The 115,343-nt window shown below is 42.9% G+C and carries 78 protein-coding genes, 2 tRNA genes, 1 rRNA gene and 1 pseudogene; 40 read left to right on the forward strand and 42 right to left on the reverse strand.

Going from position 1 to position 115,343, the window contains the following annotated elements; all coding sequences use genetic code 11:
- From rrf to FDF36_RS16030, 6 genes are all read left to right on the forward strand, one after another.
- A 5S ribosomal RNA gene (rrf, locus tag FDF36_RS21585) occupies window positions 1-76 on the forward strand; the annotation flags it as partial.
- Between the two features lie 207 nt (window positions 77-283).
- The gene (locus FDF36_RS16010) at window positions 284-1,327 is read left to right on the forward strand and encodes an efflux RND transporter periplasmic adaptor subunit (protein WP_220392020.1); all 1,044 of its coding nucleotides are present in this window, start codon (window positions 284-286) and stop codon (window positions 1,325-1,327) included.
- Window positions 1,324-4,356, forward strand: coding sequence for an efflux RND transporter permease subunit (locus FDF36_RS16015; protein ID WP_220392021.1), 3,033 nt, complete (start codon window positions 1,324-1,326; stop codon window positions 4,354-4,356). Before FDF36_RS16010 ends, FDF36_RS16015 begins: the two co-directional genes overlap by 4 nt.
- A gap of 2 nt (window positions 4,357-4,358) precedes the next feature.
- Window positions 4,359-5,648, forward strand: coding sequence for a TolC family protein (locus FDF36_RS16020; protein WP_220392022.1), 1,290 nt, complete (start codon window positions 4,359-4,361; stop codon window positions 5,646-5,648).
- A 42-nt stretch (window positions 5,649-5,690) separates the two neighbouring features.
- Window positions 5,691-6,716, forward strand: a complete 1,026-nt coding sequence (locus FDF36_RS16025) for a sensor histidine kinase (protein ID WP_220392023.1) — start codon at window positions 5,691-5,693, stop codon at window positions 6,714-6,716.
- On the forward strand, window positions 6,709-7,482 hold the full coding sequence (locus FDF36_RS16030) for a LytR/AlgR family response regulator transcription factor (RefSeq protein ID WP_220392024.1): 774 nt from the start codon (window positions 6,709-6,711) through the stop codon (window positions 7,480-7,482). The genes FDF36_RS16025 and FDF36_RS16030 overlap by 8 nt, the downstream gene beginning before the upstream one ends.
- A gap of 69 nt (window positions 7,483-7,551) precedes the next feature.
- Here FDF36_RS16030 and FDF36_RS16035 read toward each other — a convergent pair.
- From FDF36_RS16035 to FDF36_RS16055, 5 genes are all read right to left on the reverse strand, one after another.
- Window positions 7,552-7,625, reverse strand: a tRNA-Ile gene (locus FDF36_RS16035).
- Between the two features lie 95 nt (window positions 7,626-7,720).
- Window positions 7,721-8,032 (reverse strand): DUF4491 family protein, encoded by a 312-nt coding sequence (locus FDF36_RS16040; RefSeq protein ID WP_005791909.1) that lies wholly within the window; start codon window positions 8,030-8,032, stop codon window positions 7,721-7,723.
- A gap of 3 nt (window positions 8,033-8,035) precedes the next feature.
- Window positions 8,036-8,500, reverse strand: a complete 465-nt coding sequence (locus FDF36_RS16045; protein ID WP_032529828.1) for an Lrp/AsnC family transcriptional regulator — start codon at window positions 8,498-8,500, stop codon at window positions 8,036-8,038.
- Window positions 8,501-8,698: 198 nt separating this feature from the next.
- Entirely contained in the window at window positions 8,699-9,568 is an 870-nt protein-coding gene (locus FDF36_RS16050; RefSeq protein ID WP_005781660.1) for a BamJ family beta-barrel-assembly machinery protein, read from the reverse strand.
- A gap of 20 nt (window positions 9,569-9,588) precedes the next feature.
- Window positions 9,589-10,173, reverse strand: coding sequence for a BamJ family beta-barrel-assembly machinery protein (locus tag FDF36_RS16055; protein ID WP_220392025.1), 585 nt, complete (start codon window positions 10,171-10,173; stop codon window positions 9,589-9,591).
- Window positions 10,174-10,510: 337 nt separating this feature from the next.
- On the opposite strand from FDF36_RS16055, the gene FDF36_RS16060 reads away from it, so the two are divergent.
- Window positions 10,511-11,221: an SIR2 family NAD-dependent protein deacylase gene (locus FDF36_RS16060; RefSeq protein ID WP_005781663.1), complete on the forward strand. Its 711-nt coding sequence runs from the start codon at window positions 10,511-10,513 to the stop codon at window positions 11,219-11,221.
- Here the strand turns inward: FDF36_RS16060 and FDF36_RS16065 are convergent.
- Together FDF36_RS16065 and FDF36_RS16070 are read right to left on the reverse strand one after the other, a co-directional pair.
- Window positions 11,155-11,928: a glycosyltransferase family 2 protein gene (locus tag FDF36_RS16065; RefSeq protein ID WP_220392137.1), complete on the reverse strand. Its 774-nt coding sequence runs from the start codon at window positions 11,926-11,928 to the stop codon at window positions 11,155-11,157. The two genes, FDF36_RS16060 and FDF36_RS16065, sit on opposite strands and share 67 nt — an antisense overlap.
- The gene (locus tag FDF36_RS16070; protein WP_220392026.1) at window positions 11,921-13,186 is read right to left on the reverse strand and encodes a glycosyltransferase family 4 protein; all 1,266 of its coding nucleotides are present in this window, start codon (window positions 13,184-13,186) and stop codon (window positions 11,921-11,923) included. The genes FDF36_RS16065 and FDF36_RS16070 overlap by 8 nt, the downstream gene beginning before the upstream one ends.
- A 104-nt stretch (window positions 13,187-13,290) precedes the next feature.
- On the opposite strand from FDF36_RS16070, the gene wecC reads away from it, so the two are divergent.
- Window positions 13,291-14,493: a UDP-N-acetyl-D-mannosamine dehydrogenase gene (gene wecC, locus FDF36_RS16075; RefSeq protein WP_005781671.1), complete on the forward strand. Its 1,203-nt coding sequence runs from the start codon at window positions 13,291-13,293 to the stop codon at window positions 14,491-14,493.
- 30 nt (window positions 14,494-14,523) lie between these two features.
- Window positions 14,524-15,654, forward strand: coding sequence for a non-hydrolyzing UDP-N-acetylglucosamine 2-epimerase (gene wecB / locus FDF36_RS16080; protein ID WP_165016565.1), 1,131 nt, complete (start codon window positions 14,524-14,526; stop codon window positions 15,652-15,654).
- Window positions 15,655-15,681: 27 nt separating this feature from the next.
- Here wecB and FDF36_RS16085 read toward each other — a convergent pair whose 3' ends face one another.
- From FDF36_RS16085 to FDF36_RS16130, 10 genes are all read right to left on the reverse strand, one after another.
- A complete protein-coding gene (locus FDF36_RS16085) occupies window positions 15,682-16,329 on the reverse strand; it encodes a hypothetical protein (protein ID WP_220392027.1) in 648 nt (215 codons plus the stop codon).
- A 68-nt stretch (window positions 16,330-16,397) separates the two neighbouring features.
- Entirely contained in the window at window positions 16,398-17,597 is a 1,200-nt protein-coding gene (locus tag FDF36_RS16090) for a glycosyltransferase family 4 protein (RefSeq protein WP_220392028.1), read from the reverse strand.
- Complete coding sequence (locus tag FDF36_RS16095; protein WP_220392029.1) at window positions 17,594-18,607, reverse strand: glycosyltransferase family protein; 1,014 nt, start codon at window positions 18,605-18,607, stop codon at window positions 17,594-17,596. The genes FDF36_RS16090 and FDF36_RS16095 overlap by 4 nt, the downstream gene beginning before the upstream one ends.
- Before the next feature lie 12 nt (window positions 18,608-18,619).
- Window positions 18,620-19,804, reverse strand: a complete 1,185-nt coding sequence (locus FDF36_RS16100) for a glycosyltransferase (RefSeq protein WP_220392030.1) — start codon at window positions 19,802-19,804, stop codon at window positions 18,620-18,622.
- A 3-nt stretch (window positions 19,805-19,807) separates the two neighbouring features.
- The gene (locus FDF36_RS16105; protein ID WP_220392031.1) at window positions 19,808-21,253 is read right to left on the reverse strand and encodes a lipopolysaccharide biosynthesis protein; all 1,446 of its coding nucleotides are present in this window, start codon (window positions 21,251-21,253) and stop codon (window positions 19,808-19,810) included.
- A 117-nt stretch (window positions 21,254-21,370) separates the two neighbouring features.
- Window positions 21,371-23,410, reverse strand: a complete 2,040-nt coding sequence (gene metG / locus FDF36_RS16110) for a methionine--tRNA ligase (protein WP_022012088.1) — start codon at window positions 23,408-23,410, stop codon at window positions 21,371-21,373.
- Between the two features lie 163 nt (window positions 23,411-23,573).
- Entirely contained in the window at window positions 23,574-24,656 is a 1,083-nt protein-coding gene (locus tag FDF36_RS16115) for a BF3164 family lipoprotein (RefSeq protein ID WP_220392032.1), read from the reverse strand.
- Window positions 24,657-24,668: 12 nt separating this feature from the next.
- Complete coding sequence (locus FDF36_RS16120; RefSeq protein WP_005803867.1) at window positions 24,669-24,983, reverse strand: NVEALA domain-containing protein; 315 nt, start codon at window positions 24,981-24,983, stop codon at window positions 24,669-24,671.
- Between the two features lie 683 nt (window positions 24,984-25,666).
- Window positions 25,667-26,749, reverse strand: coding sequence for a TolB-like 6-bladed beta-propeller domain-containing protein (locus FDF36_RS16125; protein ID WP_220392033.1), 1,083 nt, complete (start codon window positions 26,747-26,749; stop codon window positions 25,667-25,669).
- A 10-nt stretch (window positions 26,750-26,759) separates the two neighbouring features.
- On the reverse strand, window positions 26,760-27,089 hold the full coding sequence (locus FDF36_RS16130) for an NVEALA domain-containing protein (RefSeq protein WP_259281463.1): 330 nt from the start codon (window positions 27,087-27,089) through the stop codon (window positions 26,760-26,762).
- 103 nt (window positions 27,090-27,192) lie between these two features.
- Between FDF36_RS16130 and FDF36_RS16135 the strand changes: the two genes are divergently transcribed.
- From FDF36_RS16135 to FDF36_RS16165, 7 genes are all read left to right on the forward strand, one after another.
- A complete protein-coding gene (locus FDF36_RS16135; RefSeq protein ID WP_220392035.1) occupies window positions 27,193-28,128 on the forward strand; it encodes a DUF1573 domain-containing protein in 936 nt (311 codons plus the stop codon).
- 562 nt (window positions 28,129-28,690) lie between these two features.
- The gene (locus FDF36_RS16140; protein WP_220392036.1) at window positions 28,691-30,085 is read left to right on the forward strand and encodes a hypothetical protein; all 1,395 of its coding nucleotides are present in this window, start codon (window positions 28,691-28,693) and stop codon (window positions 30,083-30,085) included.
- 321 nt (window positions 30,086-30,406) lie between these two features.
- Entirely contained in the window at window positions 30,407-31,297 is an 891-nt protein-coding gene (locus FDF36_RS16145) for a formylglycine-generating enzyme family protein (RefSeq protein WP_220392037.1), read from the forward strand.
- 16 nt (window positions 31,298-31,313) lie between these two features.
- The gene (locus FDF36_RS16150; RefSeq protein ID WP_220392038.1) at window positions 31,314-32,477 is read left to right on the forward strand and encodes a 6-bladed beta-propeller; all 1,164 of its coding nucleotides are present in this window, start codon (window positions 31,314-31,316) and stop codon (window positions 32,475-32,477) included.
- A gap of 252 nt (window positions 32,478-32,729) precedes the next feature.
- A complete protein-coding gene (locus tag FDF36_RS16155; protein WP_220392039.1) occupies window positions 32,730-34,790 on the forward strand; it encodes an acetate--CoA ligase family protein in 2,061 nt (686 codons plus the stop codon).
- A 98-nt stretch (window positions 34,791-34,888) separates the two neighbouring features.
- Window positions 34,889-35,377 (forward strand): radical SAM-associated putative lipoprotein, encoded by a 489-nt coding sequence (locus FDF36_RS16160; RefSeq protein ID WP_220392040.1) that lies wholly within the window; start codon window positions 34,889-34,891, stop codon window positions 35,375-35,377.
- On the forward strand, window positions 35,367-36,452 hold the full coding sequence (locus FDF36_RS16165; RefSeq protein WP_220392041.1) for a TIGR04133 family radical SAM/SPASM protein: 1,086 nt from the start codon (window positions 35,367-35,369) through the stop codon (window positions 36,450-36,452). Before FDF36_RS16160 ends, FDF36_RS16165 begins: the two co-directional genes overlap by 11 nt.
- Before the next feature lie 257 nt (window positions 36,453-36,709).
- Here FDF36_RS16165 and FDF36_RS16170 read toward each other — a convergent pair whose 3' ends face one another.
- The 6 genes from FDF36_RS16170 to xerD form a co-directional block, all read right to left on the reverse strand.
- On the reverse strand, window positions 36,710-37,909 hold the full coding sequence (locus FDF36_RS16170) for a 6-bladed beta-propeller (RefSeq protein WP_220392042.1): 1,200 nt from the start codon (window positions 37,907-37,909) through the stop codon (window positions 36,710-36,712).
- A 176-nt stretch (window positions 37,910-38,085) separates the two neighbouring features.
- Window positions 38,086-39,768 carry a hypothetical protein gene (locus FDF36_RS16175; RefSeq protein WP_220392043.1) on the reverse strand — a complete coding sequence of 561 codons (1,683 nt, stop codon included), beginning with the start codon at window positions 39,766-39,768 and terminating at the stop codon, window positions 38,086-38,088.
- Between the two features lie 22 nt (window positions 39,769-39,790).
- Window positions 39,791-41,329, reverse strand: coding sequence for a YifB family Mg chelatase-like AAA ATPase (locus tag FDF36_RS16180; protein WP_220392044.1), 1,539 nt, complete (start codon window positions 41,327-41,329; stop codon window positions 39,791-39,793).
- A 33-nt stretch (window positions 41,330-41,362) separates the two neighbouring features.
- A complete protein-coding gene (locus tag FDF36_RS16185) occupies window positions 41,363-42,433 on the reverse strand; it encodes a TlpA disulfide reductase family protein (protein ID WP_220392045.1) in 1,071 nt (356 codons plus the stop codon).
- Between the two features lie 110 nt (window positions 42,434-42,543).
- Window positions 42,544-44,235, reverse strand: coding sequence for a tetratricopeptide repeat protein (locus FDF36_RS16190; protein WP_005811783.1), 1,692 nt, complete (start codon window positions 44,233-44,235; stop codon window positions 42,544-42,546).
- A 203-nt stretch (window positions 44,236-44,438) separates the two neighbouring features.
- On the reverse strand, window positions 44,439-45,398 hold the full coding sequence (xerD, locus tag FDF36_RS16195) for a site-specific tyrosine recombinase XerD (RefSeq protein WP_220392046.1): 960 nt from the start codon (window positions 45,396-45,398) through the stop codon (window positions 44,439-44,441).
- Between the two features lie 73 nt (window positions 45,399-45,471).
- On the opposite strand from xerD, the gene aroQ reads away from it, so the two are divergent.
- The 5 genes from aroQ (at window position 45,472) to FDF36_RS16220 (ending at window position 49,754) form a co-directional block, all read left to right on the forward strand.
- Window positions 45,472-45,891, forward strand: a complete 420-nt coding sequence (gene aroQ, locus FDF36_RS16200) for a type II 3-dehydroquinate dehydratase (protein WP_220392047.1) — start codon at window positions 45,472-45,474, stop codon at window positions 45,889-45,891.
- Between the two features lie 28 nt (window positions 45,892-45,919).
- Window positions 45,920-47,377, forward strand: coding sequence for a pyruvate kinase (gene pyk / locus FDF36_RS16205; protein ID WP_005781737.1), 1,458 nt, complete (start codon window positions 45,920-45,922; stop codon window positions 47,375-47,377).
- Between the two features lie 6 nt (window positions 47,378-47,383).
- Entirely contained in the window at window positions 47,384-48,022 is a 639-nt protein-coding gene (locus FDF36_RS16210; RefSeq protein WP_220392048.1) for an O-methyltransferase, read from the forward strand.
- Window positions 48,023-48,186: 164 nt separating this feature from the next.
- The gene (rbfA, locus tag FDF36_RS16215; protein WP_005781741.1) at window positions 48,187-48,519 is read left to right on the forward strand and encodes a 30S ribosome-binding factor RbfA; all 333 of its coding nucleotides are present in this window, start codon (window positions 48,187-48,189) and stop codon (window positions 48,517-48,519) included.
- Window positions 48,516-49,754 carry an FtsX-like permease family protein gene (locus FDF36_RS16220; RefSeq protein WP_005781743.1) on the forward strand — a complete coding sequence of 413 codons (1,239 nt, stop codon included), beginning with the start codon at window positions 48,516-48,518 and terminating at the stop codon, window positions 49,752-49,754. Before rbfA ends, FDF36_RS16220 begins: the two co-directional genes overlap by 4 nt.
- A 242-nt stretch (window positions 49,755-49,996) precedes the next feature.
- On the opposite strand, the gene FDF36_RS16225 is transcribed toward FDF36_RS16220, so the two are convergent.
- The gene (locus tag FDF36_RS16225) at window positions 49,997-50,548 is read right to left on the reverse strand and encodes an RNA polymerase sigma-70 factor (protein WP_005781745.1); all 552 of its coding nucleotides are present in this window, start codon (window positions 50,546-50,548) and stop codon (window positions 49,997-49,999) included.
- A gap of 129 nt (window positions 50,549-50,677) precedes the next feature.
- Here FDF36_RS16225 and FDF36_RS16230 point away from each other — a divergent pair, with 129 nt between their 5' ends.
- The 13 genes from FDF36_RS16230 (at window position 50,678) to FDF36_RS16290 (ending at window position 72,658) form a co-directional block, all read left to right on the forward strand.
- Complete coding sequence (locus FDF36_RS16230) at window positions 50,678-51,658, forward strand: FecR family protein (RefSeq protein WP_220392049.1); 981 nt, start codon at window positions 50,678-50,680, stop codon at window positions 51,656-51,658.
- Window positions 51,659-51,708: 50 nt separating this feature from the next.
- Window positions 51,709-55,221, forward strand: a complete 3,513-nt coding sequence (locus tag FDF36_RS16235; protein ID WP_220392050.1) for a TonB-dependent receptor — start codon at window positions 51,709-51,711, stop codon at window positions 55,219-55,221.
- Between the two features lie 21 nt (window positions 55,222-55,242).
- On the forward strand, window positions 55,243-57,192 hold the full coding sequence (locus FDF36_RS16240; RefSeq protein ID WP_220392051.1) for a RagB/SusD family nutrient uptake outer membrane protein: 1,950 nt from the start codon (window positions 55,243-55,245) through the stop codon (window positions 57,190-57,192).
- 146 nt (window positions 57,193-57,338) lie between these two features.
- On the forward strand, window positions 57,339-58,880 hold the full coding sequence (locus FDF36_RS16245; protein WP_193684065.1) for an arylsulfatase: 1,542 nt from the start codon (window positions 57,339-57,341) through the stop codon (window positions 58,878-58,880).
- Window positions 58,881-59,682: 802 nt separating this feature from the next.
- Entirely contained in the window at window positions 59,683-62,088 is a 2,406-nt protein-coding gene (locus FDF36_RS16250) for a TonB-dependent receptor (RefSeq protein WP_220392052.1), read from the forward strand.
- 287 nt (window positions 62,089-62,375) lie between these two features.
- Window positions 62,376-64,682, forward strand: a complete 2,307-nt coding sequence (locus FDF36_RS16255) for an outer membrane beta-barrel protein (RefSeq protein WP_193684066.1) — start codon at window positions 62,376-62,378, stop codon at window positions 64,680-64,682.
- Window positions 64,683-64,715: 33 nt separating this feature from the next.
- Window positions 64,716-64,931, forward strand: a complete 216-nt coding sequence (locus tag FDF36_RS16260; RefSeq protein WP_220392053.1) for a hypothetical protein — start codon at window positions 64,716-64,718, stop codon at window positions 64,929-64,931.
- A 219-nt stretch (window positions 64,932-65,150) separates the two neighbouring features.
- Complete coding sequence (locus tag FDF36_RS16265; RefSeq protein ID WP_220392054.1) at window positions 65,151-66,365, forward strand: radical SAM/SPASM domain-containing protein; 1,215 nt, start codon at window positions 65,151-65,153, stop codon at window positions 66,363-66,365.
- Window positions 66,362-68,554, forward strand: coding sequence for a peptidase domain-containing ABC transporter (locus tag FDF36_RS16270; RefSeq protein WP_022012106.1), 2,193 nt, complete (start codon window positions 66,362-66,364; stop codon window positions 68,552-68,554). Before FDF36_RS16265 ends, FDF36_RS16270 begins: the two co-directional genes overlap by 4 nt.
- 48 nt (window positions 68,555-68,602) lie before the next feature.
- Window positions 68,603-69,598, forward strand: coding sequence for a hypothetical protein (locus tag FDF36_RS16275; protein WP_022012107.1), 996 nt, complete (start codon window positions 68,603-68,605; stop codon window positions 69,596-69,598).
- Between the two features lie 73 nt (window positions 69,599-69,671).
- Window positions 69,672-70,523 carry a glycosyltransferase family 2 protein gene (locus tag FDF36_RS16280; RefSeq protein ID WP_022012108.1) on the forward strand — a complete coding sequence of 284 codons (852 nt, stop codon included), beginning with the start codon at window positions 69,672-69,674 and terminating at the stop codon, window positions 70,521-70,523.
- 1 nt (window position 70,524) lies between these two features.
- Window positions 70,525-71,913, forward strand: a complete 1,389-nt coding sequence (locus FDF36_RS16285) for a hypothetical protein (protein ID WP_220392056.1) — start codon at window positions 70,525-70,527, stop codon at window positions 71,911-71,913.
- Window positions 71,903-72,658, forward strand: a complete 756-nt coding sequence (locus FDF36_RS16290; protein WP_220392057.1) for a lanthionine synthetase LanC family protein — start codon at window positions 71,903-71,905, stop codon at window positions 72,656-72,658. The genes FDF36_RS16285 and FDF36_RS16290 overlap by 11 nt, the downstream gene beginning before the upstream one ends.
- A gap of 99 nt (window positions 72,659-72,757) precedes the next feature.
- Here the strand turns inward: FDF36_RS16290 and FDF36_RS16295 are convergent, their stop codons facing one another.
- Both FDF36_RS16295 and ahcY read right to left on the reverse strand, forming a co-directional pair.
- Entirely contained in the window at window positions 72,758-75,259 is a 2,502-nt protein-coding gene (locus FDF36_RS16295; RefSeq protein ID WP_022012111.1) for a YfhO family protein, read from the reverse strand.
- A 104-nt stretch (window positions 75,260-75,363) separates the two neighbouring features.
- Window positions 75,364-76,782, reverse strand: a complete 1,419-nt coding sequence (gene ahcY, locus FDF36_RS16300) for an adenosylhomocysteinase (protein WP_220392058.1) — start codon at window positions 76,780-76,782, stop codon at window positions 75,364-75,366.
- 186 nt (window positions 76,783-76,968) lie between these two features.
- Here ahcY and FDF36_RS16305 point away from each other — a divergent pair, with 186 nt between their 5' ends.
- Entirely contained in the window at window positions 76,969-78,537 is a 1,569-nt protein-coding gene (locus FDF36_RS16305; RefSeq protein WP_220392059.1) for a sensor histidine kinase, read from the forward strand.
- A gap of 65 nt (window positions 78,538-78,602) precedes the next feature.
- Here the strand turns inward: FDF36_RS16305 and FDF36_RS16310 are convergent, their stop codons facing one another.
- The 3 genes from FDF36_RS16310 to rpsO form a co-directional block, all read right to left on the reverse strand.
- Window positions 78,603-80,252, reverse strand: coding sequence for an AMP-binding protein (locus FDF36_RS16310; protein ID WP_220392060.1), 1,650 nt, complete (start codon window positions 80,250-80,252; stop codon window positions 78,603-78,605).
- Between the two features lie 36 nt (window positions 80,253-80,288).
- Window positions 80,289-80,864: a helix-turn-helix domain-containing protein gene (locus tag FDF36_RS16315; protein ID WP_005781772.1), complete on the reverse strand. Its 576-nt coding sequence runs from the start codon at window positions 80,862-80,864 to the stop codon at window positions 80,289-80,291.
- A gap of 158 nt (window positions 80,865-81,022) precedes the next feature.
- Window positions 81,023-81,292: a 30S ribosomal protein S15 gene (gene rpsO / locus FDF36_RS16320; protein WP_220392061.1), complete on the reverse strand. Its 270-nt coding sequence runs from the start codon at window positions 81,290-81,292 to the stop codon at window positions 81,023-81,025.
- A 155-nt stretch (window positions 81,293-81,447) separates the two neighbouring features.
- Here rpsO and typA point away from each other — a divergent pair, with 155 nt between their 5' ends.
- A complete protein-coding gene (gene typA / locus FDF36_RS16325) occupies window positions 81,448-83,247 on the forward strand; it encodes a translational GTPase TypA (protein WP_220392062.1) in 1,800 nt (599 codons plus the stop codon).
- Window positions 83,248-83,476: 229 nt separating this feature from the next.
- Here the strand turns inward: typA and FDF36_RS16330 are convergent, their stop codons facing one another.
- The 4 genes from FDF36_RS16330 to FDF36_RS16345 all read right to left on the reverse strand — a co-directional run bounded on the left by FDF36_RS16330 (window position 83,477) and on the right by FDF36_RS16345 (window position 95,489).
- On the reverse strand, window positions 83,477-85,504 hold the full coding sequence (locus FDF36_RS16330) for a RagB/SusD family nutrient uptake outer membrane protein (protein WP_220392063.1): 2,028 nt from the start codon (window positions 85,502-85,504) through the stop codon (window positions 83,477-83,479).
- A gap of 14 nt (window positions 85,505-85,518) precedes the next feature.
- Window positions 85,519-88,779 carry a SusC/RagA family TonB-linked outer membrane protein gene (locus FDF36_RS16335; RefSeq protein WP_220392064.1) on the reverse strand — a complete coding sequence of 1,087 codons (3,261 nt, stop codon included), beginning with the start codon at window positions 88,777-88,779 and terminating at the stop codon, window positions 85,519-85,521.
- 1,076 nt (window positions 88,780-89,855) lie between these two features.
- Window positions 89,856-92,345 (reverse strand): glycoside hydrolase family 95 protein, encoded by a 2,490-nt coding sequence (locus FDF36_RS16340; RefSeq protein WP_220392065.1) that lies wholly within the window; start codon window positions 92,343-92,345, stop codon window positions 89,856-89,858.
- Between the two features lie 96 nt (window positions 92,346-92,441).
- Window positions 92,442-95,489, reverse strand: a complete 3,048-nt coding sequence (locus tag FDF36_RS16345; protein ID WP_220392066.1) for a glycoside hydrolase domain-containing protein — start codon at window positions 95,487-95,489, stop codon at window positions 92,442-92,444.
- 37 nt (window positions 95,490-95,526) lie between these two features.
- Between FDF36_RS16345 and FDF36_RS16350 the strand changes: the two genes are divergently transcribed.
- Entirely contained in the window at window positions 95,527-95,838 is a 312-nt protein-coding gene (locus FDF36_RS16350; protein WP_220392067.1) for a hypothetical protein, read from the forward strand.
- A gap of 296 nt (window positions 95,839-96,134) precedes the next feature.
- Here FDF36_RS16350 and FDF36_RS16355 read toward each other — a convergent pair whose 3' ends face one another.
- From FDF36_RS16355 to pckA, 6 genes and pseudogenes are all read right to left on the reverse strand, one after another.
- The gene (locus FDF36_RS16355) at window positions 96,135-97,262 is read right to left on the reverse strand and encodes an acyltransferase family protein (protein WP_220392068.1); all 1,128 of its coding nucleotides are present in this window, start codon (window positions 97,260-97,262) and stop codon (window positions 96,135-96,137) included.
- A gap of 12 nt (window positions 97,263-97,274) precedes the next feature.
- Window positions 97,275-97,637 (reverse strand): annotated as a pseudogene (locus tag FDF36_RS16360) (right-handed parallel beta-helix repeat-containing protein); the annotation flags it as partial.
- 314 nt (window positions 97,638-97,951) lie between these two features.
- Window positions 97,952-98,431 (reverse strand): DUF5018-related domain-containing protein, encoded by a 480-nt coding sequence (locus tag FDF36_RS16365; protein WP_220392069.1) that lies wholly within the window; start codon window positions 98,429-98,431, stop codon window positions 97,952-97,954.
- Between the two features lie 42 nt (window positions 98,432-98,473).
- Window positions 98,474-100,327 (reverse strand): RagB/SusD family nutrient uptake outer membrane protein, encoded by a 1,854-nt coding sequence (locus FDF36_RS16370; protein WP_220392070.1) that lies wholly within the window; start codon window positions 100,325-100,327, stop codon window positions 98,474-98,476.
- 29 nt (window positions 100,328-100,356) lie between these two features.
- Window positions 100,357-103,512, reverse strand: coding sequence for a SusC/RagA family TonB-linked outer membrane protein (locus tag FDF36_RS16375; RefSeq protein WP_220392071.1), 3,156 nt, complete (start codon window positions 103,510-103,512; stop codon window positions 100,357-100,359).
- 1,194 nt (window positions 103,513-104,706) lie between these two features.
- Entirely contained in the window at window positions 104,707-106,314 is a 1,608-nt protein-coding gene (gene pckA, locus FDF36_RS16380) for a phosphoenolpyruvate carboxykinase (ATP) (RefSeq protein ID WP_220392072.1), read from the reverse strand.
- Window positions 106,315-106,581: 267 nt separating this feature from the next.
- On the opposite strand from pckA, the gene upp reads away from it, so the two are divergent.
- Entirely contained in the window at window positions 106,582-107,235 is a 654-nt protein-coding gene (upp, locus tag FDF36_RS16385; protein ID WP_005811733.1) for a uracil phosphoribosyltransferase, read from the forward strand.
- Window positions 107,236-107,360: 125 nt separating this feature from the next.
- Entirely contained in the window at window positions 107,361-108,230 is an 870-nt protein-coding gene (locus FDF36_RS16390) for a glycerophosphodiester phosphodiesterase family protein (protein ID WP_259281466.1), read from the forward strand.
- A gap of 169 nt (window positions 108,231-108,399) precedes the next feature.
- Here FDF36_RS16390 and FDF36_RS16395 read toward each other — a convergent pair whose 3' ends face one another.
- Together FDF36_RS16395 and FDF36_RS16400 are read right to left on the reverse strand one after the other, a co-directional pair.
- Window positions 108,400-109,410, reverse strand: a complete 1,011-nt coding sequence (locus FDF36_RS16395; protein ID WP_220392073.1) for a 2-oxoacid:ferredoxin oxidoreductase subunit beta — start codon at window positions 109,408-109,410, stop codon at window positions 108,400-108,402.
- A 3-nt stretch (window positions 109,411-109,413) separates the two neighbouring features.
- Window positions 109,414-111,264 (reverse strand): 2-oxoacid:acceptor oxidoreductase subunit alpha, encoded by a 1,851-nt coding sequence (locus FDF36_RS16400; protein ID WP_220392074.1) that lies wholly within the window; start codon window positions 111,262-111,264, stop codon window positions 109,414-109,416.
- A 506-nt stretch (window positions 111,265-111,770) separates the two neighbouring features.
- Between FDF36_RS16400 and FDF36_RS16405 the strand changes: the two genes are divergently transcribed.
- A tRNA-Arg gene (locus FDF36_RS16405) sits at window positions 111,771-111,845 on the forward strand.
- 67 nt (window positions 111,846-111,912) lie between these two features.
- Here the strand turns inward: FDF36_RS16405 and secDF are convergent.
- A complete protein-coding gene (gene secDF / locus FDF36_RS16410; protein WP_220392075.1) occupies window positions 111,913-114,936 on the reverse strand; it encodes a protein translocase subunit SecDF in 3,024 nt (1,007 codons plus the stop codon).
- Window positions 114,937-115,343 lie beyond the last annotated feature (407 nt).

The raw sequence follows: 115,343 nt of genomic DNA on the forward strand, positions 1-115,343 counted from the left end.
CATTCCGAACAGAGAAGTTAAGCCTGATCACGCCGATGGTACTGCGTAACAGTGGGAGAGTAGGTAGTCGCCGTTTTCAGAGAGTTCATCCCCTTGGGTCGAAAGACACGAGGGGATGACTTGTTTTATACCATACCCTGTTTAACAAGGATTCCCGACCACCTCTTTCTTAGTCCATCCGGTATATTCCAGATTCAACCTTCAGTTTTCCGGCTTCAGTATCTTTACTCCCCTATTGAATTATCCGATTATCTATTTTTGTTGAAAATTTAAAAGATAAGATATGAAGATAAGTGTATTATTAGCTGCTCTCCTGTTACTATTTTCTTGCATGGATAAAGACAGTAAACAGAGTCAGGACTTAATTGTCAAGACAGCACAAGCAGTTTCGGCCTCTGGGATCAAGACAACGGAGTTCCCGTTTATCGCACAACCTTTTCGTACCTCTGAGCTATCGTTTCGTGTCGGAGGTCCTATTGATCGTTTGGATGTATATGCCGGTAACCATTACAAACAAGGGAGTATTATTGCTGAAATAGACCCGCGTGATTTCCATATTCGCAAAGAACGGGCTGAAGCCATCTACCACCAAGCTAAAGTTGAATTTGAGCGGATAGAGAAGCTGTATGAGAAGAATAACGTTTCGGCCAGTACATACGAAAAGGCCAAGGTTGATTATACCACTGCTAAAGCAGCTTTTGATACCGCCTCTTACGAATTGGAGGATACTCGCTTGATAGCTCCATTTAATGGATATGTGGGAGAAGTGTATATAGAGAAGTTTCAGGATGTGAAGGCTACTCAGCCGGTCATTTCATTTATTGATATAGACCGGCTGAAAATGGAGATTTATGTTACTCAAGATATTGCATTTGCTTCACGTCCCGGAGATACTGTTCAGATACGTTTTGATACCCGGCCGGATAAGATTTATAAGGCAGGGATTATGGAAATATCGAAGGGGACAACCCGCAACAACCTTTCTTATTTACTAACGGCCATTTTACCAAATGAAAAAGGGGAATTACTGGCTGGAATGTCGGGTAAGGCAATATTTGATGTTTCCCGGGCAACAAATCCGGTTGGTGTTTCCATTCCGCAGACAGCTCTATGCCATCGTCCGTCGGAAGGTGATTATGTGTGGGTTGTAAACATTGCCACTCATCAGGTGAACCGTAGACAGGTGAAAAAGGGAAATCTGCTTCCTAACGGTTATATTATCATAATCGAGGGATTACAGGATAACGAGACTGTGGCTACAAGCGGACTACGCTTTTTATCAGATGGCATGAAAGTAACAATCTCTTCTAAGGCGAATTCATTATGAAAATGGTAAAGTACTTTCTACAGAAAAGGGCTGTTACAATCTTATTGTTGGTGCTGATATTGGCAGGAGGCCTGTTTTCTTATTTTAAAATGGGAAAATTGGAGGATGCCCCTTTTACTATTAAGCAAGCATTGGTTCTGACTTCTTATCCAGGAGCTTCACCGTCAGAAGTACAGTCGCAGGTTACCGACATTCTGGAAGAAGCCATACAATCTTTGGGTGAGCTTTATTATCTGAAAACAGAAAATCGTGCCGGACTATCGAAGATTACAGTTTATGTGAAGAAAGAAATCCGTGCTGACGAGATGCAGCAGCTATGGGATAAGTTGCGCCGGAAAGTGAATGATGTGCAGGATAAATTGCCGGCCGGTGCGGGAACTTCTATCGTGAACGATGACTTTGGTGATGTGCTCGGCGTGTTTTATGGACTGACGGGGGATAGCCATACGTATAGAGAACTGGAAGACCAGGCTAAACTGATAAAGAATGAATTGCTAAAAGTCAAGGATGTGGCGAAGATTGAGATCTATGGTGTGCAAACACCGACGATTGATATTCTAATCAGTCCTGCTGTGATGGCACAAAGTGGAGTTACGACTTCCGACATTGCACGAGCTTTTGAGGCTCAGAATAAAGTTGTGGATGCCGGTGGTATGGATGTCGGTACCAATCGTATCCGTATTGAGTCTACCGGTAACTTTTATTCGCTGAATGATATCCGGAATCTTACTATTGTTTCACGTAACGGTGAGCATTTTCGTTTGGCTGATATTGCGAAGATCGAGGAGAGTTATCAGACTCCTCCTGCAAACCAAATGCGTATAAATGGTAGTCCGGCAATTGGAATTGCCATTTCTACTGTACCGACAGGAAATGTCGTGGATATGGCAGAAGCTGTTAAAGCACGTATTGGTGAGTTGTCTCAAACCATGCCCGATGGTTATGAGTTGATCCCCATCTACGATCAAGGCTATGAATCGGCGGTAGCAAATCAAGGGTTTATCTTGAATCTGATTATTTCGGTTATTACTGTTGTTGCTATTCTGTTGTTCTTTATCGGATTCAGGAATGGGGTTCTGATAGGTAGCGGATTGGTTTTCTCTATCTTTGCCACCCTTATTGTTATGATGGCATGTGATATTGCTCTTCAGCGAATGTCGCTTGCCGCGATTATCATTGCTATGGGAATGCTGGTTGATAATGCCATCGTCGTATCCGATTCTGCACTGATTAACATGGAACGGGGAATGCGCAAGCGGGTTGCTATCATGCGTGCATGTTCGTCAACCGCTATGCCTTTATTGGCAGCGACAGTTATTGCTATCCTTACTTTCCTGCCGATTTACTATTCACCCCATATTACCGGAGAGCTGTTATCATCATTGGTCGTGGTGATTGGCGTTTCGTTGATGTTCAGTTGGGTATTTGCTTTGACACAGACTCCATTTTTCATTCAGGAGTTTGTACGACGTCCGCGTCCCGAAGAGTTGAAAGCATCCCTGTTTGACGGGAAGTATTATAATCTTTTCCGTAAAGCATTGCGTTGGGTACTTCGGCATCGCACGGTGACAGTTGCTTCGTTGATTGTTTTGTTGTTCTTTTCGGCCTGGAGTTTCAAGTATATTCCCAAGGTTTTTGTACCCGCTCTGGATAAGCAATACTTCACTGTCGATATGTGGTTGCCTGAAGGGACAGCGATTGAGGAGACTGACCGTATGGCGGGCGATATAGCCGATTATATTCGTAGGCATGAAGAAACGGAGATGGTTTCATCTTATATAGGTCGTACTCCGCCTCGTTATTATTTATCGAATATATCTTTTGGTCCACAATCCAACTATGCCCAATTGTTAGTGAAGTGTAAGAGCTCCAAAGAATCAAGGACGCTGAATGCTCTGTTGCAGGATTCTATCCGGCTGAAATACCCGGAACCTCTGATCAAGGTGAATAAGTTTGAATTAAGTCCACTAACGGAGGCTATGATAGAAGCTCGCTTTCTGGGGCCTGATCCTGCCGTTTTGGACTCGTTGACAGGCGTAGCGATAGAAATTATGCGTCGTAATCTTAAAGTGGCAGATGCACGCAATGAATGGGGAAATATGACGATGGTGATACGGCCGGTTTACGATCCGGTGAAGGCCGGTGTCCTTGGCATAACCAAAGCACAGATGATGGAGTCTGTAAAATCGATTAGCGACGGAACCAGAGTGGGAGTTTATCGCGACGGTGAAAAGAAAGTTCCTGTGTTATTGAAGTCAGAGGGAGTTGACATTACAGATGTCCGTTCTTTGGGTAATTTCTCGGTGTGGAACGGAGAACATTCGGCGCCTCTGTCGCAGGTGACGGAACGCATCGAGTCAGTATGGGAATGGCCGCAGATCCGTACTTACAACCGGCAGCTGTCTATGGCTGCTATGTGTGGAGTGAAACCTGGTCATACAATGGCCGAAGTGCATGGAGAAATTCGTGAAGAGATAGAAGCGATGGAGCTGCCCGAGGGTTATACTTTCTTTTGGGACTCACAGTACAAAGATCAGGGGGAAGCGATGCAGGCAATCGGTAAATTCTTTCCGTTGGCTTTTCTTGTGTTGGTAGTTATTCTGGTCGCTTTGTTCGGTAACTTCCGTGATCCGGTTATTATCCTGTGTGTACTTCCGTTATCCATCATTGGAGTAGCCATAGGTATACTTCTGACTGGATTTGATTTCGGTTTCTTTCCGATTGCCGGATGGCTGGGGTTATTGGGCATGGTTATCAAGAATGTGATTGTATTGCTTGATGAAATAGATGTGCAGCGCCGGGAGGGGGTTGTTCCTTATACGGCTGTGATTGAATCTACGGTTTCGAGAACTCGTCCGGTGTTGATGGCCGCCACGACAACAATTCTGGGTATGGTTCCCCTGTTGTTTGATATAGCATTTGGAGGAATGGCAGCTACTATCATTTTCGGGCTGACATTTGCCACATTGCTGACCCTTTTTGTGACTCCGGCACTTTATGCTATGTTTTATAAGATAAAAGAGAAATGACGATGAAGAAAATAAACAGATGGCTTATACTTTTGTTGTGTGTTCCGACGGCTTCTTTTGCTCAGCAAAATAATCTGCTGCAGAAGTACAGGTCGATGGCTATAGATTATAACCACGACCTGAAAGCTGCGGATAAGAATATCGCTGCAAGTATCGAATTGGAGAAAGCGGCACAGAAGGACCTGAGACCCAAATTGTCGGGGGATGCGAATTTTCAGTATACCGGTAATCCCCTTCAGTTGAATCTTGACTTACCCTCGATGCAAAATCCGATGACTTTTGAAGGGAGAAATATGAAGTACGGGGCTTCACTCTCTTTATTGCAACCTATTTATACAGGTGGACGATTGTTGGAGAATATCCGGTTAGCTAAGCATCAGCAAAGTCTGGCCACATATCAAGCCGATTATTTCCGTTCGGCTGTGTGTTATCAGACAGATATGCAATACTGGAATACTGTTGCGCGTTCGGAAATAGTCCGCATAACTACCGAATACCGTAATTCGGTCGCTACTCTCTCTCAGACCATTCGGGAACGGGTGGAAGCTGGATTGGTCGATCCTCAGGATTTGCTCATGGCGGAAGTGAAACTGAATGAAGCGGAGTATCAGCTGTTGCAGGCTAAGAGAAATCTTGAAACAGGACGTATGGCACTAAACTCTCTGATTGGTGTAGAACTTCATGCCCCGACTGAAATAGAAGATACGATTTCTGCAGTTGTATTAGATGGGGAGTTATGGGAGACTGGTGGGACCGACCGTCCGGAGTTGAAAATGGCTTATGCTCGGATTAAAATAGCAGAAAGCTCAAAGAAATTGACAGATGCTAAATATAAGCCTCAATTTTATGTAGGTGTGGATGGAAGTTATTCTTCACCCGGTTATGATTTCCATTCTGATCTCGATCCTAATTATGCGGTTTACGCCAAGCTGTCCGTTCCATTATTCGAATGGGGGAAAAGACGTGATGAAAAGCGGGCTGCGTCTTTGAAAATAGGTATGGCAACCGACAACTTGAACCTGGTAACTGATCAGATAAAACTGGAAGTTGAAACAGCCCGCGTTTCGCTTTTCCAAGCCTTGGAGCAGGTACGGCTTACCGAAAGCTCACTGGGCAAGGCTCTTGGAAACGAACGTATGTCATTGGAACGGTATACTGAAGGGAAGGCCTCTGTCATAGAAGTGATTGAGGCACAAACGTATCGGCAAGCCTCCCAAATCAACCATGTACAAGCGAAAGTCTCGGCACAAGGATCTTATTCCGAATTGATCAGAGCTTTGAATAAATATTAAATAGTTTATGATAATTACCCGAAATATGATAGCTTTGTTCGCATGAAATGGAATACCCTGTTATATGGTCTGCTATTCTCGGGATTAGGTATCTTTTCCTATCTCCTGCTTGTCAACTATACGGAGCTCACTCCTAAAGTAGCGGATGTTCTCTATTCAAAGGGAGCATTCGTTTTCTTTATTGCAGCTCTCAATGTGCTGGGATATTCTACACTTCGGATCAGTTCGTGGATAAACAATCAGTATGCACTCAATATCCGCCATCGTTGGAAAATAACAGCTACTTATCTCGTCGTAACCCTGTTGTTCCTTCTGCTGAACTATGGTCTGCTGATTACTGCCAAATTATTGGTAGGCCTGCCCAATCTGTTCACTTTCTCGAATGGTGGTTGGCGTATCCTGATTGTAGTCTGGTTGGTAGAACTTGTGATTGTAGGCTTACTATTGGCAAATCGTTCCATCCAGAACAACCTGAAACTGCAGCAAGAAGCTGCAAAATTGCAAACGGAGAACGATACTGCCCGTTATACGGCTTTGCAGAGTCAGTTGAATCCTCATTTCCTGTTCAACAGTCTCAATACATTGATTGCTGAGATAGAATACAATCCGGGCAATGCGGTACGTTTCACCAAGCATTTGTCCAGTGTATACCGTTATGTATTACAATGCCAGGATAAAACATTGGTTACGTTGGCAGAAGAACTGGAGTTTTTACAATCTTACTTGTTCCTGCACGAAGTTCGTTTAGGGGACTGTATTAGCTGTAACTGTTGTATTCCTTCCGGATATACCGGTTGCATGCTGCCCCCGCTGACTTTGCAGTTGTTGGCAGAGAATGTTATTAATCACAATTCCATCACATTGAGTAAACCCATGAAAATAGAGATCTGCTTAGAGGAAGAGTATCTTGTGGTGAGTAATCCCATACAACCGAAGAAGAGCCATGAATCTCCGGGCGTAGGGTTGAAAAATTTATCCAACCGTTGCCTGTTAATGCTTGGCAAAGAGATAATCATCCAAAGGGAAGAGAAAGTATTTACCGTAAAAGTTCCTTTACTGTATGAATAAGTTAAATGTAGTTATTATAGAAGATGAAATTCCGGCTGCACGTCTGCTGCATTCAATGGTGTCCGGACTTCGTCCACAATGGACTCTGACTATGATTCCGGGCAATGTAGACGAAGCTGTAGCTTGGTTTCATGAGCATCCCCATCCTGATCTTATCTTCCTCGACATACATCTGGCAGACGGGAATGCCTTTGATTTTCTTTCTGCGGTACATCCTTCCTCTGTCATTATCTTTACTACAGCGTATGACCAGTATGCCATCCGTGCATTTACGGTCAACAGTATCGACTACATACTTAAGCCGATAGACGAGAAGCGCTTGTCGGAAGCTATTGTGAAATATGAAAGCTTACTGAATAATGCAGTTCCCCGGCCGGAAGATTATCTGGGTGTCCTGCTTGAAACACTTCAACACAAAGAGAAACGTTACCGTACCCGTTTCCTTATTTCCGGGGTAGACCGTTTCTGGTCTTTACAAGTTGCGGATATTGTCTACTTTTATTCCGAGAATAAAGTGACATTTGCTGTTACCCGGAAAGGTCAGGAACATATCATCGATCTGTCTTTGAATAAACTGATGGAACAGTTGGATCCGGAACGTTTTTTCCGTGCCAACCGTCAGGTCCTTGTCAGTATCGATGCAATCGACCATGCCGAGCCTTTTTTTAACGGAAAAATAGTAGTAACCGTCCGTCCGCCTTATAAATCGAAAATTACGATCAGCGAAGAGAAGCTTTCTGCTTTCAAACTATGGCTGAATCATTGAGAAAATAATTGTTAAGGTATGTATAAAACGAAATCGACCATAGATTATATAATCTATAGTCGATTTCAGTGGGCCAACTAGGGCTTGAACCTAGGACCTCCAGATTATGAGTCTGTTGCTCTAACCAACTGAGCTATAAGCCCGATGTATCCTTTGTATCGGATGCGGGGACAAAATTAATGCTTTTGGGTGAATTATGCAAATATTTCAGCCAAAAACTGACTCTTTTACGTATGTCTCAAAACTTGTATGTCCGTTTGGGATTCTTAGGGAACCAACCTTTTTTCACTCGTTCTTCTTGTTCAAAGACTTCTTTGATAGTCCAGAAAGAAGAAAAAGCAAATACACCCAGAAGAGACGAAACAAGTATGTTGTCGGTGCTCAACGAGGCAGCTACCCCTGCGATACCCAATATCAGGAAGATCCACCAGCATTTCGTTCCCCAATAATATTCCGCTTTTACCACAACAGGGTGAAACAAGCCTATAATCAGAAACGTGCAGATCCCAATAAGTAACCCTGACAGGTGATATTCATTCAACCACTCCATCGGTTATTTATCTGCGTGGATAGGGATTTCTTTCTTGATGCTTTGCTCCAGCGAGATCAGGGTTTCGGTGGCAGTCACTCCCGGTATCTCCTGCATTTTGTTGTTTAGCAAGTCCATCAGGTGTTCGTTGTCGCGTGCATATACTTTGGTCAGCATGGTATATGGGCCGGTCGTGAAGTGACATTCTACGATTTCCGGAATATTCTGTAACTCGGCTACTACAGCTTTATACATAGAGCCTTTTTCCAGTTTGATACCAACATAAGTACAGGTACGATAGCCCAGAGATTTCGGGTTTACATGATAACCTGAGCCTACAATGACTCCCAGGTCAATCAGTCTCTGCACGCGTTGATGGATAGCCGCACGTGAAACGCCGCATTCTGCTGCCACATCTTTAAAAGGGATACGGGCGTTCTGAGAAATAATCTCCAGAATCTGCCTGTCAAGGTTGTCTATTTTTTCCATAATAATAAATGTAAATTCCAATTGTTATCAAATAGTAAGCAAATATAGAGATTTATTTTAATTTCTCTATATAAAAGTCAGAAAAAACAGAAAAATCGTATACTTTCTATTATAATTATCCGGATGCAAAAAAAGAGATGCCGGATACAATTATCCGGCATCTCTCCTGTTTGTTTTTCAGCAAAGCCTGACAGCTTCTTATTTTTCTATACCCAGCAATTCGATTTCGAATACCAATGCTGAGAACGGTTTAATCTGTCCCATGTCTCTTGAGCCGTAAGCCAGTTCTTGCGGGATGTAAAGCTCCCATTTAGAACCTACAGGCATCATTTTCAGAGCTTCTGTCCAACCTTTGATAACTCCGCCTACGTTAGTCACGAACGGTTCGTTACGTGTGTAAGTGCTTTCGAACTCTGTTCCGTCAATCAGTTTGCCTCTGTAGTTTACTTTCACTTTACATGTATCGTTAGGAATTTCACCCTTACCTTCAGTGATCACTTTGTACTGTAATCCGCTTGCAGTGGTTTTTACTCCTTCTTTTGTTTTGTTTTCAGCAAGGAACTTTTCACCAGCAGCTTTGTTATCGGCATATTTTTTCTCGGCAGCTTTTCCTTTGATGCTTTCCATCATCTTTTGAATCAGCACCTGAGCCTCTTCCGGAGTGATTTTCATATCTTTGTTAAGTACACCTGCGAACACACCTGCAAGGATATCGCTCTTGTTGACAGTCATAGTCGAGTCGTCAGCGAACAGCTGATGGTTCATACCTTTGATAGCCTGAGGGCCTGCCATCTGTGAGCCAATCTGCAGACCGAGCAGATAAGCCTGGTCTTTTTTGCTTGTCTTATTGGCAGCATCGTTTACGCCTTTCAGGAAGTCTGCAATGTATGCTGTATCCATTTCCATGCGCTGTGACAGATAATCTTTCAGACCGTTGGTTTGGCTGATACCGATGGCGTATGACAGTGAATCTACATCTGTTTTGAGAGTGGCTTTAGGAGCCTGAGCCGTACATGAAGCTAAGCCTGTAGCTATGGCTACAGCTGCTAAAATACTTACTTTTTTCATTTTGCTTTACGATTTTATTTTTATAATACTTCGATTAATTCTACTTCGAATACGAGTGTGCTGTGAGGAGGGATCATTTCTCCTGCTCCCTGTGCGCCGTAAGCTAATTCAGAAGGAATATAAAGTTTCCATTTTGAACCTTCCGGCATCAATTGCAAAGCCTCTACCCATCCTGGGATTACTTGGTTTACACCAAAAACGGCAGGTTGTCCGCGTTTGATAGAGCTGTCGAACAAAGTTCCGTCAATCAGTGTACCTTCATAATGGCATTTCACCTGATCGGTAGCCTGGGCTTTTTTCCCTTTACCTTCAGTGATTACTTCGTATTGTAGTCCACTTGGCAGGGTAACAATATTCGGTCTTTTTTTGTTTTCTTCCAAAAAGGCTTTTCCCTGTTCAATGTTAGTTGCATTCATTTTGGTTTCCAGCTCTTCGAAATATTTATTCACGATTTCGCGGGCTTCCTGATGGCTAATGGCTGTCTGGTTTCCTTCGAGCACATCTTTTATAGCTTGAGCAAAGTCATCTACTGAGATGCCTTTAGCACCCATTCCTAATAAATTCTGACCAATCCCGAGGCCAATTGCATAACTAAATTTATCCATATATTTTTTGTTGGAGACTGAATATTCTATTTCACTTTCAGTCAGTTGCAAATTAATAAGTGGCAAAAGTAAGTGTTTTATTTGAATGATTTTACTTTTTGGTTTTAAAATTTCTTATTATCGGCTAACTTCGTAACCGGGATGGAAGATGTTTTTGGGAGAGACTGTTTGTATTATCCAATATGATCTGGGGCAGGCAGTGATGAGAAAGGTATTGGGAGGGAATGGAATGTTTGGTGGTTTCTTCGTTTATTTGCGGATTTTGATTAAATTTGTGAGACTTCTCTCCGATTTTTTGAAACAGGTAGAGGAGGCCTTTTTTAAAATAATAGTTAGTATGAAGAATCTGGTTGTATTGTCAGGTGCCGGGATGAGCGCCGAAAGTGGCATCAGTACCTTTCGTGACGCAGGAGGGTTGTGGGATCGTTATCCGGTGGAGCAGGTAGCTACCCCCGAGGGGTATGCGCGTAATCCCGAATTGGTGGTCCGTTTCTATAATGAACGACGTAAGCAGTTGCTGGAAGTAGTACCCAATCGGGGGCACGAATTGCTGGCCGAACTCGAGAAAGATTTCCGTGTAACGATTGTAACGCAGAACATAGACAACCTACACGAACGGGCAGGCAGCAGCCACATCATCCATTTGCATGGTGAACTGACTAAGGTATGTTCAAGCCGGGATCCGAATAACCCCCACTACATTAAAGAACTGAGGCCGGAGGAGTTTGAAGTAAAGATGGGTGATCTTGCCGGAGACGGTTCGCAGCTTCGTCCGTTTATAGTTTGGTTTGGTGAGTCGGTCCCGGAGATAGAGACAGCTATCAATTGGGTAGAAAAAGCCGATATCTTTGTGATTATCGGTACATCGATGAATGTATATCCTGCAGCGGGGTTGCTTAATTACGTACCTCGGAATGCAGAAGTATACCTTATCGATCCCAAACCGGTGGATGTGCATAGCTTCCGCCCGATACATGTCATTCAGAAAGGAGCGTCGGAAGGAGTGGCTGATTTGATGAAGAGACTTCTTACCACAAACCAGGCATGATATGCAAGGGTACTCAGTAAACCATAATATCGGGTCATGATGCGGAACCGTTCGAGAAGTGATTTCTTGCGGTTCTGCGTTGTCATCCCCTCTTCCAGATAATCAACCAGAGTGAGATGTGTGTTGTGTAAGGTGCGTGCCTTCTTCATGATACGTATGCACCAGTCAAAGTCTGCCGAGAAGTGATACTGTAAGTCATATGGTTCGACGAGTGTGTGGCGGGCAAAGAAAGCCTGATGGCATACAAGCATTCCCTGTTTGAAACTTTTCCAGGACAGGGTCTCCGGTGCCGATAACCTGCGCATGCGGAGGAAGTGTCTTTCTGTGTCTACCAAGGCGGTTTGCCCATACAACACGTCGGGCAGCTCATTGGCATTGATGGAGTGAACCATCTTTTGCAGTGTATCGTCTTCATGGAAACTGTCCCCGGCATTCAGAAAACAAAGATAGTCTCCCGTTGCCAGGGCAATCCCTTTGTTCATTGCGTCATAAAGTCCTTTGTCCGGTTCACTCACCACTTGGCTGATCCGGCCCCGGTATCGGTTTACAATCGCCATAGTGCCGTCTTTCGATGCACCGTCAATGATGATATATTCCACATGATGATAGGTCTGTGAAATCACGCTCTGTATGGTATCCTCCAATACCTTTTCGGCATTGTAAGTCACCGTGATGACTGAGAACCTGGGGCTGAGATGACTATGCATATCTTCCTGTAATTTTGTTGTAGACATCGATGTATCTCTTGGCGATGATACTTTCCGAATAGTTGGCAATCGCTTTCCGGTTAGCTTGTTCCGAGAGGGAGGGATAGTCCGGATCGGTCAGTGCCCAGTAAATACCGTTGGCAAAATCTTCGGATGATTTGTATTGTGCTACATATCCGTTATGCAGATGATCTATCATTTCCGGGATGCCGCCTACGTTAAAGCCAATGCAAGGTACACCGCATGCCATAGCTTCCATGATGGTATTAGGCAGATTCTCTTCCAGTGAGGGGGTGACAAAGAGGTCGACTGCATTGTAGACATCCACCAGCTCGTGTTCGTTGCTTACATAGTTAAGCGGGTATACTTTGAAGGGAAGAAGTGATTTCAGTTGTTCCGATTGTTTGCCAAAGACAACGACACCAAGCGATTCTTTTAATTCTGGGTGCCTATCTGCCAGTAGCTTGCACGACTCAATCAGATAATCGATGCCTTTCCGCTTATCGGTAATTTTTGCCGAACCGAAAAGGATCAGTTTACCATTTTGGGGTAGATGACATTTGCGGCGCGCTTCTTTTTTGTCTCTGGGTTTGAAAAGATTGGTATTTATGGGGTTAGGAATACTGATTACTGTCTCTCCTGCCAGCAAGGCACTCTTTTCGGCCTGTCCTTTCAGCCATTGGCTGCAAGTGATAAAAGTGATCGGGGCTTCTTTATAGAGTTGTTGCTTCTTATGAAAGATACGGTTTGACAAATCTTTCTTGCTTCCTCCTCCGTATAGGTACGGGCAGTGATGGCATTCCTGATGATAGTTGATACATTCGCGGGCGTGATGGCAAATGCCCGTGCAGGGCCACATGTCATGCATGGTCCATACGACCGGTTTACCGGATTTCAGTATCTTCCGGATATCGTTTAATGACAACATTCCCTGATTCACCCAATGCAGATGGATGACGTCTGCCTGCTGGAACTCGGGCAAGCTTGTAATATCCGTACCCGTATTGGCTATATCGACTGCGAAAAGATTATTTTTCTTGAAGCGGTTGGCTTTCCAGATGACGATACGTTCCCAAACGAACCTCCATACTTGCCACCAGTTACGTTGCAGACCTACTACACTGATCTGGTCGGTTTGCTTGTCGCGCACCAGCATTTTGGCTTTGATACCGTTGTTCTTCAACGATTCCATCAGGCGGCTTGCCGCAACGGCTGCTCCACCCATACGTTCGGAAGTATTGATAATTAAAACTCTCATTCGATCGAAATGTTTTGGCAAAAGTAGTGGTTTTCGGTGAGAAACCGTACAAAGTCACATATTATTTGTACTTTTGCGGCACTTATAGATAAGGAGATATACGTATGAAAAAGGTTGTTTTTTTAGGATTAGGCTATATTGGACTTCCTACGGCTGCCGTGGCTGCCGGTCATGGTTATGAGGTTGTAGGTGTGGACGTTAATCCTTCGGTTGTAGAAACCATCAATCAGGGTAAGATACATATTGTGGAGCCGGAACTGGACCAAATTGTCAAAAAGGTAGTGCGGACAGGAAACCTTCGTGCGGTTTCAAAGCCCGAGCAGGCAGACGCCTTCTTTGTGGTAGTGCCTACTCCTTTCAAGCAAAACCATCGTGCAGACATCACCTATGTGGAATCGGCTACCCGTTCCGTAATTCCTTATCTGCGGGAAGGCAATTTGTTCGTGATAGAATCCACCTCACCGGTATTTACTACCGAACGCATGGCCGAAGTCATTTATAAGGAGCGTCCCGAACTCAAAGATAAGATATACATAGCTTATTGTCCCGAACGTGTGTTGCCCGGCAATACACTTTATGAACTGGTTCATAACGACCGGGTTATCGGTGGTATCAATCCCGAATCGACAGCAAAGGCCATTGAGTTTTATTCTGCCTTTGTACAGGGTAAACTGCATCCTACCAATGCCCGGACAGCAGAAATGTGTAAACTCACCGAGAATTCCTCGCGCGACTCACAGATTGCTTTTGCCAACGAATTGTCTATGATTTGCGACAAGGCAGGTATCAACGTATGGGAACTGATTGATTTAGCGAATAAGCATCCGCGTGTAAATATCCTCCAACCCGGTTGCGGAGTTGGCGGGCATTGTATAGCGGTTGACCCCTGGTTTATTGTTTCGGACTATCCCGAACAGGCACAGATCATCAAACGCGCCCGTGAAACGAATGATTATAAGGCCGATTGGTGTGCCAACAAAGTAATGGAAGCCTGCCAGCAGTTTGTGGAGAAGAATGACCGGGAACCGGTAGTAGCCTGCATGGGGCTTGCCTTCAAACCCAATATCGATGATTTGCGTGAGTCCCCTGCCAAATATATCGCTTCCCGTATCGTATCCGAGTCGCGTGCTGAAGTATTGATTGTTGAACCTAATGTCGCTTCACACGCCAGCTTTCATCTGACAGATTATCGGGAGGCTTACAAAAAAGCCGATATTGTTGTATGGCTCGTGCGCCACACTCCGTTTGTAGAATTACCCCGCGAAGAGGGAAAACTGGAACTGGATTTTTGCGGAGTCAGAAAATAGAAATTGTCTAATCTCAATCGTAATCGTTCAATGAAAAAGATATTACTTGTTTTCGGTACCCGTCCCGAAGCCATTAAAATGGCTCCGTTGGTAAAGGCTTTGCAAAAAGATACGGAACACTTTGATACGAAAGTGTGTGTGACGGCGCAACATCGCCAAATGTTAGACCAGGTGCTCGAGGTATTCGACATCATTCCTGATTACGATTTGAACATCATGGCACCCAATCAGGATTTATATGATATTACGACTAAAGTGTTGTTGGGGTTGCGTGATGTACTGAAAGACTTCTGTCCCGACACGGTATTGGTGCATGGAGATACCACAACATCTATGGCTGCTTCGCTGGCTGCGTTCTATCAACAGATTGCCGTGGGACATGTTGAAGCCGGTTTGCGTACCTACGATATGCTCTCTCCCTGGCCGGAGGAGATGAACCGTCAGGTGACGGATCGTATTTGCACTTACTATTTCGCTCCTACCGGGAAGTCGAAACAGAATTTGTTGCAGGAAAATATTGATGAAAAAAAAATCTTTGTTACGGGCAATACGGTGATCGATGCTTTGCTGATGGCGGTCGATATCATTTCGGAGAAACCGGGAGTCAAAGAAAGACTGCATGAAGAACTTCGCGACAAAGGTTACGAAGTAGGTAGACGCGAATATATTCTGGTTACCGGGCACCGCCGCGAGAACTTCGGAGAGGGATTCTTGCATATCTGTAAAGCAATTAAAGAACTGGCTGCACTGCATCCCGATATGGATATTGTATATCCGGTACACCTGAATCCGAATGTTCAAAAACCTGTATACGAGCTTCTGTCCGGGTTGGATAATGTGTATCTTATTTCACCGCTCGATTATCTGCCGTTTATTTTCGCAATGCAACATTCCACTTTGTTGCTGACTGACAGTGGCGGGGTACAGGAAGAAGCTCCTTCGCTCGGCAAGCCGGTGTTGGTAATGCGGAATACTACCGAACGGCCGGAAGCAGTAGAAGCCGGGACGGTGAAACTGGTGGGAACGAATGCTGAGGCCATTGTCGGTAATGTGACCGAATTGCTTCACAATAAAGAATTATACAGGCGTATGTCCGAAACACATAACCCTTATGGTGACGGGCATGCGTGCGAACGTATCATAGCGGCACTGATCCGTTAGATTCTTTTGCCGGAGTGAGATGGGGAGCTATTCCCCTTTCAGTTCGGTACTGTTATCCTTATAAGCGGCAAACCCTTTGATTCTGACCCGTTCTTTCTTTTCCATATCGGGCATTCCGTTGCCCAATTGTTTCAGGTTTTCCTTAATGGTATTGTGAGTTGTGAAGAAACTGTCCAGCAAATCGGTGAAACTTTTCTCCGGTTCCTCTTCTTCCGGTGCAAAAAGCATGTGGCATTTGCTGTGGATATCCAGTGTTTTCTCATCTTCGTCCAGTGCATAGACAGTGGTCACTAATGAATTCATATTGACCGCATTGATAATCTCTTTGAGATAAGGCAACGCTTGATTATCGATGCTGATAGAGGCCCACCAGGGATTCCATACAATGATCAGCCGGAGTCCGTCCTCGGCTGCAACAAGAAAGTCGTCTCCCTGATACTTGAAGCTGATGTGGTTTTCTTCGTTCACTTCCGGCTGGCAACCAAGCTGTTGAAGGATACTCATAACCAGTGCGGAGGTGGTCATTTCCTCTGTTTCCTCTTCTGTTTCGGAAGAGGCTGTGTCCCCCGAGGGTTTTGCAAGCTTGTTCCTCTCGTGCAGGATACGCGATATAAGGAATACAATCGGCCATAGAGCCAATGCGATGACTGCGATAAGGATGGTAAGATCGGTCATAGTAGTAGAGCTATTAAATGATTATTGTTTGCCTAAAGATAATCATTCTTTTTTATCGTACTCCATTTTTACTGCATAAAAGTTCGGAAAGCTTGCAAATAACGTTCGCTTACCGTTTCAATGTTGATTTTCTCGCGGATGATTCGTTCCGATTCACGTCCCATCTCGGCACAACGTCCGGGAGAGGCGAACAGTTCGTTAAGTTTGTCGCTCAGACTGTCGGCATCACCTTCCCTGAAGAAGAGTCCGTTCACTCCGTCCGTTACCAGGTCACGTTCAGTGCTGTCGCATACCGAGCAGACTACAGGTAATCCGTAAGTCATCGCGTCATTGATGGACAGGCCTCCCATGCCTGCCAGTACATAGATTGTTGATTCGTTCATATAAGCTCCCAATTCTTTGGGGTTATATACTGCACCGATGAAACGAATCCGATCCGTCAGGTTCTGTTCGGCTGCTTGCTTCTTCAAGTTATCCAGTTCCGGTCCGTCACCTACTATGACCAGTTCTGCGTCCGGATGATTAGCGATAACCTTGGGAAATGCGTCGATCAGCAGATCTACTCTTTTCCATTTCACCAACCGGCCGATGTGCAAGGCACGTTTGGCGGAGTGGGGAAGAAGCGGAGCCGAGGCGAGAACAGCTTCTTTTTCCTTCAGCAACGATTCTGTGTCTGTAGAGTTGTAAGTAACATGTATCTGTTCCCGCTTCACACCATACGAAGGGAGGATATCGTATGCGGCCGTTGAGTAATTCAGTGTTCCAGTGGCACGTGCGTAGCAATATTTGCGTATTTTGGCCGTGAGCCATTGTTTAAGGTAAAAGCCGGTTCCGGCACTCACCAGCCTCATATTTTCGTCGTACATCGGGTTTTTCCGGAAATACTCTTTAATTTTTCCATAGGGAGGGGTTTGGAAAGGAATCTCGCGAATCACCAACCGTGTCCGGCACTCCTTCATAGCTTTTCTCAATCCAGGTTGGAAGAATACTTGCAGGAAGTAAGGCCATCCCATTACTAAAATGTCCGGTCGTTCTTCACGCACTATTTCCGGTAAGGCAGGGTAAGCGCTTTTTCCGTAAAATGCTTTCTTTTCGGTACTGGTGAGATGCTTGTATGTACCTCCTTCTACCATTTTTACCCCTTTGCCGATGGTGGCATTTCCTTTTTGTGGGGTAACGACTGTGACTTCCACTCCCTTTTCGTGGAGCTTGTTGAGCATGGCGTTCAGGTAATGGGGCATTCCGCCGAATGTATAGAGTATCTTCATAACTGTATTATTTTCAGAAGTAAATTTTGGAATTCTTTGCTGAATTCGTTCCAACTGTGTGTGTCGAGGAAGCGATTGTAATCGGCTATGTTTACCGCCTTGTTTGCTTTGTTGACAAGGTTCGGTATGTCTTCAAACGTATGAAAAGTATATACGTTCAGTAAAGGATCGGCTGCATAGTCCTTGAAAGAGCCTACATCCGGCCCGATTACTTGAGCTCCGAATGAAAGAGAATCCATCAGTATTCCCGAACTCAGGATTGATTCGGCAGCATAGGGTATCAGTACGAAGCGTGATTTGCGTATCTCTTGTTTTAATTCGTCAAAAGGGATACTCCGGTCCTCAATACTGATCCTGTCGTTACCTTCTGTCCGCAACTCTTCCAGCAGTTCCGTAGAGCTGCATTTGCCGATAATTTTAGTCTTGAGCTTTAGTGAATGTCGCGTGGCAAAGCGCACGAATTCCGGCACTCCTTTGTATCGGGAGATATTACCCCAGATCAACAGGTCGGTTTCTGCCGGTTGAGGCATATATTCTTCTATCCGGTTCTTTGTGGGGTGATGTAAGAATATCGTTCTGGGAACGGCTTTCGGGTATTGATCCTGAACAACTTTTATACCTTCTGTGGCGTGGGTCACTATCAAATCCGCTTTGCGGAGAAGGAGGTGTATCAATAGCTTTTTCGACCATCGGTGCTTCATTATGTGAGGCTGCTTGTTGTGCAGGAACCATATCACTTTTTTGTTGTGCAGTTTGATTTTGAAAAGGAGCCAGATCGCAGCGAGGGTTTGTAATACTCCATATTTATAATCCGGCACATTCTCCAGCCAGTGAAAAATATAAGCGTCACTGTCCGTTTTCTGCGGGATAAGGCTGAACAGTGGATTCTTATGCGGAGGATTGGCTATTATCATTCCGTTTTGTTCCAATGTTTGGATAAAGTCGCTGATATACGGGTTAACCCGTATATCGCCCTTACTGGTAGAATGAGGATAGATCGTTACTTTCATGGTGTTCTTCTGTTAAATTAATCCGTGTCTGCGGAAAGTGTCCATCCATAGCGGGCCTACATGCTCGATGTCGTACCTGCTTTTACGGGTTTGTGCTTTATGGGCTATCCGGCAGCGAAGTGTGTCATCTCCGGCTAAACGAAGAATAGTTGCCGCATATTGCTCATAATTGTTGTCGGGGATAATAAATCCGTCTACTCCGTCATCTATCATATCGTAGATTGCATTGAAAGAGTCGAATCCGATGGGAATTACCCCTAATGACATCGCTTCCGTAAATACGGTGGGCAATCCTTCTATGACAGAAGTCAGACAGATGATCCGTGCACGGTCGATATAGGGAATAGACATTTGATGACCTGTCAGTCGGACACGTTTCAATTCTTTTTCCCTGATGATCTGCCGGCATGTGTCGAATCGCGGTCCGTCTCCTACGAGCGTAAGTTTCCAGTCCGGCAGTTTATCCTGAATCATTTCCCATATTTTCAATAATCTGGGTAATGCCTTTTCGGTTGCCATTCTGCCCACAAAGATAATTTCTTTATCCTTCTGTTCTATTGGGATGACGCTATGTACAGGTTGTATGGCATTGGGAATGGCAGATAGCCTCCGGGCATCTTTTTTACCGATAAGTTTTCTGAACTCGGGGATATAGGCAGGCGAAAGCAGCACTACTTCATCAAGCGTGTCGTAGGCTGAACGGTTCTGGTGGCTGACCACTCTTTTTAACAAGTTGATATAAAGCTGTGGAAACATCCATTGAAAGAATTGTTTTGCCCCGCGTACATCCTTAAAACGGAGTGTAGACAATTCGTATTGTTTCAACTGCGTCGTGTGGCTGGGGCAGGTGTGAATCATCGTGAATATTTTTATACCGGGATTTCTTTTCCTGATTTCAAGGTAATATCTGCGTGTGTTTCCGGTGATGACATGTGAGTAGTCAAGAATTACATTTATTTTCTTATCGACAATAAATTCACAGATTGCCTCGATGTTCCGGGGAGTGTAGAACTGAGGATAATGATCGGGCAGCAAGAGCCCGTTCTCAAATTTACTGTCAGCCAGTTCCAGGTACGAAAAGTAAAGTTTGCTATCTACCCCGTGTGCAGTCAGCCATTCGGTCAGTTGCGCATAGAACCAATAAAAACTATTGGCACGGTGAGGAAATGCTTTGGTTTGTTGAATCAGGATATTCATAGCTTATTTCTGGAGTTTTTTCCGGATAAACTGTACACTTTCAAAGAAAATCACCGATTTGCCGATCCACATGATGAATACATAAAGGCTCACGGCTATTGTTATCTTGAGTATCAGCAACACATAAAGGTTGTGGAAGCCGAGTGTTAAGAAATGGCTGGCGCCTATGACTGCTATGGAAATCAGTAGGTACGGGGTGATATCTTTCAGGGCCTCCCACAGGGTAATGTGTATCTGCTTGTTTACGAAGTAATGCCATATCAACAGCCAGCCGATGTTGATAACCGTATAAATCGCGACCATGACGAGTATGCCTTGTGAGATCGTACAAAGAAGTATTGTGAGTTGAACCAGGCTCTGTGCAATGGTATTCCACATAAACAGATTCGATTTTCCTTTACTGATCAGCAGATTGGAGTACATATAAGTAATGGGGACAAATGCTCCCCAGATGCAAAGAATCTGCATGATGGGTACACATGCCTGCCATTTGGCGGTGACGGCAATTACGATGAACTCGTTGGCTATCAATGCCAGTCCGAACATGGAGGGAAACGATACGAAGGCTGTAAAACGCAGCATCTTCCGAAATATATTTTTCTGTCGCATGGCGTCGGAAGCGGTTTCGACCAGGACAGGCTGAGACACCCCGTTGATCATGTTGCTGATCAGTGAGAATCCCATATTGGTCCATTTGTTGGCTTGCGTATAATATCCTACATCCTGACTGGTATAAAAACGTCCCAGAAGAACAGAGAATATATTATCATTGATGTAATGGAATACATTGGTGATAAGTAGCTTACTACTGAACGGAAGCATCTCTCTGATGGGTTTGAAATTAAATGAAAAAGTGGGACGCCATTGAGAGAAGTGCCACAGCAACGCATTGGCGATGGAAATATAAGTGATCTGCTGTACGGCCAGGCCCCAGAAAGCCATTCCGTTGTATGCCATTACGATTCCTATGGTCCCCGAACAAAGTAGTGCGATAATCGTAGCTTTCGCTTTCTCTTTTACCATTAGTTTTTTAAACAACACCGCATTGTGGGCGGTCCCGCAACTGGAGATCAGAAATCCTAAGAAGAGGAAACGGGATAAGGGAACGAGCTGCGGAGTCTTATAAAAATCCGCTATAAGAGGGGCACAGAAAAAGAGCAGCAGATAAAGCGATGCCCCCATCAGAAAACTGAACCAGAACACCGCATTGTAATCTTCATGACGGAACACTTGCTTATTGGCGAGAGCGGCAGTAAAACCACTTTCCTGTATGGAATTGGCTATAGCGGTAAATATGGCCAGCATGCCTATCATGCCGTAGTCCGTTGCATCCAGCATACGAAGGAGGATGATTCCGAACAGAAGGTTCAGTAATTGCTGGATGCCATTGCTGAATCCTCCCCAGAATAATCCTTTGGCTGTTTTCTCTTTTAGCGATTGCTCTGTCATATTAAAGCAGATTCCTCCTTTTCGTTCTTAAAACGTTAGTACGGTTGAATAAAAAAACAGAGGGTGCACCCGGAGCCCCATTCAATAGAGCCCTGAGTACACCCTTTATTTTATTACTTATTTCACTTCACTTCCGGGTTTCACTTCCCGTCCGGGCATTACGACAGCCAGGCTGCCGTCATTGTTTTCGGCACTCAGGATCATACCTTCGCTGACGATGCCTTTCAGTTTACGTGGAGCCAGATTGGCGATGAAGCAGACCTGCTTGCCTACCAGCTCTTCCGGTTTGTAGTGTTGTGCGATACCGCTGACGATGGTACGTGTCTCCAGTCCGTCGTCTATCTTGAACTGTAACAGTTTGTCGGCCTTAGGCACTTTCTGACATTCGAGAACGGTGCCTACACGGATATCGAGTTTCATGAAGTCGTCAAACTCGATATTGGCGCGGATCGGTTTGGCTTTGTAGTTTGCTTCTTCGTTTGCCTTCTTCGTATCGAGCAGCTTCTGTACTTGTGCTTCAATAGTGGCATCTTCTATCTTTTCGAACAGCAGTTCCGGCTTGTTCAGTTGATGTCCGGCAGGAAGCAGGTCGTTCCGTCCCAATTCTGCCCAGTCGAAGCTATCCATATTCAGCATCCGGCGTAAGCGTTCCGAACTGAACGGAAGGAACGGTTCGAAAGCAATGGCCAGGTTGGCTACCAGTTGCAGAGAGATATTCAGGATAGTGCCTACACGTTCCATGTCAGTTTTTGCCAGCTTCCAGGGTTCTGTGTCAGCCAGGTATTTGTTTCCGATACGAGCCAGATTCATGGCTTCTTTCTGCGCGTCGCGGAATTTGAATACATCGAGTAGTTTTTCAACTTCAGCTTTAACGTCGGAGAACTCTTTCAGCGTCTCTTTATCATAATCAGTAAGTTCGCCCGCAGCAGGTACTTTACCTTCGAAGTATTTCTGTGTCAATACCATCGCACGGTTCACGAAGTTCCCGTAAACGGCTACCAATTCGTTATTATTGCGTGCCTGGAAGTCTTTCCAGGTGAAATCGTTATCCTTGGTTTCGGGTGCATTGGCTGTCAATACATAACGCAATACATCCTGTTTTCCGGGGAAGTCTTCCAGGTATTCGTGCAGCCACACTGCCCAGTTACGCGAGGTCGATATCTTGTCTCCTTCCAGGTTCAGGAATTCGTTGCTCGGTACGTTATCCGGTAGAATATAGCTGCCTTCAGCCTTCAGCATGGCAGGGAATACGATGCAGTGGAATACGATGTTATCTTTTCCGATAAAATGAACCAGGCGGGTTTCAGGATCTTTCCACCAGGTCTCCCATGAATCGGGAAGCAGCTCTTTCGTATTTGAGATGTAACCGATCGGGGCATCGAACCATACATAGAGGACTTTACCTTCGGCTCCCTCTACCGGCACAGGAATACCCCAGTCCAGATCACGGCTGACTGCACGTGGCTGCAAACCCATGTCGAGCCAGCTTTTGCATTGTCCGTATACATTCGGACGCCATTCTTTGTGATCTTCCAATATCCACTGGCGGAGCCATGTTTCATGTTTGTCAAGTGGCAGATACCAGTGTTTGGTTTCTTTCATGACCGGCTTGCTTCCGCTGATGGCACTTTTCGGGTTAATCAGATCGGTAGGTGAAAGTGAAGTTCCACACTTTTCACATTGGTCGCCATAAGCACCTTCCGAGTGGCAATGCGGACATTCTCCGGTGATATAACGGTCGGCCAGGAACTGGTGTGCCTCTTCGTCATAATATTGTTCTGAAGTTTTTTCGATGAACTCACCCTTTTCATACAAGGTCTTGAAAAAGTCGGAAGCCAGTTCGTGGTGTGTTTTGGACGATGTACGGCTGTATACGTCAAACGAGATACCGAATTCTTCGAATGATTTCTTAATCAGGAAGTGATAGCGGTCTACCACATCCTGCGGAGTGATACCTTCCTTTTTGGCACGGATGGTGATGGGTACCCCATGTTCGTCGGAACCTCCGATGAAAAGTACATCTTCTTTCTTCAGTCGCAGATAGCGGACATAGATGTCTGCCGGTACATATACACCGGCCAAATGGCCGATATGGACGGGACCGTTCGCATACGGCAGTGCCGATGTGACGGTAGTTCTTTTAAAATTCTTTTCCATTGATATATTGCGTGTATTTATTGTTATCTACTTGGGAACGTGCAAAGATAACGACTTTCTGATGAATTCTTTATAAATAAGGTGGATGATTTGAATAATACCCCCACACTCTTCGTTGAATTCAATGCAGAGTATGGGGCTGTTATATGAAGAGGAAAAGCTCTTAGGGAAGCTGATCCAGTAGTTCTTTGATGTTGTATCGTATTAATCTATCTTCTGTCGTTTTGGCATAGATGAATCCGAACTTTTTGTCGATGGAAAATATAGAGATAAGTTGATCTAATTCTATTTTATATAAATAATTCCCTTCCCAATCAAATATATCGATCCTCGATTTCAGGTTGTCTGGGTCGTTGTTATCTCTGGCAAGCAGCCATATATCTTGATTGTCGCATTGAATGTCTGTATAATGTTCCCAGGGTTCGTTTATTGTTTTTTTCCAGTTAGGTTCTGCGCCTTCCGTATATATTTGTTTGGTTTTTCCGGTTGGAATATCGACAATGGATAACATACCAAAAGCTCTGTAGATCGTTGCCAGTTTTTGGCAGTCGTTCCTTAAAACCGGATATTTATCAAAAAGTATATGGTCTATTGCAGGATCTTTCATGATTTCAGGGAAATTGGTCGTGTAAAAACTGTGTAATATGCTGTCCTGCCGGTAATCATATACTTCGAAGAAGTCATTGACCGTATCTTTCGGATGCATGATGAAGCTTCTGTTAATCAGAAAGACGGAATCTCCTAACAGGTAAGATGTACCTGCTTTGATAAAACTCTTTCTGCCCTTCGGAGCGTCGTACTTGAATTTCTCGTCATAGATGGTTTCATTCGCCGCCAACGATTTGTTGATATTCAGGCGGGCAGTGAATGTTTGGTAAGAATGCATGGTAATCTGTACCTGCCCGTCTTTTTTTCTCCATTGTGATATGCCACTGGGGCCGGCTATTTCGTTCGGTCCTCCTCCTATTTTTTGGCATGATCCTAAAAATCGCAATTGGGGCAGGCTGTATGCATGAATAATGTTTTCTTCTCCATTTTTACCCAGAATCAAGAAGGTATCTGCCACAAGAATATCCGCAATGCCCATTGGGTCAATAATGGCGGGCTCGTGGGTTAAAGTGAGTGTTGGAGGGGTGTTTTGTGGAATAAGTTTTGTAATTGGAGGCTCTGTCGCTACATTCGATCGACATGCTCCTAAACAGAGGGCTAAACTAATGCATCCGGTGGATAATTGTTTGATTTTCATTTCTTTTAAGTATTAGTGTAGGCATTGTAAGCATTTACCTTTAATATATCCGAAGATCGGCTTGTAATACACTATTTTGCCGCATTCTCTGATACCTCCGCTTTGGCTCTCTAAGCATTCATGATGTGGGACGTTATCCCACTCCCAAGTAAATTTGCGGTAACACTCCACTTCAAGCCATTCATTGCAAGGAATTTCTGCTTGAGCAAGAGCTTCGATATTCTGTAATTTGATGTCTGAATCAATTGGTTTACTTTGATTCCATCCATAATAGGATAGTCCAATAAAAGCTATCACAATGATAGTTCCTACGATTTTCTTTTTCATAATGTTTGTTGATTTTAAAAGGTTATTGTTTACAAATATAGTTTATATTTGTTACTTATTGAAGAAAGCAGTGTTAATATATCACAATCGTTCATTGGAAATTCACTGTATTGGCTATGCTCTTTCATACTCCGCCTTCCTCTCATACAAAAAACGCGTTTCGATCTTCCATCTTCCACCTGCTGTTTTAAGGAATGTTTCAGAAGTAACAATTTGGAAAACAAACAGATATATCCAATCTCTTATCCGTTTATCTCTCTAAAAGCATTTCATTTCCCTTACTATCTTTAGCACAAATGGTCGGATCTTTATTTCAGCCCGGCCATGCGGGCTGGGATAAAGAGCTGTATTATAAATAGCACACTGTTCTTTTCAAAACGTTAAAGAATCGGAAGTAAACTTGTTTTTGTCGGTAGTCGGAGTTCATCTTAGCTGCCGAGATGTGCATCTTGCGTGCTAAGATGTAGATCTTGCGTGCCAAGATTTGTATCTTCAACGCTAAGATGAAGAAAAACGTGTGGAGGAATCTACATCACATCCGGTAATCACACAATTATCGGAATGATAAAGGACACAGAGTAATATAGAGTAGATTTTATGTTGTTGATTATTAACGAAAAAGCTCTGTGCTACTCCGTGTTATTCTGTGGTGAAAAGTGGCTTATGGTGTGGATGGAATCAATTTATTGTGGTAATCGGCTTAAGAGTTCTTGGGTATTGTATCGGATCAATTCATCATCTGTCGTTACGGCATACATGTATCCGTGCTTGTTGTCGAGCGCAAACATCAGAATGGGTTGATCCAGATTTATTTTGTGTAAATAGTTTCCATCCCAATCATATACTTCGAGCTTGGAATAAAGATGTGATGGATCTGTATGATCCGTTGTCATCGCCCAAATATATTTTTCGTCGCATTGAAGCTTTGAATAGTGTTCTTTTGGAGTTCCTATCGCTTTTTCCCAATTGGGCTTTTCACCACCTGTGTACAAAATCTTCACTTTTCCCGTTGGGATGTCAACGATATTTATAATGTTAAATAGTCGATATGCTATGGCAAGTTTCCGACAATCGCTTCTGATGGCTTGTCTTGTACTCCAGAATGTGGAACCACCATTGATGTTTTTTACGATATCCGGAAAATCGGAGGCATAAAAACTCCGCACTATTTTATCTTGTCGGTAATCATAAACTTCGAACAGGTCATTGGCTTCTTCTTCTGCGGAGCGCATGCCTGGATTTTCGTTCAGTAACAAGATAGAGTCTCCCAATAAATAGGTGATAGATGAGCGCCGGAAACTTTCCTGTCCTACCGGTTTCTGGTAAGTATATTTTTCATCGTACACAGTTTGGCGCTCTGCCAGTGATTGGGTCAGGTTCAGTAGGGCTGTAAACTTTTGATAGGAACGCATGACTGTGCAGATCTCACCTTTCTTTTTAAAAGATTGTGTGAAAGGAGCAGGATATACAATTTCGTTGGGGCCTCCTCCCATTTTCTGGCATGCACCTGCAAATCGGAGTGTAGAGAGGCTATATACATTGAGTATATCTTCTTTGTCCGGTTGAAGAATCATTAAAAAAGTATCTGCAACAGCTATATCTCCTATTCCTATTTCATTGATTGCCGTTAGTGAATCGTGGGTTAGAGATAATTCCGGGACAGAATTGGTGATGACGATTTCTGTCACGTCCTTTTTTGAGGATGACTGACTGCAAGATAAAAAGATGAAGCATATAATGCCCCAATATATAATGCTTGTTTTCATAAGAATCACTTTAATTGCGTTTGATGCATCTTAAACATTCTCCTTCAACGGCTACGATGTAAGGCTCGTAATTGGAGATATTTCCGCATTCTCTGACTCCTCCCATTGTGCTTTCTTCGCAGGTGTTATATGGTCTTGCAGATAGTTGATGTGAGAATGCGGACTCTGGATAGCAATGTTGTTTCGCCCACTCTACGCAATTGCCATCTTCACCGGCAGCTATTGCTTCCAGGTTTTGTAACTGCACATTGGTTAAAACCGGTTGCTTATGATTCCATGCGTACAATGCTGTGCATGCTATAATTATAGTTACTACAGCTTTGGATAAAGTTTGTTTCATACTATTTTTATTAAAGGTTATTATTTGCAAATATAGTTTATATTTGCTTCTTTTTTTAAAAAAACTGTGTTAATATGCGTGTTTATTAAAAATTTTATATGTTTTGGACTTGTGTCGCTGTTTTTTTGTATATTTAGCCTCAGACTTCGTGGTTTGTGTAAAATGTTTGTTGCTTATGAGGGCTATATTTATTTTTGTATATATCCTGCTTTTTGTATCTTGCCAGAATTCTGATAAATCTCGGATTGCTCGTATGATTGATGAGTGGGATGGAAAGGAAATTATTTATCCTGATGATCTGGTATTTACTACTATGGGAGAAGATACGGCAAAATGGTTTCTTAAAGATAGCCGGTATACGATAGTGACTTATGCTGATTCTATTGGTTGTATGGGGTGTAAACTTAAGTTGCCCGCTTGGAAAGACTTTATTTCTTACCTTGATTCTGTGTCGGATCATGCGGTAAAAGTTATATTTATTCTTCATCCTCGAGATGAAAAAGAGATGGCGCATCTTATAAAATATAATAATTTTTTGTATCCGGTGTGTCTTGATACAAATGACTCTTTTAATAAAATAAATAAAATCCCATCCAATTTGGCTTTTCAAACTTTTCTACTTGATAATAAAAATAAAGTGATTGCTATCGGAAACCCGATTCATAATCCTAATGTGAGGACCCTGTATTTAAACTTGATTTTATCTGCTGGTATATGCGAAAGTCGAAACTTGATTCAGACGAAAATAAGCCTGCCCGAAACGATTGATATGGGGGCATTTGATTGGAGTGAAGAAAAAGAAGCAACGTTGATTATAAGAAATATTGGTGCGGTCTCCTTAGCCGTTGAAAATATCGTTACTTCTTGTGGCTGTACTTCGGTAGAATATAGCCGGAAGCCTGTTTCTGTGAAAGATAGCTTGGTGATTAAAGTAAAGTATAAAGCTGAATCTCCGGGGTATTTTAATAAAGATATTGCTATTTATTGTAATGTTCCGTCATCTCCTGTCCATGTGAAATTATCGGGGAAAGCCCAATAACTCTAAAGGAAAATCCTGGCTATGTAATGTGTTTAGTATAAGAATAGTAGTTGGTATTATATGTTCTTTACCTCGTCCCGCGTACCCGGGCCCATCAGCCCGCGTACCTGGGCCGGTGAGCCCGCATATCCGGGCCCATGAGCCCGGGTATGCGGGACGAGATAGAGAACAGGCCATTTCCGCTAAAGATAGCAAAGAAGATGAAATGCTTTCAAAGACATAAATGGATAAGAAAACAATCCTATCTTGTTGCCTTTCAGACTTCTATTCCCGATATTCCTCTTAAAACGGAGGGTGGAAGATGGAAGATAGGGGTGGAAGATAAATGGCTCTAAAAACAGCATCTTCCATCAGATATATTTCTGTAAATCAGTTGTTTGTGTCTTCTAAGGTGGAAGATGGAAGATCGAAATGCGTTTTTTGTAGGAGAGCACAAAAACGATGATGCCAATTTTTCTGCCAGGATAAAAAAGGCTGTATTTTCTCCGGATAATTGCAAAAAACGATATATCTTTGGAAGAGATCATTTTATTAACCTTAAAAGACTAAAAGCTGACTCCTGATGAAGCATTTTACCGGCATATTATTTTTACTTTTTCTCTGTTTCTCTTGCACTGCAGTACATGATGCGCCATTGGAGCAGGCTCTCACATTGGCGGGAGACAATCGGAAGGAACTTCAACAAGTATTAGGGCATTACGAAGGCGATTCGTTGAAACATAAAGCTGCCTGTTTTTTGATAGAAAATATGATTGGTAAAGGGACCATCCGTTATTTACTTCAAGAAAGTGATAGCTGTTATATACGGCAAGAGCCTGAGCCGGACTTAACGTGTATTACTGCCGACTATTTGATAGAAAACATTGATTTAGCTTTTGAGGTCTGGCAAAAATATCCTTGGTGCAAACAATTGTCTTTTGGAGAGTTTTGCCGGAATATATTGCCTTATCGGTTAAAACAGGAGCCTTTGGACCGGTGGCGTTCTTACTACTATATGCGTTATAAGACGACGGCTGACTCGCTGGCACGGGTAGGAGCTACCATGCAGGAGGTCGTTTTCTTCTTTAACTCACAACATGGAAAGAAATATCTTCATGATGCTGCCAAAATACCGGGGGACTTCTCTATCGAGTTGATAGAGAAGCTGGGCGGAGGTACCTGTGATCATCTGGCATTGAATGCGGTTCAATTGATGCGCGCTGTCGGGATTCCTTTGAATCTGGATATTCTTCCATACCACGGTAAGGTAAACGGAGGACATGCTTACAACAGTTTTACCGATGAAGACGGAAAATTTTTCTACTTTTCTCCTTATGAGCGTGAACCGGAGCGGAATCGATGGATTGCTCCTTTGGTGCAGCGTGTTTGTTATGAACGCCAACCAGAGCCGGAAATAGAGCGCAACCGTTGGAATGCGCAATTGGTCAATCGCTTACTGAAGGGGGTGACTGCCCAGTATTATTTGTCCGACAGTGTCCGGTTACCTGTGCATACATCGGATACGGTGGCTTATATCGCTACTTTTAATCGTGGAACTTTCAAGGTAGTGTCGCAGGGAAGAGTGAAAGATAACAGTGTATTGCACCGCGTGTTGCCTTACGGATTACTTTATTTTCAGGTGGCGGATAAGGAGGGAAAGTTGTTTCCGATAGGTGATCCGTTTGTGATGACCCCGGATAGCATTCACTTCATTACTCCGACTCGGCAGCCTACTTTGTTGGATGGTATTCTTACTTATGATGTAAAGCGGGTTTTGAAGTTGGGTGACGAACCTTATACGCTGTTTTATTGGAAAGATGGCTGGCAACCGCTAAAAGAAGTAACCTCTAAAGACTCTCGTATACTTGATTTTGGAGAGGTGCCTGTCCGCTCACTGTTTCTGGTATACGGCGATACATATATGGGACATATGCAGCGTCCTTTCTTATTGGAGGATGGCAAGCCGGTGTACTATTGACAGATGAGACCGGATAATCAACGATAAAATAAGTGAGAATACCACGCCTTGTCATCTTTTCCTTTTGTCAGGTTGTGTTTTTTAGGAGGTGAAATTATGTTGTTGAACACTTCTGGGAAATAAAAAAACAACTTCATTCAAAAGCTTGAATTAATTATCTACATTTACGACCACATGAAATAAATAATACGTTGTATCTATAAAAACCACAGACAAAAGGTATTTGAAGAGATATACGTAAATACACAACGGCAAATCGGTAAATATCCTATCTTGTAGTATACAGAGGTGCCTTATTTAGAATTTTAAATGAATTAAAGAATGGGAGATTTTGTTTTTAGTATAAAACATCTGTGTACTTGTACCGGAATGTCAAAAGTTAGAACCCTGACAATTATGGGGGCACTGTTTCTCACCTTTTCTTGTACGCAAAACAAATCTGTACAAGAACCTATACAAAGTGTTACGTTTACCGTGAATGGAGAAGATTTTGAGATGATCCAAATACAAGGCGGTACATTTATGATGGGATGTACAGATGAACAAGGGTGTGATTGTGAGGACAATGAAAAGCCTGCGCATAAAGAAACTGTATCCACTTTTTACATGGGTAAATATGAGGTCACACAAAAATTGTGGAAAGCCGTGATGGGAAGTGATTCTAATCCGTCTGCAAATACCGGCTGTGATGATTGTCCGGTAGAAAATGTAAGCTGGAATGAAGCCCACGAGTTTTTAAGTAAGCTAAATGTTCTTACTGGTAAAACTTTCCGCCTTCCAACAGAAACAGAATGGGAGTATGCAGCACGTGGCGGGAAGCGAAGTGAAGGATATAAGTACAGTGGAAGTAATAATATAGATGAGGTGGCGTGGTATGTTAAGAATTATCAAGAGGGTGGAACTGGAGAAATGAAAACCACACATCCGGTAGGGCTCAAAAAGCCCAATGAGTTGGGATTGTATGACATGAGTGGAAATGTGTGGGAATGGTGCGAGGATACGTACACTAAAGAATATTATCACGATGGCAAATCAGTCAGTCCGGAATGGCCGTTAAAAGGAGCTACTCTTTTCTTTAGGCGTGTCTTGCGGGGAGGTAGTTGGGGAGGTACTTCCCTGGGATGTCGAGTGTCATATATTGATTATGATATAGGAAACTATAATGATGAATATGGAGGCTTCCGGTTCGCTTTAGATTCAAACCAAGAGTAAACTTAAAACATATATTATGAGAAGAGTAGAGATTATTATGTCGTTATTCCTGATGATCGGATTGTTGGGATGCGTGGAAAAAGAGGAAAAGACAAATGTAATCACAGTGGATGTTACTACAACTTATCCTAAGAAAGAATTGGTTCTTCAAGATCTTATGGACGTAGAATATATTCCGTTGGAAACGAACGATGAATTTATAACTCAGGGTAGTGTGATGGCTATAGGTGAAAAATATATATTAGTAAAAAACTGGAGCCATGATGGTAATATTTTTGTTTTTGACAGAAAAACCGGTAAAGGGATAAGAAAAATAAACCGGAAAGGACAGGGGGATGGAGAATATAGTTTTATCAACGGAATTATTTTAGATGAAGATAACAACGAAATGTTTGTCAACTGTGCTTCAACAAAGAAAATATATGTATATGATTTATCGGGAAACTTTAAACGGGACTTTAAGCATGTAGAAGGTGGTGAATATTTAGAAGTATTTAATTACGATAAGGACAATCTGATTTGTTATGATATGTCTTTGTATTATAAGGAGGGACAACCGAGAGAAGAAAACAGGTCCTATCACCTGATTATATCGAAGCAAGACGGAAGTGTTACCCAAAAAATTTATATACCTTTTGATGTCATAAAAACTCCGGTTGTACAGAAGGGTGGGGCGGTTGCAATGACTTCTATACGTTCTATAATTCCATATCGGAAAGAATGGTTACTTGTTGAAACTTCCTCCGATACGGTATATAACTATGTACCGGAAAAAAATCAATTAAATCCTTTTCTTATAAAATCTCCTACCAGGGATCTGGAGATACTTCTCACAATGGGAGTTGTTACAGACCGCTATTATTTTATGCATACTGTAAAGAAGGATTTTGATTTTACTACCGGAAGAGGATTTCTTATTACTGATTTAATGTACGACAAGCAGGAGAATGCAGTTTTTGAAGCCAATGTGCTCAATGGTGATTTTGTAGAAAAACAAAACGTAGATATGCTTTCAGATCCTATGAATGGCGATGAAATAGTAGCTATCCAACCATTGGCAGCCAACAAAATTGTTGATGCGTATAAAAATGACGGATTGAAAGGAAAGTTAAAAGAAATAGCTGCTGGACTGGATGAAGAGTCAAATCCGGTGATTATGCTGGTGAAAAATAGAGGATAATATAAAACATTCTGTTTCTCCTTTTTGTGTTTTATAAATAATGAAAGATAAAAAGGAGGGATAGTGTTTTATTTTTTAAGTTGGATTTGTATATTGGGCGATAGACTGTATCCTGATGCAGGGCACTAATTTCTTTGAGAATATGATTCTGTTTGGAGACGTTTTAGTTTTGTATATTTTAGGTGAGATTCGTTTGACGATAAATTCTAAAGCGATATATTTGTGAATGAATAATCGTATAATATACAATCTATGATTACAACCCAGTTACTTCATCCTCAAAGCATTGTTGTGGTAGGGGCGTCGAACAATACACATAAGCCGGGCGGTGCTATCTTGAAGAATCTGATAAGCGGTGGTTATCAGGGAGAACTTCGGGCTGTCAACCCCAAAGAAACAGAAGTGCAGGGAGTGCCTTCTTTTGCCGATGCAAAGGAATTACCCGATACAGATCTTGCTATTCTTGCTATTCCTGCGGCTCTTTGTCCGGAGGTGGTGGAAACACTGGCCGGAGAGAAGCAAACGCGGGCTTTCATAATTCTTTCGGCCGGATTTGGAGAAGAAACGCAGGAAGGCGCTTTATTGGAAGAGCGCATTCTTGAGACTGTTAATAAATACGGTGCTTCACTGATTGGTCCGAATTGTATCGGATTACTCAATACGTGGCATCACAGTGTGTTTACTCAGCCCATTCCGAACCTAAACCCCCAAGGAGTAGACCTGATCTCCAGTTCCGGGGCTACCGCTGTTTTTATTTTGGAGTCCGCAGTAGCCAAAGGTCTTCAGTTCAATTCTGTTTGGTCAGTAGGAAATGCCAAACAAATTGGAGTAGAGGATGTCCTGCAATACATGGATGAAACTTTCGATCCACAAAAAGACTCAAAAATTAAACTTATCTATATTGAAAGCATTAAGAATCCCGACCGACTGTTATTCCATGCTTCTTCGTTAATTCGGAAAGGATGTAAAATCGCAGCTATTAAAGCAGGCAGTTCGGAAAGCGGTAGTCGTGCGGCATCTTCACATACCGGAGCTATTGCCAGTTCCGATTCGGCAGTTGAGGCTTTGTTTCGTAAAGCCGGCATTGTGCGATGTTATTCACGCGGAGAGTTGACAACGGTTGGTTGTATTTTTACCTTGCCTGAATTGAAGGGACGGAATTTTGCTATTGTTACTCATGCCGGGGGCCCCGGTGTGATGTTGACTGATGCTCTGTCGAAAGGAGGCCTGAACGTTCCGAAATTGGAGGGGCTCCTTGCTGATGAGTTGAAGAGTAAGTTGTTTCCCGGTGCTTCCGTAGGCAATCCAATTGATATTCTGGCAACGGGAACTCCTGAACATTTGGGGATCGCCATTGATTATTGTGAGGAAAAGTTTGAGAATATAGATGCAATTCTTGCTATATTCGGTACGCCGGGACTGGTGACAATGTTTGAGACCTATGAGGTGCTGCACCAGAAAATGCTGACTTGTAAGAAACCTCTTTTTCCGGTTCTTCCTTCAGTACGAACTGCCGGTGAGGAAGTAGCCTTTTTTTTGGAGAAAGGACATGTAAACTTTGCCGATGAGGTGATGTTGGGAACGGCTTTGTCGCGTATCATCAATGCTCCTAAACCTGCTGTGCCGGAGATTGAATTGTTTGGAGTAGATGTACCTCGCATTCGCCGGATTATTGATTCTATTCCGCAGAACGGTTATATTGAACCTCATTATGTTCAGGCCTTGCTTCATTCTGCCGGTATTCCGGTAGTTGAGGAGTTTGTGTCCGGCAATAAAGATGAAGTTCTTGCTTTTGCCCGACGTTGTGGCTTTCCGGTGGTAGCTAAGGTTGTGGGACCTGTACACAAGTCGGATGTAGGAGGGGTGGTACTTAATATAAAAAGTGAGCAACATTTGGCACTTGAGTTCGACCGTATGATGCAGATATCTGAGGCGCGGGCCATCATGGTGCAACCTATGCTGAAAGGGACTGAGTTGTTTATCGGAGCTAAATACGAGGAGAAGTTCGGGCATGTAGTGCTTTGCGGTTTGGGTGGTATCTTTGTGGAAGTCTTGAAAGATGTCTCTTCCGGCTTGGCACCTTTGTCTTATGAGGAGGCCTATTCGATGATTCATTCGCTTCGGGCTTATAAGATTATCCAGGGAACTCGCGGACAGAAAGGGGTGAACGAAGATAAATTCGCGGAAATTATTGTACGTCTGTCCACGTTACTTCGCTTTGCTACAGAAATAAAAGAAATGGATATGAACCCTCTGCTGGCCACTGATAAGGAGGTTATTGCCGTAGACGCCCGTATCCGGATAGAAAAATAAATGCTGTTTTCAGAATAAAAAAGAAGGAAAGCAGATGCAGTATTACACTTATTCCTGCGTTTACTAAAAAGAGATGGACTTAAACGCGAATTCTATATATGAAAAAGAAAAACGAACAATGGCTGCGATATAGTAATCGGGCACTTTCTGGACTACTTGTGTTGCTTGGATTTATGTCTTGTGACAATGGAGGAGGCGATACGCCCCTTGAATATGGTATGCCTTCTGCCAAGTATCGGGTGAAAGGTAAAGTTATCGATGCTGATACACAGGAACCTGTTCCGGGCATTGAGGTAGTCTCCGGAGCTGTACATCAAGGTGACGGCAGAGCATGGCTGAGTTATCCGGATACGTTGATCACTGATGAGGATGGGGCTTTTGCCACTGAAAAGGTCGGATTTCCGTCTAAGAAATATCGTTTTATCGTCCGTGATGTGGATGGTGATTCCAATGGCAGTTACTCTAAAGATAGTGTAGATGTAGACGTTGCTGGGTTTACAGGCGGAAGCCATTGGTATCGGGGAGAAACAGTTATAGAGAAAACAATTCGAATCAAGAAGGAAACGGTAAAAGACGATGAAAAATAATCCGGGACGATTGTCACTTCGCAAACGCCTGGGATTGGAGATAGCCCTTAAAATGAGAAACAATCTCCGGGAATTGCATCCGTTGCGTCAACTTTTCTGGGAATGTACATTGCGGTGTAACTTGGCATGTAAACATTGTGGAAGTGATTGTCGGAAAATGTCGGAACAGAAGGATATGCCCGCAGAGGATTTTCTTCGGGTTATAGATTCGATTACACCGCACGTCAATCCTAATGAGGTTAACATTATTATAACCGGAGGTGAACCGCTGATGCGGAATGACCTTGAGGAAGTGGGGTTAGCTCTTTATCGTAGGGGATATCCATGGGGAATTGTATCCAATGGACTATATTTAACCCGTGAACGGCTCGATAGCCTGATGGCTGCCGGGCTGCATGCTGTTACAATTAGTCTGGATGGCTTTGCAGAGGAACATAACTGGTTGCGTGGTAATCCGGATAGTTATGAAAAGGCGTTGGAGGCCATTAAGATGTTGGTGCACGAACCCGAACTGACCTGGGATGTTGTTACCTGTGTCAATCGGAAGAATTACTCTCATTTGGGAGAGTTAAAAAGCTATTTGTATATTATAGGAGTGCGTAACTGGCGTATTTTTACTATTTTTCCGGTGGGGCGTGCGGCCAGTCATCCGGAATTTCAGTTGACAAATGAAGAATTTACCGGAGTTCTGGAATTTATCAAGCAGGTACGGAAGGAAGGGCGTGTCCATCTGAGCTATGGTTGTGAGGGCTTTCTTGGTAATTATGAGAGTGAAGTACGTGATCATTTCTATTCGTGTAATGCGGGTATCAGTGTGGCTTCTGTCTTAGCCGACGGCTCTATTTCAGCCTGTCCCAGCATACGCAGTAATTTTCATCAAGGCAATATTTATAAAGATAACTTTATGGAAGTATGGGAGAAGCGCTTTCAGGTGTTCCGTGATCGTGAGTGGGCGCGTAAGGGTGAATGTGCGGATTGTAGTTTCTTCCGTTATTGCGAAGGTAACGGTATGCATTTGCACAATGACGAAGGGGAGCTCCTGTTTTGCCATCAGAAGAGAATCGTAAAACTTTAGGAGATTATTTAGAACTATTTTTATAGATTGGGATAGTTAGGGACTGATTCATGCTTTATTTAGAGGTTATTATAGTATTTTAGAAATATCCCTGACAAGATACTGCTTCGGGAAGAATAAGATTCTGTGTATCAAAAATTTATTATAGGATTTTAGAAAACTATTCGCAATAACTTGGCAATAAGGGAAGGTACCGAAGGTTAATTCATCGGGCACTTCCCTTAAGTTATCAATGGCTACTATTTACAATCACTCTTTTACTTTCTCAATTTGGCGAATAATACGATATTATTGTCGTTTTCATTGAGAGACTTAATTAAGTCTTGTACCTTTTTCTTTCTGTCAGCTGCCAGTCCTTTCTTATTGACTTCTTTCTCAAGCATTTCTTTCAATGCCAGTGGTTCCATATTAGTGACATAATACCCATTACTGAATGAAGGGTAGATTGTAGAACTGGGAGTAGTAAGGAAGTCGTTGTAAAGACGTACATAATTACCACGCAAAGTTTTCTTGTTAACTATGTAATAAGCCGGTTTGGAACCGGAAAATGTGTTCTCATCTACTTGTACTGGGAAAGATACATCGCCTATGAAATGATTGGGTATCTCATAATAACCGTGCCAAGGCAAATTATCATTTGATGGATATTTTACAGTAAAACGTCCTTCCAGTGTGTTTTTTGCGGTATTATAGTGGTACAGAGTATCCACACTTGGTTTGGGCATGATTTTAAGTAGCATGACATCATAAGCGGGGGTATTATTCCCCATCAATACTTCGTTGCTGAAATCCTGTGGCATAGAAAGACTGCCCGGTGCTACAAAGTTTTTACGCTTGCCCTTTAAATCTTGAGTCCATACTACCGCAGGCCAGTTGGGGAATGGCAAAACGGTGACTGTGACTTCCGATTTAGCAGTATCTACCCGGAATTTTCCTTTGGGAACTCGCAAACATAGGGGAATAGGGTCTAATGCATTGCCTTTTAAGTCAAATACCAATATCTTGTTGCTTTGCCAGGGTAAAATGTAGATGCGGTTATTTGCTTCGTCCAGTTGTTCGGCATATGTATTGAGGTATTCGTTTGGTCCCTGTCCATACGATCCGATAGTGGCAATAAACTTACCCGAACGATCGAATAGTTTGTAAGGGGTCTGTTTGTTATTGCTTACTAAAATATATTTCTCTCCGACGGTCGTCCGTACCCAGCCACCAATAAGCGCTTCATCCCGATTGTCGAGTTTTACAATTTGTAATTCTTCTGTCAACTGACTCAATGGGAAATTTACGGTATCTTTCAGTGCTTTTAAGTCGCAACTGATCAACGGGCCATTGGGAGTGTTTGTAAGTTTGGCAACTGTGGGTGATTTTGCGAGTGGATCGTTGTCCCCTGTTGCAAAAGCAAAAGTTGGCAATAAACAGCAGATTGCCAAACTGTGATAAATCATTCTGGTTTTCATAAGCATAAATAATTAGATGAATAATCAAACACGTTTTGTAATAGCAAAATTAGCTATTAGTGGGAGGGAGGACAAAAAAACAGGCGGACAAAAATAGATATCTGTATGTTGTTTAATTTGTTGTTTTTCAGTGTGTTAGTTGTGTGTCCCCCTTCTTGTCCGGCGGACAACTATTATCAGAAACTTTGGAGAATGGCGTCTAAACTGAGAGTTTCATCAGAAACATGCATCTTTTCTGTTTTAATTCGGTACTTGCGTTTAGTGATGGCTGCTTTACTGACACAATAGATATCCGATAGGTCTTGTATGTTCACATTGATCTTTACCAGGCAGCAAAAACAAATATCTTTCTCACTGAGTTGCGGATAATTTTCTCGCAGCCGGTCAACGAAATTATTAAATGCATCATTTACCGCTTGTTTTACTTCTCTCCATTCTGCATCATTTACAGTGATTTTCCGGCTGTTTGGACCATCCTCTGGAGAGTTTTCTGTATGGAGGGAAGGAAGCTTCTGGAAGAAAGAGATGTGACGGAATAGGGCTTCACGCATTTCACTTTCTTTATTACGCATGAAAATCTCTTTTTCGCGTAGCGCACTTAGTTCAGCTTCTTTATGCAATAATTCATTCTCGTGTTGCAATCGGCGAGCCTCTTCTTCTGCCTGTTCTGCCTGCAGTTTTCGCTCCGATAGCAATCTTTTCTTCTTTTCCTGATGATAGAAAAATGATATCAGTAGGGCTATGAATAATAGAATAAATGTGATTCCCATCATCCATAATTCTTTCTCTTGCTGAGTGAGACGTAGTTGATATAGTTCGTTCTGAAGCTTGGCTTCGTTGTATTTCCTGGTAGCCTCTTCTGTTTTAACGTTTAATGTAAGATTGTTATATAGTATATCTTCATTTTTAGCCAAATAATATGCCTGCTCAGGATATTGCGTCGCATTTATTAACCGGAACAGGCGGGAGGTTGCTTCTGCCGCGATATATGGTGAGTTTGAGATAGCTGCTTGTTTATAATAGTATTGGGCCGAATCCAGTTGGTGCAAGGATTGGAATATTTGTCCGCGGATCAATTGATAGTAAGGTACGTCATAACGATTACGACGATACGAGCGGAGCTCCAGCATGGATTCCAGTGCTTTGTTGAAATCTTGCTGCTGTAGATGATAATTCACAATATCTTCGGCTATGGAATAGTTTAGATAACGGTATTCTTTTGAAGGGGCAAGCCATTCAAGCATCTTATAATATCCTTCTATTGCTTCGTCTGTCTTTCCCATTTTTTTTAATATTTCCAATCGGCTCCGATGGTCGTAAAATAAAGATAGAGTATCATTAGATGGATTATTCAGTGTCAGTACGCTATTTGCCAGATCAAGAGCTTGCGAATATTTTTTTAGATTAAAGTAGGCAAATTTTTGCATGTTGTAATAATACCTCTGTTGACTGTATGTCATATACTTTTTCTTGTTTTGAAGGGATGAAGCGACATGTAAAACAGAATCCGGCTGGTGCTTGTAAAAGTAACTGTTAGCTTGTTCCAGTTGAGCCTGTAACCATTGGGCTGTATCTCCATATTGTAAAAAAAGTGGGATGCATACTTTAAGTAGAGAATCTTTGGGCTTTTGAGTTTTCCACAATGTGGCTTTGTATAATTGGAAGCAGTATTCAGCCCGCTGTTTATTGGTTAGATGGTTTGGTTCTTGTATTTGTTGAAGATAAAACAGCATACTGTCTGTAGAGACTTTTTCCATTTCTACAGACTTACTAAGCAAAGTTCGTGTAGAGTCTTTGCATCCGGTCATTCCATATGATAACAAGATAAGACAGAGTGTGATAAGGAGGTTTTCTTTCATTATAACTTTGCTCTTCATAACATTATCCAGCCCAATTCTCTCGATCTAAGTTCCGGTAGCTGATGGCTTCTGCCAAATGCTCTGGTTTTATTTGTTCGCTTCCTTCCAGATCGGCTATCGTACGAGATACTTTCAAGATACGATCATAAGCGCGGGCTGAAAGATTGAGGCGTTCCATGGCATTTTTCAACAGTGACAAACCTTTTGTTTCAGGCTGTGCAAAAGCCGATAGTTGCTTGCTTGTCATTTGAGCATTGCAATAAGTTCCCGGATAACAAGCAAATCTTTCTTCCTGTATCTGTCGGGCCTTGATCACTCTTTGCCTGATGTCTGCACTAGATTCTCCTTGTCGTTGTTCTGAGATCTTTTCGAATGGTACAGGAACTATTTCAATTTGAATATCAATCCGGTCCAGCAGAGGGCCGGATATCTTATTCAGGTATTTTTGTACTTGCCCCGGATTACAGACACATGGTTTGGACGGATGATTGTAATAGCCACACGGACACGGATTCATAGACGCTACCAGCATGAAACTGGCAGGGTAGTCAATGGTGCTTTTTACCCGGGAGATGGTGATGCAACGGTCTTCAAGAGGTTGGCGCAATACTTCGAGCACACTGCGGTTAAACTCCGGTAGCTCGTCCAGAAAGAGGACTCCATTGTGTGCCAGGCTGATTTCTCCCGGTTGCGGAAAACTGCCTCCGCCTACCATGGCTACTTGTGAGATGGTGTGGTGCGGATTCCGAAAAGGACGTTGAGATATCAGAGAAGAGTTGCGCCCCAACTTGCCGGCTACCGAATGTATTTTGGTTGTTTCAAGGCTCTCACCTAAAGATAGAGGAGGCAAGATGGAAGGCAATCTTTTCGCCATCATTGATTTACCACTGCCAGGAGCTCCTACCATAATTAAATTGTGTCCTCCTGCTGCTGCTACTTCGAGTGCCCGCTTAACATTCTCTTGTCCTTTCACATCTGCAAAATCGTATTCAAAATCATTCTGAAATGCATAAAACTCTTCACGGGTATGGACTATGGTTGGTGTCAGTTCACGTTTATCATTGATGAACTCAATAACTTCTTGTATATTATTTACTCCATATACCGACAGATTATTGACTACTGCTGCTTCCCTTGCATTTTGTGAAGGCACGATTAGCCCTTCAAATCCTTCTTCGCGTGCTTTGATGGCTATAGGTAAGGCCCCTTTAATGGGTTGAATAGTCCCATCAAGACTTAACTCACCCATCATCATGTAGCGTGCTAACTTCTGGCATGAGATCGTTTCGCTGGCAGCAAGCATGCCAATGGCCAGTGGAAGATCATAGGATGAACCCTCTTTGCGAATATCTGCCGGAGCCATATTAATAACGATATTACTGGTCGGTATTTTATAGCCAGTCACTTGTAAGGCAGACAGAATGCGTTGATGGCTCTCTTTAACAGCTGAATCAGGAAGACCTACCATGTAGAACATGCACCCTCGTGAACTGTTGACTTCTATTGTAATGAGGGTTGCTTCAATGCCTTGTACAGCCGCTCCGAATACTTTTATTAGCACGTATTTTCAATGATTTTAAGTTAGTAACCCGGTTTAGCGGATAGACTTCCCTTGTGTTTTCTCTTCCGTTTTTACTAATTCTTTCAGTTTACTGGCAAGTGTCTCTCCTTGGATATCTCTTGCCAGAATTTTGCCGGTTGGAGAGAGCAGGATATTCGTAGGAAGCGTCAGTATGGCATATTGTTTGGCTGTTTCTGAACTAAGCCCTGTAAAATCACATACTTGATCCCAGTCCAGAGTATCTTTTTTAATGGCTGTCTCCCACGCCTTTCTATCTATGTCAAGTGATATTCCTAATATGGCAAAGTTCTTGTTTTTCTTATATTCCTTATTTAGTTTTCTCAGTTCTGCATTAGCTTCAGGTTGTGAATCACACCATGAAGCCCAAAAATTAAGTAGAAGATATCTATTTCTGAATCTTTCGGCTGAGCGTGATAACTTCTCACCCTTTTTATTTGGTAAACTAAAATAAGGAGCAGATTTACCAACAGTCACTTTTTCCAGTTGATCAATATAGTCGCTGATATTTTCAATATAAGGACGGTCAAGGAGTGCTCCCGTCATGCTTTCGGTTATTTCTTTTATTTTCGTATAATCCGGCTGTGGTATCTGCACAAAATATTTGTCGAGGAGATAAATACTGGCCAGTGAGGAGTTGTGTTGGCGGATAAATGTTTCGGCTTTTTCCTGCATCATTTTATTGGATGCCTGACCCAAACTTTTCTGTTCTTTCATAAAAAGACTCAAGCTTGTGTTCGGTTCATTGCCATCTATATCCAAATGGCTGAGATCATTGGCATTTCCCTTTATCTTAATTTGGTTTCCTTTATCCAGGAAGAGCGGATACTCTACATTCCCGTTTATCAGGAGTACAGTTGCTGTGAGCGTATCGATTACTGTCGAATCTACGTTGAGATTGTAATTAAACTTACCTTCTTGTGCATAAATGGTATCTATGCGATCATATAGAGCGTCTGTTCCATATAAGTAGAGTGTGTCGTTAGTCAGTCCCTTAAGTTCACCTTCCAGACTGATTTGGGTGCTGTTGCTTTTACAGGCAAACAGGCCAAACACGGTAATAAATAGAATCCCTATCTTTCTCATTCTTATTTCTTTTCTGCGAAAGTAAGGGTTTTGTAGATAAAAAAAAAGAATTGCCCGCCATTTATGTGGCGGACAACTCCTTTTTTATATTTTTCTCAATAAAGTCTCGCTTATTTTACGATGTTCATGAAATCAGAATTCGTATAATATTTAGCGAACTCAAGGTCTGTAGCAGCTTTCTTAGCCAAAGCCGGGTTCTTAGCTACAGCGCTCTTCAAGCTGCTTGTCAGCATAGAAGTGTTGTTAGTTCTTGCACCCAGAACAGCCATCAGATAGTCTGTGTAAGCATCCGGAGTTGAGATACCAGCCAAAGTGTTTTTAGCTTTGTTGTAGTCCTTAGCCAGGATCTGTGCCAAAGCAGCACTGTTTGTTTTAGTGTCTCCAAATGCGTTTACTGCTCTTTCGTATTGTCCCTGAGCTACGTACAGGTTACCCAATGTTTCGTTCAGTTCTTTAGCACCGGCAGCTTTACCTAAGTAAGACTCAGCAGCAGCTTTGTCACCCTTAGCCAGAGCGATCAAACCTAAGTTCATATTTACTTCAGGAGCAGCTTTAATGCTTTCTGCCTTTTTCACGTATGATTGAGCCTTGTCCAAATCACCTGCTTGATAAGCCAGTTTACCCAAGTTGTTGAATGCACGGTAGTCATTCGGGAACTGCTGAGAAGCTTTTGTATAGATGTCAGCCTTCTTAGCCGGGTCGTTAGTCAGTGTAGCAGCATACAGGATTTCTTCCAGATTCAACTGTTTCGGATCTGTTGCAGCCAGATTAGCGATTTCTTCATCAGACTTACCGATGATTTCATAGTTCAAAGTCAAACGAGAACGACGCAACTGCGGCAGGATTTCGTCAGCCAAAGTTTTGTATACAGAAGAGATGTTTTTGATTTCTGTCTCTCTTTGTTCCGGATCCTGATACATAGACAGAACACGAAGAATCAGTTCTTTATCCTGAATGTTTGATTTAGAAACCAGTTCCTGGAAACCTTCCCAGTCCTGAGCAGTATATTTAGCATCAACCGGAACTTCGATTTTAGCTTTCTTCAGGTCTTTATTGATCAGTTTAGTAGTGTTACCTTCACGATTCTCAGCCAAACCTGTGTTCAGTTTCACACCACCATCAGGAGAAGCATAAGCAGAAATTTCGATATTGCTGATCTTTTTGTTTTCTGCGTCGTTTACGTTAGCAACTTCCTTGTTGAATTCTTTAGCGGTTTTCAGTTCGCTTGAACGGATGTTAGCCTGTTGGATAAGGAACATGATGTTAGCGTTGTGTGCTTCTTTGATGATACGTTGGAAAGCGTCGTCACCCAAAGCCGGATTAGCGCTGCTCAAAGTATTGTTAATCAATTCAGAAGTAGAGATCACACCGTCTGCAATCTTCACTGCAGGGATAGCGATTGTTTTCTTTCCAACTTTTGCGTTGAATTCAAGGTACAGTTCAGACTTAGCCATTTCAGGAACATAGTCGAATGTAGTTTTCATCGTGTAATTACCACCCATCTTGTAAGAGATAGTCTGGTCATTACCTTCTACCTTTTCACCCTGGAATACAGCAGGCTGTCCTTTCACTTGTCCACCTTCCCATTTCAGGACCGGAGTTACTTCAACAACTGCGTTCTTTTTGAAATACTTTTCAGGGAACTTTCCGTTGATAGTCACAGGAACTTTACCACCTACAGCTTCCAGTACCTGAGGAGTCGTAGTGAAGTAATCAGATGACAGTGCACCCATTTTGTTGCTACATGATGACAATGCAACAACCAATGCCATAAGTAAAGGCAAATACAACTTCTTGATCATTTTAGGTATAAATTAAATGTTTGTAATTGAAATTTTGTCTATTCAATATGCATCTGTGGATTGTCCATAAATGCCACGCAAAGATATTAATTCTTATACATTTAGGCAAATACACCCTTAATTTTATTATAATTTAATGAAAACTGTCGCATTCCCGAGCTGTTCAACACTATTTCTCTCTTTAAATAACGTCAAATCAGACTTTATTGTTTATTGAAATGCCTTTTTTCTTGCCGATATTTGATGTTGCGCGGATGGTGTTCTATGATTTCACTTCGCAGCATATTACGGTCGATATGTGTGTAAATCTCGGTGGTCGAAATTGATTCATGTCCGAGCATGCATTGAATAGCTCTCAGGTTGGCGCCTCCTTCAAGAAGGTGTGTTGCGAAAGAATGCCGGAATGTGTGTGGACTGATGTTTTTGGTGATACCTGCCATATCGGCCAGTTCTTTGATAAGATGAAAGATCATGATACGTGATAGGTGGGTTCCCCGTCTGCTTAAAAATAGATAATCCTCATAATCTTTTTTTATGTTAATCCGGTTTCGATCCATGAAATAGTATTTTATTTCCTGAATGGCTCTGGGGGAGATGGGCACCAATCGTTGTTTACTACCTTTTCCTTCTACTTTAATGAATCCTTCATTAAAATAAAGATCTGATAGTTTTAAGTTGGTTAATTCCGAAACCCGTAAGCCACAGCTATAGAGTGTTTCCAATATTGCCCGATTTCGCTGTCCTTCATTTTTGCTCAGATCTACTGTTGAGATAATACGGTCTATTTCCTCTACAGTCAATACTTCCGGTAGTTTAAAACCAATCTTGGGACCTTCCAGTAATTCACTCGGATCAGCTTCTATATAATCGGCCATTATCAGAAAATGGAAGAAAGACTTGACGCCGGAAATGATGCGTGCCTGTGATCGGGCATGGATACCGATATCATGCAGTCCGGCTGCAAAACGCTGAAGGTCTTTCAGGCTGATTTCCAGTATATCCACACCTTCGGCCGATAAAAAGTTCAATAGTTTATCCAAATCCGTCAAATAAGCATCCAATGTGTTTTTGGATAATGACTTTTCCAGTTTCAAATACTGTTGGTACTTTTTGATAATCAACCCTTGCTCATCCTTCTTTTTTGTTTTTTCGTCTAATTTCATTTCTTTTTTCTACCTTTGCATCTTGAAATATTGTTCTCGAAGACAAAGGTATTAAAAATAGCAGGATTGTGTTATGAGGATACAAATTATTAATGGTCCCAATATTAATCTTTTGGGCAAGCGTGAACCTTCTATATATGGAAGCGTTACATTTGAAGAGTATTTGGGTGAGCTTCGTAAAAAATATCCCGATGTGGAGTTGGGTTATTTCCAGTCGAACGTTGAAGGAGAAATGATAGATAAAATTCAGCAGACCGGTTTCGATGTGGATGGAATTGTTTTGAATGCAGGAGCCTATACGCACACTTCCATTGCTTTGCAGGATGCCATCCGTTCCGTTCCCTCTCCTGTGATTGAGGTTCATATTTCCAATGTTCATGCCCGCGAATCGTTCCGTCATGTTTCTATGATTGCTTGTGCCTGTAAAGGTGTGATTTGTGGATTTGGATTGAACTCATATCGTCTGGCACTTGAGGCTTTATTAGATAAATAGGTATAAATATAAATTAGGTAGATAGATTATGTTGCTGAAACAGACTAAAATCGTAGCTTCCATCTCAGACAGACGTTGCGATGTAGATTTTATAAAAGAGTTGTTTGATGCAGGGATGAATGTGGTTCGTATGAACACAGCTCACGCCAGTCGTGAAGGGTTTGAAGCGTTGATTGCCAATGTTCGTACCGTGTCCAATCGCATCGCTATCCTTATGGATACTAAAGGCCCGGAGGTACGTACCACTGCCAATGCGGAACCAATACTTTATCAGATTGGTGAGAAGGTTAAAATTGTGGGGGATCCCGAACGTGAGACTACCCGTGAATGTATTGCCGTTTCTTATCCGAACTTCGTACACGATCTGAATATAGGTGGGACTATTTTGATTGACGATGGTGATCTTGAGTTGCGGGTTATTGATAAAACGTCCGAATATTTACTTTGTGAGGTGCAGAATGAAGCAACTTTGGGGAGTCGTAAGAGTGTAAATGTTCCCGGAGTTCGTATCAACTTGCCTTCTCTGACTGAAAAAGATCGTAATAACATTCTTTATGCAATAGAAAAAGATATTGATTTCATAGCACATTCTTTTGTACGTAACCGTCAGGATGTGCTTGATATTCGTGAAATTCTGGATGCACACAACAGTGATATCCGTATTATTGCTAAGATAGAGAATCAAGAAGGTGTAGATAACATCGATGAGATTCTGGAAGTTGCTGATGGAGTGATGGTAGCTCGCGGTGACTTGGGTATTGAAGTTCCACAGGAACGTATCCCGGGTATTCAGCGTACATTGATCCGTAAATGTATTCTTGCCAAGAAGCCGGTAATCGTAGCTACACAGATGTTACATACGATGATAAATAATCCGCGTCCGACTCGTGCTGAAGTAACCGATATTGCCAATGCTATCTATTATCGTACAGATGCTTTGATGTTGAGTGGTGAAACTGCGTATGGTAAATATCCGGTGGAGGCTGTGAAAACCATGACTAAGATTGCTGCGCAGGCTGAAAAAGACAAATTGGAAGAAAATGATATCCGTATTCCTCTGGATGAGAATAGTAATGACGTGACTGCTTTCCTTGCCAAACAGGCTGTAAAAGCAACTACTAAACTAAAAATACGCGCTATCATTACTGATAGCTATCAAGGGCGCACTGCACGTAATCTGGCTGCTTTCCGTGGTAAATATCCGGTGCTTGCCATTTGCTATAAAGAGAAAACGATGCGTCACCTGGCACTCTCTTATGGAGTGGAGGCAATCTACATGCCTGAGTTGGCCAACGGACAGGAGTATTATTTTGCCGCTCTGCGTCGTTTATTGAAAGAAGGACGTTTACATCCTACTGATATGGTGGGTTATCTGAGTAGCGGTAAAGCCGGGACACAGACCTCTTTCCTTGAGATCAATGTTGTGGAAGATGCTTTGAAGCATGCCGGTGACAGTGTATTGCCTAATAGCAACCGTTATCTGTAGGATGAGATGAAAGAGACCGATCTTTTAGACGAATATATCCTAAAGCATATCGATGAAGAAGGTGAATACCTGAAAGCTCTTTACCGGGATACGCATGTCAAGCTTCTGCGTCCCCGTATGGCTTCCGGTCATCTGCAGGGGCGTATGTTGAAGATGTTTGTTCGTATGATACGGCCTCGCCAGATATTAGAAATAGGAACTTATAGTGGTTATTCCGCCCTTTGCTTGGCCGAAGGACTTGAGGAGGGTGGAATGCTTCATACATTTGAGATAAATGACGAACAGGAAGACTTTACCCGTCCCTGGCTCGAAAATTCAGCTTATGCTGATAAAATTAAATTCTACATTGGAGATGCTCTCCAATTGATACCTGCATTGGGAGTTACGTTTGACCTTGCTTTTGTGGATGGCGATAAACGTAAGTATATTGAATATTATGAGATGACTCTTGCACATCTTTCTCCCGGAGGATATATCATAGCCGATAACACTTTATGGGATGGTCATGTGCTGGAAGAGCCCCATAGCAACGACTATCAGACCATAGGTATTAAGGCTTTCAACGAATTGGTGGCACATGATGAACGAGTGGAGAAAGTAATCCTCCCTTTGCGTGATGGACTGACCATTATTCGTAAGAAGTGAGATGTGTATTAGTTGATTATTCTTTAGCATTGGAAAAATAATTCAATAATGAAGATTAAAAATAGTACATATTTTATCTGTCAAACGATATATTTCTCTAATTTTGTGTTCTATTGTAACAAGTACTAATTGCTTGTTTGATAAAATAATTACGTAGTAAGTTTATGGAGACAACGAGACAGAATAAGATAGCCCGTCTGTTACAGAAGGAACTCAGTGAGATTTTTCTGTTGCAGACCAAAGCCATGCCCGGTGTGTTGGTATCAGTCAGTGCTGTACGTATCAGCCCTGATATGAGCATTGCCCGCGTATATTTAAGCGTCTTCCCTTCTGATAAAAGCGAAGAAATGGTAAAGAATATCAATAATAATATGAAGTCCATCCGTTTCGAACTCGGTACCCGTGTTCGTCATCAGTTGCGCATTATCCCCGAATTGAAATTTTTTGTGGACGATTCGCTGGACTACATTGAAAAGATAGATGCCTTGTTGAAGTGAATCTTCCCTTCTACATAGCCCGGCGATATCTTTTCTCAAAGAAGAAACACAATGCCATTAATATCATTTCGGCTATTTCCGTGTGTGGAGTAGCATTGGCTACGATGGCAATGGTGTGTACACTTTCCGTATTCAATGGTTTTCAGGATACAGTAGCCGATCTGTTTACTGTGTTTGATCCGGAACTGAAAGTGACGATTGCCGAAGGGAAAGTTTTCGATGCACAGGACCCGCGTATTCAGGCTATCCGGCAGATGCCGGAAGTAGATGTGTTGACTGAAACACTTGAAGAGAATGCGATGGTGCAATATAAGGATCGTCAAACAATGGCTGTTATAAAGGGAGTACAAGATAATTTTGAGCAGTTGACTGCGATAGATAGTATCCTTTATGGAGCAGGCGAGTTTTTGTTGAACGATTCTGTTGTGGATTATGGAGTGATGGGGATTGAGCTTGTCTCTACATTGGGGACCGGAATCAGGTTTGTCGATCCTTTGCAGGTATATATTCCTAAAAGGAATGGAAAGGTTAATCTTGCAAATCCGGCTGCTTCCTTTAATATGGATTATTTGTATTCGCCCGGTGTAGTGTTTGTAGTCAATCAGCAGAAGTATGACGGACAGTATATTCTCACTTCGTTGGATTTTGCCCGGCGTTTGCTTGATTATACTACCGAAGTGTCTGCAATAGAACTGAAACTAAAGCCGGGATCTAATATTTCTGTAGTGAAAGAAAAGATCGGGAAGGCGTTAGGAGATGGTTTTGTTATTCGTAACCGTTACGAGCAGCAGGAGGATGTGTTTCGCATCATGGAGATAGAGAAATTGGTTTCGTATTTGTTTCTTACCTTTATTCTCGTGATCGCCTGTTTCAATGTGATAGGTTCGCTGTCGATGCTTATTCTGGATAAAAAGGAAGATGTGAATACACTTCGTAAATTGGGAGCTGACGATCGGCTTGTTTCGCGTATTTTTCTTTTCGAAGGATGCATGATTTCCTTTTATGGAGCTATAATCGGGATTATACTCGGCTTAGTTCTATGTTGGGTTCAGATGGCCTACGGGATAGTTTCATTGGGTGGAGGTAATGCTGCAGGTAATTTTGTAGTTGATTCCTATCCGGTCAGTGTTCATTTGGGGGATGTCATCGTGATATTTATTACCGTATTTACTGTCGGATTTTTATCTGTCTGGTATCCGGTAAGGTATTTGAGTAAACGTTTACTGAAAATGTAGAGAACATTTTGATCGATTAAATTGTTCTATTAGTCGATTTCCATTTTTTATTTTTATAGAAATGTTTATTTTTGATTTATTAATGAAAATCATCATGTTTATATATAGTGTTAATAGTATCTCTGTGAAGAGAGAATTGTTATGTAAGTGTAATACCTCTCTATGAAAGAAAGTTTCGTTTTTCATAAAAACTGATGATTGGCGCTGTTCTGTCCCAACGGGGAAGAGCAGCGCTACTTCATTTATAATGAAAGGAATAATGTGTAAAGCTTGATGTTTTTTCTTAGAAACTTCAAAGCATCGGATATGTGGTGTTCCACTGTTCTTTCCGATATTTGAAGTTTTTCTGCAATTTCACGATAAGAAAGTTCTTCGTCCCTGCTCAGACGGAACACTTCCTGTTGCCGGGGTGGTAACATTGAAATTAGTGATTCGATATGTGTCCGTAGATTGGCTGCATCCAGTTCTTCTTCTATATCATATGATTCTTCTACTGCTTCTATCACTGACAGTTGGTAGAAAGCTTCGTTCAGATTCTTGCGGGAGCGGTTAAAAACAAGGTTACGCATGGTGATGAACAGATATCCTGCAAAGTTTTGTTCTTCATCCAGGGACTCTCTGCTCTCCCAGATTTTAATGAAAACCTCTTGAACGATTTCTTCCACATCAACCAAAGAAGTGACATAAAGTCGCGTAAAGTTGTAAACCTTAGCCCAATAAGAGTGGTACAAGAATGCAAAGGCAGCTTTATCATTGCGGGTTTTTAGTTTAATAATTGCTTCTTTTTCGTTCATTAAGAGTTACGTTTGGATTACAAATATAGCATACTCAATTTATAAAACAGAAAAAAAGCGGAAAACATATAGGGGGGAATTTTATAAATTGTGTATTTATGGATAGATTTATAAATATAACTTGGGCTTTTGGAAAGAAATATAAAGAATATGAAGATTTCTAATAAATACGATCGGCTTGTCCGCAAATTGATTGCCGGTAAGTCTTCTCCGGGAGAAGTAGAAGAGCTGGCGCACTGGAATGTTGTGGAGACAAAGATGAAAAAACAATTTGATGCTGCAAGGAATATAGTGGATGATACTGCTGTTGAAAGTAGGATTTGGAATAAGATTGATTCCAAATGTCAGACTCCTTTTGAACGTAAGCAACGGCCCCAGCTCAGGTACTTGAAGATTGCTCTCGCTGCATGTATTACAGTGTTATTGGTTGTTGGGGGAAGTATCTTCTTTTTTAATGAGGAGCCTGTCACTTCGCAACATGCCATTGAGTATACTGAGGTTGTCTCTTCAAATAGCAGGTTGTACGTGCTTCCCGATAGTTCAAGGGTTTGGATGCAAGCCGGAAGTCGAATCCGTTTTTCACAGGATTTTATGGATCAACGGGAAGTATGGTTGGAGGGAGAGTCTACTTTTGAGGTAACCAAACGTAAGGGACGTAATTTTAAGGTATATATTGATCAGGCATTTGTAGAAGTCAAAGGGACGGTTTTTCGTGTTCAGTCCACCCGGCAGTATGGTGCGGAAGTGACTCTTTTCAGTGGAAAGGTTGATTTCAACGCTAAGGTTTCGCAGAGGAAGATTGAAATGAAACCTTTGCAACAGATTATTTTTCATCCCGAAAAGGATGAAGTGATATTAAAGAATATAGGTAATATCAGTTGGGATGAGGGACGTTACAAATTTGTCGACATGCGTATGGATGATTTGATAGAAGCCATTCATGATATTTACCACATTCCGGTAGAGCTCGACGAGAAAGTATCCCGAAATGACTTATTCACAGGCTATATGCGTTATGATGACCCCGCATCTAAAGTCATCGAAAAGATTTGTATCAATATGAATTTGAAATTTAGAAAAGAAACACAGAAAATCATTATTTATAAATAATCGCTTTTTATCAATCACTAATTAATCGTATAATCAAAAAAATGAAAGACATGAGACAATGTTTTAGCGTCTGTAACAGGCGTTTTCTGGCAGGCGTAATTATGTTTATGCTCCTGTATCCTATGTCCGTTTTTGCCGTGCAGGGACAGATAGCCGTGCAGGGAAAGGCAATGAGCATTAAACAGGCTATCCAGGTTATTGAAAAGAACAGTAAATATACGTTCTTTTACAAGGCAGCCGATTTGGGTAATGCAAAGATTCGTGACATCAATTGTGAAGGCTCCATAGAGGAGGTACTGAATGTGCTGTTTAAAGACAGTGGTATCAGCTATGTCATCAAGGGCAATGAAGTTATTCTGAAGAGTGCTCCGGAGGTCGTTTCCACACCACAGCAGAGTAATAAGATCGTTGTAAAAGGTAATATCAGGGATAACCTGGGAGAGGCGATTATTGGTGCTACCATTATGGAAAAAAACAATGCCCAGAATGGTACGATCAGTAATGTAGAGGGAAATTTCTCTTTGTCGGTAAATCCGGGTGCTGTTATCGTTATCTCTTATATCGGTTATGTAACACAAGAAGTGAAAGCTGTAGCCGGTGTTCCCTTGAAGATAGTGCTGAAAGATGACTCTCGTACCTTAGACGAAGTAGTGGTAGTCGGTTTCGGTTCACAAAAGAAAGCAAACCTGACAGGTGCTGTTTCATCTATCAAAATGGATGAGATTATCGGGGACCGTCCTATTATGACAGCTTCCGATGCATTGCAAGGTACGGTTCCGGGACTGCTGGTATCTAATAGCGGGAATGCACCGGGTAGCGGAAAGTCATTCCAACTGCGTGGTGCCTATTCAGTAGGTATCAAGAATAGCGACGGAAGCTATGGTGCCAATGTCGCGCCTCTTATCTTGATTGATAACGTGGAAGGTAGCCTCGATATGTTGAATCCGGAAGATATCGAAACGGTGACGGTACTGAAAGATGCTGCTTCGGCAGCTATTTATGGTGCTCGTGCGGCCGGTGGTGTGGTTCTGGTGACTACTAAGCGTCCGAAAGAAGCTACGGCTTTCCGCCTGAACTATAACAATAATTTCGGTTTTGCTACTGCAATGAATTTGCCGAAGCAAGCATCGTTAATGGATTACCTGCAGGCTTATCAGGATGGAGGATATTCTGATGCTTATTGGTCTTATGGTTCACCCAGTGTTTCAAAATGGAAGGAATACCTGACACAGTACAGGCAGGATCCTTCATCTATCAAAACTGTAGGTGATGGTATTTTTGCCGATACGGACGGAGCCTTGTATTATCTGAACGAACATGATCCATATAAGAATTTTATGGAGACCAGTTTCCAGATGAATCATAATCTTTCTGTATCCGGCGGTACAGATAAGTTGCGTTACCGTATGTCAGCCGGATATGTATCTACGGACGGTGTTTTGATTACCGATAAAGATACGTATGAACGTCTGAATATCAATTCTTATATTTCTGCTGATATTACCAAATGGTTTACTCAGGAACTGACAATGAGCTATGCGCGTACCAATCAGTCACAACCGAGTTCCGGTCTGGGAAGCATGTTCGGTAGTAATCAGGTTTCTTATCAACCGGAAGGTAATATGCCTGCGGATGTTTGTTCTACAATCTCTCAGGATTTGCCTTTCAATACACCGCGCAATCAGGTGCTGTTGGCGAATAAATGGAAAAAGTCATATGACAATCCGCGTGTTTTCGTGAAATCTATTTTGAAGCCATTCAAAGGCTTTGAAGGGGTATTTGAATACACGTTTGACAAAAACATGTATGACTATAATTTCTATACCGGAAAAACTCAGTATACAGACATACAGGGAGGTAACAACATCTGGAATGCAGCAAAAGATTATTTGCAGAAAGAAAAACAGTTCACCGACTATAATGCCTTCAATATTTATGGTACATATAAGTTTGATATTAAGAAAGACCACCATTTTAGCGTAATGGCCGGTTTCAACCAGGAGTCTAAATATACTGAAGGAGTAAATGTATTGTCTTACAATCAAGCTGTTATCGAAGTACCGGCATTAGGTTCGGGTACTGGTGACCTGAAAGCGACAGACAGCTATAATGAATATTCTGTTCGTGGCGGATTCTTCCGGGTTAATTATAACTACATGGATAAATATTTGCTGGAGGTGAACGGGCGTTATGACGGATCATCCAAATTCCCGAAAGATTCCCGTTTCGGTTTCTTCCCGTCTGTATCTTTGGGATGGAACGTGGCTCAGGAAAAGTTTATGGAGGTTACACGCAATTATATTGATGGTCTGAAGATTCGTGCATCTTATGGTGTGATCGGCAACCAGAATGTAGTGAACTATGCATATTTCCCGACTATGAGTGTTAGTAACAAGTATAACGGCTGGTTGTCAGGCGGTGATTATGTAACTGCCATTAACTCTTTGCCGAATCTGGTAAGTACAAGCTTTACCTGGGAGAAAGTAGCGACTACTGATATCGGTTTGGATCTGAACATGTTTGGCAATCGTCTGAATGCCGTGTTCGATTGGTATCAGCGTGACACAAAAGGAATGTTGGCACCGGGTATGCAACTTCCTGCTGTTGTGGGTGCAAGTTCTCCTTTCCAGAATACAGCTGATATGCGTACCCGTGGTTGGGAGCTGGCTGTGAACTGGAGAGATCGTATCGGTACATTTAATTATCGTGTCGGATTCAACCTTTCTGACAGCTACTCTGAAATCACTAAGTACGATGATAATGCTGCTTCTAAATTGCTGAGTAATTTCTATCCGGGACAAAGACTGGGTGAGATCTGGGGATATGAAGTAGACGGATTCTATACAGTAGATGATTTTGTAGATACCAACAGCTGGAAACTTAAAGACGGGGTAGCCTCTATTAAAGGTGTCAGCCCGCGTCCCGGTGACCTGAAATTCAAGAATCTCCGTGATGACGATAAGAGTACGAACCAGATCGACAGCGGAGACGGTACATTGGATAATCCCGGTGACCAGAAAGTAATAGGTAATAGCCTGCCTAAATACCTGTATGGTATTACTCTCGGTGCCAATTATAAAGGTTTCGACCTGAATATTATGATGCAGGGTACCGGTCAACGTGATGCATGGATTGCCAACAACCTGGTATTCCCGATGTATATTTACTCAGTGAATGATATCAAGTACCAACCGCTATTTGACGGTCTGACCGACTACTGGAAACCGGTAGATGCTGCCAATGGAGATTATACTGCTGTAAATCCGAATGCAAAATATCCACGTATGTACGGACAGAATCCGACAGTTGGCTCCAACTATGGACGTAAGACAGACAGATACTTATCTAACGCCGCTTACTTCCGCATCAAGAACGTTACTTTGTCGTATACTGTTCCTAAAACATGGATATCCCGAATCGGCTTGAATCAGTTGAAGGGTTTTGTCAGTGTAGAGAATCTGGCAACTTTCTCTTCATTGCCTTCAGGTATCGATCCTGAAACCTTGAGCTGGAACTATCCGGCATTCCGTACCGTTTCGTTCGGTATCAACTTTACATTATAAACGCATAACCAAGAATTAAAAATGAAAAAGATATATCTATCATTGGCTATTTTAGCCGGAATCGGACTGGTCGGATGTAATGACAGCTTTTTGGAGCATGCGCCTGTCACCAGTCTGACAGAGAATAACGCTTTCAAATCTTACGATAACTTTAAGTCGTTTGCATGGCCCTGCTATGAGATATTCAAAGACAATAATATAGCCAATACTATCAACGGAACCGGGCAAGGATCTTGTTATGCAGGTGATATGAATGCCGGATACTTGGAGAGTCGTGCCAATGAGTCAGGTAATGACTATGCTTTCGGAAGGGTGCAGAGTGTGGCTTCGGGCAATGGTTGGGGATTTTCCGGCACATTCCGTCGTGCTAACATCTTGCTTGCCAATATCGATAAGTCAGAAATGACTGATGCTGAAAAAGACCATTGGCGTGCGGTGGGATATTTCTTCCACTCATATTGGTACATGGAGCTTATCAACCGTTTCGGGGCAGTACCTTGGGTCAATACAGTTCTTAACGAAAGTTCTCCCGAAGCTTACGGCCCCCGTGTTGACCGCGAGATTGTAGCAGACTCCGTATTGAATCGTTTGAAATGGGCTGAAGCGAATATCGGGGATTTTGAGAAACAAGACGGTGCGAATACCATCAATCGTGATTGTATTCGTGCAGCTATCTCACGATTTACGTTGCGTGAAGCCACTTGGCGCAAATATCACGGAATGGAGGGTGCCCAGAAGTTCTTTGACGAATGTATCCGGGTGTCTCGCCTGTTGATGAATGATTATCCTACTCTTTACTACGGAACAGACGGTCAGCCTGCAGCCGGATATGGGGAGATGTGGACTACAGAAGATTTGGGCAAAGTGCCGGGAGTCATTCTGTACATGGAGTTTGTTCAGGACATCAAGATGGCCAACTTCAGTGCATTGGAACACATGGATAGCCATAATGTGGAGATGAACCAGCATACAGTTGATCTTTATCTGTGTAAGGACGGTAAGCCGATTGCTACTTCTGAGAACTATCATGGAGACAAAACGCCATACGCTACTTTCCGCGACCGTGATCCGCGTTTATATCACGTGGTGATGCCTCCGTATAAAGTAAAAGCAAAGGCTAAGACGAAAGATGATCCCAGAACATGGGATTATACCGATGACCCTGCCGACCGTGAATACATTGACATAATGGGACCTAACGAATCGTGTGATAACCCCGGTATCGGCATGAAACGTCTGCCCGGACAGAATTGGGCAGCCTCACTGGTTCCTTCTTCACCCAACTTTATGGGAGGTATCGGAGCTACAGGTTTCGTGAGAAGCCGTTCGGGATATTACTTCTGGAAGAACTGGAGCAACTGGGAAACGAACCGAAATGGAGGTATCACTCTGAACACATCGGATAAACCTATCTTCAAAATAGAAGAGGTATTGCTGAATTATGCTGAGGCCATGTGCGAGACAGGACAGTTCACTCAGGCAGTGGCCGACGAGTCTATCAATAAACTACGTAAACGTGCCGGTGTGGCAGATATGAAGGTTGCCGAGATCAACGATAGCTTTGACCCGAATCGTGGCCGCTATTACCCGAAAGGTAATGAACAAGGTGTTCTAGTAGATCCTGTTTTGTGGGAAGTCCGTCGTGAACGTATTATCGAGTTAATGGGTGAAGGCTTCGGATTCTATGACATCCGTCGTTGGAGAATGGCTCCCTGGTTCCTCAATCGTCAGCTCAAAGGAATGTGGATGACGAAAGATAAGTTCAGACATGGTGCCCAGTTCTTGCTGGATGAAACGACCGGCGGACCGGATCCTGCCGACGGAGCCATGACAGAAGGATATATCTATCTGCAACCCGACCCTATCAAAGCAGGCGAAGGCTGGCAGGAGAGATATTATCTTTATGAAGTTCCCAGCCAGGAGATTATTCTGAATCCTGCACTTGCACCTAACAACCCGGGATGGGAGTAATTGAAGCGGAATATAAATGAACCAAACTCACCATAGATTACACAGATTAACACAGATTCTTTAATTTAACTCTCAGTGAAATAAATTATTAATCTGTGAAAATCCGTGTAATCTGTGGTGAATAAAACTCGAAATAAACCCAACGAATGAACCATAAAATCATTTATAGCAGTGCATTGCTTGTCGGGCTGGGTGGCTCGCAAGCATTTGCCCATAAAGAGAAGGCACATAACCCTCAAAAACCGAATATCATCTTTATCATGTGCGATGACATGGGGTACGGAGATTTGGGTTGCTACGGACAGCCATACATCAGTACGCCCAACATCGACAACATGGCCCGTGAAGGTATGCGCTTTACGCAAGCCTATGCCGGAAGTCCGGTGAGCGCACCTTCGCGTGCCTCGTTGATGACCGGACAGCATACCGGACATTGCGAAGTCCGTGGTAATAAAGAGTATTGGACTCAAGCATCTACGGTGATGTATGGCGATAATAAAGAGTTTTCGGTTGTCGGACAACACCCTTATGATCCGGAACATATCATTCTGCCTGAGATCATGAAAGATAACGGATATACTACCGGCATGTTTGGCAAATGGGCAGGGGGGTACGAAGGTTCTGTGTCCACTCCCGATAAAAGGGGGATCGATGAATATTATGGATATATCTGTCAATTTCAGGCCCACCTCTATTATCCCAATTTCCTGAACCGTTATAGCCCGTCGTTGGGCGATACGGGTGTCGTACGTGTTGTGATGGAAGAGAATATCAAATATCCGATGTACGGTCCCGATTATCATAAACGTACTCAATACTCAGCCGATTTGATTCATCAGAAAGCGATGGAATGGATCGATAAACAGAATGAAGATCAACCTTTTTTCGGTGTTTTCACCTATACTTTGCCTCACGCAGAACTGGTGCAGCCGGAAGACTCTATTCTGAACCATTACAAGACACAGTTTACTGATGATAAAGCTTTTGGTGGTCAGAAGGGGTCCCGATATAATGCTATCACCCATGTACATGCACAGTTTGCAGGTATGATCACCCGTTTGGACCATTATGTGGGTGAGGTCCTGAAGAAGTTAGAAGAGAAAGGATTGGATAAAAATACGATTGTCATCTTTACCAGTGATAATGGTCCCCACGAGGAAGGCGGGGCCGATCCCACTTTCTTCGGACGTGACGGGAAGTTGCGTGGCTTGAAACGCCAGTGTTACGAGGGTGGTATCCGTGTTCCGTTTATTGTTCGTTGGCCCGGTCAGGTTGCTGCCGGAACAGTGAATGATCACCAATGTGCTTTTTACGACATCATGCCTACCTTGTGTGATTTGACGGGTGTGAAGAATTTCCCGAAAAAATATGTGAATAAGAAGAAAGAATCTGATTATTTTGATGGCATTTCTTTTGCCCGGACTCTGTTGGGTAAGAAGAACCAGAAGAAACATGATTTTCTCTATTGGGAATTTAATGAAACGAACCAGATAGGTGTACGCATGGGAGATTGGAAAATGGTTGTTAAGAAAGGTATTCCTTTTCTTTATAATTTGGCAACAGATATCCATGAAGACCATAATGTAGCTGCCGAGAATCCGGATATTGTAAAGAAAATGGTTGGAATTATCCACCGGCAACATACGGAAAATCCGAATTTCAAGGTTACGTTACCTGCCGTGATGTAGATCTCTTATACAAATAAACGATTGGCGCTGTCCCTATTCACATTGGAGAGGAGGGGCAGCGCTTTTTTGGTTTGATAGCTAAAATTGCTGTTTAGTGTCAGAATGTTTGCTATTCTATCTTTTTACTGACACGTGCTTTGGGAAAATAGGATGAAATAGAGACGGTTTTATCGAAAATTCTTTTTCGGATCATTTCCTACCGGGAGATTATGGAAGAGGTGCTTAACTTCGTACCGGCAAAGAACTAACTTCCTGTCGGCAAAGAATTAACTTCTTGGGAACAGGAAGTTAACTTCGTATTAAACAAGAAGTTTGTTTACTGACGCAAATATGTTTTTTCCTTCTCGAAACATCCCTTAATTCAGGGAAAAGAGCTGTTTCTCTTCTATAACATAGTTTGAAGAATTTTTTTTTAAAACGTCATTCTGAACGTTTACGAGGATTTTTGGTCTTTCCTGAATAGCAAATGTCCTTTTCGTCTTGTCCTTATGGTGGCATTTTACTGTATTTTCTTACTTTCTGACTTTCCGGAAAATACGATTCCTGCGTTTTTTACTCTCTCCTTGTTTCCAAGGCGCAAAGAATTGATTCTAAGGAGTTTCAAAATACATTTTGACAGAATGGTAAAAGAGGATTATAGATTTTATTATTTGAATATTCTTTTTATTGCAACCTTCTCTTAGAGGTTTACGTCTAATCTCTAAGATCGGGCGGTAGAGCAAACAACCGGTTCATTTTTTGCCCTTACAATCATCGAATGCTTTGTATTTTGATAAACAACAAAACTATAATTGATAAAACTATGAATTACAAATTGATTTACCTATGGCTTGTCTGCCTGTCTTTTTCATTGAGTGTAGCAGCGCAACACAACACGACTATACGAGGAACCATAGTTGATGAACGGAGCGAAGCGATGCCCGGTGCTGTTATAGCATGTTTCCGGAAAAGCGATAATCAGATGCTTCATGCTACAACGAGTAATGCGGAAGGTCGGTTCTCTCTTTCCATTGATTGGGAAAAAGAGTTGCTTCGTATCTCCTTTCTCGGTTATGAGGATGTTGAAATTACAGATGGGGACAGTGATCCGCTATCTATAGTGCTGAAACCGTTAAGCGTTGAGCTTGGTGAGGTAGTGGTGAAAGCCAGGTCAATAGTGACTCAGAAGAGCGATCGGTTGGTGTTTTCTATTGCTAACGTTAATATAACTAAAGGTAACAATGCGATGGGAGTGCTTCGATTCACTCCTTTAATGAGGGTGGAGAATAATAATCTGTCTATGATTGGCAAAGATGGTGTGACCCTTTATGTTAATGGAAAGAAAAGTAATATCTCTCCCAATGCTGTCAGTGGGTATTTGCAGAGTCTTCCGGCAGATAAAATAGATAAAATAGAAGTGATAACAGATCCGGGCAGTAGTTTCCGAACCGATGGGAATGAAGGCATTATTAATATTGTATTCAAGAAGGACGAAAGCCAAGGTCTGAAAGGGACTCTGTCCATCGGTGATAGCCAGCGGCACTATAACTCGTATGATGGTAATCTGTACCTGGATTATCAGAAAAAGAAGTTTGCTTTTTCTGCGAGCGTTTACGGAGAGAATAACAAATCTTATGATCGGACAGATGCCCAGTACTCCTATTTCAGTGATAATCGTTACAATGGTATCAGCAATCGAGAAACCACTTCGACAAAGAATATAGGGACAAGTTTTACGGCCGACTATCAATTGGCAGAAGGACAGACGATTGGCGCAATGGTCGATTTTTCTTATCAAAAGAGAGATCAGGATCTTTTTACTACAACCTTGTATCGCCCATTGAATAGCTCTGTCTCCGATTCAACGATCTATTCAAGAAATTTAGGAGACCATTCTTCTCTTTTCTTTTCTTCCAATCTGAATTATCGTCTGAAAACAGATGGTAAGGGTAGTATGTTAGCGCTGGATGTTGATTATCTGTGTAGTGAGAAACGCAATCCATCTTTCTTGGATTATTCTTACGTGGAGCAGGGAAATGTGTCTGATCCTTTCATGCGATTTCAGCAAAAATCAATTGATAAATACGATACCTATTCTGCCAAGATTGAGTATACGCATGTATTTACTCCAATGAGCAAACTGAACTTCGGTGTTGAGTATTATCGTATGACTTCTGTTTCTGATTTTTATTATGCCAACTATCGGGACCAGAATTATGTGAATGACCCTCAGAAAAGTAATCTTTTTGATTTTGATGAAGATTATGTAGCTGGTTTCATTACATACAATCGGGTTTGGAGTCCTAAGTTCATCACCGTGTTGGGCGCTCGTGGCGAGTATGTTTATGATAAAGGCGTGCAGAAAACTACAGGAGAGAAGATTAGCAGACATGAGTTCGCTCCGTTACCTATGTTGGTGCTGATGTACAATATTCATCCGGAGCATCAGTTGTCATACACTTTTGCTTCACGAATGTTGCGAATCCCCTTTAATTATTACAATCCTTTTCGTTATTACGTTAGCCCAACAATTTATAAAGAGAATAATCCTGAACTTAAAACTCCGGTTGCATATATTAATTCGTTGAAATACGTACTAAAGCGACATTATATCTTTAGTTTCAGTTATGCCTACTCAAAAGACGGTGTAAACCACTTTAATATTCCGGTCGAAGGGGGGATGACCAAGCAAACTGTCGCAAACTTTGGAAAAGTACATATGTTGAATGGTGTTTTTAATTGGAATGATTCATTCTTTGATGACTATCTTTATTTCAACTTGTCTTTGGATGGTCAATACTATCGTTCATACGGGAATTTGGAAGACACAAAGATTGATGTGAGTAGCTTGTCTTATAGTGGATCGGTTGATGCCGGAGTTCTATTATCTAAACGTTATGATTGGAACTTAACAGGTACATATCGATATAGAAGCGGGATGAAAATGGCGCAGGAGAATTCAAATAAATCTTTCCGATTGAGTGTAGAGTTAAAGAAAGGATTTTCTAATGGAATATCTTTGAAAGCAGGCGTGAACTCTTTACTTCATTCAAAGCCTCGTAGATACAAAGAATATGATAACTATAGTTATAATTTACTGTCTCAAGATGCTGATTTCAGATCTTATTATATAAATGTATCTATTCCTTTCGGACGAAAGAAAGTGTCGGGTGCTAAAAGCCATTCGGGGGCTTCGGCTAATGTGAAAAATAGGATACAATGCTTATAGTTATTTTCGGTGAGGAATGTTTTATGCTGTCTATTTATTGCTAATAAAATGACTTGATAGATGAAATCTGGATGTCTATATATCTGATAATGTGCTATTTTGTATTTGTCTATGAAGGATTTCCGTTTCTGTTGCTTATTTTGTTTATATTTGCATCGTAATTTGAAGTTAAATCCTTTTTCTAATACAAATAACGAATGAATCACAGACAATTTTATGTATGGTTTCTATGCTTGTTTTTTTCTTTAGAGATAGTTGCACAAAGTGTAAGGGTTAAAGGAGTAATCTTGGATGAGCAGAATCGTCCTCTGGTAGGGGCAGTAGTGGCTTGTTTGCAGTCAGGGGACGATCGTCTACTGCGTGGGACTACTACCGATAGCGTTGGAGCTTTTAATTTGAATGTTGATTGGCAAAGTGAGTGGATACGGATTTCTTATCTTGGTTATGGGAACGTAGACTATAGATCAGCTATAGAATTGCCTTCTACCGTTGTATTGAAGCCTGCCAGTGTAGAGTTGGGCGAAGTGGTAATACAAGGTAAATCCATTATTACTCAAAAAAATGACCGTTTAATTTTTTCTATAGCTAACTCTAACCTTGTGAGAGGTAATAATACTGCTCAACTCTTACGTTTTACTCCGTTGATAGATATGCGAGATGAACGGATCAGTATGTTGGGTAAGAATGGGATGTGTCTTTATATAAATGGAAAAAAGAGTATCTTGTCAGGAGAAGCGATGCAGAGCTATTTGCGGAGCCTTCCCGCAGAAAAAATAGATCGTATTGAGTTGATTGTTAATCCGGGCAGCGAGTATCACGTTGGTACTAATGATGGTGTTTTGAATTTGATTCTGAAGAAAGACGAAAATCAAGGGTGGAAAGGAACGGTTTCATTGAATGATAAACAGGGTGTGTATAATAGCTACGATGGCAATTTATATTTGGATTATCAGAAAAATAAGTTTGCCTTGTCTATCAGTAGCTATGGTAATAAGAATCGAGAACGGTACGATCAAGAAGTCCGATATGATTATTTGAAAGATGGATTACGTAACTATGTGGATCAGACAACTCGGCTGAATCATAGATACGGGGGAACAAATGTGATAATGGATTATCAATTATCCGATAGGCAGAGAATAGGAGCGTCTGTTGATGTGTTTTATGCTCGTCGCGGAAATAATCTTGATGGAACAACTTTATATGGACAATTGCAGACAACTCGGCTTGATTCTGCTGTTTATGCCCGGAATTTGGGAGACGTCACGCAGTTCTCTTTGTCTGCCAACTTGAATTATCGTTTGCAAGTAGGTGATAATGGTAGCCAGTTTGCTTTTGATGCGGATTATCTGCATACAAATAAGGAGAATGAAGAGTTGTTGGATTATTCTCGTATCTATGGAGATATGATTGATGAGCCTTATGAACGGTTTAGCCAGAATACAGATGAGCAGTATAATACTTATTCGGGGAAGGTAGAGTATCTACATGTTTTTACTCCGACACGTAGACTTCAAGTGGGAGTTGAAGCTTATCATCTAAATGGATATAACAATTTTTTTTATGGTGATTTTCAAAATGGAGATTATGTCAGTGATTTACAGAAGAGTAATCGATTCAATATGAATGAAGAATATTTGTCTGTATATGCGACTTATAATCATACGTGGAATTCTAAATTTACAAGTACATTAGGATTTCGTGGGGAATATGTGTATCGTCATGGGAACCAGGTAGCTACTGGTGAAGGTATGAATCATCACGATTTGACTCCTCTGCCGTCATTGTCATTGAGTTTCAATCCTAATTCCGATCATCAGTTGGCATATTCATTGAATACATCCATTGTGCGTATTCCATTAGTGTTGTTGAATCCTTTTCGTTATTGGGTGAGTCCGACGGTATATCGTGTGAATAATCCGGATGTGATTTCCCCTTATCAGATTAATACTTCGTTAACTTATGTGCTTAAAAGGCATTATATTTTTTCTGTTAGATATCTGACAGGGAAAGGAGTCACTGGTTTTCAAACTCCTATGGAAGGAGGATATACACAGATCCGTACAGAGTCTTATGGGCGTAATCATTCGGTGCTTGCTCTTTTTAGCTGGAATAATTCATTCTTCAATAATTACCTGACTCTAAATGCTGCATTGATTGGGAGTTATACTCGTGCTTATGGGCATTTTGATAAATATAAAATAAATGTGACTGATTTCTGGGGTGACGGTACATTGAATGCAAATATATTGTTGTCTAAGAAATATGACTGGAACGTGACAGGGAGTTTTAGATGTTCCAGTGCTATAAAGCAAGCCGAGTATGAAGGGAAAAAGAGCTACCAAGTAAGTTTGAGAGTGCGTAAAGTGTTTAAGAATAATATATCTCTAAACTTTGGGATTGGTCAACTTCTGTATAAAGCAAGTCAGCGTAACTTCTTCACAGATGATTATCGTACCTATAATCATACAGATTATAATTTTCGTAAATATTACGTTGGGATCAGTATTCCGTTTGGGCGTAAAAAAGTATCGGGAGCCAAATATCATAAAGGAACATCTTCAAGAGGAAAAGAGCGCTTGAATGCGCAATAATTAATAAAATTATTAATTTTTAAATGAATGATTATGAACGGAAAATTTACACAAATTGCTGAGTTTATCGAAGATTTGGAAACTCAGAATGTTATCAATGATGATGAACAGTTCCTTATGCTGGTAGGAGGTAATTCTACAGGAAAAACAACCAATCTGGGTTGTACTAATGCCGGTTGTACGAATCCTAGTGATACAAGGGATGATGTCGACTGCAAAAATGTTAGCTGTGTAAATGCTGGTTGCTAACTAGAATTGAAAATAGGGGGATGATCTAAATATTAATTATCTTGTAATTATTGTAATATGAATAGTTTTAAGAAAATTAATCTTTTGGATTTTCCCCTTACTTTGTTTCCCTTTTTATAAAATTGTAATACTATGAAGCGGAGCATATATAATAATGTCATTTCTTTGTCAACTGGATATTTTCTACTTTATAATTCTTATGCAAATATGTATATACTTATGAAGAAGAATGTCTGTGACGCTTTTTTTATGTTATCGGTTGAGGAAATCAAGATCAAATTCTCTTCTTTTTATGAGAAATTAATAGAATCAGGGTGTTTGGTTGAGGATTATATTGATGAGGTTGGCTTATTGAAAGAACGTATTCATCAAGTTGAAAATGAAGATAGTGATTATTATTTAACTATTAATCCAACCCTTAATTGTAATTTTAAATGTTGGTATTGTTATGAAAATCATTTGTATAAATCTAAAATGGAGGTTGATATTCTTGAAAGGGTAAAAAAGCATCTTGAGAATGTCATTAAGAAGTTAAATCATACACAGAGGTTTCATTTAGGCTTTTTTGGCGGAGAGCCCTTATTATATTATACTGATGTTGTACAACCCATTTTGAAGCATTTAAAGTTGTTGTGCATGGAATATGGCGTTGATTCTTCTATTGGAATCACTTCAAATGGATATTTGATTAAAGAACAAATGGTCAATGAATTGAAGGAACTTAATGTTTCCTCATTCCAAATAACTTTAGATGGCGGGCGAGAATTTCATAATAAAGTACGTTATCCATATAATGGAGGTGACTCATATAATCAAATTTTAAGTAGTATAAAAAAATTGATTCATGTCGGTATTTATGTAGTATTACGAATTAATTATACACAAGCAAATTTGCTCTCCGTACGATCAATTATAGAAGATCTAAAAGATATCCCCGAAAGTGATAAACTTTTTCTTGCAGTTGATTTTCAACGTGTTTGGCAAGATGGAGATTCTAATGATTTAGTATTACAGGATTGTTTAGAAGAATGTATTGATGGCTTTGAAAATTTGGGCTTGCGAGTTAGCTCTCGAATTTTAAATCAAGTGTGGAGACCTTGTTATGCAGATCGGAAAAATCAGGCATTGATTAATTTTAACGGTGATGTATATAAATGTACTGCTCGTGATTTTACTCACGAAAATAGATTGGGGGTATTAAATGCTTCGGGTGATATTGAATGGGACGCGCATAAAATGGGCCGGCGAATGAATCAACGTTTATCAAAAGAGATGTGCTGCGATTGTCGAATTGCTCCGTTATGTGGAGGAACTTGTACTCAGCGTATATTAGATAGTGGTGATCGTATTGATTGTATCCGTGGTTTGGATGAAACAGGGAAAGATAGGGTTGTTCTGGATCGATTCTATTATAATATGGTTAAACAGGTATGAGATTCCCTTTTAGAAGCCAATTAGAAGGTGCTGACTGTGGCCCGGCATGTATACAAATGATAGCTGCTTATTATGGGAAACAAATTTCTATATCTACTTTGAAAGATTATTGTCAAGTAACTCGTATAGGGGTTTCATTGAAGGATATTTTAGATGGATGCAAACGCATAGGTATACATGCTGTACCTCTTCATTTATCGAAGGAAAAAGTGATAAGAATGCCTCTTCCTGCTATTTTATATTGGAAACAAGAGCACTATGTGGTACTTTATTGTATAAAGGAAAATAGAGGACGAAATATTTACTATATAGCTGATCCGGGTTATGGAAAAATAAAATTGGAAGAGTCTGCATTTTTAGAGGCGTGGGCACCAAATGGGGGACAGGGGGTTGCAGTTGTTGTAGAGCCCGTGGAAACTTTTAGGGACGAAGCTGTCCAACAAGAAACAATAAAACAGAAAGTAATAGCTTTCTTATCAACTTTTCGATATCTTTCCAAACAGAAAAGAAATCTGCTAGGTGTATTAATGCTATCTGGGATTATTTTTGGTTGTAGCTTATTAATTCCTTTTCTACTTCAGAAGATTATGGATGATGGTATAGCACTTAAAAATCTGAATTTGATATTACTTTTACTTTTAGGGCAAATGTCATTATATGCGGGAAGTTTGTTTTCGTCGGCTGTGAATCGTTGCTTATTATATCGAACCGGTTTACAGGTTGGTTTGGCAATTTCTACTCAGTATATTTGGAAGTTGGTAAAACTACCTATCAGCCTATTTGATACAAAATTGGGTGCGGATTTGTTACAACGTTTGGAAGACGAAGGGAAAATTAGAAATTTCCTGACTACTACAGTTAGTTCGTCTCTTTTTATGTTTTTGAATCTTCTTATATATTCTTGTATCTTACTGTATTATAATATTTATGTGTTTCTTGTTTTTTTATTGTTTAGCGTTATTTCAGTTGTTATGGCTCGCTGTCTATTGAGAGTTCGTAAACGTTTGAGTTATGCACTTTTTACAGGAATCGGAAAGAAGAAAAATCTAGAATATGAATTGGTATATGGAATGATGGAGATAAAAGTGAATGCAGCGCAACATCCATTCTTGGCACGATGGGAAGGACTTCAGAAGAGCATTAATTCTCAGTCTTTAAAGACTATGCTGTACGAATCTATCATTTCTTTTGGAGCTTCTTTTGCGGGTACATTTAGGGATGTTTTGATTACTGGTGGGTGTGCTTTTTTTGTGATAAAAGGGGAAATGTCTATTGGCATCATGCTAACTATTACTTATATATTAGGTCAATTGTCAAATAGTGTAAGTCAGATAATGAATTATAGTAACACTTCACAAGATGCTGCTTTGGCTTATAGCCGTTTAGATAATATTTTAAGTGTAACGGAGGAGAATGTTGGCAGAACTATAGTAGAGATACCTTTGATGTCTGAAGCGTTTCGACTTAATAATGTTTCTTTTAAATATGATGGTTCTTTTAATCCGTATGTACTAAAAGATGTTGATATAGAAATACCTCGTTCTAAAGTGACAGCAATCGTGGGAGCAAGTGGTAGCGGAAAATCTACACTGTTGAAGTTATTGTTGGCCTTTTATTACCCACAAAAAGGGGAGTTGAGAATAGGTGGAGTACTTATGAAAGAACTGGATGTAAATGCTTGGCGTGAGAAATGTGGTGTTGTAATGCAGGATGGATATATTTTTAGCGGTACTATTGCCGATAATATTGCCTTATCTGATGAAGAGCCTGATCAAGTACGCTTGAAACAGGCTGCTCGTATAGCTTGTATTGATGAATTTATAGAGCGGCTTCCTATGCAATATTATACAAAAATCGGGAAAGCAGGTGTTGATTTAAGCGGTGGGCAAAAACAACGTATTTTAATAGCTCGGGCAGTGTATAAGAATCCGGAGTTTATCTTCTTTGATGAGGCTACATCTTCTTTGGATGCCACTAATGAAAAAGAAATTATGGGGAATCTGAAAGAGTTTTATAAAAATAAAACAGTAGTGATTATTGCGCATCGTCTGAGTACGGTGAAAGATGCCGATAACATTATTGTACTCGATAATGGTTTTGTAGTAGAGCAAGGCTCTCATACAGATCTAACTGCCCGTAAGGGTAAATATTATCATTTAGTAAAAAATCAGTTGGAATTGGGGCAATGAAGTATAGATTTTTTTTAACTTTGTAGCTATTCTAAAAAGTGAATATGTATGCGTGTGTTTATTGTTGTGATTTTTGTTGGCCTTCTTTTGTTGGGTGCTTGTAGTCAGAAAAAAGGTGTGGGACTGGATTTAAAGCAAACGGAAAAGTCTATATTGCAAAATTCTGATAGTATGTTGGCATTGCTAAAGGGTATTCCTGCTCTTGATAATATCTATATTGAGCATCTTGATTCTGTTTATAGGCAATCCATTTCCAAAGCACAAAGTATGTATGATGAGGAGATATTGCTTCGTGAAAATGCCGAACAGAAGGTAAAGTTGGTATATTTAGTGTTGACTAATGTAGGATTGATTGCAGTAACTGTTGGCATGGGGTATGGCGGCGTATATATTCATCGAAAATATAAGAGGCAGAAAGAGCAAGAGCTGGAAGAGCTACTTATCAGACATCAGGATGAATTGGAGTCTCTGGAGACAGAACTGGGATTGGTAAAGGAAAAATCAGAAAGAAATATTGAAACTCTCAGTGACTTGAAAATCGAAAGGGAGGCATTGGCTGAGCAAGTAAAGAAAGAGGAACAACAAGCGAAAGATTTTGAACGTTTGATTGCGGAAAAAGAAGTTCAGATTGGGCTATTACTGAAAGATATAGGGGACAAAAAAGATGTAGATGAACGTGTTTCGCAAGTCCTGGAAGGATTAAATTTGGAAGCCCGCTTGAAGTTAAGTGTTAAGGAGAAGAGTAAGCTGTTGAGGATTGAAGTATCGCAGTTTAAAAGTTATATCGCCTATCACAGGAAAATGGCTCCACAGTTTGTACAGGCATTGAGAAAGTGTATGCTCACTGATTATGAAATTGTAATTTGTCTTTTATTTAGTACGTCTTTAACTCATAAACAAGTTTGTGAGGTTTTATGTAAGACTTCTGAAACTCTGAGCCGAAATAAATTACGTCTTAAGAATAAAATAAAAACGGAAGGGGACGAAAAAGTATGGAATATTATTAAACAATGGATTGGTTGGGATTTGGATAAAGATGGATAAATTTACTAATATAGTTGTATCTGAGATTATTTGTTTCTTTTTGTGGTGATTTTGTTGTTAAGTTAAATAGATTATGTCAATAACCCCTGCTATTAGTATAGTGATGCCCACTTATAATATGGGATCTTATTTATTTGATTCTGTTCCTAGTATATTGGGGCAGAGTTTTGAGGATTTTGAGTTGATTATTGTAGATGACGGTTCTACTGATCAGACAGAAGAGATAATAAAATCATTTACAGATTCGCGTATTGTATATATTTATAGGGAACATGAATATATGGACTCCATGAATGCGGGCATAGCTGCTGTGAGAGGGAAATATATTGTGCGTATGGATGCGGATGATCTTATGACGGAAGATCGATTAAAGAAGCAGTTTGATTTTATGGAAGTTCATCCGGAAGTAGATATTTGTGGAGGAGGTATGGAATTGTTTGGTGATGCAACGGGGTGTTTGTATCCGTTGGTGGAGCATCGTGCTATTGCTGCCTCGTTGTTGTTACAAAATACGGTGGTACATCCAAGTGTAATTATGAGAAAAAGTAGTTTAGATGAATATATTGCAAAACGAGGATTTCTCTATGATAAAACTTTTGTATTTGCTGAGGATTATCATTTGTGGACTTGTCTGATGATGGAAGGATATCGGTTTGCTAATATTAGGGAAATTCTGGTAAAACATCGAGTGTCGAAAGAAGCTGTTACTTCAAAACATTCTGTAGAAATGCAGAAGGCAACAATCGCAACCCAAAAAGTGTATTTAAAGTTTGCAATTCAACAAATAGTAAAAGGAGAAAGGCAGTATTTACCGTTGATCGAGGAGGTCGGTAAATTATCTTCATTACAGTTATTAATGCCGCAGGATGTGGTTCAACTTATCTATACACTTTATAACCGACTATTGACTACTTCAAATCAATGATATGATTTATATTTCGGCTCAACCGGATGAGGTCTATTTTCTGTGGCAGTTAGAGTTGCAGATTTTTAATTTCCAAACATGGGGGATTCCACCCGAACATATTCATGTATTGGTCAGCTATCAATCGAATAAAGGGTTGAATCCTGATTTTAAACGTTTCTTTAGTGAATGTCATGATGCTTGTTTTTTTGCTTATCCGGATACGCGCTTGCGAAAAAAGTATTTATCGTCATTGCGTCCACATATTATAGCAAAGCATTTTCGGGCACATCCGGAATTAGAAGAAGAAACATTGTTTTATCATGATTCGGATATCTTGTTTTGTAAAAAGCCTGACTGGCAAACACTGTTGGAGGATGACTGCTGGTATGCGTCAGATACACGTTCTTACTTAGACAGCAATTATATAAAAACGAATGCGGGTAGGGGTGAGTTTCTTAGAATGTGTGAAATCCTTTCTATAGATCCCAAATTGGTAGAGGAGAATAATAATTCTGCGGGAGGATCACAATATATTCTGAAACATTGTACTGCGACGTTTTGGGAAAAGATAGAGCATGATTGTGAAAAATTGTTCTCTTATTTATATTATCGTCAAAAATTTATGACCCACATTAGTCCGGATTTTCAGATATGGTGTACGGACATGTGGGCTATGTGGTGGAATGCTATATTGGGAGGGCGCTGTTTCAAAATTCATCCTTTAATGGACTTTTGCTGGGCAAATTCACCTGTAGAAGAACTTAAACGAAAGGTTATATTGCATTATACTGGAAGTTGCAGGACTAATGAGTTGATATTTGATAAAACTAAATTTCAAACCCACGCACCTTTTTATTGTGACTTGTCAGGAATAGGAATGGAATCGTGTAGTACTTTTGTGATAGATGTTATTTTGAAATATCGGAAAATGCTTGATGCCAAACGTAAGCGGATTGATAATACTATATTTGTGGTACTTGCTAATGAAAAAGAGATTCAGTGGGAAAGAAAAGCAATTATTACACGACAGTATTTTTTGCGTTATTGGGATGTGCCTGTTGAGATAGTTGCGGGGAAGACTGAACGGGATGTAGCGATAGAGCGAAAATACTCCAATTGTTGGGTGATTCCATCGGGACTCATTATTCCGATAACTGAATTGGAAAGTGTGATAAGCGAATTAGAACAATATCCAGTGGACGGGGTCCTTATTTATAAGGTGAAAGTGGCTAAAGTGGACTCACTGGGGGCTCTTGTGTTCTCTTCCTTATTGGATATTCGTTATCTTGAGGAGAATATAGGTAAAACGATACTTATGAAGCAGCTTGCTGAATTGCACTTATATAGTGGTGAGAGTATTAATAATCAAAATCTAGTAGATAAAATGTTGAGGGCATATGAATTATGATTCAATAAATAAGGCAGTAGTTGATAAGTTTATTGCTCACTACGCCAATACGGATCAATTGGGGCTGTCATCAGGTAGGGCCGGTATTGTTTTGTTATGCTTTTTAATGGCTTGTCGTGAAGAGAATAACGATTATTATTGGGCATTAGGTGAAAAACATCTTCTATATTTGTCCCGACATGTATACGAGGTCCAAAATATTTCTTTTACTAATGGGCTGTTAGGTATTGGGTGGTTACTGGAACTTATCACTCAGGTTCGTGGTACAGAATACAATTATACCGATATATTGGAAGAAATCGACAATGTAATTTATAAACAGGTTACCTTCCATCGCAACCTTCCTTTTTCGTTGGATAATGGATATATAGGATGCTATTTTTATCTGTATTATCGTTTAAAAGGCACTCGAAAAGGGATGAGCTTCTACGAAGAGTTGGCATTAAAGGAGTGTATTGTATTGGTGATGGGGCGTTTATATCAGGAGATGCAAAAGGGGGAGGGAGGAGCCCTCACAATATATGATTGGTTGCAGTGCCATATTCTTACAGGGCAATTTCGGTTGTTGCAGATACAAGATACAATTACAAGGAACATATTGATTGAAACCCGGAAAAAATTATCTACTAATGGGAAAGTGGTACACAGGAAGATTCATTTGGAAGAGTCTTGTACTCTTTTGGATGCTTTGCATTACTTAGTGACGCAGACCGACGGGTATCGGGTTTTATCGAATTTCTTGTAGAAATAAAAAAGTTATATATAGAATAAAACACAAACTCCTCAGACTACTTCTGTCTGAGGAGTTCGTGTTTGTAAATGATGAACCGATCTCTGTAGACGGTTATTTTTTTATGCTTTCTCCATATTTTTTCCGGTTGATCCATACCAGAATAATTACTCCTATCAGCAATAATGCCATCGCTCCATATGCAATACCTTCTGTGACGTGCAGACTTTGCGGATCAAAACGCATTTCGATGGTATGCTTACCCGCCGGTACGTTCATAGCACGTAAGATGTAATCTGCACGGGCAATATCGGCAGGTTTGCCATCAATGGTTGCTGTCCATCCCGGATAATATATTTCCGAGAATACAACTACACCGTCTTTGGGTGAGGAGGTCTCGTATACTAATTGGTTGGGTTCATAACCCGTCAACCGGATGGTAGACAGTGAGTCTTTGTAGCCTTCGTTCACTTCCTTCAGGGCTGCTTTAAACTTAGAGTCTACTATAGCGGTTTGTTGGAGGTCGACTTGGCCGATGGCATCGATTTCTTCGTTCGCATTGTTCACGTACTGTACTTTATCTACGAACCACGCATTGCCGAAAGCATATGGATTTTCAATGGGGACTGTTTGGCCTTGTTGCCCGGCAGGGAATATAAAGTACTTTGTATTCAGCATATTCAGTACAGGGAATTTAGCTGCGTTCACACTGTCCATTTGTCCGCCTGCTGTTGCTACTTCCTGATAGGCTGCCTGCATCTCTTTGGCAATATGATGGTCTATCATTTCCTGATAACGGCGGAGTTTGGCAGCATGGTAGCCACCTACGCTCTTGTGCCAATAAGAAGTATTGTTTTCTTCGAATGTATTGCCTGCGAAGTTCAGTACACGGTAATCCGGTGATTGATCTTGCAGGATCAGTTCATCTGTCTGACTCTTTCGGAACGTTGCAGTCTGTTCGGATTTCGGGACGAACTGTTCGTCGTACAAATAGCGTTTGTTTACGCTCCACATGTCTCCCAGGCATAGCAGGGCAATAGCGGCAACAGTCCAGGTCGCTTTCAGTTTTTTTGCATTGTAAGCCAGTAAGAGCAGGGTGCCGATAGTAACGATAAAGAAACTGCGCCAAGCGTCAGAAGTGAAAAGGTGCACACGCATCTCTTCAAGATTAGCTACTATAGGCGATAACTGATCGGCGGGCAGAGCGTTCTGCAGGGCTGCCATCTCGTTAGCAGGAATATAAGTCGGGAAGAATAGGCGGGGAGCAATGGCAAAAAGTAGCGCAAGTCCCCCGGTCAGTCCGAAACTGATATAGATATATTTCAGTTTTTCTTTCAGCAGCTCCGGCTTGGTAAGTATCTCTTTCAGAGTGAGAATCGCGAGCAGGGGAATGGTAAACTCGGCTATTACCAGAATGGAAGATACGGCGCGGAACTTATTATACATCGGGATGTAATCGATAAAGAAGTCTGTCAGCCCCATAAAATTTTTACCCCACGAAAGCAGGATAGAGAAAATGGTGGCTCCTAACAGTGCCCATTTCATGGGACCTTTTACAATGAAACAGCCCAGAATGAAAAGCATTAGTACAAAAGCACCTACGTAGACAGGACCGCTTGTCATGGGTTGGTCGCCGAAGTACTGGGTCAGTTGTGAGTAGAGGCTGCTATACATCGGATTGGCTTTTTCCATTGCCTTTTCACTTCGTGACAATGGCACCGAGGCACCTCCCTTGACATTGGGGACCAGTAATGAAAATGTTTCGCCGATGCCATAGCTCCATTGGGTGATATAGTCACGATTGAGCCCGCTGCTTGTTTGCTTTGCGGCAGCTCCTTCATATTTCAACTCACTTTTGCCACGCATCGTTTCTTTGCTATACTCGTAAGTGTGGTATAGGCTCGAAAGATTGATGGATACACCGATTAATCCGGCGATAATCAGCACACCGGTAGCTTTGAAGAACTGGGGAAGTTCTTTTTTGCGCCAGGCATCTTCGAAGAATGCACCTACCATGAAGAGAATGACAAACAGGAAATAGTAGGTCATTTGCACATGGTTGGACAAAATCTGCATGGCCATGAACAAAGCAGTGACAATCCCTCCTAACAAATATTTTTTCCGGTAAGCAAGTACAATCCCTGCTATTGTAGGTGGTATATAGGCAAGGGTGATGAATTTCCAGATATGTCCGGCAGCAATCAAAATGAAGAAGTAGGACGAAAAGGCCCAGATAATTCCTCCCAACCCCGAGAGCCATGCCGGTATGCCGAATGCCCTTAGCAGGATATAGAACCCGAGCATCATGATAAATGTGAGCCATACGTAGTTCGGGAGAAAAAGATGATATACTTTTTGTACGAATGTCAGCGGCTCGGTGGAGTCGTAACTTGGGGACATCTGGTAGGTGGGCATTCCTCCGAAAAGGGCGTTTGTCCAACGTGTGCGTTCACCTGTTTTTTCATAGTACTCTTTAGCTTCCTGTCCGGCTCCGGCTCCGGCTACGGTGTCGTGCTGGAAGAGAATCCGGTCTTCAGTGATCGCCGGGAAGAAATAGATGAAAGAGATGACTATGAATGCCAGAATGGCAATGAGATCTGGAAGAAACTTTTTCATTTACGATTAGACGATTTACAATTTATGATTGAGGTTTGACTGTAGGATTAGACGATTTACAATCCGGCTTAACCGTTATTCGTAAATCGCCCAATCGTAACTTTTTAATATCTGTAGTGGTCGGCTTTATATGGGCCGTCAACCGAAACTCCGATATAGGCAGCCTGCTCAGGAGTCAGTTTGGTCAGCTTTACACCGATCTTTTCAAGATGCAGTCGGGCTACTTCTTCATCCAGGTGTTTCGGCAAGCGATATACGTTGATGTCGTATTTCTTGTTGAACAGCTCGATCTGTGCCAGTGTCTGGTTAGTGAAAGAGTTGCTCATCACGAAAGAGGGATGTCCTGTGGCGCAGCCCAGGTTTACCAAACGGCCGTCTGCCAATAGAATGATGCTGTGTCCGTCAGGGAAATAATAACGGTCTACCTGTGGTTTGATATTGACACGTTTGATACCCGGGTAATGTTTCAGGGCATCTACCTGAATTTCATTGTCAAAGTGACCGATGTTACAAACAATGGCCTGATCTTTCATCTGTTCCATGTGATCGATACGGATGATGTCGATGTTGCCGGTTGTGGTAACAAAGATGTTACCTTCTTTGCAGGCGTCCTCCATGGTCACTACCTCAAAACCTTCCATAGCGGCCTGAAGTGCACAGATGGGATCGACTTCTGTTACTAAAACGCGGGCTCCATAAGAGCGCATGGAGTGTGAGCAGCCTTTACCTACATCTCCATAACCGCATACTACAACTACTTTACCGGCAATCATTACGTCTGTGGCACGTTTAATGCCGTCTGCCAGTGATTCGCGGCAACCATACAGGTTGTCGAATTTAGATTTGGTAACCGAGTCGTTTACGTTGAAGGCAGGGAACAACAACTTGCCTTCTTCCTGCATCTGGTATAGGCGATGCACGCCGGTCGTTGTCTCTTCCGAAACTCCGCGTACTTCAGCCGCTACCCGGTGCCAGCGCTCTTTGTCTTCTGCCAGCACTTTTTTCAGTATGGCGTTCAGTTCTATTTCATCTTCGGCATGTACCTCTTTGTCCAATACGGCAGCATTATTTTCTGCTTCATAGCCCACATGGATCATCATTGTGGCATCCCCGCCATCGTCGACAATCACTGTCGGCCCTTTACCTCCTTCGAAGTTCAGAGCCTGCAAGGTACACCACCAATAGTCTGCCAAAGTTTCACCTTTCCAAGCAAATACGGCAACACCTGAAGCTGCAATGGCTGCTGCTGCATGATCTTGTGTCGAATATATGTTGCAAGAGCACCAACGAACTTCAGCTCCCAGGACTACCAGTGTTTCGATCAGGACAGCAGTCTGGATAGTCATGTGCAGTGATCCCATGATGCGGGCACCTTTCAATGGTTTGGATTCTCCATATTTTTCGCGAAGAGCCATAAGGCCGGGCATTTCTTTTTCTGCCAAGTCGATTTCCTTGCGACCAAAGTCGGCAAGTGTGATGTCTGCCACTTTGTAGGGCAGGGTAGAGAATAATTCTGTGGACATAAATGTAAATTGTTTAAAATATAAAGTGGTGCAAAGATAGAACATTCTGAATAGTAGGGCAAAAGCTATCGGATTTTTTAATCAATAATAACTTCGATTTGTAGGATATTTTTCAGATTTATGTATTATATTTGCAAGTAATCAAATGCTATATACAACAATATAGACTTAAACAACCTGAAATCCATGGGATACTACGAGTATAAAACAAAAGAAGAACTACTGGAGATTGTAGAGAAATTGGAGAAAAAAGTAGAGGGGCTCTCTTCTGAACTTGACTCTCTTAAAAAAGGACGGTTTCGCGAACGGTACAGTACTCGGATTTTGGATGCTTTGCCCGATATGCTTACTGTTTTTGACCATAATGCCAATATAGTAGAGTTGGCTTCATCACCTACGACGAACCATGTCGAAGGTACTACCGCCGAGAGTATTATAAATTCAAATGTAAGAGATATTGTTCCTGAGGAAGCTTATGAAAGTGTTCGTCAGAACATGGATAAGGTGATTCGTACCGGAAAGAGTTCGATAGCCGAACATTCGTTAACGCTGGACGGTATTCTTCACCATTATGAAAATCGTATTTTTCCGTTGGATGATCAATATTTGTTGTGTATGTGCCGTGATGTATCACAAGAGACTGAAATGGCAAGAACCAACGAGGCTCAGCGAAGTGAAATCGTACGTCTTAATTCGTTGATGAATGATATTCTGAATAATATTCCTGTCTATTTGTTTGTGAAAGATACAGGAAACGATTTCCGTTATCTTTATTGGAATAAAGCTTTTGCCGAATATTCGGGAATTTCTGTACAGAAGGCTGTCGGTAGTACGGATGCAGATATATTTCCGGACAAAAAAGATGCCGAACGTTTCCGGCAAGACGATTTGAAAGTAATGAAGTTGGGACGTATTGAATATTTGGAGAATTATACTACGATGAGTGGTGAAGTCCGCACGGTTACCACTATGAAGACAGTCATTCCTTCGGGAGGTCAGCATCCGTATATTATTGGAGTATCATGGGATGTGACCGAAATAAAGAAGACAGAGAAGGAACTTATAGCTGCCCGGGTTAAAGCAGAAGAGGCCGACCGGATGAAATCTTCGTTTTTAGCTAATATGAGTCATGAAATTCGTACTCCTCTTAATGCAATTGTGGGCTTTTCCAAACTGATTATTGAAGCGGAAAATGAATATGAAAAGCGACAGTACGCCGATATCGTGGAACACAACTCAACTATTTTGTTGAATCTCTTCAATGATATTCTTGATCTATCTGCACTTGAAGCCGGCTCTCTGGAGTTTTCTTATCATCCGGTGAAGTTGAAAGATATCTGTTTACAGTTGTATGGGTTGTATGTGAAGTCGGTTAAACCGGAAGTCCGGCTTGTACTGGATGACGTAGATTCGCAACTGTGTATACAAGGAGACTGGGAACGTATTTCTCAGGTATTGGTTAACCTGATTACTAATGCCATTAAATTTACTTCTGTCGGAGAAATTCATTTTGGATTTCAGAAGAAGGCGGATGTAGTCCAGTTTTACATATCTGATACGGGGAAAGGTATTCCGGCAGAAAGGGTGGCTACAATCTTTCAGCGTTTCGGAAAAATAGATGATTTCGTGCAGGGAACAGGATTAGGATTGACTATTTGCCGGATGCTTGTCGAAAAGATGGGCGGGCGAATCTGGGTGCGTTCTAAACAGGGAAAAGGAACTGTTTTCTATTTTACTTTGCCTATGGAAAAATAGTGGAATAGTAAGTGATTAGCGGGAGAAAAGCTCCAAACGCTAATCACTTATCATGTGTATCTATTTTATATGATCTGGATACCCTGCTCTTCACAAAGTTTCAGTCCTAAATCTTTCAATTTGAATTTTTGTATCTTTCCGCTTCCTGTCATGGGGAATTCGTCAATAAAGAAAATGTATTTAGGGATTTTGTAGCGGGAGATTTTATTACGGCAGAAGTCCTGTACGTCCGAAGCCTGCATGGTTACTCCTTCGTGCAAAATAATGAAAGCGCCTACTGCCTCTCCATATTTTTTAGATGGGATACCCGATACCTGTACGTCTTTTACTCCGTCGAGCTTATAAAGGAATTCTTCTATCTCACGAGGATAGATATTTTCTCCGCCACGAATGATCATATCTTTGATGCGTCCCGTGATACGATAATTTCCATCTTCATCTTTGATCCCCAGGTCTCCTGAGTGTAGGAAATTGTTCTTATCTATCACTTCAGCCGTAGCTTGTGGATTCTTGTAATATCCCTTCATGGTGTTGTATCCCCGGTTGCACATTTCCCCTTGTACACCGATCGGGCATTCTTCACCAGTTTCAGGGTCAAGTACTTTCACTTCTGTAAATTCGAAGTCACGTCCTACGGTGTTGCAGCGTACGTCAAACGGATCGTCAATACGTGTAGCGGTCATGCCGGGGGCCGCTTCTGTCAGTCCGTATACACTGGTAACCTTCATATACATTTTTTCTTCCACTTGTTTCATTAACTCTACCGGGCAGAGTGAGCCGGCCATGATGCCTGTACGAAGGCTTGACATGTCGAACATATCGAACATCGGATGATTTAGTTCGGCGATAAACATGGTAGGTACTCCGTAGAGTGCGGTGCATCTTTCTTTATGGATGGATGCCAGTACGATCAGTGGGTCAAAGCGTTCAACCATCACCTGGGTACAGCCGTGGGTCAGGCAGTTCATGGTGGCTAACACTACGCCGAAGCAATGGAACAGAGGTACGCAGCAACATAGTTTATCGTCGGCTGTGAATTTCATATGCTCGCCGGTCAGGAAACCATTATTGCTTATATTGTAATGTGTCAGCATGACCCCTTTGGGAAAACCGGTTGTCCCGGAGGTATATTGCATATTTACCACGTCATGACAGTCGACGCAGGCTTTGAGTTCATTGAGTCTGGTGTCTTCTATATTATCGCCCAACAACAGGATTTCCTGTGTATTGTACATCCCGCGGTGCTTCTCTTGTCCTACGTAGATCACATTTTTCATATAGGGGAAGCGTTCGCTCTTCAAGTGTCCGCGCTCACAGGTTTTCAGTTCCGGAAGCATGTTGTAGGTCATCTGTACAAAGTCACTGTCTTTTTCGCCGTTGACGATGCAGAGCGTATGCATATCCGAGTTTTCGCACAAGTATTCCAGTTCGGCTTGCTTATAGTTGGTGTTTACCGTTACATAGACTGCACCTATTTTTGCGCAGGCATATAATAAGGTAAGCCAGTCCGGTACGTTTGCGGCCCAGATTCCTACATGAGTACCTCTTTCCACTCCGATAGCAATCAATCCTTTCGCCATCTCGTCCACCCGTCTGTTGAATTGCTGCCAGGTGAAGCGCAAGTTGCGGTCGGAGTACACAATATATTCTTTATCGGGTGTTGTTTCGGCCCAATGTTCAAGCCATTGTCCGAGTGTTCTTTCGTATAGTTGCATGTTTTTAGTAATGTGTAGAGCGATAATTGCCGATCATTAAATAGGTGTATAGATTACTGCCAGGATTTTGGCGGCTTGTCCTTCATAAGCATGAACGTGATGGGGGACGATGGAATCATAGTAGATGCTGTCACCTTCTTCGAGCAGGTAAGTGCTTTTTCCGTAACTGATTTCCATGACACCTTCCATGACCATGATAAATTCTTCTCCTTCGTGGGAAGAAAGTACAAAATCACTGTCTTGTGTAGGGGCTACATCAATGATGAACGGTTCCATATGGCGGTCGGCTTTTGACTTAGACAATGAATGATACTGCATGTGCTTGCGCGAATGGATAGCATTGTTTGAGAAGCTGATTGTGTCTGTAGCTTCCATCTTGCGTGAAACTACCGGACCTGTTTCGTCCTGGTCGTCGAGGAAAGTGCCCAGACGTACGCCCAATACACGGGCTATTTTGATAAGTGGAGCCAATGAAGGCAAGTCAATATTGTTTTCGATACGCTCTATTTGTTCAATAGCCAATCCTGAGCGTTCGGCAAGTTCTTCTATTGAGATTCCTTTGTTCTCACGGAGTGATTTAATTTTTTCTCCTACGATTTTGCTTGTATCCATAATGTTGAATGTATTTTCCCGGTAAAAGGTTATAATTTAATTCGTTTTGCTGCAAAATTAATGAAATTTTATATCCAAGCAAGGGAGAAAGATAAAAAATAAAAGCCGTTTCCTCCATAGAGAAGAAACGGCTTTTAAATTTTGTTCGCAGTAAGTGATTACTTACGCAAGCCGAGCTCTTTGATGATAGCGCGATATCTGGTGATATCTTTTGCTTTCAGGTAGTCGAGCAAAGCACGACGTTTACCTACCAACATAGTCAAAGCTCTTTCTGTACTATAATCTTTTCTGTTGAGCTTCATGTGCTCAGTCAGGTGAGTAATACGGTATGAAAACAAAGCTACCTGGGCCTCAGCTGAGCCAGTATCAGTGTTAGACTTTCCGTACTTACTGAAGATTTCTTGCTTTTTAGCAGCGTCTAAATACATAATTAATAAAATTATTGATCTATAAAATGTTTCTTTGAGCGTGCAAAGATAGGCATTATCTTTTATCCCACAATGAATTGCAGGAAATATTTTCTATAGTATCCCTTTTTTCTAATCCAATTTTTGTACCTTTGTCGCCAAATAATAGGTATTCTATGCAAAATATTCGAAACATTGCAATTATTGCCCATGTTGACCATGGGAAAACGACTCTCGTCGATAAAATGCTTTTAGCCGGAAACTTGTTTCGCGGCAACCAAACAAGCGGTGAATTAATTCTGGATAACAATGACTTGGAGCGTGAACGAGGGATAACGATCCTCTCTAAAAACGTTTCTATCAATTACAACGGAACTAAGATTAATATTATTGATACTCCGGGACACAGCGACTTCGGTGGCGAAGTAGAGCGTGTGCTCAACATGGCCGACGGATGCATTCTGTTGGTTGATGCTTTTGAAGGCCCGATGCCGCAAACGCGCTTTGTGCTGCAGAAAGCTTTGGAAATCGGATTGAAACCGATTGTTGTTATTAATAAGGTTGATAAACCGAATTGTCGTCCGGACGAAGTACACGAGATGGTCTTCGACCTGATGTTCAGCCTCGATGCTACTGAAGAGCAACTTGATTTTCCGACAATCTATGGCTCGGCCAAGAACAACTGGATGAGTACGGACTGGAAAGAGCAGACGGACAGCATTGTGCCTTTGCTGGATTGTATTGTAGAGAACATTCCTGCTCCGGAACAACTGGAGGGTACTCCACAGATGCTGATCACTTCGCTCGACTATTCTTCATATACAGGCCGTATTGCTGTAGGACGTGTTCATCGTGGTACACTGAAAGAAGGTATGAACGTGTCTTTGGCTAAGCGTGACGGCAGCATTGTAAAATCTAAGATTAAAGAGGTTCATGTATTCGAAGGGCTGGGTCGTGTGAAGACGACCGAGGTTTCTTCGGGAGATATTTGCGCTTTGGTGGGCATTGACGGATTCGAGATTGGAGATACGATCTGTGATTATGAAAATCCGGAAGCATTGCCACCTATTGCTATTGATGAACCGACTATGAGTATGCTGTTTGCCATCAACGACTCTCCGTTCTATGGTAAAGATGGTAAATTTGTAACTTCACGTCATATCCATGATCGCCTGACCAAGGAATTGGATAAGAATTTGGCTTTGCGCGTACGTAAGAGCGAAGAAGACGGTAAATGGGTTGTATCAGGCCGTGGTGTGCTTCACCTTTCTGTCTTGATCGAAACCATGCGTCGCGAAGGTTACGAGTTACAGGTCGGACAGCCGCAAGTAATCTATAAAGAAATAGATGGAGTAAAATGTGAACCGATTGAGGAGCTTACGATTAACGTGCCCGAAGAATATTCAAGTAAGATCATCGATATGGTAACCCGCCGTAAAGGTGAGATGACCATGATGGAGAATACCGGTGAGCGTATTAACCTTGAGTTTGACATGCCTTCACGTGGTATCATCGGTCTTCGTACGAACGTTCTGACAGCTTCGGCAGGTGAAGCCATTATGGCTCACCGTTTTAAAGAATATCAACCGTTCAAAGGGGATATTGAACGTCGTACCAATGGTTCGATTATCGCGATGGAGGGTGGTACTGCATTTGCTTATGCTATCGACAAGTTGCAGGATCGTGGTAAATTCTTTATTTTTCCTCAGGAAGAGGTATATGCAGGTCAGGTAGTGGGTGAGCATGCCCATGAAAAAGATTTGGTTGTAAATGTGACTAAGTCGAAGAAGTTGACTAATATGCGTGCTTCCGGTTCTGACGAGAAAGCCCGCTTGATTCCTCCCGTACAGTTCTCTCTTGAAGAGGCATTGGAATACATCAAGGAAGACGAATATGTAGAGGTTACTCCGAAGGCTATGCGTATGCGTAAAGTGCTTTTGGATGAAAACGAACGTAAGCGCGCTAACAAGAGCTGATATTTGCGGATATTCATATAATGAAAGGCTGTGCAATTTGCGCGGCCTTTTTGTTTATATATACCGTTCTTCTAATTATGTAATTATAAAAAAGGACATCCTCACGGACGCCCTTTTTCCAATTTTCCTTTTTTAAATTTGTGTAGTTGCTATAAATCTCTTACCACAACAACTTTATTATATACTAAAAATCAATACTTTTTATATTTTAGTTCCTATTGGAAAACTATTATTCGATAGCCGGTTCGCTTGTTTTGTTTGGCCAGTATGGGTTCTGGTAAAGTACAGAACTGTTGACTGAGCGGTCTGGAGACAGGAGCTCCATCTGCCGTATCGGCACCGGATACAAGTAGTATGCCTTAGCGAATGTGTAACCGTCGAATACAGCGTTATTTGCTTTTACGATTGAGTATGGACGTACATATTTACCTAATTCTTTGGCTGACATATTGGCTGTTGAACTACCGTCTGATACAATCTTATATTTAGGCTCACCTTTGTCGTTCTTCATTGCCACATAGTCATCATAAGCTTCATCCCAGAAGTTGAATCCTTCCGGAACATATTTGGTTGTGAGCAACTGATCCATGGCCCTCCAACGCATCAGGTCGTCCCAACGCATACCCTCACCGATAAATTCGCAACGACGTTCGCGGCGGATATTGAATAAAGTTGCATCTATCAATGTAGAACCGGAGTATTTTGCCCAGTCTACTTCCTTGCTCATGTCCGTATTGCGGATGGTCTTTTCGTAATCTGTGTCCACTCCGCCACGTTTGCGGATAGCGGTCCAGTATTGGGCTGCTTTTCCGTCGACCTTACCGTTTCTCAGGTAATATGCCTCCAGATAGTTAAGGTAAGCTTCCACACCACGATAGATGATGCATCCTGTGGTCGACTGGTCGGAACCGGAAATAATCTGGTCTTTCTTATAAGTTAGGCACTTGCGGATACGATATCCCGTCAAATCTCTGACTTCTTGCAATTCAAAGAGAGCAGGTTCGCCGAACTCGGGCATAGTGCCGTCACCATCGGCTCTTGGGGCCTGTTTGTCTTTCTCACCGAACAAGAAGAGTTGTAGGCGCTGGTCACGTCCTTCTTTTTCTTCCTGAATTCTGCTGTCACCTTTAAATCCGCTGTTGTCGGCATACCAGGGTAATCCGTTCTCCATCAGGAAAGTCTGTACATAGCTTCTCAACATTCCATTGTTTCCACCTGAATAAATATAATTGGGAGCACCGTGGCTGATGTTGATACTTCCCGAACGAAGATAATCTTTCCAGAAAAGAACCTCGGAATAACCACTCATGTCTTCAGCAGAGAACATTTCAAAGTAAGGATTCCAACCGGAATATTCACTGTCGCTAAGCGGATTGAATATCCCTGTATTTTCGGTCAGTGTGATAGCGTCCGCTACTTGTGAAGCTGCATCCATACACTGGTCGAGGAAGAAGTTGATTTCGGCTGATACATCGAGTGAGAAATTCGGATGTACGCTCTTTCCCGGCCATGTTTCGTCACCCGGCACGCGGCCCGTTCCCTGATGATATTTCTCAAATGTAGCTTCGTATAATGCTACACGTGATTTGATCAGCAAAGCACATTGTTTGTTCAGGCGATTGTTGTTCATAAAGCCCTGGTTTTTCATTAATCCGATGGCTTTGTCGAGATCTTCGAGAATGAAGCGGGCCACTTTATTGCGTGGCTGACGTACACTCTTTTCAATCAGTATCGCTTCATCATCCGGAAGCACCTCAGTGATGATAGGATAATCTCCGTATTTGCGTAGCTGGTTGTAATATACCAAGGCGCGCATGAAATACATTTCACCGATGTAGTGTTTGAGATCATCTTCTGATCCCGAGATCTTTCCGGCTTCGTATTTAGGCAATACTTGTTCGAAAAAGTAGTTGCAATAGCGGGCCAGTGACAATCCGTTGGACCAGTTGTCATTGTTTGAAGGTACTTTCCAGATCCCTTTTTCATAGTAGGTAGAGTTATAACCACCCACTACCATGTTGTCTGTACCGCCATCATTGTTTACCGTACCGGCATTCCATCCGCTATGTGTTGAGAACATAGAGTTGTATTTTGAAATGGTATATGCTGCCAGGTGGTCTGCAGTTTGGAAATACTCTTGCGGAGTGACCTGATCCAGCGGCTCTCTGTCCAGAAAGTCGTTGCACGAAGTCAGAGCCATGGATGCTCCCGCTACGAGGCAAGCCTGCGCCACGATATATTTCATTTTAATTTTCATATTCTTGGTGTTTTTTAGAAGTTAACATTTAAACCGACTGAAATGACTCTCTGCAACGGATATAGTTTACCGTTGTTCGCATCATATGTACTTCCGATTGCTTCCGGGTCGAAGATGCCTGTGATATCAGAGAAAGTAAGTAAGTTGTCTCCGGATACATAGACACGTACAGACGACATACCTGCTTTTTCTGTCCATGTTTTAGGCAAAGTATAACCTATCTGGATGTTTTTCAGACGGCAATAAGCTGCGTTCTGCAAATAACGGCTTTGTACATTCGTATTCTTACCGCCGTTTCTTGCTACACGTGGGTAGTAAGCGTTGGTGTTTGCTCCCAGAGGGTCACCTTCCGGACGCCAGAAATCCCAATGTTCCTTGAAGCCGGCAGCCTGCCATTGTCCAAGGCCGGTTGATCCCCAGAAGTACGGGCCCTGCAGCCAATAGTCACGTTTGCCGATGCCCTGGAAGAATGCGCGGAAGTCGATTCCTTTCCAGCTTGCATCGATAGTCAGACCGTAGTTAAAGCGCGGAGTACTGTTACCCAAGATAACGCGGTCACCTGTATCTCCCAGTTTATTACTTCCTGTGCTGATCTTGCCATCACCGTCGAGGTCGGCATACATGATGTCGCCTGCTCCCCATTTACTACCCAAGGCCGATTGGTCTACTTTTGCCAGATGGGCATCCATTTCTTCCTGGCTTTGTGCGATACCGATTGTCTTGTATCCCCAGATATTATTGAGTTTCTGGCCTTTGTAATAAGTACCGATGTTGTAGTCTTCATTCGGATATTTCAGGATTTTCTGCTGAGAATCAGACAGAACGAATTTCACGCCATAAGAGAAGTCCCGGATACGGTCTCTCCAACCCAGTTCAAGTTCAAAACCGTAGGACTTCATATCCGCATTATTGATCTTTGGCACTCCTGTACCTAAAGATGCTGCCAATTCGGGAGCCGGACCGATCATATCGTAAGTATAACGAACGAAGTAGTCGAACGAACCGGTCAAGCGGTTGTTAAACAATCCCCAGTCCAAACCGACATCCCATGTTTCGATGGTTTCCCACGTTTTCTTCATGCTGACAATGCCCGGATTGTTGGCGTAGTTAGGTAATGCTCCGTTCAGTAACCAGCCATAGTTGGAGCCTGTCGGCATAGTCTGATAGAAAGGATACCATGCGTCTTTGGTATCTGTATTACCTAATTGTCCCCAAGAAGCGCGGAGTTTCAATGTACCGATGCTGCATTTTTCAGCGATTCTTTCAAAGAATGGTTCTTGTGCAACGTTCCATCCGGCAGAGAATGAGGGGAAGAATCCCCAGCGTTTGTCACCTATAAAACGTGACGAACCGTCGTAACGTCCGTTAGCTTCCACCATGTATCGGTCTTTATAATTGTAGTTGATACGTCCGAAGAAACCGGCCACGGCATTGTGGGCATATCCTCCCCATGCTTTCGGGTCTTCAGTGGCTGTGTTGATAGTAGGCACTGAACTTGAAATCAGTGTACTCTTTTGAGCCTGGACATAACGGGTTTTATAAAGCTCACTGTTGAAACCGGCCATGACTTTGAAGTAGTGTCCGCTGTCAAACTGTTTAAAGTAGTCCGAATAGATGTTGGTCGTGTAGTAGTTTTCTTTATATGAATACTCGTTTACCTGAGAGAGGCCGAGTGCGCCGCCGTTCCATGAAATCAGGTACGGTTCGTTATCTGCGTTGTATGCATACACCGGCAATACATCCCAGTGTTCGTTCGTGTTCGTTGTGCGTAAACTACCTTCTACGTTGATTCTCCAGTTTTTGATGGGTTCGAAAACGAACTGTAGCTGTTGGGTGTTCAGGTCTTTTTGGTTGATCTGTTTTCCACCGTTTTCCAACTGCTCGATTTCCATGCCGTCTACCGGATGTCCGTTCGGGTCGTAAGCCGGGTTGGTCGGCCAACGACGGGCGATGTTGTGGAAGAAGAGGCCTGTCAGATATGACGGGCGGTCAAAGTCTTCGCGTGTCCATTTGGTTGAGTAAGTGACAGTGAACCAATCAGCAATCTGGCTTGTGATTTTACCGTTCATCGTATAGCGTTGGAAATTATCGCTACCATGACGAAGCAGACCGTTTTGGTCAAGGAAGCTTCCGCTGATGGTATATTGTGTCTTTTCTGTACCTCCGCTGATACTCAGGCTGTGTTCTTGTGACGGAACCCAGTCATTATAGAATTCCTTGAACCAGTCGGTATTGGCATTAGCACCGCCATAAGCCTGCCATTTACGGGTTTGTTCGTTCATGGTCATTGTCTCTTTCAGGGTTCCGGCTTGGTAGGCAAGGATACGGTCGAGTGCTTCTTGGCTGAATGGACCTGAGTCACCGGCATTTTCGGCTGCACGGTTGAAGTATTGTGCAAATTGATAAGAGTCCATCATTTCCGGTACACAGAGTGCGTCAGAGAAACGTACGTTACCGTTATAGCTGACCCTTGCTTTTCCGCTTTTACCACTCTTGGTTGTAACGAGGATTACACCGAATGCAGCACGGGCACCATAGATAGAGGCAGAAGCTGCATCTTTCAGTACAGATACATTTTCGATGTCGTTCGGGTTAACTGAGTTCAGGTCACCTTCGATACCATCGATCAAAATAAGAGGTGAAGATCCAGACCCGTCTCCAATGGTACCCGCACCACGGATATTGATACTCATCGAGCTATCCAATGCACCGCCGGAGTTACCCACCGAGAGGTTCAGACCCGGTACTACACCCTGCAATGCCTGCGATACGTTTTGTACCGGTCGGGCTTCAAGTACGTCGGAGCTGACCATGCCGACGGCACCGGTCACGTTCACTTTCTTTTGTGAACCATAGCCTACAATAACGACTTCATCCAATACCTCTGCATCTTCTTTCATTGTAATGTTGAGGACTGTACCTTCTGCCTTGACAGTTACGGTTTTGTAGCCAATGTAAGAAATTTCAAGTGTAGCGCCTTTAGGTACGTCAAAAGAGAATTTACCATTCAGGTCGGTGATAGTTCCCATGGTGGCATTGTCTTTCACTTTGACGGATACACCAATCATAGCTTCCCCATTTTGATCTACCACGGTACCGGTAGCTTTTACTTTTTGCTGCTGTACAGTGGCGATTTCGTGTTTTTCGTAAGTATCGGCTGCCGCTTGCTGAGGTGTAGCACACCATAGCATGATAGAAGCAGCGATTGCCATTTTCAGGCGATTTGTTTCTCGAAACCGGATTAGGTTCGGAAACAGGTTAGTTTTTTCTGTCATACACTAAATTGTTCGGTTAAACATTAATTTGATAGTTTGTTTTAGGATTCCGGATTTTATTTTGTTTCCGGAATAAGGTTTGTAAAGGGTTCGTTTTTTCTACTTCATAAGCATAATTATTAGAGGTTAATGTATGTATGTCATTTTTTTCTTGCTCCTTTCTGAACCATGCTGACTTGTTTATTAAATTGTTCGTTCAAAAGTGATTAAGTTCTCACGGAACTTGGAAAAAAATAATAAATCGGCTTTTGTATATTCTAAATTGTCTGATTCGTTCCTTTTCTTTATTGTTTTACTTGCAATTGTAATTGCATAGCCCCGAAAAGCTAATTATATTAAATGATACAGGAACTGCTCTGTCCCGACGATAGATCTTATGCAAATAGAAAGAAGCGTCTTTTTTCTACCACCTTCCTCTGAGGCGGCATATTTTATTTATTGTCTGCTACTTTTTAATAAAATAATGATGTGCAAAACATAGATAAAGAAAATTATTATTATAAATTCTTGCATATTATTAAAAGTTATCGCATCTTTGCCAAGAGATATTGTGATTTTATAAACACAAGTTAGCCTAAGTTAACAAAAAAATATTAATACAAGAACAGGTCAAAGGTTAAGGTACATTTACAGAAACACTTTAATGGCGATAAGTTCCGTGAGAACTAAATTCTTCTTATACTCCGTTCATAATGCACAGGTGAGCATTATTTAATATTAATCATGAAAATCTTTTTCTTCAGCGGAATTTTCTGTTTTTTGTTTTGAGACTTTATATTTAATTTTTGTCTTTTTCTTTCCGTTTCCTATCCGATTTTGTTTAATAGTGTTTATATTTAGGACTGTTGGATTAAGAAATACTAAAGTGTTAAATATGATACTTTTTGAGTTCTTTAATAAGGATAGTAGAACAGTAGTAGTAAGATGCGGATGGTGGTAAGATTAGGTTTGGACATCTCTATATGATGGATCTGTTTCTCTGGGTAAATCAGTGTCTGTGTAATAAAGCAAAAACATCCCCGGAAAAAAACTTTTCTTCCGGGGATGTTTTTATTTAATAGGATTATACTAAAGTATTATTTGATGACCAGTCGGTCTCCATCTAAAGCCAATTTATAAACTATTCCTTTACTTGTTTTGAAAGAGAGAACCTTATCTCCATATCTTACCGTACAAGGCTCACCTGCTTTCGAAAAGATGGTTGCTTCTGCAAGCTGTCCGTCTTTCCATGACAAGTCTACCTCAAAGTTCCCTTTGGCGCAGATTCCACTAATACTTCCGTTTTTCCAGGCATCCGGAAGTGCGGGTAATAGTTGAATGAAGCCCATGTGACTCTGAAGCAGCATCTCTGTGATACCGGCGGTACCTCCAAAGTTCCCGTCGATCTGGAAAGGCGGGTGAGTATCCCACAGATTGTCCAATGTACCGTTTTTCAGCAAATTGCCGAAAAGTTTGTATGCGTGGTTACCGTCTTGCAGACGTGCCCATTGGTTAAGTTTCCATCCCATACTCCATCCGGTTGCTCCGTCGCCGCGATGCTCAAGTACCACTCTGGCGGCTTTGGCGAGATCGGGCGTGGTGATGGGTGAGAGAGTATGTCCCGGGTGTAGTCCGAAAAGATGGTTGACGTGACGGTGTTCGTCTTTCGGGTCGTCTATATCTTTCGACCATTCCATCAACTGACCGTAGCGACCTACTTTATAAGGAGCCAGATGTGCCAGCACTTCTTGCCATTGTTTACGTTCCTTGCTGTCCACTCCGAGCACTTTACTTGCTTCGATAGCATCCAGTAAGATTTCGCGGATTACGGCATGCACAAAGGTGGTTCCTTCGTCAATCGGTCCGTGTTCGGGCGAAGTGGAAGGAGCTGCGGTGTAAGTTCCATCCGGTTTGCGCCACAAAAAGTCAGTGGCAAACTGAGCACTGCTCTTAATCAAATCGTATCCGGTTTCTTTCAAGAATTTCTTGTCACGGGTATAATCATAATATTCCCAGATGTGTGTTGCCAGCCAGGGACCGGCCATCGGATTGAAGTTCCACGACATATCTTCGCTTTCGAGTGGAGCGGTAAATCCGAAAATATTGGCCGAAATGGATGCGGTCCATCCCCTTGTTCCGAAATAAGCTTGTGCTGTTTTCTGTCCCGGTTTTACCAATGTACGGATAAAGTCCACCAACGGGAGTGTACATTCATTGAGGTTGGTCGAGCAAGCCGGCCAGTAGTTCATTTGTATGTTGATGTTGTTATGGTAGTCTACTCTCCACGGACCGTCTACGTTGTTGTGCCAGATGCCTTGCAGGTTGGCAGGCATGTTGCCCGGTCTTGAGCTGGCGATAAGCAGGTAGCGTCCGAACTGATAGTAGAGTTCTTCGAGATAAAAGTCCGGTTGTCCTTTGCGATAGTTTTGCAAACGCTTGGCTGTAGGCAGGCTGGCGCTTTGCTGATCGGGATTCAACTGTAACTTCACTCGGTTGAACAAGGCGGCGTAGTCGTCATAGTGTTGTTTGAACAGCACATCATATCCCATGGTTACCGCATTGTCCATCCATTGACGAGTGGTTTCGGCAGGGTTTACTCCTACGTATGTTTTGGGATCCTTGAAGTCCGGATCAAAGTTTATTTTATAATCCGTATCCGCAGTGACGAGGAATACTACTTCGTCGGCATCCTTTATGGTAATTTTTCCGTCTGCGTTTGACAATGTTCCGCCTTTGGCAGTGGCATGGATGCGTACGACGTACTGCATACCGTTGTTGTCGAGGTGGGCAGTGTATGCAAGGCCGTTGGCACCGTCTGCCGACATACTTCCTGTCGATACGGGATTGGGGGCGTAACTGAAAGTAAGGTTCTGCTTGCCCGGCCGGTCGGCTTTGAAGCGGATTGCCATCACATTGGCAGGATAGGAAATGAAGTAGTCGCGTTCGTAGGCTACATCGTCTTTCTTGAATTGCACCACGGCCAATGCCGAATCCAAAGAGAGAATACGTTTATAGTCACTCATATTCACAGCGCTCAGTCCGGTTTCTATATAAAACTCTCCCATTGTGGTGAAGTTACCAAAACGGAAAGGCTTTTCGCGGCTCGACTCATAAGGCACTTCGCTATTGAAGTTCTTGCGCGTCAGCATTTCGGCTTTTTTCTGGTCTCCGTCGGTAAAGGCCTGGCGTATTTCTTTCAGTACGTGTGCCGATTGTTTGTTTACATTCCAGTAGGCATCGGCTCCTCTCGAAGTGTTAGGTCCTCCTCTCCAGAGAGTTTTCTCGTTGAAGGTGATGCGTTCCGCCTCTATCGAGCCCATGATGTTGGCTCCGATGCTTCCGTTTCCAATGGGCAATGATTGCGACTCCCAGTTGGCATCCGGGTTCCGGGCAGTGTCTCCTGCACTTTCCGGTTTACTTTCTCCTTTCCAGAGGTCGGGACGGCTGCCATACCAGATGGCTCTGCCCTGTAGCGTATTCGGTGTGTCGAACCAGATGGAGAGCCCTTGCGTGTAGTCGGTGCCGCCGGCGTGTGCTGCCGGAAGAGCGAACAGGGCACTGAGGAGAAATGAATAAAGTTTCTTCATGTTTTGGGTGTTATTTTAGGGGTTAGTTATATTGGTTTGTCATAGTCTGCGCAAAAATAATAAAAACTATTGATTTTCACGCAGACTGCTTCGGGTTTACTGCGGAGCGATGTAGATTAGCCATCCTTTTCTGGGTGCTGTACTTATCGGGTCGTCAATATTCCATTCGTCAGCCTCCTGCATATCCTGAATCTCAGGTGCTACCAACTTCACTTGTTGCGGGTCGAGTCCTAACTGTTCCCAGTTTATGCTCAGTTTCACGCTCTTCACTTCATCCGAATAGTTGCCGATGGATAGCAGGGTCTTTCCCGGTTTGCGATAGGCAGTGACTTTGACAGCCTCGTCGGATGTGGAGACGGCCGGATGTTCCTCCCAGAACCCGAGCATGGTGGCGTCCGCAATGCCGAATGAATCCCATACCTTCCATACCTGTCGCGGATCGCAGTTGACTCCTTCGGTGTACCATGGATAGCGGACAGTCATTCCGTATTGCATCCCTAACCATGCATTGCCTCCTCTGTACAGCATATCGCCTGTTAGTCCGAACGGAATACCTGACGATTCTACCAACCAGTTGGCCGGTGTCATTTTATCGTAAAGGAAGCTTTCACCGAACCATAGTTTGTCTACATACGGGAAGAACTCCGTATATTGATTGGCAGGTCCCCTCGAGAATCCTGTATTCGAATGCAGATCGATCAGGCATCCCGGCTTTACGCTTTCCATGGCGCGGCGCATCCGTTTCAGGATACGGCGGTCAAAGGAAACGTCATCCAGATAGATACCGTCGATGTCCATGTTCTGCACCATCCAGCGTAATCCTTCTATATAGTAGTTGTACCACCGGGAGTCTCCTTCCGCTGTCAGTACGGAGGCATCGGCCGTGATGCCCTGTGCGTTGGCATAGTCAAAGTGTTCGTACCACTGTGGCGTGTAGTCCGCCACGAAGTGTTCGCGACACCATGGGAAGCCTCCGCCGTTGCCGCCTCTCAGTATCTCGTGTCCCAGGCTGCGGATGGCCCAGATTTCGGATGTGGCGTTGCTTAGTTCACGTAGTGTGTAGTATATTTTCACCTTACACCCTTTGGCATGCCACTCTTTGGTGAACTCCTTCATCTTGTCTACTGTGAGGAACGGATAGTTGATAAACGGATTGTAGTTATTCCCCTGATGAACGTTGATGATGCGCACGCCTGCTTCGATATCAGCCTGAGTCGGTGTCGGTTTAGGGCCGTTGTGGTAATAACGGTCTGTAAACTGGCTTCTCATATTCAATGGCTTCACCGGAGTGATGATCGTGGCAAAGTCGAATGTGATGGGCTTACCCGCTTCGAGTGTGCGTTCTCCGCTGTATGCCACAGCTTTCACTCCGTCTGCCTCTTTCCGTATGGCGAATCCGCCCTTACCCCCGTTGAACCAGCTTTCCGGATAGGCCGGACGATACAGATTCAATAGCGGACCGCTGTAGGTGCTTCCCCTGAATTCGCAGTGGATACCCGCATGTTCGTTTCCGATCCAGAAGCTGTCGAACGGCCACAGCCATTGTTGCTCTTTCGATGTAGGAATCGATACTCCGAAGTTGTTCACCGTTTTCTCCGGTGCGTCCCATTTACCGTCGTATTGTTGAGGCGTGGCTTGCCCCGGAAGGCCCATCCCCAGGAAGTAAGTTCCTACTTTGTTCGTGACCGGCAATACCAAGCGGATATCTTTCACCTCTATCCGCTTCTTAGGTGTGATGGTGTATACGTAGTTCATCCATCCGTCGAACTCCATGATTGCTTTGCAGCTTACGGTCATCTCTTCGTCCTCAGCCTTCCAGCTTCCGGTCACATGGCCTTCGGTATGTTCCGTCAGTTCGGGGATGGCTTTCAGCTCTTTCACCCCGGCGGCGGTTTGTATCACAAACCGCATGGGGCTGCTCAGCACGTCGTTGTTCCATGAACGAATCTGTGCGGGTAGCCCTGTGGTTTCGTCCACCGTAACGGTGCGTCCCAGACATCCGATCCGGTTCTCGTCTACCGTCATCGCCGTATAGGGTCCGGTAGGTGTATCGGCTATGCCCAGTGTCGAGTTCAGCCATCTCAGGCGGCTATATCTCCACAACTCGTTGTCGCCTCTGTCGGCCAGCGGCTCTCCCGCTATTCGTATGCTTACGGGGACTACGCCTTGCGCTCCGTTAGCGTCACTGATGGTGATGGTGCCTGTATAGACTCCTTCTTTCTGCCCGTCGGGTATATCTACTCCGAACCAGAGAGCCTGTACCTCTCCTTTGGGTACGTTTACTTCTTTTTTGAACGCTTTTCCGTAAGGATCGGTTCCTTCGACATTAAAACAGGTAATGGCTGTTGCCGATATTATTTCCCGGCCACACTTCAGGGAAGAAGCCCGGTAAGCAATCTTGTCTGCTTGGTTCACGGCTGCCCAAAGCCCGATCTGGAAGGTATAGTATTCATTGGGGGCTGCTTCTCCCCGAAACAGTTTTCCCTGTTTGTCTGCCAGCCATTTGGTGGGGAGGTTGTTGCGCATCCGGATGGGGAACCTGCGATCTTCGGCAAAGAGGTAGAGGGCGGCTTTGTTGCGGTTGACGTAGTTTTCTTTTTCCCGGGCCGTTGCGGCAACTTCCATCGGATAAAAACTGTCGAAAGCCTGTCGCGACTCTACTTTGACCACTTTGGCCTGAGGGCTTTTGCGGGTTGCTTCGGCCTCGGACAGCCAGGTTGCGTCCGGTGCGCTTTCTTTCGGAATGTATCCGCCATTGTAGAATCCGTATCCATTTTGTACCCGATAGGGCAGGTAGTAGAAGTAGTACGTGCCTTTCTCCTTGACCGGGCCGAATTGCAGGCGGCAGTGTTCATTGTTCACTTCTATCCGCCGGATGTTGCGGATGGTGTCTCCGGTGGCCGCATGGATAACCAGGAACCGCCTGTCGTCTACATCCTTGTCCGGACGTCGCCATTCAAAGTCGAGCGCCACCACCTTTGCCGGTTTCTCTATTTGCAGTATAGCCCGGTGATTGCCAAAAGACTCCTCCCACGGGCTGGAAGGAACACCGTACGGATAGTTTTGTGGCTTTTGGGCTGCGATCGGCCCTGCGCCTCCTACTGTAAGCAGCAGGCATGTGAGTGATAGTACATGTAGTCTCATACTTATAAAAATTATCTGTTAAACGTTCTATTTTATTATGCGTGTTCCCCTTACCGAGATCACCCGTGAGCAAAGTGTCACTTTGATTATCGGACCTCTTCAGAATCGTTTCTTTAGGACCGACTGGCAGCCCGGGCGAAAAAAACGCGCCCTGCGTGTAATGTCCGATATCACATTTCCCGTCTTTGGGCTTGTTTGCTTTTACTTTGAAGGTGGAATGACGGTTCCGCCGGTAAATAGTTCCTTTTCCGGTCTCCTTCCTGCTTTTCTGTCAGTGTGCCATGCTTTGTCTGCAATGGTCAACGGGAGAAAAAGTTCTTTCGCCAAGACCCGTTTCGGATCGCAATAGGAGATATTCTGGACAACAATAGGAGATATTTCCGGAACATAAGGACATTTTAGGAAAATGCTTACTTCTTTCCGGGTAAATGCTTACTCCTTTCGGAGTAAATGCTTGCTTCTTTTTCCGAAAAGCAAGGCTCTTTTACCCCCGGAACCCGGCTTTTCACCTACGAAAGCTGCCGTTCGGCTTTTTTTTTCTCCTGAAGCATCCGAAACGGATAGAAGCTCTGTCAGCGAAAAGTGCTATTCGGTTTCTTTTTGCGCTATGATTCTGCAGATGGCTGACACTTCCGATCTTCCCACTCAGATCTTCAGGAATATCTTCTGCCTGTACATGATCCGTAGGATAAGGAATACAATCAGATAGTTGGCTAAGCTTAACCACACCTGATAATAACCGCCCAAGTATTGTTCCAGTCCGTAACTGACGGATGCTGCTATGCAACGGAAGTTGATGACCTCTCCCAAGATATAAGCCGTAATGGAGTTCATGCCGTATATTTTCAACCAGTTCAGCCCGCGGCTGTGTCCTTTGTAGTCTATCCGGTAGTAGAAGGCACCCATCAGCAGGAAGCAAAGTCCGCCGGAAAAAAGCGTCATGCTGCTTGTCCACAACCGTTTGATGATGGGCATTTGCAGACTCCATATCAGTGAGAAGGCTATCAGGGATATGCCGATTATCAGCAAGGTCTGTACCACTTTCCGGCGATTATCCTTGCCTGCTTTCATTATCTTTCCGGCAAAAGCTCCCAGCATCACGGTAGCCCCGAAAGTGAGGCTGCTCCAGATCCAGGTGTAGTTGTAGTGAGCAGAGAAGCTCCAACTGCCGTCTTCATTCCAGAACACTCCGTCGCGGAAATGCCCCAGTACCAGCCTGTCCACCTTCTCGGCAAAGTTTCCTTCCGGGGTGAAGTCGCCCAGGAAGGTCATCGGTATCCAGTAGATCAGTAATAGCAGGGCTGTGACGATCAGCTGCCAGCGGAAGTTGCAATGCAACTGTATGATGGCGGCAATCAGATAGCCTGTGGCAATGGCTTGAAGGGTGTTGGAGTATAAGTACAGATGTTTCGGGTCGAGGCCCAGCAGATTGCCCTGTACAATCATTCCGAAGATGAACAGAAGGATGAAGCGTTTGATGATTTTGCGGTAAACGGGTCCTTTGTCCGGATTGTCTTTAAACTTGGAGAACGAGAACGGCATGGAGGCTCCTGTCATGAAGAGGAAGAGAGGCATTACCAGATCCCAGAAACGGAACCCCTCCCACACTTCATGATCGAACTGGAAAAGGATGCTGTTCAGCCATGGGAGGTTGAGTTGATGTGCCAATGTCCACAATACCGGCTGGAAGAAGACCAGCAGGAAAAGGTCGAAACCGCGCAGGATGTCCAGTGAGGCCAGGCGGGGAGAGGTGGGTGATGAAGGCTTTTTCATAAGCGGAAGGGATTATTTGATCGTTGTTTTCAGATCTTTTCTTTTCATATTCTCTGTTTTTATACTCTGCCGGGGGACCTCTCCTTCGAATACGGTGCCTTCTATCACTGGCTTCTTGCAACCGTTCAGATAGAAAACGTACGGATTACCGGATGTGGTAGGAAAAGTTTCCGTGCGGACGATGGTGTTGTTCCTGAACAGGAGTCCTGCCGTACTCTTGGCGTAGAGCACCGGGTAGTCGAATGCTCTGAAGGTGTTATTCTCTATGCGGATGTTCTGGTGTACCGGGCGTTCGGCATCGATGACTTTGCTGGAGGGATGTATGGCGATCACAGCATGGCCGGGGCCTCCATTATAGGTACAGTCTATATCGGTGACGTAGATGGTATCTTTCTGCTGTGCGTGGGTGGTAGCGCAAAATAAAAAGAAGGCGGATAGGATGTGCAGATACTTTTTCATGGTATGTAGTCTCCTCTTGCTTTAAATGTATTATTGGATAAGATGAATTGGGTATCCAAAGGTATATGATTTTTCTGTATTAGTGGATTGCTTGAAGCTAAATAGAAGCCGCCGGGTTACTATTTATTTCCATAAATATGTTTACCCGACGGCTTCAGAGAACATCTGATAATTAAGCAATACTTACCTATTGAACCTGTGACTTCTACAAGTCATAATCAGCCGGGGGACTATTTGTTCAGAGTAACTTTCACTGTCCAGATTTTCTTTGTACCGTTGGCAGCCATTACGCTGTATTTATGCTCCTGGGTCCAATCGGCAGGAACACCGAACTTGGGTGAACCGTCCAATGGGGTGACGCGGGCGGCGGTAGATACATTGACGTAAACCACGAGGTTACTCAATGACACTTTAGCGCGTTCGGCCTCTGTGAATTTGCCCCCTGCGGCAGGAATTGTAAATACGGCAGTGGCTACACCGTGCTCCGAGTCGATATTGTTTGTACGGTCCAACTCTTTTTCGGCTACAATGTTTTCTCCCGTGATGGCATCCTTATCGCCGGAGTAGAAGCGGTGATAAGCACCTACTTTGGTTATTTCCGCCTCTTCGTAGGCGGGCAGATCTTCTTTACTGCAAGAACTGATGATGGGAGCACAGATCAGCAGCAGTAACATAAACCATTTGGTATCTGATAATTTGATTCTCTTCATATTATTTCCTTCTTAATTTATTTAATGAATGAACTGTTGTGTTTACCATCCCGGGTTCTGGTCGCTGTCATTGATGGCGGAGTTGGCATTGATGATGCTTTGTGTGATCGGGAACAGGTAGCGTTTCTTGGAGAATGTACGGTCGGCATTGGTATATCCTACAGTACCTACAAACATGCGATGCCTGTCTTGGCTGATCTCAACAAAGGTGGCCGGTGAACTCAATTCCGGAATGATGTCTCCTGCGGGTTTCCCGTGATTGGCTTCGCCGCCGTACATGCCCCAGCGTAACAGACTCCAGTAGTAATCGCCTTCCAGAGCCAGATCTACGTGACGCTCAATCTTATAATCGTTCCATGCGTCGGCCAGTGAAGCGGCGATGGAAGGAGGCAGATTGCCGTGGGTGGTGCGTGTCCGGTTGAATGTGGCTACCGCACTGCTCACTTTGGAGGCATCGTATTTGGCCAGTCCGAGCAAAGCTTCGGCCTTATTCAACAATGCACGTCCGTAGCGGAAGATGACATAATGGTAGTCGGTCGGATTGTTCCAGAAGATGCGTTCGGCGTTGACATAGATATATTTGCGCCAGATGTAGTTCGTTATGGGGATGTATCCGTTGCCCGGTGTCTTACCGTCTACGGCTGTCCTATGCAGGTTTCCGCCCTTATGAAGAGTGATCAGCTCATTGTAGAACATACACGAATCATACTGGATGGAGTGATAGAAGCGTTGGTCACGGTTCTTGTACATAAAGTCATTGATCTGCACGTCCGGAGCGTTGCTGTTTGTCTGATACGCCAGGCTGTTGTCATCCAGCTCTTTGGCATCTACAGCCATGTCCGCTACGTCGGCATTGGATAATGGTGTCGTGTTGTTCAGGAACTGGGTCGACTCATTCCATTTCACGCCTTGGTTGGTAATCTGGTCTATTACTAAATAATCGTCCACCAGATTCTGGGAAGGTGAGTGTTCCAGCCAGCATTCAAACACCAGGTCCTGATTGAAGAACGGACGTCCTCCGTAGTCCTCCAGGCGTTTGTTGCTCTGGTTGGGAAGCATCTCCTGCATAAGTGTACCTGCACCGTTGGTGTTATCCTTGCTGTAATATTGTGCCAGAATGATTTCGGGAGATGTCCTGGCACCATCCTGATTGAACATACTGCCGTAATTGCTGTCCAGTGTGTATCCTTGTATGCCGTCTACTGCCGCTACTGCCTGCTCGAAGAGTGACTTCTTGCGGGTGTCGTCTGTGCTGTAGGCAGCAGCTGTCAGGCATACTTCTGATTTCAGCTCACGGGCTGCATTGGCATTGATACGCCCTTGCAGGGAGGTTTCGGGCAGTCCTGCGATGGCATCATCTATATCTTTCAGGATCAGGTCGTACGTTTTGTCGATAGATTCTGTGAGCGGTAAGTTGAATTCATCCGTTTCAGCCAATACATGGTCTACCCAGATCACACGTCCGCAATGCTTGGCAATATAATAATAGGTCATTGCACGCAGCATCTTTCCCTCGGCTGCCAATGCTTTCTTATCCGCATCGGACAAGCCTGTAGACGCTTGCGATTTTTCGATGATCAGGTTACATCGGCGGATGGTGCCGAACTGGTTGAATCCCCATGACCAGTCACGGTTCATAAGATCTCTGGCTTCATTCGGGCAGTTCTGGCGCATGACCGAATTCAAGGTCCATTGCTCCTCCGTGCGGATATCGTGATAGAACGGAAGGACATTGTTGTAGGTTTGCAATACAAAAGCGTCCGCTGTCGATTTTAGGCTCCAGACGAGGTCTTCCGAATAAGATTCCATGGGCTTCGTATCCAGGAAGTGTTCACAGCTTTGGAGTGTCAGTGCTACGCAAAAGAGCGCAGGAGTGATGTATTTTATGAATTTCATATATTGTCTTCTTTTTAAGTTCATACTATTTAGAATCCTACATTGACACTGATGGAGTATACTCTTGAAACCGGATAGGTGTAGAGGTTGCCGTCGCCGATTTCCGGGTCGATGTCGAACTTATTCGCTTTACTGAAAGTCAATAAGTTATAACCATTCAGAGAAACGTTACATTTATTCATCCATGCCACTCTTTTGAGTAGTTTATGTTTGAAGTCGTAGCCGATGGATAATGTCTTCAGGCGAAGATAGCCTGTGTTGATCAGCCAGAAGTCTGAGCTGCCGTAGTTGTTACTGCCGTTGTAGCTCGCCGTACTCCTCAAACGTGGATAGCGGGCTCCCGTATTATTCGGAGTCCATACGTCGGTCTGGAAGTCATAGATAACAGGAGGATAACCGCTGCCGCTTTGGCTTCCCTGAATCATACCGCCCATATAAAGGTCGGCCGGAGTAGCTCCCTGCCACAGCATGTTCATAAACCAACCCTTATAGTTCAAGTCGGCACTGAAACCATATTGACCGCGAGGCATACTGTTTTTACCGATACGGTGTTGATCGGAACCATCAATGATACCGTCACCGTTGAAGTCATTGTATTTCAGGTCGCCTGCACCCAGGTTGGTGGAACTCTGTCTTTTAGGTGAGTTCATTATATCTTCCTGGTTCTGGTAATAGCCCAGACAGTCGTATCCGATACCCCAATATCCTTTGGCTTGAGTCGTGCGTTTGTATGGGTTTTTGGTATCTGTCTCCGCTTCATTCGGGTTGATATTCCAGTATTGATCGAAGTAAGTAAAGTTACCCGAAAGAGTGTATTCGAAATCACCTCTCTTCTCTTTCCATTGCAGAATAAACTCAGCACCCTGGCGGATGAATTCACCGTTTGACTTTACTTTGGGTAATGCGATACCCAACGGGTCAGTATAAGCTACTGCTGACGGAGAGGTCAGATAACCTTTGGTACTTTTGCGGAAATAGTCTACAGAACCAGAAAGACGATTGTTGAGTGATCCGAAGTCGAAGCCGATATTGAAGTCACGGGTGGTGTACCACGTAATATCTTTGCTTACCAGAGCGCCTTCGGAAAATCCCGGATACCAGCTTCCGTTCAGCAGGTAACCACGATCATTTAGTCCGTATGATTGGAGGTAGGCATAGCGTCCGATGGCATCTGAACCGATCTCTCCATAAGAAGCTCTCACTTTGAACTGATCGAAGATATGACGGTCCTTTAATGTCTTCCAGAAACTTTCTTCCGAGATGACCCATGCAAGAGATCCGGCATAGAATGTTCCCCAGCGTTTGCCTCGGGGGAAGTTGTCGCTACCGTCGTAACGGAGACTAACTTCGGCCACATATTTGCTGGCATAGTCGTATTTCAGTCGGGCTACTACACCGGCACGCGCTTGTTCACCTTCCGAAGAACTGTTTTTGGCTGTAGATACAGGACCTGCACCGATTTGGTCTACATCCAGCAAATACTCTTCGCGGGATAATGATGAGTCGTCAGTGAAGAGCTTGTAAGCTTCGATACCGGCTGTGGCGCTGATCGTGTGTACCTGATTGAAAGTGCGGTCGTAATTGGCAAAACCTTGCACGGTGTACGATGACCAGTTTGAGTAAGACTTACTCAGCGAAGGTTTGCCCGGATCGTTGGGATTGCCGTCCCAGTCATATGCTAAAGGTGATTTTTTCCAGCTCTTTGACTTGTCGTTGTTGATGCGGTAGTTACCCAGTGCTTTTAATCGCAAGCCCGGTACATAAGGTACACTCCATTCCAGTGCGAGGTTAGCTATGGCACTGAGGTTTTCGTTCTTAGTGTATCCGGCTTCGGGGGAGATTTCCATCAATGGGTTGTCCGGCGTGTTGAATATCTGTCCGTTCGGATTATAAGCTATTTCCCAGGGAGCTTTATTCTGGATATGTCCCCAGGTGTGATAATAGCTGTCTCCTGATTTGGCATTGGGCGATCTTAAGTCCGTCTTATAAGCTTCGATGCTGGAAGTAACTTTCAAGCCTATTTCTTTGAAGTCCGCTACAATGTTTGTACGGAAGTTATAGCGTTTGAAGCTGTTTACGTCGAACTTATAGAGTGACTTCTGATCGTAGAATCCCAGTGAAGTGTATGCTTTTATCTTTTCGCTACCGCCGGTAACGGTCAGGGTATGCTGCATTTCCGGTGCAAAGTTCTTCAAACAGAGTTTCTGCCAGTCTGTATTGGGGTACTTTCGTGGATCTGACCCGTTACGGAACAATTCCAGCTCGGCATCCGTATAAGCCGGTGCTAATCCATCATTGGTCATACTCATGTTCTTGTAGAAGGCTGCATCGTGAGCATCCAGTTTATTGGGCATATTGGCAGGTTGACTCCAGTTATAGTTAAAGTTATAATTGACGCTCATTTTTCCTGCTTTACCTTGCTTGGTGACTATCATTACAATACCATTGGCGGCACGTGCTCCGTAAACGGCGGTAGAAGCGGCGTCTTTCAAAATTGTGATCTGTTCGATATCCTCAGCATTCAGGTTGCGGAAATCGCGTTCTTCCGAGATAACATCGTCGATTACATATAGAGGAGTACCTCCACCGCGGATAGAGATACTGGAGAAATTGTTCAGACCTCCACCGCTGGTTGTAACCAATAGACCCGGCGCACGTCCCGCCAGGCTTTGGGTGATGTTTGCCGTTGGTGCTTTGATGATGTCTTCGGTGTTGACACTGGCAATGGCAGCAGTGGTTTTACGTTTGGAAGTCGTGCCATAACCTACCACGATGACTTCATCTAATGTCTTGGTGTCTTCTTCCATGGTGATGCGTAAGTCTTTGGATTTTCCGACAACGACTTCTAAAGGCTTATATCCGATGTAGCTGATTTCGAGTACGGCCTTGTTAGGGACATTCGGTATCATAAACTCTCCTTCCATATTGGTGATGGTACCGATAGTGCTTCCTTGTACTTTTACCGAGGCACCGATAATGGCTTCTCCGTTTTCATCGACTATTTTACCTGTGAGTTTCTCCGTTTTACTCTGCTGTGTGGCTGTGACAGCATATGTTTCATAAGTGTCTGCTACGGCAACTTGTGATGTCGTGCAGAATAACAGGAGACTGATGCCTGCTATTTTCAAAAAGTGCATTTCTCGAGGGCATGTGAGCTTCGGAAACAGGTTAGTTCTTTTTGTCATACATTAAATTATTCGGTTAAACATAAAAATGTGATTTGGAGGATATAGATCAGACTGTCTAATCTACATCGATTTGGGAGGATTCTTTCAGGTTCTCATAGGCATTAGCTTTTGGTTTATAATATTAAGTCTGTTCAATAACCTTGCTGAACTATGCTGATTGTTATCTGGAAAAAATAGAGCTAAATGAGATAGGTTCTTTCAGTACTTTTACCATCTGTATTAGATTGATTATTAATGGTGTATTAAGTGGAGTGTAAAACGGTGAAGATGCTTGGCCGAATATTTTAATGCTTTTGAGTGGGAGGTATAATACCTATTTTCTACCTTTTACTTATATATTCACCTGGAATATAGTTTATTATCGTTTATGGGAAGAGTTGTGAACGCTATCTGCATGTTTCTTCTGCCATTTCAGTGCTAACCGAATAAATGAAAATCTTAATGATATTAAATCTTTATTATATAAATTATGTTGGCATAAAAAAATATAGTAAAAAGTTGCAGGGATATTAACTTATTGTTATCTTTGACCCCATAATAAATACTAATAATTGCAAATACAATGGTTAACTGGTTCTAAGAGCTATCTGTTGTCTTTTCGTATAATTTCTAAGTACTGAAAGAACTTAGCCTATTTTTCTGCTGAGATTTTTATCATTATTTTTATTATATATCATTTATAAGGGTTGTCGATTCTTTCAATGTGGTTTATCGTATTCTGAGAAATTAGATAATTCCGTTCTTTCCGCAAGTATCATTTTTGCAAGATTTATTCCGTATCCGTATTGGAGGATTGTTTCGTTTGACTTTTATTTTTTCTATCTTGAAGCGGTAGTTACTTGTCAGGATGGTAATTATGTCTTTGAAGAATGAATGGACGAAATCTTAAAGAATAAGATTTGTTTTCTATCTGATGTATTGAAAATCAGGAAAATGAATAGTATGGATTTCTTATATTGCAACCTTCGTTTTAACAGAGCGTTAAAGGCAGGGTTCTGATAACAAATAACAAGTCTTTTACAAGCAGAAGGCTTGTTGTTTGCATATAGGAAAAAAGTAATATGAAAACGGTATTAACAATGTTAATTGAGAAAAGATGCTAATCGGTGGGTTTTGTAGTGCAGGATAAAAAGAAAGGCGGCTCTTTGTAGAGTCGCCTTTTGCTTATTTAAAGTTGTTAACTTTGTCTGATTAGAGTTTCGGACCAGCAGCAACCAACTTCTTACCAGCTTCGTTTCCAGTGAACTTAGCGAAGTTCTTGATGAAACGACCGGCAAGGTCTTTTGCTTTTTCATCCCACTGTGCAGGATCAGCATAAGTATCGCGAGGATCAAGGATCTTCGGATCAACACCCGGAAGTTCTGTAGGAACAACAAAGTCGAAGAAAGGAATAACCTTAGTAGGAGCTTTGTCGATAGAACCGTCAAGGATAGCGTCGATGATACCACGAGTATCTTTGATAGAAATACGTTTACCGCTTCCGTTCCATCCTGTGTTAACCAAGTATGCTTTAGCACCGGTCATTTCCATCTTCTTAACCAATTCTTCTGCATATTTAGTTGGGTGCAATGATAAAAATGCAGCACCGAAGCAAGCAGAGAATGTCGGAGTCGGTTCAGTGATACCACGTTCTGTACCGGCCAATTTAGCTGTAAATCCAGACAGGAAGTAGTACTGAGCTTGTTCCGGGTTCAAGATAGATACCGGAGGCAATACACCGAAGGCATCAGCTGACAAGAAGATAACTTGTTTAGCGTGAGGACCTTTAGACACCGGTTTAACGATGTTTTCGATGTGGTAGATAGGATAAGAAACACGAGTGTTTTCTGTTACTGATTTGTCAGCGAAATTGATTTTGCCATCAGCAGCTACTGTTACGTTCTCCAACAGAGCGTCACGTTTGATAGCGTTGAAGATATCCGGTTCACTTTCTTTATCCAGGTTGATAACCTTAGCGTAGCAACCACCTTCGTAGTTGAATACGCCTTCGTTGTCCCATCCGTGTTCGTCGTCACCGATCAATTTACGTTTCGGGTCAGTAGACAAAGTAGTTTTACCTGTACCAGACAAACCGAAGAAGATAGCAGAGCTGGTTCCTTCCATATCTGTGTTAGCAGAGCAGTGCATAGAAGCGATACCACGAAGCGGGTTCATGTAGTTCATGATTGAGAACATACCTTTCTTCATTTCACCACCGTACCAAGTATTCAGGATAACTTGTTCTTTAGTCTTCAGGTTGAAAACTGTAGCAGTTTCTGAGTTCAGACCCAGTTCTTTGTAGTTGTCAACTTTTGCTTTAGAAGCGTTGAAGCATACGAAATCAGGTTCTCCGTAGTTAGCAAGTTCTTCAGCTGTCGGGCGGATGAACATGTTAGTTACGAAGTGTGCCTGCCAAGCTACTTCCATGATGAAACGTACTTTCATGCGAGTACTTTCGTTAGCGCCACAGAAAGTATCAACAACGAACAGGCGTTTGTTAGAAAGTTCTTTAACGGCTTTAGCTTTCAGGTCAGCCCAAGCTTCTTCTGAACAAGGTTTGTTGTCGTTCTTGTATTCTTCAGAAGTCCACCATACTGAATTTTCAGAAGCTTCATTCTTAACGAAGAATTTATCTTTAGGAGAACGGCCTGTGTAAACGCCAGTCATTACGTTTACAGCACCCAATTCTGTTACTTGACCTTTTTCAAAGCCTTCCAGACCTGGTTTTGTTTCTTCAGCGAACAAAACATCGTAAGACGGGTTGTGCAGGATTTCAGTTACACCTGTAATACCGTACTTGCTTAAATCTAAATTTGCCATTTTCTTTTGAATTAATTAAAATTGGTATATTGTTTATTATCTCTTTTTTCTGGCGTTCGGAATGGAATGTTTTTAAACATCCCCTTGTAAATCGACTACAAAAGTAATGCTTTCTTTGGAAACAAAGAATATATTAGAGAAATTTTTCTTTAATAGAAACCGTTTTATGTTTACGTAACAATATCTGCAAACTGAACGTTGCAAATTGAAAGATTATCACTTACTTTGCACCGTATAAAACCTGAATATTAAAACGCAGTTGAAAAGATGAAGATTATTAATTTAAGTGAGACAAACTCAATATTGAATCAGTATGTATCAGAGATAAGGAACGTTGAGGTTCAAAACGACCGCTTGCGTTTTCGCCGTAATATTGAACGTATCGGCGAGGTAATGGCTTATGAAATGAGCAAGACGTTCGCTTATTCGGTAAAGGAGATACAGACCCCGTTGGGAATAGCACCTGTCAGTACGCCGGACAATCAGTTAGTTATCAGTACGATACTTCGTGCCGGACTGCCTTTCCACCAGGGTTTCCTGAGTTACTTCGATTATGCTGAGAATGCGTTCGTTTCAGCTTATCGCAAGTACAAAGATACGTTGAAATTCGACATACATATTGAATACATCGCTTCACCGCGTATTGATGGAAAAACTCTTATCATTACAGACCCGATGCTTGCCACAGGTGGCAGTATGGAACTGAGTTATCAGGCTATGCTGACCAAGGGACATCCTTCTGAGATTCATGTCGCTTCGATTATTGCCAGCCAAAGGGCTGTTGACCATATAGCCAGTATTCTGCCGGAAGATAAAACTACAATCTGGTGTGCAGCTATCGATCCTGAGATAAACGAGCATTCTTACATTGTTCCCGGATTGGGTGACGCGGGTGATCTTGCTTTTGGGGAGAAAGAGTAAAAAAGATAGAAAAGGTGATGGGCGGACAGCCTGCCTTCTTGCTCTCTGAATATGGATTCGGGAGAAGAAGGCAGGCTGTTTTTTTATAAAATGGTTTCTGATGGCAAACAAGAAAGGAGAGATTTATGTATCTTTGTAACCACTATAATGAAACGTGGAAAGATATAATTAAAGTGAAAAATAAATTTTCTAAAATATTCTCAATAGCTGTTTATACGTCTCTTGCTTTATCCGTCGGGGCTTGTAAGAGTGATCCCATCCGGTTGCCGGAACTGAGCGGGCATCGGGGAGCCGATTACATTGCACCGGAGAATACGTTGGCTTCGGCGGATTCTTGTATAAAATATAAGATTGACTTTATGGAGTGTGATGTTTGTATCAGCAAGGACAGTGTGTTCTATTTGCTGCACGACTCCACTTTAGACCGTACGACGAATGGATCGGGGCCGATTGCTGAATGGCTTTCGGCCGATATCGATACGCTGGACGCAGGCTCGTGGTTTGGAGAAGAGTTCAGGGAGCAGCGCGTACCCCGGTTAGAGGTTTTATTACGGAAGGCCAAACAGAATGGATTGAAGCTGACCCTTGATTATCGTTCGGGGGACTTCGGACAATTGCTCGGGCTGGTGCGCAGAGAAGGAATGCTGGAAAATTGTACATTCACTTTTTGGTCGGACACACAAGCAAAAGCATTTCGTCAGGCAGCTCCTGAAGTACGGACTTTGCAAGCGTATGTGGGAGGTGGTGCCGAACTTGATAAGGTTATAGCGGAAATAAACCCTGATATTGCGGTTATCCGGATTGATTCGCTGGATAAGCATCTGGTGGAGCGTTGTCATAAAAAAGGACTGAGAGTGCTTGCATTGGCATTGGGCGCCGATAATGTGGAAGAGTCCGATCGGAAAGCTATAGAACTTGGAGTGGATGTGTTGGCTACAGACAGACCGGAGTTATTTGTGAAGAAATACAGACCAGAGCATACATGGAAGGAATGAAACGATGCCGGGACGGGACAGATATGTCAAAACTCACCACAGAGGACACAGAGTAACACAGAGGCGATTTTAAGTTATTGATTATTAATAAAAGACTCTGTGATACTCCGTGTTACTCCGTGGTGAAAAGAGTTATGACACATCTCCATGAATTAACGGGAAAGGCGTTTTATTTTACTTCCCATGTTTCATTGATCATCAGTAACTCCTTGAAGTTGTGATACTTCTTTTTGCCTTTCACTTCATCGATTTGTTCGACAATTGCATCGTTATAGGTCGGAGCTTCCACGTCGCGAATCACACCAAGCGCAATCGGGAAATCCGGTCCTTCCATCAGTGCTAACTTCAGTTGCAGAGTGTTGTCTTGGCTGTGAGCATCGTGAACCAAGATGTCTTTCTCCGTAATGCCGTTTTCGCCTAATCTCACTACCTTCAGTCCGAAACCTTCCTGCATCAGTCCGAACTCTTTGTTCTCACCAAAGAGCATCGGTTTGCCATGCTCCAGATAGATTGCATTTTTGGAACGCCCCTCTTTGGTAGCTACCGATTCATGTGTGCCGTCGTTGAAGATAACACAATTTTGCAGAACTTCTACAACTGATGCTCCTTTATGGTTAGCGGCAGCTTTCAGGACTTCGACAGATGCCGGTCCGTCTACTGCTACACAACGCGCAAAGAAGCGTCCGCGTGCTCCGAAGCAAAGCTCTGCCGGATGAAACGGATCTTCTACGGTTCCGTAAGGAGACGATTTGCTGACGAAACCACGATCGGAAGTCGGAGAATATTGGCCTTTAGTCAGACCGTAGATGCGGTTGTTCAACAGGATCATATTCAGGTCAATATTGCGGCGTATTGCATGAATGAAATGGTTACCGCCAATAGCCAGACCGTCACCATCACCGGAAATCTGCCAGATGGTTAAATCCGGATTAGCTACTTTGGCTCCTGTTGCGACAGCAGCTGCACGTCCATGGATGGTATGGAAACCGTAAGTGTTGACGTAATAAGGTAAACGGGAAGAACAACCGATACCGGAGATTACGGCAATGTTGTGTGGAGCTACTCCCAGTTCGGCCATGGCCTTGTGCAGAGAGTTCAGGAAAGCATGGTCACCACATCCCGGGCACCAACGAGGCTGGCCTGATTTATAATCTTTTGCTGTATATACTGTTTCGCTCATCTCTTATTCCTCCAATAATTTAGTAAATGCTTCTACAAGTTCTCTCGTTACGAACGGCTGGCCCTTTACCTGGTTGAACTGGCTGATATTCAATCCGGGCACTTTCATGCGCAGATATCCTGCAAACTGTCCCAGGTTCTGTTCGGCCACCACGATCTTTTTGTATTTCTTCAGTACTTCAGCAGTGTTCTTAGGCAGCGGATTGATATATTGGAAATGGGCAAGTCCCACTTTTTTTCCGTTTTTGCGCATATGTTCCACAGCTGAATAGAGATGTCCATAAGTACCGCCCCAGCCAACTACCAACAGGTCGGCATCAGTATCGCCCTGTACTTCAAGTTCGGGGATGCTGTCGGCTATCTTTTCTACTTTAGCCTGGCGTAGAAGCGTCATTTTCTGGTGGTTCTCAGGTTCTGTAGAGATTACACCTGTTTCATTACTCTTTTCAAGCCCGCCGATGCGGTGCATGAATCCTTCTGTTCCGGGAACGGCCCAATAGCGCGCGCCGCTCTTTTCGTTACGTTGGAACGGAGTCCATGTTCCGGCCATATCCGGTGTTACATATGGCGGTTTGATAGCCGGATATTCGTCCAGGTTAGGAAGTTTCCAGGCTGCAGAACCGTTGGCAATGAAGGCGTCGGTCAGCAATACTACCGGAGTCATGTGCTCAAGAGCTATTTTGGCAGCCATATAGGTGGCATCAAAGCAGTTAGTGGGCGAAGTGGCTGCAATGACGGGCATCGGGCTTTCGCCATTGCGTCCGTAGAGAGCTTGCAGCAGGTCGGTTTGTTCCGATTTGGTTGGCATACCGGTAGAAGGTCCTCCACGCTGTACATTGATTACAACCAATGGAAGTTCGGCAATAACAGCCAGATTCATGGCTTCGCTTTTCAGGCATACACCCGGTCCCGAAGTCGTTGTCACAGCCAGATCGCCTGCAAAAGCCGCACCAACGGCTGAAGCACATCCGGCAATCTCGTCTTCACACTGAACGGTTTTCACACCTAATGATTTATGTTTTGCAAGCTCGTGCAGGATGTCGGTAGCCGGAGTAATGGGATATGATCCTAAATAGAGTTCCAGCCCGGCTTTTTCCGCAGCGGCGATTAAGCCGTAAGCCGTAGCTTTGTTACCATTGATATCGGTGTAGAGTCCTGCAGCTTTTGGAATTTTACTTTCAATTTTGTAAGTGGAAGTAGAAGCGTGCGTATTGGCTCCATAATTGTAACCGTCGTTCAGCACTTTGATGTTGGCAGCGGCAATTTCCGGTTTCTTGGCGAACTTCTCGTTCAGCATTTTTTCTGCGGCGGACAGGTTACGGTTAAACAACCAGCATACTAATCCGAGGGCGAACATATTTTTGCAACGCAGCATGGCTTTGTTGTCCAGTCCGGAGTCCTTAAGGCTTTCCTTACACATTGAGGAGATGGGGACTTCGAGTATTTGTTGTTTAATTCCCAGTTCTTCAAAAGGGTTGCCTGTTTTAAACTGTGCTTTTTCCAAATCTTTCTCTCCGAAGGAGTCGGAGTCGGTGATAACCAGTCCCTGCGATTTACAGAATTTAATTTGAGTTTTCAGTGCGGCGGGATTCATGGCTACCAATACGTGGCAATGATCACCGGGAGTGAATATTTTACTTGCGCCAACGTGTACCTGAAAACCCGACACACCTGTCAGCGACCCTTGCGGAGCACGAATATCTGCCGGATAATCGGGAAATGTACAGATGTCATTTCCAACCGTAGCCGACACGTTCGAGAAGATGTTGCCGGCCAACTGCATACCGTCGCCGGAATCGCCGGAGAAGCGGACAACCACTTCCTCTAATTCTTTAACCATCATTTCGTCTGCCATAATTCTATTTATATATTTAAATTTAGGATTAACATTAACCGGTGTTAGTGTGTTCTTAGAATATTAACCACCAGCGTGTCTTTTTTGTTTGTCACTTCCCTATATATGTGGCAGGCAAAGTTCGCAAAGTTAAGTGACTTAACAAAATCTTTTCTGATTTATCTGTAGGGCTTTATTAAAAGATACCCGTTTTGCTGCTATTTTGTTCTCCGGAGTAAGCAAAATGTCTGCATTTTGTCTGAATATAGGCATTCTGACAAACAGATTGATATTGCTTCTTAACCCTTCTTCTGACGAATTGCTCTTCAATCGGCTTGATAGGTAGATATATGATTGTATTTTAATTGAATTTTCTTTCGTTTTTTGTGTTTTGAGTTCATTCTTATGATCGCTCGTCTATTCTTTATTGATATAGGAGGTATTTGCATATTCTTCTTGTATAAATCTATTCTTCGGGGTTTGCCAAATCGGGAGAATGCGTTATCTTTGCAGTCGATATCTATCATGGCCCTGTAGTTCAACGGATAGAATAGAAGTTTCCTAAACTTTAGATAGGGGTTCGATTCTCCTCGGGGCTACCATAAAATAAAAAGCCTCCTTCGCGTTATCGCGAAGGAGGCTTTTTTATACCTTATAATATATTAGGCTTTATTCTTCTGTAGTAGTTGCCGGTGCCGAACCTTTTTTGTTTTTCAGCATCATATAAGCAATTGGAGAAGCTACGAACAGTGATGACAGTGTACCGATAACAACACCCAGAATCATTGCGAAGGCGAAGCTACGGATAGAATCACCACCCAGGATGAAGATACACAGCAATACGATCAACGTACTCAATGATGTATTGATGGTACGTGCCAGAGTTGTGTTCAGAGAGTCATCGAACAACTGTTTCACATTGCGTTTCGGATACAGACTGAAGAACTCACGTACACGGTCGAAGATCACCACCTTATCGTTGATTGAGTAACCGATGGCAGTCAGGATAGCGCCGATGAAAGTCTGGTCGATTTCCAGAGAGAACGGCATCCAACCCCAGCACAGAGAGTATGCACCCATGATCATCAGCGTATCGCTGGTCAGAGCCGCTACCGAACCCACACTGTAAGCGATGTTGCGGAAACGGAGCAGGATGTACAAACCGATGGCGATCAGGGCAAATACAACCGACCAGATAGCAGCTGTCTTGATATCGTCGGCGATACTCGGGCCCACTTTCTGTGAACTGATAATACTGCCGCCTGTGTGGTTGTCACGGTCGATGAATGTAGCCAGGGTGATGTTCTGAGTCAGCATGGGCTTCAATGCTTCGTACAGGTAAGATTCGATTTCCGAGTCCACATTGTTACCTTCGTCCTGAATGCGGTAGTTGGTACTGATACGTACAGTCTTCTTGTCGGTACCGATAGAGATAACACTTACGTTGGCATCACCGAACTTGTTAGAGATCAGCTCACGTACCTGTTCCGGTTCTATCGGATTTTCGAATTGAACCTTGAAGTTACGTCCACCGGTGAAGTCGATACTTTGGCTCAAACCGCGGGTTACCAATGAACCGATGCAGATCAGCAGGATCACACCTGTGATAGTCAGCCATTTCTTGTTGCCACCCATAAAGTCGAAGTGGGTATTTACCAGCATCTTCTTAGAGATAGGTGAAGTAAATGTCAGATTCAGCAGTTTGTCTTTGTTCATGAAGTGTTCGTAAACCAGACGGGTCATGAACACGGCTGTGAAGAATGAACAGAGGATACCGATGATCAGAGTTGTGGCGAAACCACGGATCGGACCTGTACCGAAGTAGAACAGGATGATACCGGTGATGATAGAAGTCAAGTTGGAGTCGAAGATAGCAGAGAAGGCATTTGAATAACCATCCGCCAATGCTTTCTTCACGCCCTTACCGCTACGAAGCTCTTCTTTGGTACGTTCGTAGATCAACACGTTCGCATCCACCGCCATACCGAGTGACAACACCATACCGGCAATACCTGACATGGTCAGCGCAGCCTGGAAAGATGAAAGGATACCCAGTGTGAAGAAGAAGTTCAGTACCAAAGCGCCGTTGGCAATCATACCCGGGATGAATCCGTACATAGAGCACATATAGATCATCAGCAGGATCAGAGCGACAACGAATGAGAAGATACCTGCGTTAATGGATTCCTGACCTAATGACGGACCGACGATGTCTTCCTGAACGATGTGTGCAGGAGCCGGCATCTTACCGGACTTCAATACGTTAGCCAAGTCCTTTGCCTGTTCCGGAGTAAAGTGGCCGGTGATCTGTGAGTTACCACCTGTAATCTCGTTACTTACGTTCGGAGCAGAATATACATAATTATCCAATACGATGGCGATGGACTTATTGATGTTCTGTTTGGTCAGCAATGCCCAACGGCGTGCGCCGTCAGAGTTCATCGACATGCTTACAGACGGTTTGCCATATTGGTCGTAGTCGTCTTTGGCATCGGTTACAACGTCACCTTCCAGCGGCGCTTTGCCATTACGTTCGGTCGATTTGATAGCATACAATTCAAAAGTCTGTCCTTTCGGATCGTATTCAAACGGAGAAACGCCCCATTTCAGGCGAAGATCTTTCGGCAACTCGGCAGCCACTTCTTTCATAGCGAGGTATGAATTGACAGTCGCTGTATCTTTGTAGTTTGCATAACCTACCACAGGGCCTCCGTTCGGATTTACACTCAGGATAGCCAGTAGCGGATGCTCTTTCTTCAGTTGTTCCAGATCGGCAGAAGAAGCCTGCTGTTTCTTTTCTCCGCCTTTCAGTGCGGCAGCAAGGCTGTCGGCAGCGCTGATTGTTTTATCGGGAGTAGCTTCTGTTGCAGCCAAGGCGGTTGAATCTATAGCGGCAACTGTATCGTTGGCGGTAGTTTCGTGTGCCAGGACTGCGCGGAGCTTAGAGTCGGCAGCCTGCAAGTAAGGAGCCACTTCCTTGGCGTTGTATGTTTCCCAGAATTCGAGATTGGCCGATCCCTGGAGCAACTTTCTTACACGTTCGGGTTCTTTGATACCCGGAAGTTCCACCATGATACGTCCCATTTTGTCCTCGAGGCTCTGGATGTTGGGCTGAACCACACCAAAGCGGTCGATACGTGTACGAAGCACGTTGTAGGAGTTGGTTACGGCAGCTTTTACTTCTTCTCTCAACACCTTCTCAACTTCGGCGTCAGATGATTTCTGGTTTACTTTGTCTTTGAGCTGTTGTGTTGCGAAGAGTTCAGAAAGCTTGGCACCCGGGGCAGTCTTGTGATACTCTTTAATAAAAAGCGTGATCACGTCGTCCTGGCTGGTAGTAGCTTGTTTGGCAGCTTCGGCCAGTGCTTTGTTGAAAGCTTCGTCGGGCTTGTTGTCAGCCAATGCTTTGATAACATCGGGTACAGACACTTCGAGGATAACGTTCATACCTCCCTTAAGGTCCAGACCTAAACTGATTTCCATTTCACGACACTGTTTCAGCGTATAGTTACCCAACCATACTTTCTCGTTGGAGAGAGAGTCGAGGTAGTCCTGCTCTACTTTCACATCGCCTTTCGCAAACTCTTTTGCCTTATTGGTATAATGGCGAGTCACGAAGGAGAAAGAGAGGTAGAACACGCATACCAGCGTGAGTAATACCGCAAAAACCTTTACAAATCCTTTGTTTTGCATTTTACTTTTAATTTATTATGATTACATTTTAATTGATTTCTGTCGCATACAAGGCTGCAAATATAGTTTTTTTTTCACATTCAGAAGTAATTAGGAGGCAAATATTTGAATGTGAAGGGGATTTTTGAGATGCTTTGGCGGATATTGGCGGAAGTATCGTTTGTCATTTTGGCAATATGTCAAATGAAGGCTCTCAGATTTCATTTTTTCGGCTCTTGGCACGGGTTGCTCCGGAAAAACGGCTCTATTTCGTTCCGGAGTTTATCGTATTTCCGGTTTTACCTTTCATTTCCTTTCAGAAAGAAAGCTGTGTGGACGTAAATGTTTCCGATACGTCTTCCGGGGAGGATAATCTGTCTTTTTGATGCTCCGATAAGGACTGTTGAGAGAAGGCAGTTAGAAGATTA

The organism is Bacteroides fragilis (assembly GCF_019583405.1).
GTDB lineage: Bacteria > Bacteroidota > Bacteroidia > Bacteroidales > Bacteroidaceae > Bacteroides > Bacteroides fragilis_B.

Coding starts and splice junctions, on each gene's coding strand:
- FDF36_RS16010 (WP_220392020.1), top strand. CDS start 284: ATGAAGATAAGTGTATTATTAGCTGCTCTCCTGTTACTATTTTCTTGC.
- FDF36_RS16015 (WP_220392021.1), top strand. CDS start 1,324: ATGAAAATGGTAAAGTACTTTCTACAGAAAAGGGCTGTTACAATCTTA.
- FDF36_RS16020 (WP_220392022.1), top strand. CDS start 4,359: ATGAAGAAAATAAACAGATGGCTTATACTTTTGTTGTGTGTTCCGACG.
- FDF36_RS16025 (WP_220392023.1), top strand. CDS start 5,691: ATGAAATGGAATACCCTGTTATATGGTCTGCTATTCTCGGGATTAGGT.
- FDF36_RS16030 (WP_220392024.1), top strand. CDS start 6,709: ATGAATAAGTTAAATGTAGTTATTATAGAAGATGAAATTCCGGCTGCA.
- FDF36_RS16040 (WP_005791909.1), bottom strand. CDS start 8,032: ATGGAGTGGTTGAATGAATATCACCTGTCAGGGTTACTTATTGGGATC.
- FDF36_RS16045 (WP_032529828.1), bottom strand. CDS start 8,500: ATGGAAAAAATAGACAACCTTGACAGGCAGATTCTGGAGATTATTTCT.
- FDF36_RS16050 (WP_005781660.1), bottom strand. CDS start 9,568: ATGAAAAAAGTAAGTATTTTAGCAGCTGTAGCCATAGCTACAGGCTTA.
- FDF36_RS16055 (WP_220392025.1), bottom strand. CDS start 10,173: ATGGATAAATTTAGTTATGCAATTGGCCTCGGGATTGGTCAGAATTTA.
- FDF36_RS16060 (WP_005781663.1), top strand. CDS start 10,511: ATGAAGAATCTGGTTGTATTGTCAGGTGCCGGGATGAGCGCCGAAAGT.
- FDF36_RS16065 (WP_220392137.1), bottom strand. CDS start 11,928: ATGCATAGTCATCTCAGCCCCAGGTTCTCAGTCATCACGGTGACTTAC.
- FDF36_RS16070 (WP_220392026.1), bottom strand. CDS start 13,186: ATGAGAGTTTTAATTATCAATACTTCCGAACGTATGGGTGGAGCAGCC.
- wecC (WP_005781671.1), top strand. CDS start 13,291: ATGAAAAAGGTTGTTTTTTTAGGATTAGGCTATATTGGACTTCCTACG.
- wecB (WP_165016565.1), top strand. CDS start 14,524: ATGAAAAAGATATTACTTGTTTTCGGTACCCGTCCCGAAGCCATTAAA.
- FDF36_RS16085 (WP_220392027.1), bottom strand. CDS start 16,329: ATGACCGATCTTACCATCCTTATCGCAGTCATCGCATTGGCTCTATGG.
- FDF36_RS16090 (WP_220392028.1), bottom strand. CDS start 17,597: ATGAAGATACTCTATACATTCGGCGGAATGCCCCATTACCTGAACGCC.
- FDF36_RS16095 (WP_220392029.1), bottom strand. CDS start 18,607: ATGAAAGTAACGATCTATCCTCATTCTACCAGTAAGGGCGATATACGG.
- FDF36_RS16100 (WP_220392030.1), bottom strand. CDS start 19,804: ATGAATATCCTGATTCAACAAACCAAAGCATTTCCTCACCGTGCCAAT.
- FDF36_RS16105 (WP_220392031.1), bottom strand. CDS start 21,253: ATGACAGAGCAATCGCTAAAAGAGAAAACAGCCAAAGGATTATTCTGG.
- metG (WP_022012088.1), bottom strand. CDS start 23,410: ATGGAAAAGAATTTTAAAAGAACTACCGTCACATCGGCACTGCCGTAT.
- FDF36_RS16115 (WP_220392032.1), bottom strand. CDS start 24,656: ATGAAAATCAAACAATTATCCACCGGATGCATTAGTTTAGCCCTCTGT.
- FDF36_RS16120 (WP_005803867.1), bottom strand. CDS start 24,983: ATGAAAAAGAAAATCGTAGGAACTATCATTGTGATAGCTTTTATTGGA.
- FDF36_RS16125 (WP_220392033.1), bottom strand. CDS start 26,749: ATGAAAACAAGCATTATATATTGGGGCATTATATGCTTCATCTTTTTA.
- FDF36_RS16130 (WP_259281463.1), bottom strand. CDS start 27,089: ATGAAACAAACTTTATCCAAAGCTGTAGTAACTATAATTATAGCATGC.
- FDF36_RS16140 (WP_220392036.1), top strand. CDS start 28,691: ATGAAGCATTTTACCGGCATATTATTTTTACTTTTTCTCTGTTTCTCT.
- FDF36_RS16145 (WP_220392037.1), top strand. CDS start 30,407: ATGGGAGATTTTGTTTTTAGTATAAAACATCTGTGTACTTGTACCGGA.
- FDF36_RS16150 (WP_220392038.1), top strand. CDS start 31,314: ATGAGAAGAGTAGAGATTATTATGTCGTTATTCCTGATGATCGGATTG.
- FDF36_RS16155 (WP_220392039.1), top strand. CDS start 32,730: ATGATTACAACCCAGTTACTTCATCCTCAAAGCATTGTTGTGGTAGGG.
- FDF36_RS16160 (WP_220392040.1), top strand. CDS start 34,889: ATGAAAAAGAAAAACGAACAATGGCTGCGATATAGTAATCGGGCACTT.
- FDF36_RS16165 (WP_220392041.1), top strand. CDS start 35,367: ATGAAAAATAATCCGGGACGATTGTCACTTCGCAAACGCCTGGGATTG.
- FDF36_RS16170 (WP_220392042.1), bottom strand. CDS start 37,909: ATGAAAACCAGAATGATTTATCACAGTTTGGCAATCTGCTGTTTATTG.
- FDF36_RS16175 (WP_220392043.1), bottom strand. CDS start 39,768: ATGAAAGAAAACCTCCTTATCACACTCTGTCTTATCTTGTTATCATAT.
- FDF36_RS16185 (WP_220392045.1), bottom strand. CDS start 42,433: ATGAGAAAGATAGGGATTCTATTTATTACCGTGTTTGGCCTGTTTGCC.
- FDF36_RS16190 (WP_005811783.1), bottom strand. CDS start 44,235: ATGATCAAGAAGTTGTATTTGCCTTTACTTATGGCATTGGTTGTTGCA.
- xerD (WP_220392046.1), bottom strand. CDS start 45,398: ATGAAATTAGACGAAAAAACAAAAAAGAAGGATGAGCAAGGGTTGATT.
- aroQ (WP_220392047.1), top strand. CDS start 45,472: ATGAGGATACAAATTATTAATGGTCCCAATATTAATCTTTTGGGCAAG.
- pyk (WP_005781737.1), top strand. CDS start 45,920: ATGTTGCTGAAACAGACTAAAATCGTAGCTTCCATCTCAGACAGACGT.
- FDF36_RS16210 (WP_220392048.1), top strand. CDS start 47,384: ATGAAAGAGACCGATCTTTTAGACGAATATATCCTAAAGCATATCGAT.
- rbfA (WP_005781741.1), top strand. CDS start 48,187: ATGGAGACAACGAGACAGAATAAGATAGCCCGTCTGTTACAGAAGGAA.
- FDF36_RS16225 (WP_005781745.1), bottom strand. CDS start 50,548: ATGAACGAAAAAGAAGCAATTATTAAACTAAAAACCCGCAATGATAAA.
- FDF36_RS16235 (WP_220392050.1), top strand. CDS start 51,709: ATGAGACAATGTTTTAGCGTCTGTAACAGGCGTTTTCTGGCAGGCGTA.
- FDF36_RS16240 (WP_220392051.1), top strand. CDS start 55,243: ATGAAAAAGATATATCTATCATTGGCTATTTTAGCCGGAATCGGACTG.
- FDF36_RS16245 (WP_193684065.1), top strand. CDS start 57,339: ATGAACCATAAAATCATTTATAGCAGTGCATTGCTTGTCGGGCTGGGT.
- FDF36_RS16250 (WP_220392052.1), top strand. CDS start 59,683: ATGAATTACAAATTGATTTACCTATGGCTTGTCTGCCTGTCTTTTTCA.
- FDF36_RS16260 (WP_220392053.1), top strand. CDS start 64,716: ATGAACGGAAAATTTACACAAATTGCTGAGTTTATCGAAGATTTGGAA.
- FDF36_RS16265 (WP_220392054.1), top strand. CDS start 65,151: ATGAAGAAGAATGTCTGTGACGCTTTTTTTATGTTATCGGTTGAGGAA.
- FDF36_RS16270 (WP_022012106.1), top strand. CDS start 66,362: ATGAGATTCCCTTTTAGAAGCCAATTAGAAGGTGCTGACTGTGGCCCG.
- FDF36_RS16275 (WP_022012107.1), top strand. CDS start 68,603: ATGCGTGTGTTTATTGTTGTGATTTTTGTTGGCCTTCTTTTGTTGGGT.
- FDF36_RS16280 (WP_022012108.1), top strand. CDS start 69,672: ATGTCAATAACCCCTGCTATTAGTATAGTGATGCCCACTTATAATATG.
- FDF36_RS16285 (WP_220392056.1), top strand. CDS start 70,525: ATGATTTATATTTCGGCTCAACCGGATGAGGTCTATTTTCTGTGGCAG.
- FDF36_RS16290 (WP_220392057.1), top strand. CDS start 71,903: ATGAATTATGATTCAATAAATAAGGCAGTAGTTGATAAGTTTATTGCT.
- FDF36_RS16295 (WP_022012111.1), bottom strand. CDS start 75,259: ATGAAAAAGTTTCTTCCAGATCTCATTGCCATTCTGGCATTCATAGTC.
- ahcY (WP_220392058.1), bottom strand. CDS start 76,782: ATGTCCACAGAATTATTCTCTACCCTGCCCTACAAAGTGGCAGACATC.
- FDF36_RS16305 (WP_220392059.1), top strand. CDS start 76,969: ATGGGATACTACGAGTATAAAACAAAAGAAGAACTACTGGAGATTGTA.
- FDF36_RS16310 (WP_220392060.1), bottom strand. CDS start 80,252: ATGCAACTATACGAAAGAACACTCGGACAATGGCTTGAACATTGGGCC.
- FDF36_RS16315 (WP_005781772.1), bottom strand. CDS start 80,864: ATGGATACAAGCAAAATCGTAGGAGAAAAAATTAAATCACTCCGTGAG.
- rpsO (WP_220392061.1), bottom strand. CDS start 81,292: ATGTATTTAGACGCTGCTAAAAAGCAAGAAATCTTCAGTAAGTACGGA.
- typA (WP_220392062.1), top strand. CDS start 81,448: ATGCAAAATATTCGAAACATTGCAATTATTGCCCATGTTGACCATGGG.
- FDF36_RS16330 (WP_220392063.1), bottom strand. CDS start 85,504: ATGAAAATTAAAATGAAATATATCGTGGCGCAGGCTTGCCTCGTAGCG.
- FDF36_RS16335 (WP_220392064.1), bottom strand. CDS start 88,779: ATGACAGAAAAAACTAACCTGTTTCCGAACCTAATCCGGTTTCGAGAA.
- FDF36_RS16340 (WP_220392065.1), bottom strand. CDS start 92,345: ATGAAGAAACTTTATTCATTTCTCCTCAGTGCCCTGTTCGCTCTTCCG.
- FDF36_RS16345 (WP_220392066.1), bottom strand. CDS start 95,489: ATGAGACTACATGTACTATCACTCACATGCCTGCTGCTTACAGTAGGA.
- FDF36_RS16350 (WP_220392067.1), top strand. CDS start 95,527: ATGCGTGTTCCCCTTACCGAGATCACCCGTGAGCAAAGTGTCACTTTG.
- FDF36_RS16355 (WP_220392068.1), bottom strand. CDS start 97,262: ATGAAAAAGCCTTCATCACCCACCTCTCCCCGCCTGGCCTCACTGGAC.
- FDF36_RS16365 (WP_220392069.1), bottom strand. CDS start 98,431: ATGAAGAGAATCAAATTATCAGATACCAAATGGTTTATGTTACTGCTG.
- FDF36_RS16370 (WP_220392070.1), bottom strand. CDS start 100,327: ATGAAATTCATAAAATACATCACTCCTGCGCTCTTTTGCGTAGCACTG.
- FDF36_RS16375 (WP_220392071.1), bottom strand. CDS start 103,512: ATGACAAAAAGAACTAACCTGTTTCCGAAGCTCACATGCCCTCGAGAA.
- pckA (WP_220392072.1), bottom strand. CDS start 106,314: ATGGCAAATTTAGATTTAAGCAAGTACGGTATTACAGGTGTAACTGAA.
- upp (WP_005811733.1), top strand. CDS start 106,582: ATGAAGATTATTAATTTAAGTGAGACAAACTCAATATTGAATCAGTAT.
- FDF36_RS16390 (WP_259281466.1), top strand. CDS start 107,361: ATGTATCTTTGTAACCACTATAATGAAACGTGGAAAGATATAATTAAA.
- FDF36_RS16395 (WP_220392073.1), bottom strand. CDS start 109,410: ATGAGCGAAACAGTATATACAGCAAAAGATTATAAATCAGGCCAGCCT.
- FDF36_RS16400 (WP_220392074.1), bottom strand. CDS start 111,264: ATGGCAGACGAAATGATGGTTAAAGAATTAGAGGAAGTGGTTGTCCGC.
- secDF (WP_220392075.1), bottom strand. CDS start 114,936: ATGCAAAACAAAGGATTTGTAAAGGTTTTTGCGGTATTACTCACGCTG.